The sequence below is a fragment of the Lysinibacillus sp. AR18-8 genome, from assembly GCF_001705465.1.
Lineage (GTDB): Bacteria > Bacillota > Bacilli > Bacillales_A > Planococcaceae > Lysinibacillus > Lysinibacillus capsici.
Genome location: NZ_MDGU01000013.1, coordinates 1 through 115,343 on the forward strand (window position 1 = coordinate 1; position 115,343 = coordinate 115,343).

A 115,343-nucleotide genomic window follows, 5' to 3' on the forward strand; every position below is an offset into this window, starting at 1 on the left:
AGATGTGTATAAGAGACAGAGTAGAGGATAGAGCAGCAAAGCATGGATAGAGGTCCAACTAAAGAGGATAAAGCTAGCAAAGTGCAGGATAGCTTCATAAAAGTGGCGGATAAAAATTCAAAAGTAGAGGATAGAGCAGCAAAGCGCGGTTAGAAGTCCAACTAAAGAGGATAAAGCTAGAAAAGTGCAGGATAGCTTCATAAAAGTGGCGGATAAAAACTCAAAAGTAGAGGATAGAGCAGCAAAGCGCGGTTAGAAGTCCAACTAAAGAGGATAAAGCTAGAAAAGTGCAGGATAGCCTCATAAAAGTGGCGGATAAAAACTCAAAAGTAGAGGATAGAGCAGTAATGCGCGGTTAGAGGTCCAAATAAAGAGGATAAAGCTAGGAAAGTGCAGGATAGCATCTTAAAAGTAGCAGATAGAACCTCAAAAGTAGAGGATAGAGGCAGCAAAGCGCGGCTAGAAGTCCAACTAAAGAGGATAAAGCTAGGAAAGTGCAGGAAAGCTTCTTAAAAACACAGGTTAGGACAATAATCCCATAGTTAAGTAAAAACGCTGCACAAAGATTTGTGCAGCGTTTACTCATTCGAATAGATGTTCGTAGGGGGAGATGTCAATTTGCATTTGCTCTAATTTTTTGCGTAAAAATTTGTGATCGCGTTTTGGTGTTGCTTGGATATAGCCGCGAATAATGAGGTCATTGTTAATGGCAGCTGCTTTTTCTTCTAATGCGAGCTCGCCAATTTTTCCTGCAATTTTTTCCTTCGCCACTTGTCTAAAAAGTTCAGGGACGGGGCTTACGAGTTCATAGAGTAATTCTTTTTCAGCTTGTCCCCACAAGTGAACGGTTTTATCTAAATAATATTCTTGCCAATCTAAATCTGATTTTCCATCCTGCTTTGGGAGTGCCTTTAAAAATTTGCGGAACATGAAGAATCCGCCAATAGCCATCAATGAAATGAGGACGACAACCCAAAATAAAATAAACCATAAAAACCAACCTTGTAACAAATCGTTCACCTCTTTGCCTTCTCTCACTCTATTATAAAAGCTTCCGAAAAAAAATTCATCCTTAATGTCCCTTTTTTAGCAATTCGCCTTTATATAGTGTGCAGAAGGGAGGTGATGCTACATGGCTAATGTTAACTTTGTAAATGCTACACTGCGTCTCAAGTATGTGGATGGCTACGATGAGAACAATGAACCTACGTTCACCACGAAATCGTATCGAAATATTAACAACACACATAGCGCGGACGATTTGTTAGCTGTTGCTTATGCTATTGCTAGTCTTTCATCACAATCACTGGCTGGCATTGCGAAACAGGAAACACACGATTTATCTTAAGGAGGGATCACAGAATGACACAAGTTCTAGAATTGCAATTTGCCACAACTGATGGGAAAACGACAACCCTTTCGATTGATGCACCGAAGCCGAATATCACGGTGACTGACATTCAGCAGGCAATGGGAACGATTATGGCTAAAAATGTTTTTACTGGGCAAGGTGGTGCACTGTCAGCCATCAAGGGAGCTCGTATTGTAGATCGTCAAGTCACAGAATTTGAAGTAGTAACAGAATAATTCAACAATGGTCTTTGCTACGAGAAGTGCAAAGACCATTTTTAACGTGAGAGAGGAGGAGAAGGATGGAACAGTGGTTGAACATGATATCCGATATCGGTTTTCCGATTTTAGTGTCATTTTATTTATTACACCGCGTCGAAGTAAAGCTTGATGCGATTCATGCTGCACTCGTTTCATTAAAATGAAATGGATTTCACAAAGATGTACGAAAGCTGTCACTTAGAAGTTCTTGTCAACGCTTACAACCTACGTTAGGATGGGGATAGTGTAGGTTAGGGAGAGTGTTGACATGAAACGTAAATTAATAGGGCTAGTGCTGCTGTTAGCCTGTGCATCTGTGCTAGGCGCATGTGGAAACTCAAAATTTAAAGCAGATTATAGTCTAGAAATACCCGATTTTGAACATGTTAATCAACGTGGTGAAACGGTTTCGCTTGAAAGCTTAAAAGGTAAGCCTTGGATTGGTATGTATATTTTCACAAACTGTGTGTCCATCTGCCCGCCCATGTCATTAAACATGGCACAAGTCCAAGAAAAGCTTCAGAAAAAAGGAGTAGAGGACTATAACATCGTTGCCTTTTCAGTAGATCCAGATGTTGATCAACCCGATGTGTTAGCGGATTATCTTAGTAAATACAATGTTCCAGATGAATCTAAATGGAACCTTCTTACAGGGTATTCACAGAAATATATCGAACAATTTGCGGTGAAAAATACAAAGATTTTAGTGAAAAACGACCCTAACAGTGACCAAGTCATTCATGGCAATCAATTTTTCTTAGTCGATAAAGATGGTGTCCTCGTCAAAATGTATAATGGCTATGCTGAAAACATTGAAGATGTACCGATTGATACGATAGCTTCTGATATCGAAACATATATTGATGAAAATTTATAAAGTAACAGTAAACCGTCTCAAATGGTTGAGGCGGTTTTTTTATGTATTTTTCTATCTGGAAAAATAATCTTTTTCTGGTTGTGAGTCGTTTATAGTGTAGAAGGAGGATGATGGCGTGTCTGATCATGAAAATTTCGAGCAGTTAATGGCTATACATACGGAGCAATTGTTTCGAATTGCTTATTACTATACAAAGGATTTACAAATAGCCGAGGATATTGTACAGGATGTGTTTATTAAGTTCTATCATCAAAAACAATATGAGGAACGAGGAGAGATGAAGGCATACTTAGCCCGCATGACAATCAATAAATGCAAAGATTATTTAAAAAGCTGGGCATACAGAAAAATAACATTTCAGCATAAATTTTTTACCAAACAAAAATCAACATTGCCGGACACACTGATTCGTCAAGATGAACAAGCACTGTTAGATGATGCCATTTTAAGCTTACCTCTCAAACCACGAGAAGCAATTGTCTATTTTTACTTGGAGGAGATGACGATTAAAGAGATTGCGGAGCTACTTGCGATTCCTGAAGGTACTGTGAAATCACGTTTAAAGAAAGGAAAGGAGCTATTAAAAATAGAGTTACAACATATTGAATGGGAGGTGCTTTTCCATGGATAAGCATACAATGCAGGTACTACAAGATGTTTCAGCACATAAGGAAGCCATTATTCATAAGGTTCGACAACAAATTCAGCAAGAGCCTGTTATGCCCAAGGCAAGATGGACATATCGTGCCGTTACGATAATGATTACCTGCTCTATTTTACTATTTATTGCCTGGCAAGCCGCAAAACCGATGGATGAGCTGGCGACACAGGATGAAGGGGTAACACCTACATTCACAGATTTATTTCAAACAGAAGTGGAGGGCAAAGACACAGCATTCAGTAATTTTTTTCCACTTGCTAATTATTTAAGTCAGGCAAAACATATCCAATATTATGCACCACTTCAAGGTTTAGAGGCGATGCAATCAGTAGCAACATCACTGGAGGATGTCGTTCATCTCACTGATCCTGAAAATTTACCATTTCAACCAAATATACATGAGGTCTATGCAATTTCAGCAAAAATGGAGGATGGTAGCCAACAAACGCAATTTCAATTTAGCTATAAAGAAAAATCCTCCACTGGGGTGGATTTACAATTTATTAATTTTACCGTGACAAATGTAAAGTATAATCCCTTAGCGAGCTATGTGAAGTCTAAAAATATGGAAGAAACTTTAGGGATGAAAGTTTCGAATATAGGCTTAAATTTTATGAATCCCCTGTTTTATCGGGAGATGTCACCAGAACGAGGTTATGTATATACTTATTATAATTATGATGAGACGGATAAGCGAATCTTTCAAATGACTACTAGAGCCAATGAGTTCTATTCTTACTATAACGGCTATGTCTATCATATCGGGTATCAACTTGATGGAGACCCACAGGAGGTTCAAGAAAAAATGGCAATCCTTGCAAGAGATTTTATTCTTGGCGAATAAGTCATGAGACATTTCAATTGAGCTATAATAGAATGATAGAAAAGAGGGGATGGAGGTTCGACTATGACAATTGCACAAACCTATTTACAAGTTGTTCAGAAAAGATTTCAAAGTGTGAAAGAGCTAGGGGATAAAACACTTGCCCAAATGGAAGAGGCACAATTGCACTGGGCATACAATGAAGAATCCAATAGTATTGCAGTGATTGTAAAGCATATAAGTGGAAATATGGTTTCCCGCTGGACAGATTTTTTAACGACAGATGGAGAAAAGCCAACGAGAAATCGAGATGATGAGTTTGAGGATAGTCTTCACACCAAAGAAGCAATCATCTCAGCTTGGGACAAGGGGTGGCAAGTGTTTTTAGAGGCCTTGGCGAGTTTAACAGAATCCGATTTACAGGGACATGTCACGATTAGAGGAGAGCGGCTAGCAGTCATTGATGCTATTGAAAGACAAATGGCACACTATGCACAGCACGTCGGTCAAATCATTTATATCGCCAAATTGGTAAAGGGCTCTGATTGGCAAACACTCAGTATTCCTAAAGGACAGTCACAAGCTTTTACTGAAGCCATGCTAGATAAACATCAACGCTAAAGAAGAAAGATCGTAGCCAAGTAGTAGGTGCTACGATCTTTTTTCTGCTAAATAGAGCTTGTATAAGGCTGTTTCTAGATCGGTCGCTTGAGCGAGTTCAAATGCCTCCTGCTGACTTCTATGATTTGTGATTATTTCATAGAAAAAGTGAATTAGAAACATGAGATTAGCATTACCCTCAATATAATCATCAGGTGCTAGGTAGGAATGACAGCCACTCTCTAAAAAGGCTGTCGCTAGCTGGTGCCAGCCTAATGTACAGCCTGCCGCAATGACCTTGACACCCTGTAGCTGACAATAGGTTAAGACATCTTGAGGTTCAAAATAGATACTCCTTGGTTCATTTTCTTCATATACCTCTTCTCCTAGCTCAGGCAGACAAAATCGCCCCTCATCGCCGTGAAAGTTTAATAGCAAATAATCCATTTTGTGAGGAAGATCATTTCCAGATAAAATATCAATTAAATCATTTGGTCTGCCAATTAAATCGAGTGTCACTCCTGCACCAAAAGATTCCAGTGCTGCTCGAATGGCCATGGATTCAAAATCACAGTCAGGACCAACTACTAAATGTACGTATAATTCTGGTCTACTCATACATCATCACCTCTATTTAAGTATAGCTGAAACTTATTAGAGTAGTAAATCGTATATGACAATAATTACTATAAATGTAAAGTGGTAAAGGAGGTGATAAAGTGTACAAGAGTGGTTATATTCATACACTTATTTTGGGCATTGTTCTAAGTATAAGCACACTACTACTCTTCATTTACAATGAAAGGCAGCGGGAGGAGCTAGTGCCGCTACATACTCCCATTCAATCAATTAAAGAGGCTTGGTATTTGTCTGGAAGTAATGGCAAAGAGCAATATTTATATCCATTAAAGCAAGTATTCTACGTCGACCGCTATGAGGTGAAAGATACAGATCGCCTTCAGCAAGTTTTACAAACTAAAAAGGACCTTAGCAGTCGACCAGCAGACCATGAAGCAGTAAGTGATTTATACATACACTTCCATAATGGCAAGGAAACGGCCTTGAAAGTAATAGTCGAGGATGAACGATTCTTCCTAATGGATCAAAAAACAGGATTGTATTATGTACTGCAAGCACAAGAAGCTGAGGATTATTTTCATTTGTTAAATGAGAAAAGCAAAATGTCGTGGCTATTATTTATTGTTTATACAATTTTATTTTTTGGTCTTGTCTATATGCTTGTAAAGAAACTAATAGCCGCTAAATCCACAGAGAAAGAAAGCATTCCCTCCAATACGAGGGAAAAAAGATCACTAGCAGATTCTATTTATCCAGCCATCCTGCCCTTGGTCATCACATTCTCTATGCAGATTTATGGGGCTCAACATAGCTTACTATTACTGAGTGCGATGATGCTGACTTCAGGCATTCGAGAGTTTTTAGAAAAAAGAGGTCATTTTCTGAAAATGCTCCTACTTCTTCCGCTCTTTTGGTGTTATCTCTATGGTTTCCAAATGATTACTTCCTATTTCAACTAGTAAAATAGTGGATATTATTGTCAATAGATTAGATGCGAAATTCTCATTATTGTTAAATTTTAGCGATAGTTTAGGAGGAGGAGCATAGATTTTATAGGCTAATAGGTTTAGGTAGGCTATACTCAAGTGGATTATAGAAGAATAGAGGGAATCATATGAGACTAACTGTGGAACGGAAATTGCAATTTGCTTTTGGTATTGTCCTCGTCTTTTTACTGCTTATATCAGGGATTGCTATGTACTACTTGAATAATAATAATCAGACATTAGCAGAAATCGAAGACAATACGGAATTAATCCATTTATATCAAGATATCTCGTTCCAAACCGTACGAGCGAATGCGGCTATTCGTGGGTATATGTTATATGGCAAGGAAGAAATGCTCAACAATCATCATGAAATCCGAAATACCTTACATACGTCGATTAATCGACTTCAAGAAGTAGGCGATAGTAATCAAGATTTTGATCAATTTTTATCGCAGCTTGACGACTGGGAAAAGGCTATAGATGGGCAGATTGTGCCTCTTTATCAGCGAGGGGATCATCAGCAAGCACAACAAATGGCTTTACCGATTTTAGGTGAGGGCTCTCAGAAATTGGTTGTCTTTGGAAAAACGATGGCAACAGCTCAGCAAGAAGATATGCAGGCTCATATTGAGGCTACCAAGCAAAAAGGGGAAAGAAGTGGCCTGGAAATTATGATTCTAGTGGCTATTTCTCTACTTATAAGCATTATCATCGCAACACTATTTGGTAGACGGATCGCAAAAAATATTCAACAAACAGTAGTTGAAATGGATAAGTTTTCGGAAGGGAATTTGCATACGCATTTACAATTTAAAACCAAGGATGAGTTTGCGCACTTAGCCGATTCCTTCAATAGTATGTCAGAAAAGCTTCGACTGATGATGAAACAAGTCGGAAACTCCTCTGAGCAAGTTGCCGCAACATCCGAACAGCTAACAGCGAGTAGCATGGAGGTTACACAGGCGACAGAGGTGGTAACAGAATCTATTCATGATATTGCACAAGGTATTGATCAGCAGGATACATTAACAAGTGATGTACGAAATTTATCTGCCCATATCTTGAAGAAAATGAATGATATTTCTACAAGCATACAAAGCGTGAATCAAGCAACAGTCAACACGAAAAATATGGCACAAACAGGTCGTTCTTCGGTACATGATGTTACAGCGCAAATGAATGAAATCTCTACTAACACAAGTGAGCTAAATACACGTGTGCAAGATTTAGATGACAATACAGCGGCGATTGTATCAGCAGTAAATGTCATTAAGAGTATAGCGACACAGACCAATTTACTAGCAATCAATGCCTCTATTGAAGCCGCAAGGAGCGGGGAGCATGGGAAAGGCTTTGCAGTAGTGGCAGAGGAAGTCCGCAAGCTAGCAGATGAGTCAAATCTTGCTGCAGTCGATATTGAAAAAGTAGTGGCCCAAATTACAGATAGCACGAGGATTATCGAGGAAGATATGGTTAATAGTAATGATTCTGTCCATGTAGGTCGTGAAAAGGTTAATGTGGCAAGGGATAACTTTATACAAATTGATGATGCCATTAATGATGTACAAGCACAGACCGAGCTAGTAACGGCAGCCATTCAAGCAATTCATCAAGATATTGAAAAGTTAGTGCAGGAAATGGACTATATGAGTGAAGTGTCGGTAAAATCAAGCCATCATGTGCAAAGTGTTGCAGCCTCTTCAGAGGAACAAAATGCAGCTATGGAGGAGGTAGCAGCAGCCTCTACCCATCTAGCAAAGATGGCAATAGACCTGCAAGAATCCATTCAATCGTTTAAATACTAAATTCAATTGACCCCTGTCTAGTTACAGGGGTTTTATTTGTCGGTAAAGCCTGAATAATATGAAAATCGTAAAAATGTTAGAAAAAATTTTTTTCGTCCGATAAAAGCTTTGGGAGAAATGTTAAGCAGATAAAGAGAGGGAGAGGTTTAGAAAAAATCAAAAGGAGATTGATATATGAAGAAACTATTTAGCAGTTTTAAGGGCAAGCTTTATACGCTATTCGCGCTAGTATTACTTATCCCTGTCATATCTGTTGGGAGTTTGTCTTATTTATCTGCAAAAGACTCGATTGAAGAAGAAATTTTATTTAGTGCCAATGAAAGTGTAGGCATTTTAAATAAGCTCATTGACAAAACAATTAGTGAGAAAATGAGTGACATCAATGTATTTAGTAGTGAAATAGATGCGCGTCAATATGAAGAAGCACAAGCTTCGATTGTGGCTAAATTTCAGCAATATACAAAGCTTAATGCAGATGTATTGAGTGTTTATATTGGCATGAATGACGGTCGATTTACACAGGAGCCAAAATTGAATGGTGCAGACTATAATCCATTAGATCGAGATTGGTATAAAGAGGCGACAGCTTTAAAAGGTGAAACCTTAATCACCAACCCTTACAAGGATGCGGGGACGGGTGATATGGTGGTAACAGTTGCTAAGCAGACGAAGGATCATGCTGGAGTTGTGGCAATCGATATTAAATTAACCGATCTTCAAAAAATTGCTGATTCAATTCGAATCGGAAAAAATGGGTATCCTTCAATTTTTGGAGAAGACAAGATGGTCATTTCACATCCTACACTTGAAGCGGGAGGGGAGCTGAAAGAAAGTTTCCTTGATAAAATGTATGAAAGTCCATCAGGTACGTATGAATATGTCTTTAATGGTGATGATCGTCTATTATTCTATACGACAAATGAACTGACAAATTGGAAAATAACAGGAACGATTTTTGCTGAAGAAATTGATGAGTCTGCTTCCTCGATTTTATACCATACGATTCTAGTCCTCATAGCAGCAATTATTATCAGTTCCATCATTTTTTATTTTGTAATGAGGGCTGTCATTAAACCAATTAAAGCCTTAAAGGATAGTGCGGTTACGATCAGCAAAGGGGATCTCACGGAAATGGTAACGATTACGTCAAAAGATGAGATTGGCCAATTAGGACAAGCCTTTAATGATATGCAAGAAAGCTTACGGACACTAATTCAAAAAATTGAACAAAATGCAGAGGAGGTTGCTTCTTCAGCAGAAGAGCTAACTGCCAATGCCAATCAGACAAGCATTGCAACAGAAAAAGTGGCGATTTCCATTCAGGATGTTGCAACAAGTGCTGATTCTCAAACGATTAGTGCCAATAAAAATGCAGCTTCTTTACATGAGCTTTCTACTGCCATTCTGCATATTGCTGAAATCTCCTCCGCTGTGACGGACCTTTCACAGCATGCGACATTACAGGCGGATGAAGGCGGACAAGCTGTTCAAAATACAAAGAATCAAATGCAATCCATTCATTTATCCGTAGCAGACTCCAATGCGAAAATCCAGACATTGCATGAACGCTCTCAGCAAATTACATCCATTTTAGATGTGATTACAAGCATTGCAGATCAAACAAATTTACTAGCTTTAAATGCAGCTATCGAAGCAGCGAGAGCAGGAGAGCATGGGAAAGGCTTTGCAGTCGTGGCAGACGAAGTGCGTAAGCTTGCAGAGCAATCACAGGAATCAGCTAAACAAATATTTGAGCTTATCCGAGGGATTCAGCAAGAAACGGAGCAATCTGTCAGTATTATGGCGAAGGTTACAGAGGATGTGCAAAGTGGATTGCATATTTCCGATGAAGCCATTGCAAAATTCCAAGTCATTATGACAAGTATGAATGAGATTACCCCTAAAATGGAGGAGGTCTCCTCAGCCTCTGAACAGATGTCTGCAGGTGTTCAAGAGGTAGCAGCAGTAACAGAAGATTTGGCATTCTCCGCGAAAGGCAATGCAGCGGCGTCTGAGGATGTAGCGGCATCAACAGAGGAGCAATTAGCCTCAATGGAGGAAATCAATGCCTCTGCGCAAGCACTCGCACATATGGCGGATGAATTAAAGCTACTGATTAGTCAGTTTAAATATTAAAGCACAACGCCACTCCAAAATTTTGGGGTGGCGTTAAGTGTTGATTACTAGTAGAGCAAAGTAACCGTTTTTTATAAAATTACCATTTATTTAAATATCGAAAAAACGCCACTCTAATTTTAGAAGTGGCGTTCAGTATTTTATCGATCTTCTTCTTCCCAACAGTCTGTATTTTTTAAGGTTGGGATTGATTTTGCATAGAAGACAGGATTTTTTCCTGCTCTACGTTGCTCAGTAAAGTCGTCTAGCACGAGGAAGGCAATTTTACCGAGCATCATAATGATGGCGATATTGATAAGCGCCATCAGCCCCATAAAGAGGTCAGCGAGATTCCATACAAGCTGTACCTGTGCGATGGAGCCGAACATGACCATAACTAACACTAAAATTCGATAGCAAAACATCCAAGCTTTATGGGCATCCATAAATTCAATATTGGATTCACCATAATAATAATTACCAATAATCGAACTAAAAGCGAAGAAAATGATGGAGATGGCAATAAAATAAGGAGCCCAATCACCAACATGAACAGCTAAAGAATTTTGCGTCAAAATAATACCATCACTCTCACCTTTATCATATAAGCCCGCTAAAATAATGATAAAGGCAGTGGCTGTACAAATCATAATCGTATCAAAAAAGACACCTAAGCTTTGTACAAGTCCTTGTTTAGCAGGATGCGAAGTATTAGCAGTCGCAGCAGCATTCGGTACACTCCCCATCCCTGCTTCATTGGAAAATAAACCGCGACGTACGCCCTGCATGATTGCTGCCCCAATTGCGCCACCAGCAGCTTCCTGTAGGCCAAATGCATGAGTGAAAATTAATGAAAAAACATGTGGGATTTCCGATAAATTAGTCACCACTACAAAAAGAGCTACAAGTAAATAGAAGATAGCCATAACTGGAACAAGAACTTGTGTCACCTTTACAATTCGATGGACACCACCAAAAATAATTAATCCAGTTAAAATGACAAGTATAGCTCCGATTATCTTTGGATTTACATCGAAGGCTTCGCCGACTGAAGTAGCAATTGTGTTGGATTGCACAGCATTAAAAATAAAGCCAAAGCTTAATGTTAATAGAATACTAAAAATAATGCCAAGCTTTCGCTGACCTAATGCTTTCTCCATATAGTAGGCGGGCCCACCACGGAATGTATCGCCATCCTTCACTTTATAGACCTGTGCTAAGGTACTTTCAATGAAGGCAGTGGCCATCCCTAAAATCGCGATTATCCACATCCAAAATACTGCACCAGGACCGCCTACACCAATGGCTAAGGCTACCCCTGTAATATTTCCTGTGCCGACACGTGAAGCAGCACTAATGGTAAAGGCTTGGAACGGAGAAACCCCCAAATCGCCCTCTCTTTTTTCTACAATTAAACGAAACATTTCAGGAAAAAGACGAATCTGTACAAACTTCGTACCGAATGAAAAATATAGTCCTGCTGCTAAAAGTAAGATAATGAGGATATATGTCCATAAAATATTATTTCCACTGTCAACTATTGTTGAGATCCATTCCATAAGTTGTCCTCCTTTCACAATACGCTTTAGTCTACACTGTTTTTTTATTAAAAATCAACTTTTCTAAAATAATGAATTATACTAAAATTTTGATATTTATAATTTATTAATTGAGAAAACTCATTTTATCTACTATTTTCCAATCCTTGTATATTATTTTTGGAAAATTCTCTTATTTTTGTGTGAGGGAGGCGTATAATAATAGAAAAAGGAGTGATGTAGACATGAAAACAATCGGCTTAATCGGTGGGATGAGCTGGGAGTCATCTGCTGAATATTACAGACTTATCAATGAACAGGTTAAACATAGGCTAGGGGGCCTACACTCTGCGAAATGTATTTTGTTTAGTGTAGATTTCCAGCAAATTGAGCATTTTCAAGCTAACGGGGAGTGGGACAAAGCAGGTGAGGTTCTAGCTCAAGCTGCACAAGCACTTGAGCGGGCAGGCGCAGACCTAGTCATCATTTGTACCAATACAATGCATAAGGTCATTGATGTTATCGAGTCTGCTATAACCATCCCTATTTTACATATTGCGGATGCCACAGCTAAGCAAATCAAAGAAGCGGGGTTACAGAAAATAGCGCTTCTTGGCACAAAGTACACAATGGAGCAAGCGTTTTATAAGGCAAGGGTAGAAAGCTTTGCCATAGAGGTGATTGTGCCTGACAGCAACGACCGAATGGAAGTAAACCGAATTATTTACGATGAATTGTGTCTTGGTACCATTGTACCAGCATCTAAAACGTACTATAGCCAAGTGATAGAGGAGCTTGTACATGCGGGGGCGCAAGGGGTAATTTTGGGCTGTACGGAAATCGGCTTACTGATTCAGCAGGAGGATGTCAGCATTCCCGTGTTTGATACAACGGCTATCCATGCACAGGCTGCTGTGTTAATGGCGATTCAGGAGGATGCATAATATGCAGGGAAAAGTAAGACAATTGGGCATTGAAATTGGTGTGTTACCAGTTGGTCAGAAAAACTGCATCACCGATGTAGAAGGAGTTCAAGTGGGGCATGTGACATTGGATGAGCCATTAGATCAGAATGGGGCCTATGCGTGTACAGGCGTTACAGCTATTTTACCGCATGGAGGCAATGTATTTCAGCAAAAGGTAACAGCGGCAAGCTATGTACTAAATGGCTTTGGGAAAACAACGGGACTTGTGCAAGTGAATGAACTAGGTGTACTGGAATCGCCCATTATGTTAACCAATACTTTTGGCGTGCCCGCTGTGACACAAGGTACATTAAGCTATATGCTTGATAGGAATGAAGACATTGGACTGACAACAGGAACCATTAATCTCGTTGTGGGCGAGTGTAATGATAGTTATCTTAATTCGATTCGAGCTTGTCCAGTAACACCTGCGCATGCCATAGAAGCCATTCGCCAAGCCTCTACAAAGACGGCACAGGAAGGCGCTGTTGGTGCAGGAAAAGGGATGATGTGTTTCGGCTACAAAGGAGGAATTGGTTCTTCCTCTCGCATCGTCAAAGTAGAATCAAATGAAGTGAACTATACAGTAGGCTGCCTAGTTCTTAGTAACTTTGGACAAGACAGGGAGTTTTTAGCTGAGCATTACAAAGTCTCAACTATGCAAAACCAATCTACTCTATCACCAACAGATGGCTCCATTATCATTGTCCTTGCGACAGATGCCCCGCTAAGTAGTCGACAATTAACACGTGTCATTAAACGCTGTGGTATCGGTTTAGGACGGACAGGCAGTCATTTTTCACATGGTAGTGGCGATATTGTGATTGGCTTCACGACGGCACATTGTATTCCTCATACCGCTGATCAGCTTATTGAGACTAGAACTCAGCTTCGTGAGGATCATCCCATCATGAATCAACTGTTTACAGCCGCAGCGGAAGCGACAGAGGAAGCGATACTAAATTCATTATCCCAGGCACAGACAACAACTGGCCGCAATGGACATACAGTGCAAGCTTATTCCTTTCAACAGGCATAAAAGAAAAGGCTATTGAAACAGCAATTGTGTTTCAATGGCTTTTTTTAGGCCACCAAACAGGTTTCGTTAATTTTTTAGCATGAGCGAGCTATAAGATGAATAAAATTCTTAATTAGAGGATATAAGTGGTTTTTCGACCCGTCAATTGCTGGAATATGTATCATTGTAAGAATATATCCATTATTTTGTAATTATTCTTTTTTTATCTAGTCAATGGTAGAGAGATATGATAACATTCAACTTAAAAAACTGAATTATCTAACTATTTAAAGGAGGGTTCTGTTATTATGAACCTTTTTCAACCGATAGCACCCTCTCTAAATGGAAGCCCCTCGCCATCACCAGTTGTCTGTGAAAACAATGAGCCGCTTATCCAGCTTACAGGTGCTCATCCTAGGATATTTATGGAACCCATCTACTATCAGCAACAGATTTCTAATAGTTTACGAGTTATTCATGTAAGAGAAGGAGTCTATGAGCGTTTGCAACAGGTGTTAACATTATTACCTCAAGAGTATTGCTTATTACTTTATGATGGCTATCGTCCATTTCAAGTACAGCAGCATTTGTTTAGCCATTTTTCTCAGCAATTAGCAAAAAGGATGCCGCAGTTAACATCACAAGAGATTGTGCAGGCGACCAAAAAATATGTAGCATTTCCAAGTAAAGATGCAGCCCATTTAGCCCACCATTTAACAGGGGGTGCCATCGATGTAACACTGGCTGATGTTCATGGTAAAGCCCTCGATCTTGGGACAGCGTTTGATGAAATGAATGAAAAATCCGCGACCCGTTATTTTGAACAACATACGCATGAAAATCCGCTTGCCTGTCAGTACCGACGTTTGCTGTATAACTGTATGACACTTGCTGGATTTACGAACTATGCGGAGGAATGGTGGCATTATGATTATGGCAATGTGGCATGGGCTAGACGTGTTCAAGCACAGGCAGCGCATTACGGAGCAGTACACGCAACAATTCAAAATCACCATGTAAAGGAGTTTCGATTTCTATGAAAGTTTATATTAGTGCAGATATTGAAGGGATTACAGGTACAACTTCGTGGAGTGAGACCGAGTTAAACGCACCTGATTATCAGTTTTTCCAAAGACAAATGACACGTGAAGTAGAAGCTGCCATTGAAGGAGCGATAGCGGGGGGCGCAACCGAAATTTTAGTAAAGGACGCACATGATTCAGCCCGCAATCTAGACATTTCCAATTTACCAATCAACTGTAAAGTTATCCGTGGCTGGACATACGACCCTATGTGTATGGTAGCGGGTCTCGATAAAAGCTTCGATCGTGCTATTTTTATCGGCTATCACAGCAAGGGTGGCAGTGAGCGTAACCCACTAGCCCATACACTTTGCACATACGCGGATGTCAAAATCAATGGCGAATATGCGAGTGAATTTCTGATCAATACCTATGCAGCAGCCTTACACGGTGTTCCTGTGTCCTTTGTGAGTGGGGATGTGGGGTTGACAGAAGAGATTCCAACCGTAAACGAACACATTGTCACATTTGCTACTAAGGAAGGAATCGGCAATGCGACGATTAGTGTCAGTCCACAACTAACTATCATGGAAACCAAGCGACTGGTAGAGTCTTCTATGAAGGTTCCTCGTACCGCATTACAGGTAACGTTGCCAGAACACTTTAGGGTAGAGCTTATTTATCGTGATCATACACGAGCCTATCGTAATTCATTTTATCCAAATGCCAAATTCAAACCGCATAATACCGTGGAGTTCATGACCCATGATTTTTATGAGGTGCTGCGTGTCCTGCAATTTTTAACATGATGGAAAGGTTTAGTGGGAGCTTTTACATCAAGTGAGGATTCTAATTCATGAAAGGTGAGAAGTGACCAAAAAAGTGGTGGACCCGCTCAAAAAGCAGTGGGACACGCTGTCTGAGTGGTTTGATAGTTGATAGAACCGACAATTTAATCTCATAACTGTGACAATGAGTATGTACCGTTGTTCATTTCATCGATAGATGGTCAATTTAGACAGACCTAGCTTATGTTTGAATGATCCTATTGAAGATGCAATCCATCCTACCAATAGGATTTTCATTATAAAAAGATGACTAGGGGGATGCTTGTGAGAAAATATTGGTTGCTGTTCGTATGTCTGGTCGTATTATTTTGTGTAGCCTGTAATGACAAATCAGCGAGTGAAAAAGCATCGGAATATCGAGTGGTGTATTCAGGGGAAATTAAAACGTTAAATTATTTAAAGACGTCAGAAACAAATGAATTTGCGGTAGCTGCGAATATGGTGGATGGGCTCATTGAATATGACAACTATGGGGTGGTCCAGCCAGGATTAGCGAAAGAGTGGTCTGCGAATGAGGATGCTACGGTGTGGACATTCAAATTGCGTGATGACGCAAAATGGGTGACACATGAGGGCAAGGAATATGCAGATGTTGTGGCACAAGACTTTGTGGATGGCTTACACTATGTGCTTGATGCTAAAAATGAATCGTCGACAGCTTGGATTGCGACGGTGGTGAAAAATGGGGAAGCCTTCTATAATGGCGAGATGAACGATTTCAAGGAAGTAGGCATAAAGGCGCTAGATGAACATACAGTAGAATATACTTTAGAGGCGCCGACACCCTATTTTCTTTCTATGTTGAATTATGTTTGTTTCTTCCCTGTGAATGGCAAGTTCATTGCGGAAAAGGAAGAGGATTTTGGCACAACACGTGAAAACTTCCTCTATAACGGTGCCTATATTTTAGATAAATTTGAGCCACAAAATGAACGCGTTCTTGTGAAAAATGAAACGTACTGGGATAAAGACAAGGTGCTGATTGACCGTATTCGCTATAAATACAATAAAGAAGCGGCAACTGTGGCGCCTGAGCTCTTTTTACGTGGCGAAATCGATTCGGCTAGTATCCCGACCTCCATCATTGATGAATGGTTTAAAGATGAAAAGAAAAAATCTCAGGTTCGTCAAACACAAAATAACTTCTATACCTACTTTTATGCACTCAACTTCAACCCACAATTTGACGCACAATACGAGCCTGATAACTGGAAAATCGCCGTCAATAATAAAGATTTCCGCAAATCCTTATTCCATGCGCTTGACCGTGTCTCCGCGATGCTAACGGTTGAGCCATATAATCCAGCAGATTTGCTGAGCAATACCATTACACCGAAAAACTTTGTTGATGTGGAAGGAGTGGATTATACACAACTAGCACCCCTTACATCCATTTCCAATGAGGATTCCTTCAATAAAGAGCTGGCCCTAGAGTATAAAGAAAAGGCAAAAACAGCGTTAGCAGGTAAGGCCACATTCCCTGTAAAGGTTTTAATGCCTTATAACGCTGGTATGCCAGATTGGGCTAATCGCTCTCAAGTAGTCGAGCAGCAAATGGAAAAACTACTAGGGACAGATTATGTCGACATTATTGTAGAGGCTGGTCCATCGACAGGCTTCTTATCAGAGGTACGTCGTCCAGGTAAATTTGCCCTCTTAGAGGCGAACTGGGGTCCTGATTTTGCAGATCCATCTACGTATACAGATCCTTTCACAGTCGATGGTACTTACAATAAACCAGAATTAGCAGAGGGCTATAAAGAGGCGAATGGTAAAACAACTTATCAAAATCTTGTGGATCAAGCGAAAGAAACAATTGACACAGCCAAACGCTATGAGCTATTTGCGAAGGCAGAAGCGTTTTTAATTGAGGAAGCCTTTGTTATTCCATATTCAGTTGGTGGTAGTGGCTATATGGCATCTAAATTAAATCCATTCGAGGCGCAATATTCGCCATTTGGTGTAACGGCAGAGAAATTTAAAGGCCAGCAAGTGCTAGAAAAGCCAATGAGTAATGAAGAATTTAAAAAAGCGCTTGCAGAGTGGGAGCAAGAACGTGCGGAAGCACTAGCCAATGCTGAAAAGTAGTAGAATTTCGTAGATGAAAAGGAGATACCGAAAAGAATAGTCGGCATCTCCTTTCGTCTTTTTGACAAAGGAGGATGGCGCGATGTTGCAGTATATAGGAAAACGACTATTACAATCCGTTTTAACCCTTTTTATTATCATCACCATTGTCTTTTCATTATTACGGCTAATGCCAGAGGAAGGCTATTTAGGAGCGGCAGCTGATAAAATGTCACCTGCTCAGCAGGAAATTTACTTAACAAATCTGGGCTTGCGAGACCCAATCCTTGTCCAACTAGGGAATTTTTACAAGAATTTACTGCAGGGGGATTTGGGTAAATCAGTGACTTATCGTACCGATGTCCCAGTAGTGACGATTATTGCAGATAAAATCACGTATTCTCTGCTCTTTGGTTTAGGAGCAGTCGGTTTATCACTCCTGATTGGTGTGCCGTTAGGAATAATGATGGCCTATCGTAAGGGACGTTGGCTGGATCGACTTGGGACAGGCTATATCGTATTTGTTGTTGCAGTCCCTGCAGCGGTTTATTACTTAGTTATTCAAATGTATATTACAGAACTCTTTCAATTACCGATGCTGTTTGATGAATACAGGCCGATTACTTGGATTCTTCCACTTACGTCAATGGCATTGGCGCCAACTGCCTCCTACGCGATGTGGATGCGACGCTATATGGTGGATGAACTGAACAAGGACTATATTAAGCTGGCTAGGGCAAAGGGCGTAAAGGAGCGGACACTGATGTTCAAGCATGTATTACGTAATGCCTTTATTCCCATGGCACAATATTTACCTGCAACGATTCTGTTTACGATTACAGGCTCGATTTATATAGAGTCGTTGTATTCCATTCCAGGGATGGGGGGCTTACTTGTGGATGCTATTCAGCGACAGGATAATACGATTGTGCAAGGCCTAGTGTTAGTGTTCTCTTCCCTTGGTATCATTGGCCTTATTTTAGGGGATATTGCCATGGCACTTGTCGACCCTCGTATTAAATTAGGCAAGGGAGGGGGTGTACGTTAATGGGGATGTATACAGATGAAATCAATAATATTTCAAATAAATCACGTGAAACCCTATTTGAATTTGCCGAAGTGGACGCAAAACAGGCGGAGGAAACGGGCTATTCAAATTATTCTTATTGGCGATCTACATGGCAATCCTTTTTGAAAAATCGACTAGCCGTTTTTTTATTAGTTGGGGTGATCATCATTGTTGGCTTTACGATTCTACAGCCCTATTTACCTGCGCAAAAATCACCAACTGAAATTTACTTGGATGAACAAACAGGGATGCAGGCACGTAATATTGCACCTAGTGCAGAATTTTGGTTTGGCACGAATTCAATCGGTCAGGATTTATGGTCTCGTATTTGGGCGGGGACGAGAACCTCACTTTTTATTGGCTGTGTTGTCGCCTTAGTGGAGGCAGTGGTGGGCATTACAATTGGCACGCTATGGGGCTTTTCACGGAAATTAGAAGCGCCTATTACACAGCTTTATAATGTTGTCGATAATATCCCCACAACCATTGTGCTCATTTTAATGTCCTATATCTTACGGCCAAGTATTTCAACAATTATTATTGCCATGTGTATTACGGGATGGGTGGAAATGGCGAGGTTTATCCGCAATCAAATTGTTATTTTGCGTGACCGCGAATACAATCTAGCCTCGAAGTGCTTAGGCACACCTGATTATCGTATTATCCTAAAAAATCTATTACCTTATTTAATTTCTGTCATTATGCTCCGCATGAGCTTAGCGATACCCTTTGCAATTGGGGCCGAAGTCTTTTTGACGTATATTGGCTTAGGGCTTCCGATCAGTGAGCCATCCTTAGGAAATTTAATTAATGAAGGACGTGTCCTTATGATGTCACCAGATCTACGGTATCAGCTTATTTTCCCGAGTATTGTGCTAAGCGTTATTACGATCGCATTTTATATTATTGGTAATTCCTTTGCAGATGCAGCAGATCCGAAAAACCATGTATAAGGAGAGGAAGCGAGTGACATTGAAAAAATCAAGCATATTAGGCATCCAAAATTTAGTGATTCAGTTTACGCTACGTGGTCGAATTTTAACAGCGATTCGCGGTATTTCACTCGACCTTTACAAGGGAGAGAGCTTAGCCATTGTGGGTGAATCAGGTTCGGGTAAATCCGTGCTGATGAAATCCATTATGGGCTTGCTCGATAAAAATGGTCGTATTAAGCAGGGACAAATTATTTACAATGCACAGGATTTAGGCAAATTCACAACAGAGCAAGAATGGCTAGGGATTCGTGGCAAGGAAATAGCGATGGTGACACAGGATCCGATGACATCGTTAAACCCGCTCAAAACCATTGGAAAGCAAATTGAAGAATGTGTGGTTATGCATCAAGGATTAAGAGGTAAGGAAGCCTATACAGAAACACTAAAACTGTTAACAGATGTCGGCATTACCGATGTGCAAAAGCGCTATAAGCAATACCCGCATGAATTTTCAGGAGGGATGCGCCAACGTATCGTTATTGCGATTGCCATTGCGTGTAAGCCGAATATTTTAATATGTGATGAGCCCACAACAGCTTTGGATGTAACCATTCAGGCACAAATTTTACAGCTCTTAAAAAGTCTTCAGCAAAAATACGGCTTAACAATCGTCTATATTACGCACGATTTAGGCGTAGTCGCAAAAGTGGCTGACCGTATTGCCGTGATGTACGCGGGTGATGTCGTCGAGGTTGGGGAAACACATGAAATTTTCTTTCATAGTAAGCATCCTTATACGTGGGCGCTTATTTCCTCCTTACCACAGCTTGGCTCAAAAGGGGAACAATTGTATTCCATCAAGGGCACACCTCCGAATCTTTTTCAGGAAATAAAGGGAGATGCCTTTGCCCCACGAAATCCATATGCATTGAAAATTGACTTTATCGAGCGGCCACCTTTTTTTCAGGTCAGTGATACCCACTATGCTCGTACATGGTTATTAGACCCACTTGCACCAAAGGTAGAGCCTCCAGCTGCCTTACAAGCATTTTTTGCAGAGGGGAGGCAGTATGCGAATGACTGATAAAGAGGTGCTTGTAGAAGTAAAAAATTTATCTGTTGTTTTTGGGAAAGGAAAAAATAAGTTTACAGCCATTGATGATGTCAGCTTTCAAATTTTTAAAGGCGAAACATTTGGCATTGTAGGTGAGTCAGGGTCAGGGAAGACAACGATTGGTCGAGCGATTATGCGCATCAATGAGGTCACAGAGGGACAAATTTTGTACCATGGTAAAAGTATTCAGGGGAAAATCCCGAAAGATTGGGATAGAGAAATTACGCAAAAAATCCAAATGATATTCCAGGACCCTATGGCATCTCTGAATGAACGAGCAAAAGTAGATTATATTGTCTCAGAGGGCTTATACCCTTCGAAAAAATATAAAGATGAGGCAGAGCGGCAACAAAAGGTGCGCGATGCGTTATTGGACGTTGGGCTACTTCCAGAGTTCTCAAGCCGCTTTCCGCATGAGTTTTCAGGAGGTCAACGCCAACGTATTGGCATTGCTCGTGCGTTAGTGATGGAGCCAGAGTTTATCATTGCAGATGAGCCAATATCCGCCTTAGACGTATCCATTCGAGCGCAAGTATTAAATTTATTAGCAAGCCTTCAACAGCGAAATCATTTAACGTATTTATTTATTGCCCATGATTTATCGATTGTCCGTTTTATTACGGATCGTACGGCAGTCATTTATAAGGGGAAGATTGTGGAGCTAGCGGAAACAGAAAAGCTTTTCGCTCATCCGCTGCATCCTTATACAAGGGCTTTATTATCAGCAGTACCAGAGCCGAATCCCTATAAAGAGCGGGAGAAAGTTGTAGAAGTGTATGATCCGTCACAGCATCGCTATGAGGAAAATCCCCCCTCATTTGTTGAAATAGAGGAAGGTCATTTTATTTTAGCCAATGAAGAGGAACTGGCCCATTATCGTACTTCACTGAAAAGGGAGGAAAAGATATGATTTGTCCAAAGGCATTGAAAAACGGTGACACAATTGGTCTTATTAGTGCTTCTGGAGCAACGCCACCCGAAAAGCTGCAACCTGCTATTGCTAGTATCGAAAAGCTAGGGCTCAATGTGGTCGTTGGGGAGACCTGTCACGCAAGACATGGCTATTTAGCAGGCACAGATGAATTACGGGTAGCAGATGTTCATCGTATGTTTGATGATCCAATGATTGATGGTATTTTTTGTATACGTGGGGGCTATGGTGCGACGAAAATTTTAGCCCAATTAGACTTTGACTTGATAAGTGCCAATCCCAAAGTATTTGCAGGCTATAGTGATGTGACCGCTCTACATATAGCTTTTAATCAGCTATGTGGCTTTGTAACCTATCATACGCCGATGCCATCCACAGAATTTATTAGACAGGAGATGGATGACTATACTTGGCAGTCGTTCATTCAGCTGATTATGGAGAATGAAAGAAAGGCGTATTACTTAAAAAATCCCTCTCACCAGCCCATGTCCACACTGGTTCCTGGGAGCGCTTCAGGTCAACTTATCGGTGGTAATTTAACATTAGTGACAGCTTCACTTGGCACACCCTATGAAATTGATACACGAGGTAAGATTCTGTTTTTAGAAGATATCGATGAAACGGAGCAACGGGTGGATCGTATGCTGACACAATTAAAACTGGCAGGAAAGCTAGATGACGTGGCAGGCATTTTATTGGGCGCTTGGACAAATTGCGAACCTGAAAATCCCGAAAAGCCAGCTCACAGCTTATCCTTACAAACTATTTTTCAAGAAATTCTAGTGCCTTTAGGGAAGCCTATGATTGCAGATTTGGCATGTGGTCATTGTTTACCAACGATGTCGCTTCCTTTAGGAAGAAGCGTCAAGATGGATGCGGACAATCAGCGTATCCATGTAGTTGGATAGGTGGTTTATGGAGCAGAGAATTACTACACTTATTCAAGAATCGCCCTACAACGTACATTTGTTTATTAAAAATCTAACAACGAATCAGTTGCTCATCAGTCATCAGCTAGAGACTTCATTTTCAAGTGCAAGTTTAATCAAAGTGCCGATTCTGTTAGCCTTGCTCTCATATATAGAGAAAAACAAATTATCACTTAATTCTACGCTCACGATTTCACCAACTGACTGGGTGGATTTTAGTGTGATTAGTGAACAAAGACTTACACAAAGCACTTTCTATGATCTGCTATTGTGGATGATTATTACTAGCGATAATACAGCTACGAACGTCTTAATCGATGTAGTTGGCATGGAATATTTGAATGACTATTTTCAGCATATCGGATTACAGGACACACTGCTACAGCGAAAAATGATGGATGTGGAGCGGCTAGCAAAGGGCATAGATAATCGCACATCAGCAAGGGATATGGTGCATCTTTATACGCGTATCTATCAGCAAGAGCTTTTAACGCCTACCTACAATAAACTAGTCATTGATATTTTAAGCCGTCAGCGTATACATGACTCCCTAAAGCGCTATCTAGTAGAGGATGTGAGGCTGGCACATAAAACAGGCGGACTGGATACAGTCGATCATGATGTGGGGATATTTTACACGAATGCAGTCGATTATAGTATGGGTGTTTTTATAACAAATGTAACGGACAATGATCAGGCGCGCCAACTCATTGGTCGTCTATCAAAAGTTGTCTATGACCAGCTGGTGAAGCGGAAGGGGGAGAAGGATGAAGGCTATCGTTACAGCCATGATTGCTAGCTTGCATGCCATGCCAGATAAAGCTTCTGAATTAGTCGATGAAGTGCTTTATGGGATGACCGTAGAGATCATCAGGGATGTCAATGAAGATTGGGTTTCTATTCAAACGGCCTATCGTTATGAGGGTTATTGTCAGAAGGCAGACTTACTGCAAGAGGAAGCACTAGCATCTACATGGCAACAAGATGCACAGTATGTAGTGTGTCAAAGCTTTGCAGATGTTTTGCAGCAGCCACGTATTCAAAGTACAAAGCTGCTAACGCTTGTAAGAGGCTCTTCCATTCGTGTTATGTCAGACGAAGCAGTACCTGAAGAATGGTCAGCTGTACAGCTAGTGTCAGGACAAATAGGGTATGTTCGAACAAAATGGCTACAACCAAAAATAACAGCACATTCATTATCGGAGCAGCAGTTCCGAGAAAATGTAGTGGACACAGCGCTCAGCTATTTAACGGCCCCTTATCGCTGGGGTGGCAAATCGCCACTAGGTATTGATTGCTCTGGTTTATGTTCAATGGCTTATATGTTAAACGGTGTCTATATTTATCGTGATGCCCGAATAGTAGAGGGCTTCCCTATCGTTAACATAGAGCAAGCCCGAATGCAGAAGGGTGATTTAATCTATTTTCCAGGTCATATTGCTCTATACATGGGTGATGATTTGTATGTCCATTCATCGTTAGGTGGTAATGAAGTAACGATTAATAGTCTAGATGCCAAACATCCCCTCTATCGACAGGATTTAGCCACGACCATACTAGCAGTAGGTACTTTATATAACTCACAGAAGACTAGTTAAGCTTTTTTAAAGGTCAGTCCCATCTTGAGGATGATAAACGTACTGAGATGGATCAGTGCTAACACGATAAACTGCCAGAGCCCAATTAAAAATGTACTCATGCATAAATCAAACACTGCTTCACCTGGGGGCATATCTGGATAGGGCTCTAGTTGCCCATAATGCCACACAAAATAACAGGCTATAGAGGTGCCTTGTCCCACATAGACAAAGGTCCAATGGATAGACGCTGCTACTCTTTGCCGACTACAACATAGTAAGAGGTTCGATAAAATAATAACAGCAGGGAAAATAATAAGATAAAAGGAACCCTCTGCTATTTTTGTTGTGAAATATAGGTTGTAGCTAAGCTGAATCAATGGCAATAGCATAAGGTTAACGGCGAGAAGACTGAGCAATTGTGTACGCTTCACTGTGTTCCTATCCTTTCCGTATTTTTACACTAAGACGTTTAGACAAACGAATTAGTTTCATGAGAAAAAACGTCCATACTCCTTGATGAGTCATGGACGTTCTATGTTAATAATGATAAATATTAAGTTGCTGGCCTGCTTCAAGACGTTCTGTTCGAAGCTGATTCCACTGCTTAAGTGATGTCACCTTCACATTATAGGCTTCGGCAATCTTCATAAGTGAATCTCCATCAGCCACCGTGATGGTTTTCTTATCTTTTACAGGGCTATCATATTGCTGAAGGTCATATTTTGCGATCAATGTATTTAATTTTTCATTGTAAGCCGAATCAGTTGCATAGGAGCCTGTTAAAAACTTCGTCGCATCTGTATAGGTAGTTGTGTTGCTTTTGAAAACGCCTGCGTAAAAATCTTTATTCCATGACACGCCATTACGCATTAATTTTACATAATCCTGCATGGATGCTTCATAGGAAGGGTATTTGCGGAAGTCAGCCATGATGGTAGAAAGGTTGCCTGACCCATCATCCTCTGTGGTTTCGAGTGTGACGGAATTATTTTGGTAGCTGCCTTTCATTCCAAAAAGATTATAATTAGGGGCAGAGCCAAGTCCACTTTGCCCATGCTCACTTTCTAGAATCGCCTGAGCAATCATCACGGATGCATATAAGTCATTGTCAGCACCAAGATCTCGTGCGGTCTCTGCAATCTCACCGATAAACTCTTCCACACTTGGACGATCATCAATAACCACAGACTCTTCTCTTTCAGTCGTATTAAATAACTGTGTCACCATATAAAACGAAATACAAATAACAACAACGGCAATCATAAGTCCTTTAAAAAAGTTTAGCACGTATTTCATTGTAGCTGGATGTTGGTCGTGACCACATCTCCCTCCCTTCTATTAAAAGTTTAGCTATCTCTCATTATTACAGAGAGTGAAAGAGATGTATAGTTGAATAGACTTCATCATTAATAGAACGTTTCTTGCCTTAATTAGTTCCTAAATCTATCTTAAAATTCTGAGACATAAATTGTTTGAATCTCTCAAAATATCGCTCGGACGCTTCCCATTGAATCGTGTTTAAATAAGATAGCTCTTGTCGACCAAAAACGTTAGGAGGCTGATAGTGGCGAGCAACATAGGATTGATTTTCGAGCGTATAAAAATAATACGCTTCATCAGGCGTCATAATTTCAATGCGAGCATGTATCCTATCGCCTTCATCATCCAAATAGGTTTGACGGAAGCTATAGCATTTGGAACCATCCCACAATCCATCATGTTCATCGTCTAAATCCAGAATCGTAGGATGCTGGAGAATTTGTTGTACATCTCGCACCTCGATACTATGCAAGTAAAGTTCTGCTACATTGATGCAGGTTAACAACATCAGCCAGTGCTGTTGTAAATCCACTAAATCCTCCTGGGGGGATGCTGTAATATCCCACCATTCAGCTTCTTCATCTAGTGTTTTTGTCAAGAGAGAGACGGATTGATCCTCATTAAGCCAAATAAAATAATGACACTGCGAGGTCAATATATAAATACTATCATTGCGTACATCTCCATCAGCATTGGTATGTGCGCGTTGGATCATAAAATAAACATCCTGTTCCGTCAAATCGAAAGAAGGTTTGTCAGGTGTCATCAGAATACATGAAGTCAGTTTCAGTATGTTTTCCGCATTGATCGAATGGTGCGTGAAATAAATAGGAGCTGCTATTGTCCTTTGAGGAACGCTTGTAAATTGAGTGAGTGCAGAACGCCCTTGTTTTAGAATTTCCACGAGTGAAGTGAAGGAAAAGCCGATGTCATCCTCATCCTCAGGTAAAAATATCTCGTCTACTAATACATCTTCAATACGGATAGGGAGCTCCTGAAAAACGCCATCTCCGTGCCATATATTTACGATACAAGGAATCGACTTCTGACCCTTTACGTTGATGCGATACTCATCATCTTGAACCAAAATTGTTGCCTGAAGATTGCCATTAACGATCGTTTCGCCATGATTGTAGGAGCCACATAATATATTCTCGACTGTCAGATGCCCGTGCACATAGATTTCCTGACCACCTACAGCTATATTTTTAGAAAGTACATTGCCCATCACTATCAGCCCAATTGCCCCATCTGTCTCTAAATTATAGAGGGTGTCTACAGTTAGATGACCATTGATGAAAATGAGAATGGTCTTGTCCTGTTGTGGGAATGGCATATCCCAGTCCAAATCAAGAGAGGGAAGTGTTATATCCCCCTCATAGTACGCTACTAGATCATCCTCACTAAAATCCTTGTAAAACTTTGCCCACCAAGAGTCTGCTGGAAACCTTTTTGCTAGTTGTGAAATCGCCAAAAACTGAAAGCCATTATGCATAGGTCACGACCTCTCTACTACAATTTTTATTATTTTCTCACAGCTAGTAATTGGCAGTCAATTTCATAGAATGGTAGAGACAAGATTAATTTCATAGAAAATGGTATTATTAACCTTTAAAACAATGAGTTGAAAGGGCGTTTTGATTGAATACGATTTTTAATGTGACACAAAAACAACTATATGATTTTCTGCTGAATGTAGCGACAATAAGACCAGTTTTTATTTGGGGAGCACCTGGCATTGGGAAATCAGCGATTGTTGAAAACTTTGCTAGTGAATTAGGGCTACATTGTGTATCGTTATTGGGCAGTCAGCTAGCACCTGAGGATATTATTGGTGTTCCGCAGATTAAGGATGGCTACAGTGTTTTTTGTCCACCCAAAATGATTGCACGCGATGAACCTTATTGCCTTTTTTTAGATGAATTAAATGCTTGCTCACAGGAAGTACAAAAAGCGTTTTATAGTCTTATTCATGAACGCAGAATTGGAGAGTTTACATTGCCAGAGGGTACGATTGTTATTGGTGCAGGCAATCGGGCTCAGGATAACGCGATTGTGAAGCCGATGTCCTCCGCATTAATCAATCGGATGGTTCATGTTCAGCTGAGGGCATCGCATAAAGATTGGCTTGAATGGGCCTATGCACATGAAATACATCCATATGTGATTGAGTATATTCAAATGCGTCCCGATCATTTATGGAACGAACCACCGAAAACAGAAGAACCCTTCTCCACGCCTCGTTCATGGCATATGTTAAGTGATTGTTTGTATGCATATGGCAATAGCTTACAAGAACAAACAATTGATCTATTAGCAAGTAGCTGCCTGTCCGCGCATACTGCCAGTCAATTTAAAGCCTTTATCAAGCAAGTGCAAAGTAAATATGATCTCGCTAAAATTATTCAAGGAGAATTACGTTGGCCCGATCAACCTGATGAAAGAGATTTGCTTTATTTCATGGCACAATCCTTCCGGGCTCAGTTACTGAAGGAGCTTCCGAACGAGCATACCACATTGAAGGGCAATCAACGGCAATTAGCCTTTCGTGCCAAAGACTTGATCAAGGACCTATCATCCATCAGCTTAGAAATTGCACAGATGGTTGTGTCAGAGCAAAAGGGTGAAGCCTTACCTGCCTGGTTTATGCTGGAGGTTATTCGAGATTTACCGCGTTTAGTAGCCAAAAAGGAAGGGTAGCGTATGGCCAAAAAGAAGAAAGCATCACAGCAGGAGCATAAAAATGAGAAAGCCATTGCACGTGGGCATGACATTGTCTGTACACATCCCCTGTTCGAGGCGTTGTGTCATGCTGTTTACATGCAATACGAAAGTATGCCCCAAAAGGATTGGGCTTACATTACAAGCGCAGGTGTTATTTATGTGAATCAGGATAAAAAAGGTCAGCCAAATGAATGGGCTTATGTGATAGCGCATTGCTTGCTACACCTAGGCTTACATCATCATCAACCAAAAGAGCAGCAGGAGCTGTGGAATATTGCCTGTGACTGCTATATAACAAAATTTTTAGCAGAGCTAAAATTTGGTCAAGCACCAAAGGAAATGAGTAATCCTCTTTTTGAGGCCATTAGCTCTGAGGAAAAATTATATGAAAGATTTTTACGCGAAGGTGTGCCAGATGATTTGAAAGGCTATAGTACAATGCCAGGTCAAGGGGACTTTGTTATATCACAAAATCAAACAGGCTATTTTTATCGAGGGAATAGTAATTTCGCTGCACTATTTGCACAAGGTTTATCGAAAGCCGTACAAAGTGCCATACGAGTAGCGGGAGGGGTAGAAAATACATTGGGAGGCACAACGAGGGTAACACAAGCACAGCGCGCAAAGGCTTGGTTTATGAGCTCCTATCCCTTATTTGGTGCTTTGGCAGCAGATTTTACGATCATTGAAGACCCACTTATTTGCACAAGAATGGATATTTCGGTCGCAGCCATTGCAGTCGAAACAAAGGAGATTTATTTGAATACGGCGGTGGGAATGACCGATGAGGAAATGCGGTTTCTCATGGCACACGAATTGCTTCATGCAGGTTTAAGCCATGCGAACCGCAGACAAGGACGTGATCCTTACTTATGGAATGTTGCTTGTGATTATGTTATCAATGGCTGGCTCATCGATATGCAAATCGGCGAGATGCCAGCATTTGGCGGGCTATATGATCCAGCATTAAAGGGACTTTCAGCCGAATCTATTTATGATCGTATAGTTACAGATATTAGGATGTATCGCAAATTAAGAACCTTTCGAGGGCAGGGCATAGGAGATATGATCGAAACGAATCCACCAGATTTTTGGGAAGGCAAGGTTGGCGTGGATTTAGATGCTTTTTATAGAAGGGCATTGAGTCAAGGGTTAAGCTATCATATAACCCAAGAGAGAGGATATTTGCCACAAGGGCTCATTGAGGAAATTCGTAGCCTAGCACAGCCTCCTATTGCCTGGGATGTGGCATTAGCCAAATGGTTTGATCGGATGTTTCAACCGATAGAGAAAGTTAGAACGTATACCCGCCCCAGTAGAAGGCAAGCATCGACACCTGATATAGCTAGACCAAGATGGATTCATCAAAGCGGTGAGGAAGATGGACGTACTTTCGCAGTCCTTATTGATACATCAGGCTCCATGGACCGTCTCTTACTAGGAAAAGCACTCGGCACAATAGCGAGCTATAGCATCGCTAGAGATGTCCCCTTTGTTCGCGTTATATTTTGTGATGCTGTTGCCTATGACGCGGGCTATCTAGCCCCTGAAGAACTATTAACGAAAGTGAAGGTAAGAGGTAGAGGAGGCACAGTGTTACAGCCTGGTATACAGCTACTTGAAGCAGCACAGGATTTTCCAAAGGATGGTCCTATTCTGATTATTACAGATGGACAATGTGATCGTTTAGCCATTAAAAGACAGCATGCCTTCGTACTACCACAGGGGGCCAAGCTACCGTTTGTGCCCAAAGGCGAGGTATTTAGAATGAAATAGTTGCAGCTATCTACAAATGTTTGAAATGATTTTTGTTGGTGAAATATAAAAAGTGAACGCATTTCATGAGCACAATTTAAAGGAGATGACAGATGATTACATTTGACAATGTCTCAAAACAATATGATAACAACCAAATAGCTGTCAAAGCGCTAAATGTAGAAATTAAAAAGGGTGAATTCTTTGTTATTATTGGCCCTAGTGGATGCGGCAAAACTACTTTGTTGAAGATGATTAATCGATTAATACCCTTAACAGCAGGCACCATCTGGATCAATGATAAAAGAATTAGCGATTATAATATCCATGAGCTGCGTTGGAGTATTGGCTATGTACTACAGCAAATCGCCCTATTTCCGCATATGACAATAGAGGAAAATATTGCGGTTGTACCAGAACTGAAGAAATGGAGTAAAACGAAAATCCATCAGCGTGTAGACGAACTATTAGCGTTGGTGGGTCTGGAGCCAGCGAAATATCGTCAGCGTAAGCCAAAGGAGCTGTCAGGAGGCGAACAGCAAAGGGTTGGCGTTGTTCGTGCCTTGGCAGCTGACCCAGAAATTATTTTAATGGATGAGCCCTTTAGTGCGCTAGACCCTATTAGTCGCACCAAACTACAGGATGATCTACTAGAGATGCAGCGTACCATCCAGAAAACCATTGTATTTGTATCACATGATATGCAGGAAGCACTGAAATTAGGAGATCGTCTCTGTATTATGAAAGATGGCGAAATTGTTCAGATAGGCACTCCACAGCAATTGCTACAAAATCCTGTAAATGATTTTGTCCAACAGTTTATTGGAGGTAAGCAGTCGGATCAATTGTTTACGATCCACGATGTGTTACAGCCAATCACTGTGACAAACAACTTTGGGCATACCATTCCTGTTGATGCCCCATTTCCGACGATTCTTGAAAAATTAGCCGAGCATGACTTGTTAGGTGTCGAAGAGAATGGCAAGCTCATTGGCATGGTGACAAGAGCTTCCACGCTTCGTTATTTAGCAGCGGATTCTAAGAAAAGAGGGCATGTGCATGGTGGCTAATGTGGTAGATGTATTTCAGGAACGGAAGGCACAGCTGTTGGCTGCATTACTAGAGCATATCCAAATCTCTTTTATTGCGCTATTTTTTGCTGTCCTCATCGCTATTCCCCTAGGTATCTATTTAACCAATAAAAAGAAAATAGCCGAGAGTATTATTGGAATCAGTGCTGTGCTGCAAACGATTCCTTCCTTAGCGTTGCTCGGCTTATTAATCCCTTTATTCGGTATTGGGAAAGTTCCCGCAATTATTGCGTTAGTCGTCTATGCGCTGTTGCCTATTCTACGAAACACCTACACGGGCATCAATGAGGTTGACCCATCACTGAAAGAAGCGGCATTAGCTATGGGAATGAATCGATCAAAGCGTTTAGTAAAGGTTGAGCTACCACTTGCTATGCCTGTTATGATGGCTGGTATTCGGACAGCAATGGTGCTGATTGTGGGGACAGCAACATTAGCCGCTTTAATTGGTGCAGGAGGCTTAGGAGATATTATATTACTTGGGATTGACCGAAATAACACGGCACTCATTCTTATAGGAGCCATTCCCGCTGCTATTTTAGCCCTGATTTTTGATGTGGCGCTTAAAAAATTAGAATCTCTGTCCTTTAAAAAAACAATAACGACGTTGAGTCTCATTAGTTTAGCGGCACTGGTAATGATTTTCTTCCCGCTCCTAAGCAGTAAACAGCAAGATGAAATTGTCATTGCAGGAAAGCTTGGTGCGGAGCCTGAGATTCTCATCAATATGTATAAATTATTAATTGAGCAGGAGACCGATTTAACGGTGACATTAAAGCCAGGGCTTGGTAAAACTTCATTTGTATTTAATGCATTGAAATCGGGCAGCATTGATATTTATCCTGAATTTACAGGCACCGCTATTTCGGAATTTTTAAAGGAAGAAGCCATTAATAATAACCAAGAGGACGTCTATCTTCAGGCAAAAGAGGGGTTGCAGGAGCAATTCGATATGGTCATGCTAAGCCCCATGAACTATAACAATACGTATGCACTCGCTGTATCAGAGGAGCTGGCTGAGAGCTATCAACTGCAAAAAATCTCTGATCTTAAACCGATAGAGCAGAAGGTGAAAGCAGGCTTTACATTAGAATTTAATGACCGTGAGGATGGCTATGTTGGCATACAAAAACGGTATGGGATAGCCTTTACGACACTTGCAACGATGGAGCCAAAGCTTCGCTATCAGGCAATACAATCAGGTGATATTAATTTGCTAGATGCTTATTCAACGGATAGTGAAATTCGTCAATACAAGCTACGTGTATTGGAGGACGATCAAGCATTATTCCCACCATACCAGGGAGCGCCTTTACTAAGGAAAGAAACGCTGATTGACTATCCAGAGATTGGAGAAGCGTTAAATCAACTAGCTGATCACATTACAGATGATGAAATGCGAGAAATGAATTATCAGGTGAATGTAGAAGGAAAGCTTGCAGCAGAAGTAGCAAAAGAATATTTAGTAAAGATAGGATTATTAAAATAAACCCTCTACCTTTAGAGGGTTTATTTTTATCAATAATTTATTAATGATAAACATTAAAAAATTATTGATAGAGATAAAAGGGGATGTATAATAGAGAGAAAGGAGGGAGAGGTTGATAATGGGGCAAACAATTCAAAGTAAAGAATTTCGATGGATGACAAAGGGGCTTCGTACCGCTTTTACCATCATCATGGTGATGATGATTTTTGTCTTGACGATGCTCGCGATTTTTATGGTGGGAGCAATGGTGGTATCAGAGCAACAAGTGAATCATTTATTAGCAAAGGGCAGTGTGACCGCTGCCGTTCAGTTAGAAGGATTGGAAATGAAGCTGGCAGACCATGTGACAAGGGACATTCACTATTCAAAAAAAGATGTCATGACCTTTCTATTTACTGCTACAATATACATAGCTATTTTATTAATGATTATTGTACAAGTGAGGAATATATTAAGTAATTTATCAAAAGGTATTGTATTTTCACTCGCAAATAGTAAAAAAATGGAGAGAATTGCCTACTGTGTGATTGTACTGAGCTTGACAGTAAATGTATTTCGTACATATACCGTCTATCTGATTATGCAACAATTCCAATTGGAGTCCCGATTTGTAGAGACGGGTTTGATCAAGGGGATTAGCTATCATTTTACAGGCATTCACTGGACTCTTTTACTATGTGGTGTGGTGATTTGGACCTTTGCACGTATTTTCCGATACGGTGCATTCCTTCAGGATGAATATGATGCAACAGCTTAGGAAGTGAAAACATGACCATAATTATTCGATTAGATCGTATGCTAGCGGATCGTAAAATGCAGCTGAGTGAACTTGCAGAGAGGGTAGATGTTTCGATTGTCAATCTCTCTAATTTAAAAACAGGCAAAGTAAGGGCCGTACGTTTTTCTACATTAAATGCCATTTGTAAAGCTTTGGGCTGCCAGCCAGGAGATATATTGGAGTATGTAGAGGAAGAAGATGACATCTAGAAGCAAAGCAGAAAGGATTTTTTGAATGACGGCTTTTAGTTTTTTAATGCTCGCTATTATAGCAGAGGTTTTTGCCAGTTCCTTGCTCAAGCGTACGGAGGGCTTCACACGAATTGGGCCATCAATTGGCGTAGTAGTAGGCTATGGAACGGCATTTTATTGTTTAGCCTTAACATTAAAAGTGATTCCTATTGGCACAGCCTATGCAATTTGGGCAGGTTTAGGGACAGCGTTAACCGCTATTGTGGGAGTTGTCCTCTATAAGGAACGATTTAATCGCAAGAAGGTATTAGGGATTTTATGCATTATCTTGGGTGTTGTGGTACTCAATCTTGCTGGTGGTCATTAGGAGGCTGAACAGGATGAAAGGCTATTTATTTTTAACACTATCGATTATAAGCGAGGTCTTTGCAACAACCATGCTGAAGTTCTCAGACGGCTTTACTGTCCTCGTTCCATCCTTGGCGGTAGCAATTGGCTATGGTATTTCGTTTTATAGCCTATCCCTCTGCTTAAAAACCATGCCATTAAGCTTGGCCTACGCTATCTGGTCAGGTGTCGGCACAGCTTTAACCGTTCTGGTAGGCATTGTCATTTGGCACGATATTTTTACTGTTTATTCTGCGATCGGTATTGTCCTCATTATAGGAGGCGTTATCTTGTTGAATCAGGGGGATAAAGGTGAAGAAGTGGTGGATAGCCTAGCAAAAGAGTTGGATGCTTGAGGAGATAGGCGGATAGAGATGCGAAAGTAGCGGATAGCGGGTCTAAATTGATGGATAGGATTAGCAAAGTGATGGATAGGATTAGAAAATCGATGGAGAGGTCTGCCAAAACCTAGGCTTAGTTCAGCGCAAACCAATAGAATGGGGGAATTTGATGATAAAAGCTCTAATTTTTGATTTTGACGGTACAATCATTGATACGGAAACAGCATGGTATAACGTTTTTAAGGATGCCTATGCACAATATGGTGTTGAATTATCGTTAGCAACCTATGCTAAGTGCCTTGGGACCAATCTTCAAACCTTTAATCCCTATACATATCTTGTTACACATCATCACATACAACTGGATGTGGAGGCTTTTCAAACATCCATTCAGCAACGCCATGCACAATGGATGGAAACGGAAACGCTAAGACCTGGTATTTTAACATTGCTACAGCAGGCAAAGGAAGCGGGTTTGAAGATTGGACTTGCTAGTAGCTCCAGTCGTCAATGGATTGATGTGTATATGGATCGGCTGGGTATCCGACATTACTTTGATTGCTTTTGTAGCGCTGACACGGTGACAAATGTTAAGCCTGATCCAGAGCTTTACTTGCAGGCGCTTGAACAATTAGGAGTAGAGGCTGTTGAGGCCATGGCAATTGAGGATTCACCGAATGGCGCACAAGCCGCTGTAGCAGCGGGACTTTATACAGTGGTCATTCCGAACGAGATTACCAAGCAATTACCATTCAATACAAAACACCATACCGTTACTGCATTAGAACAATACACAATACATGATCTCCTCGCAACATAAGCTTTTGCAAAAGCCTCCCCCTCATTGGTGGAGGTTTTTTTAGTTTCTTTAGGAAGAAGTCGCCATATTTTTTGTCGCAACATATGATAACGAGAGGGCAACTTACACGGATCAAATCGTATAGTCAAACTAAGAGAGGGGGCTACGAATTGAATAGTGATAAGAAAAGAAATCACTTTTTATGTGAAGCTTTAAGTGATTTAAAGGATCTTCAGGATATTATGATGAATTTTCATTCTAAATATTTTGGTCAGCTACTTATTAAAATTGTCGGGAGTGATACGATTCCATTTTTTTTAATTACACATAGTGGTGCTCATTTAAGCTTATTGGATACAGTGAAACAGTTTGAGACAGAGTTTTTCCGCATTGAGGATGTTGATAGAGAGCGTTGCCGTGGCACAGTATCATTGTTGCGTGCTTTTGATTATGAAGGAAACGATACAAATTCGATTGCAGATGTGGTGAGGTTAGAAAAAACAAGTACAAAGAAATCTATTGAACTCAGTGGTATATCGGCCATTCAGCTCTTAAAGCCAGACATGTTGAAGGGGAAATTTATCATAGAGCCGAAATGGTAGTACCATATTAAACTACTAAAGCTAGAGCATCTGTCTATATGCAAGGGATACAAAGTGAATGTAATAGAGAGAGAATCTAATGAAAGGAAGTTTAGCTATGACGATTATTGGTATGCTGCATCATCGACTTGATCCAACAACAGTGCTCAAGTCCTATGCCTTTGCAGCAGTTGCGAAAGCTGAAGGCGCAACATTTTTTTACTTCACACCTAAAAGTGTGGACTTTGCCAAACGTTCTATTCGAGCAAAGGTCTATGAGAATGGACAATGGCAAGAGAAAACAATGCCCTTTCCTGATGTTATCTATAATGCAGGAAGCCCTGAGAAATTATCTGTCTCGAAGGAGATTATTGACCTTTTAAAAGAGGAGATTCCATTCACAACCCATTCAATCGGGAACAAATGGAATGTGATGAAACGATTAAAGGAAGCGAAGGAATTTGAACAGTATTTGATTCCCTCTGAAATTGTAAAGGATGCCGATTTATTTCATAAGTTCGTTAATTATTATAAACGAGTGGTGTTTAAGCCAATTGATGGACGAAAAGGGAAGGGTATTTATTTTATAACGAAGGCGGGAGCCAAATATTTTGAGGTGCGAAAGGATAGCACCACGACAACCTATACAAAGCCACAATTGGATGCATTGATAAAGGAGCAACTTGCGTCTGGCACCTTTATTATGCAGCCGTATATTCAATCTGTTACAAAATCTGGTCAGGTCTATGATTTCCGCCTACATGTTCAAAAAAATGGAGAAGGTAAATGGGTAGTGACAACGGTGTATCCACGCATTGCACCGAATGGCTCCATCATACCGAATATTAATAATGGTGGCTATACCAATTATTTAGATCCTTTTTTGGAGCAGGAGTTTAAGGAAGAGGCCTATAATATTCGGCGAATGCTTGAGCATTTTTCACTGGCGCTGGCACATCATCTGGATGAAATTCAAATGGCGAAATTTGGGGAAGTTATTGATGAAATTGGCATTGATGTAGGGTTAGATCAAAATCAAAAAATTTGGATGTATGAGGTCAATTGGCGCCCAGGCTGTCCTCCTGCCTTTTACTTGGAATTAGATGTGGTCATCCATTCCATCCGTTATGCGATGTATCTTGCCAAAAATCAAAAACCGCTGAAAAAGAAAATTGTCCAACAAAAAACGAAGCAGGTGGAGGCAAAGAAAACCTTACCTATTATTGCGATTACAGGAAGTGCAGGGAAAACCACGACAAAGGCATTTGTGGGTTCGATCTTATCGAAAAAGTGGAATATATTTGAATCAAAGGATTATTGGAATACGACGGAGCATACGAAAAAGCATAAGGAAGAAATCAATGATACACATCAGGCCGTTGTATTAGAGTATGGTATGGCTTACCCAGGCATTATTACCAATCACTGTAGCATCATCCAGCCGAATATTAGTATTGTAACGAATATAGGCTTAGCCCATGTTGGGAACTTTGATGGAGATGTAAGGGGTGTTGCCAAGGCAAAATCGGAATTGATTCATGGTATGGATCAACAGGGATTACTCATTGTCAATCAAGATGATGACAATTCAAGATACTTAGAGACACAGCAATTTAAAGGGAAAATCATCACGGTAGGCATTAAAAAAGAAGCGGATTACCGTGCATATGATTTGCAATATAAAGATGTCGGCATGTCCTTTAAAATGAAGCTGCATGGGCAAGAAATAGAATTATATATTCCTATTTTAGGAGAACATCATGTATACAACGCATTGAATGCAGTGGCAGTGGCTGATCTTTTAGGATTTAGTCCACTTGATATTCAGGCAGGGCTCAACTTTAAAAAACCACCAAGACGTTTAACGATTTATAATTGCCGTGATGATATAACGGTTATTGATGATACAGTACACTCTCATCCGCAGGGGGTTCGTGCTGCGCTCGATGTACTGAAGAATATCGCGACAAATCGCAAGGTAGCCATTATTGGGCAAATGCGAGAACTTGGTGTCTTGAGGGAAGATGAATATCGTAAGGTTGGAGAGTACGTGTATGAGATAGGCATCGATGAATTTATTACCTATGGCTTTAGGACAGATGAAATGAGTAATGCTGCCATCGCGAAGGGCATGGACCCATCCAGAGTACATCATTTTATTAATAAAGATCAATTGCATGCCCTCCTTGAAAAGCTCATTAAGCCTCATGATACCATTCTTGTGAAGGGTGCAAGTAAAACCAATATGTTTGAAACCGTGAAGTTTTTAGATCAAACGTTTAAAGAAGAATAATCGTTTACGACTTATGAAGATAAAAAAGCCCGAGTAACTGTCCACTGGCAAGCGGCAATTATTCGGGTTATTTTTTTCAAACTCTCAAAATGAATTTTATTTCCTTCGCTGCAGTGATTGCGTGATTTCTTGCTTCCTTCAAGGTTGCTCCCTCTGCAATGACATAGGCGTAACGGTGACCCATCGATAAAGGTGGGGTAAGGAGGGTGCCTCTTCTTGGTTTGACATATACTTCAACGACGCCAGTTGACCTTGTCGCTCTTGCCTTGCCAATAACCTTTTCTAAAATTCCTCTACTTTCCACAATGACATATTTTGTATACACAAATTTTTTATGTCTTGGTTGCAGATTAGGCTGTTCTCCTAGCAAAATCTTCAGTGTTTCTTCTACTAAACTAAAACCTAGAGCTGCTTGTAGCATATTATTCATAGCGCCACCTGAAATTCGAGGATTGATCTCGATAAGTTTCCAACCATTTTGGGTTAATCGAAGCTCTAAGTGAAGTGCCCCATTCTCAATACCAAAGGCTTTCACGATGGAATGGAGTACCTCCTCGATGCCTGATTGTATGTCTTTAGGGGCTTTCACTAGAACACCATAGCCAGTAATGATAAATCGTTTTCCTTGGGTAATTTCTTGCTCAATTATACCAATGACATGTGGTTGTCGTTGATAAACAACCGCCTCTACTAAATATTGAGGGCCATCTAGATATTCTTCAATCATGATGGTTTCATAGGGATTTTTACTGCGTAGTGCTTTGAGGTGGTTATTGAGCTGGTCGGCATCCGTTGCTAGTAAGACATCTTTTGAGCCAGTTGATTTAGGAGATTTTACGATTAATGGAAAGGTTAAATTTTTAGCTATAGGTTCGTTCGGTTTCATGAGCGAAAATTTTGGTGAGTATGGTTGGTCTTGTAAAAACTTTCTTGTTTTTTCTTTATCCTCCATAGTTTCAATGGCACTGGAGGATGTATAGTTCTGACAAAATTCATCACATAGTATTGAAGCAATATGGACAAATGGATCAACAAAACTAACGATACTTTTAATATTTAATCCAGCTTTTCCTAGTTTCTCAATTTCATCTTTCATGCTCTCGATATCAAAAGTATCAATGAGTATCATTTTATGGATGTCGGGGTAGGCTCTGCGCTGCTGAAGTTGTTTTTCATTATTTGTGAAAAGTACTGTGAAGTAGCCTAATTTTTCTGCTGCCCTTGTTGCTTCACGACTAGACCCAGATTTGTTTGTACCGATAAATACAATGGCTTTCAGGTATATCACTCCTTCTATTGGTACTTAGATACTTAATCACCTTTATATATATGCAATGAAATAGATTTCCTCTAGTTATGTATCTTGTCTACATCCAAGCAACTTTTAAAAGGTTACATATACTAGAAAAGAAAGGAGGGAGAAAAGATATGAAGCCTCTTTCGGTGAAAAATTTAGCAATGATTACGGCAGGCTATCTAGTGCACGGGTCAGAGGATACACTGATTCAGCATGGGGCTTATCGATTAAAGCAAGTGAAAAAGTCCAATACGGCCCTTTTTACAAGTAAACGTATTGTTAATTGGAAAAATCTTGAGCCACTTTCTCCTCTAGTGCTAGTGACCGATAGAGCTTATCGGCCAACTGACATTCCCAATCATGTCATTATGATACAGGTAGCGAATGCAGAAGAGGCCTATTGGAAATTTGTCCATTTTTATCGCAGCCAGTTTCATATTCCGATTGTCGCGATCACAGGTACATCAGGCAAAACAACGACAAAAGAGATGATTAAACATATTCTTTCGGCTGATCGGAAAGTGACTGCGACGACATTGAGCAGCAATTCTAGAACGGCTTCTTTGCAATATTTACTGGGCATTGAGGATGAAACCGAGGCTGCCGTTTTTGAAACAGCAGTGGGCTCACCTGGAGACGTTACGAATGCAGGGAGATATTTCAAACCGACAATCGGTATTATTACGAATATCGGAGCCCATCATTTAAATTATTGCAAAACATTAGAAGGCTATATTCAAGCAAAGGGAGAAATGCTAGATATCATTCATCCAAAAGGTACATTAATTATCAATGCTGAAGATATGAATACGAAAAAAATAGATGTTTCGAGATTTCGTGGGCGTTTGATTAGGGTAGGAAAGCATGACTCCTGTGATTTTCGCGCAAGCCATATCCACTACTATCAAAAAGGGATGAAATTTATTCTGCATCATGATAGAAAAAGCTATGACATACTTGTACCAGGGTTTGGAGAGCATCAGGTTTATAATGCTCTTGCTGCTATTGCCGCGGTCCATGATATGGGGATCCCTATTCCAGTCGCAGCACAACAGCTTCAATCATTCCGTCAATTAAAAAAACAACTGCAACTCTTTGAGGGCATTAATCATTCCATGTTATTGGATGATACATGGAGTATTACAACCACTTCCTTAGAGGCTGCCTTAAAAGTGTTGAATGAATTAGGTGACGGAAAGAAAAAGATTGCGGTTATTGGTACGATTACCGATTTAGGTTCGTGGGGCTACATTATTCACGAACAGGCGGGTGAATTAATTCAACGTATTGGCGTGGATGTCCTGATTACCATTGGAGAACACGCAAGGATTATGGCTGATCATGCAGTAAAGCTAGGATTTAGCGCGCCTGTTTATACATTTAAAAATAGTACGCTAGTCTATCCGTTATTGCAGAAGATTGTGGATGAAAATACCATCATTCTCATAAAGGGAGATATGTATAGCGAACAGGTCTCTAAATTAGCAACGGAGCTAAAGCTAAAGCCTCCACCACCTGCTGATTAGCTTCTTTCCATATAGGATATTGACTGTGCCACATAGAAGAGCTTTCTAATAAGGTATAGTAATTGATCAAAAAGCAGCACGCTAGATCAAGAGAAGAAATAAGTCATCTACAAGATTGATAAAGAGAGGAGGCGTAGTACACTTGCAATCCATTAGTGTGCAGAAACTTAGGAATGTCCTACAGGGAAAGCTCATTCACGGATCAGAACAATGGTCTGTTAAGCAGGCGATCTACTATAATCGGCATGATTTAACAAAGAGCCATTCGCTCCTGTTTGTTAGTCGAAACGATCAAATCAATTGGCAAGAGATTGATCGGAAAGGTCCGTCTCTTATCATATCCGATAAACCGTCTACAGAGTTAAAAAATGCACTGGAGAATACAACCGTTTTACAAGTGAAAAGTGTTGCACAGGCATATTGGACATTTATCGAGTATTATCGTGGGCTCTTTGAAATTCCCGTTGTGGCTTTAACAGGAACTTGTGGGAAAACAACGACAAAAGAGATGTTAAAACATATTGCTAGTAAGCATTGGCAAGTGCAAGCATCCATCAGTAGTAAAAACGAGCCAAGGCAATCATTACCTTATTTAACGGGCATTGACGATAAAACACAAGCCGCTATCTTTGAATTAGGCTTAGGGAATACGGGGAATATTAAACATCAATGTATGATCTATCAGCCAACTATTGGCATCATTACAAACATTGGTGTGCATCATCTAGATGGCTGTCTCAATTTGGAGGGCTATATTAAGGCTAAGGCAGAAATTGTGGAAGGCATTAAAGAAGATGGCACGTTAATCATCAATGCTGATGATGCCAATACTAAAAAAATCTCATTGAAAAGATTTAAAGGGAAGATTATCAAGTTTGGCTTACAGGATACGGCAGATTACAAGGCTTCTAAAGTGGAGTTTGCCAATACGGGCATGAAGTTTGTTTTAGAGGTAGCGGATGAAACATACAATGTGTTTGTCCCAGGCTATGGAGAGCATCAGGTCTATAATGCCTTAGCCGCGATTGCAGCTAGCCATGAAATGGGGCTGACCATTCGTCAGGCAATCGCAGGACTAAGAACATTTAAACAGATGGCAAGACATTTAGAGTTTACGACAGGACTTGGTGACAGTACGATTATTGATGATACATGGACAAATAACCCAACATCTGTAGAGGCAGCCTTAAAAGTGCTAGATACGGTGGGAAAAGACAAAAAGGTCATTCTTGTTTTAGGGGATATAAAGCGATTAGGCAATTTTGAAGAAAAATATCATCGCGAAATCGGCTCCATGGTAGCAGTAAGAAAGATCGATACATTGATTACCATCGGCAAAAGGGCAGAGAAGATTGCCGATCAAGCGCAAAAGGATGGAACCAGCGCAGAGGTTCATACGTTTAAAGAGGTAGCAGGCGTTTTAGAATTATTGAAACCAAAGCTAGATGCGGACACGATAGTTTTAATTAAGGGACCGATGTCTAGTAGATCCATGATCGAATTTGCCAATAAACTAAAAAACGCATAGAAAAAGGGTGTCTCAAAATGAATGAGACACCCAATTCTTACTTATTTTAAAACACGCCGAGCTGTTACAAACTTTTGTGCCCATGTTATGCTTAAACTTTGTTTCACAACAGTTCGTTGTCATATTAATATATTGATTACTCCCTATAATAGATCCTCGTTTGTGTGATTTCTATTGGTAGAGATGAATAATAAATCTACTTTTTGAAACTGAGATTTTTGAATACGTTTACCAACTAAAGCTTGTGTTTGCTAATTTATTCTTCAACTCAATACCATGTTTCTTAAAGACATAGTAAGTAAAACCACTTGTAAAAGTCAGTGCACTTAACAGGGCGTAGAGTTATTTAGTAGAGATAACGCGCTTCGCAGTAATATAGTGTTGAGCATAATAATCAACAAATAATACTCTTGTCATGACACCATCGGAATTAGGGATGATGATACGGTGATCGCCTGCATAAATCCCTACAAGAGAAGGTTTTTTTGAACCTTTCACACTATTAAAGAAGACTAAATCACCCTTTTTCAAATTAGCACGCGCTACAGTTGATCCTTTGCTCATTAAACCGCTTAAAGAAGTTGATCCGAGTTTAACGCCACTTTTACGGTAGATGAAATCGACAAATGCTGGAGCGGTAAAGCGTAGACTTGACTCATTTGTTGTCGAGCTAATCGATACTTTATTTTTATAAGTCAGCGCATTCTCAACAATTTTATCGCCTTTTGTTGCAGGGTTGGCTGATAGCAGAGTAGGTAATACTCTACGTGCCGATACATAGTTTTCTTTATAATACGGCTTACTATTTAAATCAGAGATAACTATATTTTGTTTGGTATCAGCCATATGGATGATTTTATTGTCGCCAATATACATACCGACATGATCGGGATCAGTTCCCGTTTTTTTACTTTTAAAGAACACTAAATCGCCTTTTTGTAATTGGTTTCTCGCTACATAAGTCCCTTGCTGAATCATATAATTTTCATTATACGTACCAAGGTCTACCCCGTTTTTCTCGAAGATGTACATTAAAAATGAAGCACAAGAAAATTTGTATGGGTATGTAGGCTTGTAAACCGAATTGCTGTATGTTGCTTGCCCCATTAAGCTTTTACCAGTCTGAATTAATTGGTCTGCTTTTGCAGCTACCGCCTGTGCGTTGTTCTGAGCATTTGTTGTCGCAGCCTCTACTTGTATTGGCTGGATCGCTGTTTGCACCATTCCAAATGAACTAAATCCAATTGTTAATGCAAGTGTTGTAGATAAAAATCGTTTATTCATGTTTTGTAACCTCCTAAAGCATCTAGTAGGATTTCTCCTGTATACCTCTGCCATGGAAATAATCGTAGCATGAAAAAGTAGGGCTTCTGGGCGGTAAATGTTACCAGGGTAACTGAAGGGAGGGCTTCAACACTTGCTATAAAAGGCTTTATCAAGGGAATTTACAGTTTTATTACAAATGTTTCAGTAAGATGTAATATGGAACAATTCCATGAAAAAAGCTGCCCCAAAACGAGGCAGCCTACACGATTTTCTGTATCATTTCTACACGATTACCAAAGGGATCACGGAATTCAAAACGCTCGTAATGAGGAATAGGCACGGAATCGAGTATCTTGATTTGATGAGTTGCGAGTTTCTTCCGCCAATACTGAATATCCGCTACTTGATACGCAATATGCGCCTTTGTGGTCAAACGATCGAAGCCATCCTCTGTCCCTACATGGACCTCCTGTTGACCAAGCTGTAACCAAAATCCCCCACGTCCTTTAAGAGAATCAGGCTTCTCTAATTCTTGAAGTCCTAAGACATGACAATAAAAATCCTTCCCTTGCTCCTCACAACCTTTCGGAATTGTAATTTGCACATGATGTAAACCCATAATCATCTTGACCGCCCCCTTTTTTTCTTAATTATAGAGTAATTTCTATATATTTGAAATGGATGGGAGGATAGAATTTGAACTGGTGGATAGAACTTTAAAAGTAGGGGATAGAATTCTAAATCATCAAATGGAAGGATAGAGTTTAAACTAGCGGATAGAATTTCAAAAGTGGAGGATAGAATTCAAAAACTGGCGGATAGAATCATCAAATGGAAGGATAGAGTTTAAACTGGTGGATAGAACTTCAAAAGTGGAGGATAGAATTCAAAAACTGGCGGATAGAATTATCAAATTGAAGGATAGAGTTTAAACTGGTGGATAGAATTTCAAAAGTAGAGGATAGAATTCTAAAACTGGCGGATAGAATCATCAAATGGAAGGATAGAGTTTAAACTGGTGGATAGAACTTTAAAAGTGGAGGATAGCGCTTCAAATTAAGTGGATAAAACCTCGAAAGAGAGGGATAGAGCTCTAAATCTAATCTTTAGAACTTCAAAAGCCCAACATTTCTATTCTGTTAAGATTTAATACTATGGTATAATAATAAAAACGGAATAATAGGATAGAGGTACAAATTAGATTTTTAATTTGTTTAAAAGGGAAGATCGGTGTGAATCCGACGCTGTCCCGCAACTGTAAATGGGAGCACATTTCAAAAGGCCACTGTTACGAGTCGTAATGGGAAGGTGAAAGGTGTGATGAACATAAGCCAGGAGACCTGCCTTTATCTAGTACAGCCAAAAAACCTACGCGGATAGGGGGTGTTGAGTGTGACTAGAGAATTTCTCCTGCATGCTCATAGTACGATGATTGCTAAAAAGGGTGCTTCTATGTTTAATAGAAAGCTTCTTTCCATCTGGCAATCACCGTATTATGTCGTGTATTTGTCATAGTAGACATCTTTCTGATGAGGGAAAGATGTTTTTTTATGGAAAAAATTAAAGGAGCGGTCCACATGAATCCACAAGTTGTTGAGTACTATGAAAGCTTATTCAAATTTGAAATTATGCAAGAGCCTAAACCCTTAAAGGAGCTTGTCGAACAATATGTTGGGCATGATGCTTCACATGAGCAATCTATTTTAGCAGCGTACGCAAATGTTTTGAAAGAATTAAGAGGATAGATGTTTGGCTACTTCGAAAAACGAAGTAGCCATTTTTTAATAAGCGCATGCTTTGACAATTAATAATAGTAGGCGTAAAATTTCGTTGAACAATTGTTTTGAACGTTTGTTCAAAAAAGAGGTGAGAACTATCGATCAAAAAGAAAAAAATAAAGAGGTAAAGGATCAAATTTTACAAGCGGCAAAAACCTTGTTTTCATCAAGGGGCTTTGATGGCACCACGGTGAGACAAATTTGTGAAGAAGCAGATGTGTCACTTGCACTTGTTTCCTATCATTTTGGTGGCAAGGAAAATGTCTTTAATGCATTATTTGAACCGCTACGCCACACCTTTATGAATGCTCATTATGACGTTCAAGATTCAATCGGTGCGCTTCGTAGCTTTTGTCGTAACTTTGTTCTTTACCGAATCCAGGAGCATGAGTTAATTGATATATTACAGCAAGAAATAGTCATGAATAGTCCTAGGCTTGAGATGCTAAAGGATGTGTTTTTACCTTCCTGGGAGCAACTTCGGACAATTTTATTGGCTTGTCAGGAGCAGCAGACCATTTACTTCGAGTCACTTGATGTTGCACTGAACTTTATTATGGGAACGTTAATGTATTCGTTGAACAATCCCTTTTTAAACCGTTCTTCATTACAAGCAACACCCGATCAGATTGCGGAGCTTGCAGTGAACTTCGTGTTACATGGTCTTCAAACAAACTTATAAAAAGAAGGTAGTAGAATGAAAGCAGCAAAATTTTACGGTGTAAAAGATATTCGAGTAGAGGAGGCACAACTGCCAGCACTAGAGCCAGGCATGGTGAAAGTAAAAGTTGCCTTTGCAGGAATTTGTGGTAGTGATTTACATGAATATGTTGGTGGGGCTTATGCATTCCGTACACAACCCGTATTAGGGCATGAATTTGCAGGTGTCGTTGTAGAGGTTGCAAAAGGCGTTACACAGACAAAAGTAGGAGATCGTGTGGCAGTGGAGCCACCAATTCCATGTGGTAAATGTGATAATTGTCGACGTGGCTATTCCAACTTATGTAAACGTGGTCAATCTTATGGCTATACAATTTCTGGCGGATTTGCAGAATATGCAGTTGTACAAGAAGAAAATATTCACCTTCTTCCTGACAATATGAGCCTAGAGCTAGGCGCACTTGTTGAACCTACAGCAGTCGCGGTTCACGCAGTGCGTCAAAGTCAATTAAAGCTTGGCGATACAGCTGCTATTTTTGGTGCGGGTCCTATTGGTTTATTGGTCTTGCAGGCTGTGAAGGCTGCGGGAGCAAGTGAAATTTTTGTCGTAGAGGTATCCGATGAACGACGCCAAAAAGCACTTGAATTAGGCGCAACGTATGTCATTAATCCAATTGATACGGATGCTGTAGCGTTTATACGTGAAAAAACAACTGGTGGGGTAGATGTTGCGTATGATGCAGCAGGTGTGCAAGCAACATTTACAAGCGGTGTTAGTGCTGTTCATCCAGGTGGCGAATTTAAAATCGTCAGCGTTTGGGAAAGACCTGTAGAATTTAACCCTAATGCGGTGGTTTCTCCAGAGGTAAAAATCAGTGGCTCGTTTGCCTATGTGAATATTTTCCCTGAAGTGATTCGATTACTTGCTCGTGGTGTAATTGATGGACAAGCTGTTATCACAAGCCAGATTGCAATAGAGGATATCGTGGAAAAAGGTTTTGAAGCTTTAACAAAGGATCGTAGCCAATGTAAAATTCTTGTGAATATGAGCATGTAATTGTCTGAAATCATAGCCGAACTTGAGGTTTGGCTATGATTTTTTTGGCTACCTTAATAATATAATACCAATTGGAATACATTTGTTTGTCATAAAACTGCCTTTAGGACTTCATTCATATTTCACTTTTTACTTATATAATTAATCTGCTATAAATAGAGAGATTGGAGATTAAATATGAAAAATTTGCTTTATTCTAGGTTTTGGCGACTTCATTTTTTCGCAGCACTTTTTATTACGCCTTTATTGCTGTCTCTCACATTAAGTGGGATTGGTTATTTGTTTTTTACAGATGTAGAAAATCGATTATATGACGATTATTTCTTTGGTGAGAGCCATAAGGAAGAGGTCTTAACAATTGATGATGCCGTGGAAAAAGCGGAGTCGGCATTTGCAGGATACTCTACTACGAAAGTGATTATGTTGGAGGAGCCATATAATACGCGTTTAACTTTATCAAATGGCACTAAACAAAAGTACGTATTTTTAGATGATCACAATCAAATGGTTGGTAGTCAGGACGCCGATTATACATTTTCAAATATTATGAGAAATACGCATAGCTCCCTCTTTATTGGTGGTACCTTTGTAAACTATTTAGTAGAGCTAGCAGCTTGTTGGACGATCTTTTTATTACTGTCAGGTCTTTATATGACATTCAAAGGAAATCTCCTAAAGAAGGGCAAGTCGGAGAATAAGAGGCAAAAAAGTAAGAGATTGCATGCACTTGTTGGGACAATCATTACCATTCCAATGGTGATGTTCATTTCGACTGGGCTATTATGGTCTGCTTTTCAAGGTTCCATGCTTGCAGATATAGCGTCAGAAAATCCTACTTTTGGGTATCCATTACTCCAACAAAAGCCACCAACATCTGATGTCTCTGAAATACCATGGGCGACTCGTCAATTAGAGGCACCGACATCAGAAGGAGAACATGCCCAACATCATGGCGGTGGAGCTGTCCGTTATACGAACGATAGCCAAATGACGATTGCTCAGCTTGAAAAAGAAATCAATTCGATGAACATTGCTAAGCCTTACTCTATAATTTATCCGTCAAACGGTGAGGGCGTCTATACAGTGGCGAAGGCTAGTAATTCTGGTGTAACAGGGCTAGATGTAAAACCCACAGCAGAAGCCACAATGTATTTTGATCAGTATAGTGGCAAGTTTATCGATCAAGTGAATTATGACGATTATGGCCCATTAGCTAAATTCTTTACATGGGGAATACCATTACATGAAGGGCATTTATTCGGCTGGCCGAATAAGCTTTTAAACTTAGTGGTTTGTCTAGCCTTTTTAGCCGTAATCGTGTGGGGCATTCGCACTTGGATTTTGCGTAGAAAAAAAGGGGAGCTGTCTGCACCACCGCAAATTTCTCATAAAATATCCATGCCATTTATCATTTTCCTTGTCATATTAGGGATTATGATGCCGCTATTTGGTGCGTCATTAATCGCTGTGGTAGTAATTGAATTTATCCTTTTAGGTTGGCAAACAAAGAAGAAGCTAAGAGCACAAGAAACTAAATAAAGCAAAGATGATACGGCACAGCGGGTTTGTGCCGTATCTTTTTTTGTTTATTTCATTTATAGGAACGCAATACTATACTGAAGCGGCAAAAATGTTTATAGATTTTTCAGCATGATTTTATAAAGTTTTAAGATTTGTATGGTACATTGCTAGTAGTTTCAGCTTATGGGGGGGATGTAGATGTCAATAAAAACAAGGTTTTTGCTATCATATGTGGGTGTCATCATCATTGCCATCACACTTTTACTAGCAGCGGTTTTTCTTTTTTCCTTTGCCATTACAGGTGATGTCAAAGCGATTGAGCATTTTTATAAAAAATCTTATGTACAAAAGCCTTTGACGACAGTAGAGGAAAATGCGTTTCTAGATTTAAAATTACTAGCTAAAAAAAGTCCCCAGCAGCTTTTAGATCTCGAACAGCTTGAACAAATCAATGCGCCTTCGATAGAGATTGTGGTACGAAAAGATCATCAAATCGTGTATTCAACACAGAAAGAGCATAAACAATTATTGCTTCAAAGCTTACCTAGCTTTGAAGCGACCAATATTAATTCTCGTGACACCATCATGATAAATCGAGCCTTTTATACGTATGTTAAATTTGATTTTTATTTTCCAGATCAAACAGAGGGCAGTATTTTCGTATTGAGAGAGGTTAGTTCCCATGCAGAGGTAACGAGGGAACTGCTACCGATTCTTTTAGGTATTTTATTTGTCCTGTTTATGATGATCATTGGCTTTTTAAATTATTTAGTATCAAGAAGTATTATTAAACCGATTTCGGCATTAAAGGAAGGGGCAGAACGAATTAAATCGGGCGACTTGGATTTTGAAATTGCGACCCACTCGAAGGATGAAATTGGTCAGCTGAATCGGTCATTCGAGGAAATGAGAGTCAAATTAAAAGAATCTATCCAGCTTCAGCTTCAATATGAGGAAAATCGAAAGGAGCTCATCTCCAATATCTCCCATGATTTAAAAACGCCGATGACTTCCATTATCGGCTATGTAGAGGGCATTAAAGATGGTGTGGCAAATACAGAGGAAAAGATGGATAAATATTTAACAACTATCTATACAAAGGCAAAGGATATGGATGTATTAATTGATGAGCTATTCTTATTTTCTAAATTGGATTTAAAAAAGATTCCCTTCCAATTGGAAAGCATCAATCTCCACCAATATATGCATGATTATGTAGAGGATGCAAGCTTTGATTTTATTGCACGGGATATTCATTTACAATATCTATCAGCAGGCTCGCCGCTTTTGGCAATGGTGGACCGAGATAAATTAAGACGTGTCCTGACGAACCTTTTAAGTAATAGCGAAAAATATATGGATAAGCCATATAAGCAAATCATTATTTCCTTGCATGAACGAGCAGAGGATGCGATTATTCAGGTAACAGATAATGGTGCAGGCATTGATCCTGTCGCATTGCCCTATATTTTTGATCGATTTTACCGTGCGGAGCCTTCACGTAATTCGCAAACAGGAGGCAGTGGCTTAGGGTTAGCCATTGCCAAACAAATCGTTGTTGAAATGGGTGGCGATATTTGGGCAAAGAGTGAATTAGCAAAGGGGACGAGCATATTCATTTCATTGAAAAAGGCTGAGGAGAAGGTGAATCATCATGAAAAAAATTCTGCTAATTGAAGACGAAGTGAGCATAGCTGAGCTTCAACGAGATTATTTAGAGATTAATGGCTTTACAGTAGATATCCAACATCATGGAGAGGATGGGCTACAGCAGGCACTTAAAGGTAATTATGATTTAATCATTTTGGATATCATGCTACCAGGGATAAGTGGCTTTGACATTTGTAAACAGATTCGAGCAGTACACAATATTCCCATTTTATTTGTTTCAGCTAAAAAGGAGGATATTGATAAAATTCGTGGTCTTGGACTCGGGGCGGATGATTATATTACAAAACCATTTAGTCCGAGTGAATTAGTGGCAAGGGTCAAGGCCCATTTGTCGAGATATGAGCGTCTGGCGACCCATCAACAAACAAATCATATGATGTCCATTCATGGTATTACAATCGATACTTCTGCTAGAAAGGTGTTTGTTAATGGTGAGGAGATTGCCTTTACAACGAAGGAATTTGATTTACTTGTCTTTTTTGTTAGACACCCCAATCAAGTATTAAGCAAGGAACAGCTATATGAGCGAAACTGGGGCTATGAATCAGCTGCAGACGTTTCGACTGTCACTGTTCATATACGAAAGCTACGTGAAAAAATTGAACGAGAGCCAGCGCATCCCAAGTTTTTGGAAACAGTATGGGGTGCAGGCTATCGCTTCAATGTTTAAGTAAAACTACCTCGTCCTTGTGGCGGGGTAGTTTTTTTAGACTTTTTTAAGAATTCGTTAATGGGCAATTTAGCATTACCGCTTACACTGAGGAAGGAAAGGCGGTGTTTTAAAATTGAAAAAAAGGCAGGCAGTAATCATTGCATTAACATTTTTACTTCAAGGGTGTGCCTCAATGGATACAGAAACAATACAGCATGATAAAGGTGGGAGTGAAGTGGTGGGAACAGAATGGGCGAGTGAGTTGCTCAATGCAGCTGAAAGGGGAGATATCGATGGGCTTCAACATGCTTTGAAACAAAAAGGGGACATCAATGTACAAGATTCAAATAATCGAACAGCTTTGATGATAGCTACCTATAATCAGGATATAGAGGCAGTTAAATTATTAATAGATGCAGGAGCAGATGTTAATATTCAGGATAATCAGCAAAATACGCCATTTCTCTATGCAGGTGCGGAGGGCTATCTGGGTATTTTAAAGATGACCATTCAAGCTGGTGCTGATCCGACTATTTTAAATCGATATGGGGGAACAGCACTCATACCAGCAGCAGAGCATGGTCATGTGGAGGTCATCGAGGAGCTATTGAGCAATACCGATATTGACGTCAATCATGTGAATCATTTAGGCTGGACAGCCCTGATGGAGGCGATTGTCTTAAATAACGGCAATCCAACACAGCAAACCGTAATACAACGACTAATTGAACATGGTGCTGATGTAAATATTCCCGATCAAAATAACGTGACACCATTGCAACATGCAAAACAACGAGGATTTAAAGCAATCGAACAAATTCTACTTGCAGCAGGCGCAAAGTAACCCAAACTGTAGAGACGGCTCTCTACAGTTTTCTTAGTGTTGAAAAACAAAACAGTCAATTGAAAGGTAGAAATGGATTTCCGTTGCAGGCTACTTGCTTTCCTGTGGGCGAGCGCCGAATCACTTCCTCCGCTACCGCTCCATTTAGAGTTTCGCCTGTCTTGCTATCCCACGGGAGTCAAGCAGCCTTCCACTTCAACCCACTAACTTATTAGCAAAGGTTTTCAAATAAAGTGAAGGTGTTCACTACTCTTTATGAAGTGTTGTCATGCATCACTTCTCCACATTGAAAATAACAACTTATCCCCTCTAAGAATACAGTTAATGGACCATTTGTTACTATAAAAAAGTAAAGACACTTTGCAGAATGGTTGATTGGAGTGGAGCCAGCGTCACTCCTAGGGGATTTAGCGTCAAGAGGAGACCCTGGAGCGAACGTAAGTGAGTGAAGCGGCTCATCGGACGCCCCCTGGAAAGGACGCTGGTGTAACGGAAATCAACCCCTCGACTTGCAAAGTTGCTTTTTCTGGCGTTGACATCATCTTTTTTCAACAACATGCAAACTGTAAAGACAGCTCTCTACAGTTTTTTGTTCTTAAATTATTTTTCCTATTTTTTAATTCTTTTTTAATAGTTTATTTATTAGCAGTTTAGATATGGACTTTATGATAAATTTTGTAAACCAAATTTCACCATAAAGGAGAGTTCAACAAATGAAATTAAGAAAACGTATTGTCCCAGCAGCATTGGCTTTATCCGTAGTATCAGCAGGTCTAGTAACCATAGGCGAGCCATTAAATGCAGATGCGGCAAGCAATAAAGCAGTAGTAGCGGAAAACGAGCAAGTAGCTAAAATTACAAACATCAAGCCATTAAATACAATGACACTACAAATTACATTTAATCAGCCATTAGCAGCAGCTGATGTAGACCTAAATCATTTAGATGCTATAAAAAAACATTTTACGTTTAATGGAGATTTAGAGATTGTCAAAGTGCCACGCTTAATGACAGGCTCTAAGAGTACATATATTGTACCAACAACATTCCAAGAAGATGATTTTATCTATACATTGAGCTATAAAGAGCAACGCAATAAAGTTTTTGAGGGCACAGATGAAAAGGTATATGTACGCAATGTGGAGCAAGTCACAAATGATACATTTACATTGGAATCCTTTCAGGAGGATGGCGTAGTAGATTATGCTAATATTATTGAAGCCTATCGCGCAGGCCGTGGAGATTTAGCATTTAGCTTAGATGGTCATAATCGAGATGCTAGCGGCAAACGCTTTGATGTTATTTCTTCCTTACGTGATCGCTATGTGACGGTGAGAACAAGTGAGGGAGAAGAGTTTGTTGCTAATTATGTACCATTTACACAAGCAGCTGATGGCAGACAGGCTCCACAATTTAGACTCCCTGCTGGCAAGGTTTTAAAACCAGGTGTGACTTACCGTGTGTACGCACAATGGGCGGAAATAGATGTAAGGAGCTTTGTAGCGAAAGAAATCGCGCCAATCACTCTGCAAACAGCGAAAGCCATGGATGAAAAATCCTTTGAATTACAATTAAGAAACGATCCGCAATCTGATTTACTTGCTGGCCGAAGTGTAGCGTTAAAAGGCAGTGATGGGAGTACATTGCAAGCACAATATCGTTATTCATCACGTAAAGGTGCTGTGGGCATTTTTGATCTAACGAATGGTGGTACGTTGAAAGCAAATGTCAGCTATACCGTAATCCCATTAAACAACTGGGCTATAGCAACAGATTTAGTTCTACAAGGAAAATAAACGTTCTTTTGCTTAATAAAACAATGAATCTGTCATTTGAAGCCTAATAAATGGAACGTATTTTATGCTAACATTGTAAAAATCTCGTCACAGCTGTGGCGAGATTTTTTTTATAGCCAGCCTTTTTCACCTGCTACCTGAGCGGCTTGCTGTCTAGATTCAACTTGTAGCTTTTGAATAGAGGTAGATAAATAATTGCGAATCGTGCCCTTCGTTAAAAATAACTGCTTACTGATTTCGTTTGTGGTCAAGCCTTTTTTGACTAGCTGAAGCACCGCAATTTCTCGTTCATTTAAAGGGTTTTGCTCCTTCATAAATAAGGAGGCGGCTAAATCCTTGCTGACCACCTTTTCTCCTTGCATGATTTTTCGAATAGTAGCAATTAAATAATCGATGGGTTCATCTTTCAATAGATAGCCGTGTACCTCGCAATCCATTGCCTTCTGCAAATAACCAGGGCGTGCAAAGGTTGTTACAATCATTACCTTGCAAGGGAGGTTGGCCTGTTTAATTTTTTCAGCAAGCTCAAGCCCTGATAGATGGGGCATTTCAATATCGACTAGGCAAATATCTGGTGGCTCCTGCTGGATCAATTCCCATGCTTGTTGTCCATCTGCCACCTCAGCTATGACCTCAATATCAGGCTCAAACGCTAGTAGCGAAGTTAGGGCACCACGTAACATTTGTTGGTCTTCTGCTAGTAATACACGTATCATCTTAGAGGCTCCTTTCCATCTTGAATTGGTAGAGTGAGGGTGACGCTTGTGCCTACTGGTGTGTCACTTTCAATCAGGGCAAAGCCTTGCAGCATATGCATTCTTTCTTTTATGGAGTGGATGCCATTCCCACGTCCTTGTGACTGTAAACCGATGCCATCGTCTTTCATCACAAGTGTATAGTGTCCAGCACAACATTGAATGGTGAAATGACATTTTTTTGCCTGACTATGCTTGAGAATATTCGTAGTCGTCTCTCGTACACATAGAGCAAGCATCGTTTCCTCCACACTAGAAAGTACGATTTGAGGACATTGATTGTCAAGGGTTGTCGTAATATTCGCGCTTTGTAAAAGCTGTTGGCAATGAATAAGCTCCGTTTGCAAAGAAATAAAATTCATATCAGACACAAGCTCACGTACTTGTTTTAAGGCGGTACGGGTAGTGGCTAATATGTCATGTAGCTCAGGCTTCACGCTTGAAGGATCTCGGTCAATCAGTTTGGTCGTTAGTTCGGTTTTTACTTTAATCATTGTGAGCGTATGGCCAATTGTATCATGAAGGTCTCTAGCGATCCGTTGTCGTTCCTCTTGCTGAACAAGCTGTGTATTTACGTCTGCCAGCTCAGCCTGCAGATTTTTCGACTTTTCCACAAAATAAATGAGAATCGGGAGCACCAGTTGAAACATCATAATCGGTACTAGTACCTGTGATTCTTTTGGTAAAAGGGAATCTGTTGTCATGTACAAAACCGTCAAAAACATGACAGCGATGGCTACAATCCCACAGGCAATATGCCATTTTGATTTTGCACGTCCTAGTAAGTCGGCAAAGGTAAAGCCAAAAATAAGCATAAAAGGATCGACAATTATGCTAAGTAAGGTGATAAGGACAAAGGCTACTAGAGATGCAGTAAGTAGCGTCCAATCTCGATGCCATAAAGCAATGTAGAAGGCTATTAGGTATAAAAGGAGCACTGTTATTTTCATAGCTAAGGGAAGGGAATGAGACCCTAATACTAATGCGAATAGGAAAATGACAGAAGCTGCATCAATGATTAAATAATGCTTAATTTGTTCTCTAGGATATATTTTTATTACTAGCACCATCCTTTGTTGCTGATTACTGTGTCATCGCTTGAAGGGCTTTTTTACGAATCCATTCCATAGGGCCCATTTGAAATTTCTGTAACCAAGCGAATGCTATAACAAGTTGTAAGATTGATAGAGATAGCCAAATACCAATGACAGTGAAGCTATTGACTTGCCCACCTAAGCCAAGCCCCCAGCCATAAAAAATAATCGACGCAAGCACGTTTTGGAGGACATAGCAGCTTAAAGACATTTTACCAACATGAGCAAAGCGCTGCCAAAGCCAGTCTAGCCTCTTATATTCTACCAGTTTACCTAAAATTCCAATATAGCCAATGGATAGAAGAGGGGCACAAAGATAGCGAACAGGTAAATCAAAAAGCCCACCAGGAATAAAAATAAGCAGATTGATAGGAAAGCCAACGAATACACCGATATTAAAGAGCTTTTGTCGAGTTTGACGTCCTTTGTCTGTTGGTGAAAATACCTCATTACGCATGAACTTCACGCCAAGTAAAAATAAAAAGACATTCATCGGGATAATAAATATAGCTTCTGAGCGATAAAATAAAAAGTTTGTGAGACGATGCTGCACCTGCGCAAACCATGTGCCATGTTCATAGAGCTCAGAAACGGATGCCATACCATTTAATGAAACACCAGCTCCTTGTATGGTACTGATAAAAATAAGCAGAATCATTAGGATGTGAAAGCCACCAAAAAAATAAAAGGCTCCCGTCATGACCTTATCACCCAAACGTACAATAAAAGCGACGATGAATGCTGTGACAGCATAGCTCATTAAAATATCATACTCCATCACAAGCGTGTAGTGCAGTAGCCCCTCTAACCCTAAGAAGATGATAGTCCACAGGTATACTCCTGGCCATGCTGTACCTCTCCGTAAGGCTTGCTGATATTTTAATTGCAGGCCTACTCCAAACATAATTGTTAACAACCCAAGCAGCTTGCCATTAACGAAAAATAATACGACCATACGTAAAAAATCATTGAAGGACCACCAACCAGAATAATCACTTGTTGTTATATACGATAAATCACCAAGATAAGCAAAAATCCAAATATTTGTGCCAAGCGTTCCTAAGACGGCAAAGCCTCTTAACATATCGATAAAGGGAAGTCTTTGTTGTGTTTGCATAAGTTCGATCACTCTTTCTTTGTTTTCTTACCTTAAGGATAAGAAAATTTCAAGAGATAACCTATTCACACCAGTCAAAGAATCTTGATGACAGGTGTCATAAAGTATGCTGTGCCAGCACAAAAACCAGCAACGCTTTTGCTGCCGGCTCATTATTTTGTACAGGTATAGATGCGATAGTCTAAAATGTCTTCGTATTTTTCATTCATGGCAATATGCTGATCCATGATTTTATAGAATTCGGATTCCATATCTGTGGAAACTTGAAATTCAGGCTTGGATGAGATGGATTTGTTTTTTTGTATATGGATATCATAAAAACCAGCCTGTTGCAGTAGTCTTACCCAATCCTTTTTCCTGAGGAGAGACTGAAAGCCGTAAAATTGTTGGAGGTCGTCTGCAAGTTCGGTACGAAGTGTTTGAGGAATGGTAAATTCGATAGCAATGAAGCGGCCACCTTTTTTCAATAAACGATAAATTTCCTGCAAAGCCTGCTGCAAATTAACAAAGGCCAGAACCGACTCAGCTAGAATCAAGTCAAATGTCTCGTTCGCTAACGAGGTTTGTTCAATAGAGCCTTGCAGAAGTTTAACAGGTAGACGCGCTTTATGCATTCGCTGACGAGCCTTTTCTATCATGATGGGCTGAATATCGAGACCTGTGACGTTTGCTTGATAGGAAGATGCTAAATAAGCAGCCGTTTGCCCTGTACCACATCCCACATCTAAAATATGTGTGTTTTGCTCGATATTCTCCGCTTGCAAAACAGCCTTTGATAGATTAATGCCCCCAGGATGTGCGCCTCCGACCCCGAACTTAGCTAAAAAGGTAAGATAATGAGAGTCTTGTATAGTACCACCTTCTTTTCTCTTATAGTATGACAGGGAAACTAGTATGGTTCCCTTATTATTTTTAACCTCTTCTTCAAAAGTCTAATTCGCTATAAAAATTTTTACATATACTAGTTAGAAGCTTTCAGATAGGGGGTGTATAAATGCCATATTTTCAGCCGAATGCTAGAAGAGGTCCATATCCGCCAAACAATAGGCAATATTTTGGCCCACCTTTTCGAGGTAGGATGGTGCAACCATACTATTCTCCCAATCAACAACAGCAAGGTCCTAGATTAGGAAATTTACCAGATCATTTAAATACAATTATGGGGCATGCTGGGACGATTACAAATGGAGTAAATATGTTGAGACAGATGGGAGCGTTATTAAGTTTATTTAGATAAAAACTAGAAACCCTCTTAAGATCAGACTCTTAAGAGGGTTATATTTAGGTTTAATGGGCTGGTGCAAATTGCTTTTCGATAATAGAGCGATTTTTCTCTTTAAATAGCTCATTATGCGAGGACACCATGCCATGACGATAGGCAGTTGGTTCTAAATACGTTTTAATAGAATTGACTGCATTGGCGGCATCTTGGAATGTGCCAAGTAGCAAATTAATTTTTCCATCAAATGATAAAATATCACCTGCTGCAAAAATACCTGGTTGTGCTGTTTCACCTGTTGCCTTTCCTTCAACATAATAATCATCCTTTTTCGGAATGGCAATGGCCTCATCAAATGCAAGAGACGCCTCACGACTATAGCCATGACTGACGATTACCTCATCGATTTGACGCGTATAACTTTGCTTCGTTATCGTATTCTCACATGTGACTAATTGAATAGCCGTTTTATCAATATTTGCGGAAAGCTTTGTAATCGTTGTATTACACTCAATGCGCACACCTGCATCCAGTGCTTCCTGTACAGTGGCTTCGTGTGCTGATAGATTCTCTTTGCGGTAAACAATCGTTACGCTTTTGGCAATCGGACTTAATTCAACAGCCCAATCGATGGCTGCATTACCACCGCCTGAGATAATGATATCCTTATCGACAAAACGTTTATACGATTGCACAGTGTAATGTAGATTGGACATTTCATATTTTTCAGCGCCCTCAAGTGTTAGCTTTTGAGGGCTAATAATGCCGCCACCTACAGCTAACAGTACCGTTTTAGAATAATGCTTTTCACCAGCTGCTGTATGAATGACAAAAATATCATTGTGACGTTCAATTAAATCTACTTTTGTACCTGTCAAAATTGTAGGATCAAATGTTTTGGCTTGCTCGATTAATTGTTTAACAAATTGTTCACCCAAAACGGGAGGATGTCCCCCAATATCCCATATCAGCTTTTCAGGATAAAGTAATACTTTACCGCCAAGCTGTGGTTGACTTTCTAATAATTTTGTTTTTAAACCCCGTAAACCACTATAAAAGGCACTATATAAGCCAGCTGGGCCACCGCCAATAATTGTCACATCATACACATGCTGCATTTTTATTGCCACATCCTTAACAAATAGTAAAAAAGTAATTGACAAAATCTTATCAGGTAACTAGACTAATTCTAGTGATAATGATTATCATTTTTAGCTTTGAATATCATAGCATGGAAAGAAGTAAAAAGAAAGTGAGGGTCCGATTTGCGTTTAGAAGTTGAATCGATTCGTGTTGGTTATGAGAATAAAACGATTGTGCATGACTTATCGCTGCAAATTCCTGATGGCAAAATCACGACAATCATTGGTTCAAATGGTTGTGGAAAATCAACCTTGTTAAAAGCTATCACACGGATTTTAAAGCATGAGAGTGGACAGGTCATATTAGATGGTCAAAATATTTCCAAGATGAAAACAAAAGAATTAGCAAAAGAGCTGGCAATCTTACCACAGAGTCCAGAAAGTGCACATGGTTTAACAGTGGAAGAGCTTGTATCCTACGGTCGATTTCCTTATCAAAAGGGCTTCGGGAATTTATCACAAAAAGATAAAGATGTTATTGGCTGGGCTTTACAGGTAACCAAAACAGAAGAATTCCGTTTACAATCTGTAGATGCTTTATCTGGTGGACAACGTCAGCGCGTATGGATTGCGATGGCCTTGGCCCAAGAAACCGACATTATCTTTTTAGATGAACCGACAACTTATTTAGATATGGCTCATCAGCTAGAAGTTTTAGAGCTACTTTACAGGCTGAATGAAGAACAGGGGCGCACGATTGTCATGGTCCTCCATGATTTAAATCAAGCGGCACGTTTTTCAGATTATATTGTAGCGCTTTCACAAGGTGAGCTTGTAAAATTCGGAACGGCTGAAGAAGTGATGGTTCCAGAAGTATTGAAAAAAGTATTTAATATAGATGCAGTTATTGGCAAAGATCCACGAACGAACAAACCAATGTGCATTACATATGACTTATTACAAACCATTTAAAAGGAGAATAACAATGAAAAAGTGGCTATTACCAATGTTTATGATGCTTGTGCTAGTACTTGCAGCATGTGGCAGTAAGGAAGAAAAAACAGAGAAGGCTGATGAAGGCTCAAAAGAGGAAGCTTCAACAGAAACAATCACATATCAATCAGAGTCAGGTCCTGTAGAAGTACCAGCAAATCCGAAACGTGTTGTTGTACTATCTTCTTTTGTAGGAAGCTTATTACAGCTTGATGTAAATGTTGTTGGTGTGGATGCATGGGCAGCAAAAAATCCCAACTTCGAAGATGCGATTAAAGATGCTGTTGTAGTTGAAAATACAGATATTGAAAAAATTCTTGAGCTAGAACCAGATTTAATTATTGGCTTAAATGGTATTGAAAATGCTGATAAATTAGCAGAAATCGCGCCAACTGTATTATTTACGTATGGTAAAGTAGACTATTTACAGCAGTTCATCGAAATCGGTAAAGTGGTAAATAAAGAAAAAGAAGCAACTGCTTGGGTAGAAGATTTTAAAACACGTGCAGCAGAAGCTGGTAAAAAGATTAAAGAAAAAATCGGTGAAGATGCGACTGTAACAGTAGCAGAGAACTTTAATAAACAGTTCTATATTTATGGCGATAACTGGGGTCGTGGAACAGAGATTTTATATCAAGAAATGGGCTTGAAAATGCCTGAGAAAGTAAAAGAAACAGCGTTAGAGCCTGGCTACTATGCTATTTCTCAAGAAGTTTTAGGGGAATATGCAGGTGACTATGTGATCTTCAGTATGTTCCAAGATCAAGATAATTCCTTTACAGATGCAGCATGGTTTAAAGATTTAGAAGCAGTGAAAAATGGTCATTTATTTGAAGTGAATGCAAATGCCTTTTATTTCAATGACCCTATCACATTAGAACATCAACTGAAGTTCTTTGAAGAGAAATTTTTACAATAATTAGTAGAGAGTAGCGAAGGCGAATGACAAAGTTTCGAAAGCTTCCATTTTGGCTTCAAGTATTGCTTGCATTGCTTGTATTAATTGGTACTGCCAGTATCTCGCTGTGCTTAGGGGCAGCGAATACAAGCATTCAAGATGTCTTTCAAGCAATTGTCGGACATAGTGGAGGTAAACATTACACGATTTTACGTGAAATTCGATTTCCTCGTATCATTGCAGCTATTTTTGTTGGGAGTGCCCTCGCAGTCGCTGGGGCGATTATGCAAGGGGTTACACGGAACCCATTAGCTGATCCAGGGCTGCTTGGTTTAACGGCAGGGGCAAATGCTGCCCTTGCTTTAACAATGGCATTTATCCCTAAATTCTCGTATTATACGTTAATTTTAGCCTGCTTTGTTGGGGCGGGAATCGGTATGATGTTAGTTTATGGGATTGGTGCTTCTACTAAAAAAGGCTTTTCCCCTTTAAAGCTTGTTTTAGCTGGTGCGGCTGTCACAGCCTTATTACAGGCAATCGCTGAAGGGACGGGCATTTTATTTCAAATTTCCAAAGATGTTTCGATGTGGACAAGTGGCGGTTTCATTGGCACAACATGGCAGGCATTATTGATCGTACCCGTTATTATTATTGGCTTACTGCTTTCATTTGCTTTTAGTCGTCAATTAACGATTTTAAGCTTAAATGAAGAAGTAGCAGTGGGTGTCGGACAAAATACTACGCTCGTAAAGGGTGTAATGATGTTCGTTGTGGTTATTCTGGCTGGCTCTGCTGTGGCCCTAGTCGGAAATCTAGCTTTCGTTGGCTTAATGGTACCGCATATTGTCCGCGCGTTTGTTGGGACAGACTATCGTTTTGTCTTACCGATGAGTGCCATTGTTGGTGGCTGGTTCATGGTGTTGGCTGATTTCGCAGGGCGCATGATTAACGCACCTTATGAAACGCCAGTTGTCGCTATTATTTCGATTTTAGGTCTTCCATTCTTCCTATTATTAGTGCGGAAGGGAGGACGTCAATTTGTTTAAAGAAGGTCGCAAAAAACAGCGTAAATGGTTACTCATATGGCTTGTGGTAACCTTGTTCATTTTTATTTTAGGGATTTCATTAGGTGCTGCTTCGGTTTCTATTGACCGAATTCTTCCAACCTTACTTGGCGATGGTAGTTTTAAAGAGTCCTTTGTACTCTTTTCAGTCCGTTTACCTAGAATGTTTGTGCTAGCGGCTGCGGGTATGGCATTAGCACTGGCAGGGGCCGTATTACAGGGCGTAACCCGCAATGATTTAGCAGACCCAGGAATTATAGGTATCAGTGCTGGCGCAGGTGTTGGGATTACTGTCTTTTATTTGCTAGTAGATGGCGACCTTCCTCACTTTGCCTATATTTTACCGATTGTCGGCTTTTGTAGTGCCTTAGTGACAGCACTGGGTATTTACTTTTTCTCTTATCAGCGTAATAAGGGTGTCCATCCCGTACAGTTTATTTTAGTAGGGGTAGGCGTAGCATCAGCCTTATCAGGGGTCATGATGGTATTAATATCCTCTGCTGAGCGGAGCGATGTACAATTTATTGCACAATGGCTAGCCGGAAATGTATGGGGCACAGATTGGCCATTTTTCTGGGCGCTAATGCCTTGGCTTGTACTGGGCATCCCTTACATTTTCTATAAAGCCAACGTTTTAAATGTCTTGGCCATGACGGAGCAAACAGCAGTCGGACTTGGTATGAACATTGGGCGAGAACGTTTCCGATTATTAATTGTTGCGGTTGCACTAGCGGCTGCCGCGGTATCCGTAACAGGGGGAGTAGCCTTCATCGGTTTGATGGCTCCCCATATTGCAAAACAGCTCGTTGGTCCACGCTACCAATTCTTTTTACCATTGACGCTATTCATTGGCGCAAGCTTGCTAATGCTTGCTGATACCATTGGACGTGTTGCTATTGCAAGTGCAACGGTTCCTGCTGGGATTGTTGTTGCATTTATTGGCGCACCTTATTTTCTATATTTATTGCGCAAAAATGTGTAGAAATGTATTAGTTATTGCTCACAAAAACAGTCTTTCGATTTAATAAAAATAGTGAAAAAAAGAGTTTACATCATCTGCCTTTCAAGTTTTTGAGAACCTCATTTATTGAGGTTCTTTTTTTGTATAATCAGAACAGGAGGTGAATACATGATTCTATTAGCACGACAACCATCGGGTTCGCAAAAAATACTAGAGGTGGTGCTCCGTAGATTGCCACAGACGCATAATAACTACGCCTATTATGGTGAACGTTTGAGCCGTGTCCAAGCAGGTCTTGCGGGGGAACAGCGTGTTGATGCAGAATGGCTCGAAATCGATTTACCAACCCCACATTATTTTCTACATGATTTTCAAACCACAAATAGCTACGGATCTACCCATCAAATGGATACCATCTTTCTCTGCCCTCATTTTTTACTTATTCTTGAAATCAAAAATATAACAGGAAATCTCTCATATGATGTCCCTTTTGCGCAGTTTACACGGACGACATTGGATGGCACGGTGGAAGGAATGACTGATCCATTTGTTCAGCTGGATCGGCATGTCATATGGATGAAAAAGCTTCTACTGCGAGAACGTATCGAATTACCTGTTGTCCATGCGGTAGTGCTGGCAACGAAAAATGGAATTTTAACAAAGGGTTTTGAGGGGCAACCGATATTTCATGTGAAAGGGTTACGATTTCATCTACAAAAGTGGATAGAGCATTATCAACCTAGAGAAAGAGTTGATCTTTTACAAGTAGCCAACCTTCTATTATCCCTGCACACAAAGTTGAAAAAAGAGGTAGAGGTGCCTCTTAAGGAGATGGTGAAGGGTGTGCTATGTCCACAATGTGTTAATGGGCAGCGATTATCGTATCACTATAAAAAATGGACGTGCCCACGCTGTGGATTGGTGGACGATGATGCATTGGTTCGAACATTAGAGGACTACAGGTTACTAGTCGGGCAGCAGGTAACCAATCGAAGCTTCCGCGAATTCTTTGGCATTGACTCTCCCGATTTAGCGTACAAGTTGATGCAACAACTCCCTTTGAAAGCAGAGGGTGTCAAAAAGCATCGGAAATATTGGATTAAGGAATAGCGAACTAAGCGTTACAATTCAAGCGGTCTGAATTGTAGCTTTTAGTGTTGTAGAGAGAAAGGGCGCTTGAAGTAGGTGGATAGAACAGAGAAAGTGGAGGATACGCCTCGTGTAAGTGGATAGATTGCTGAAAGTGACGGATAAAACAAGGAAAGTAGCGGATAGAACGCGCAAAGTGATGGATAGAACAGAGAAAGTGGAGGATACGCCTCGTTTAAGTGGATAGAGCAGGATACCACTCACTCCCAAGAGCGATGTTTCGCTTATTTCCTACTAGACAAATAGAGTTTTTAGGTATATAGTTAGCTAGGCTAACTAATATAAAAGGAAGTGATAGTGTGACAATTGAACAGGAATTTTTTAATCAGTACCGCTTAATGTATCGGCCGTTTATTAATCAGTTGAATGTGCAGCTTGAACCCTATCAGTTATATAGCTCACAGTGGGCAGTGCTTCGTTTCTTGAATGATAAGGGTCCACATTCATTTGTAGATATCGCGAATTTCATGTCTATAGAGAAGCCAAGTGTCACGAAGCTTGTACATAAACTTGTGGAGCTAGGCTATGTGGAAACGATGACGGGCAAGGATAAGCGTGAAAAGCTGGTACACCTATCAAAGCATGGGGAAGAGCTTGTGCTGGAAATAAAGTCGCATCTAAATCCATTTTTTGAGCAGGCTTTGGCAGGCGTGCCAAAACAAGATATTGACATTGCGACACAGGTTTTAGCAAGAATTTGTATGAATATTAATCAATAGGAGAGAGCAACGTGGAAGCAACCAGAAAGAAACTATGGACAAAAGATTTTTTAATTGTCTCACTTATTAATTTTACCATTACGTTAATCTTTTATTTATTAATGGTTACGATAGCAGCATATGCGGTGGAGCATTTTAATGCCTCTACAAGTACAGCGGGGCTTGTATCGAGTATTTTTATTATCGGGACACTATTAGGTCGTCTTGGGACAGGGCGTATTATTGGAGACTGGGGTAGCAAAAAAACATTATTTTGTGGACTATTATTATTTATGTTATCAACAATGTCTTATTTTATAGCAGGCAATTTACCGCTGCTGATGATCAATCGTTTAGTACAGGGGATTGCACTAGGGATTGCCAGTACAGCAACAGGTACCATTATTGCACAAATTTTACCAGCTGAGCGTCGTGGAGAAGGGATTGGTTATTATAGCTTAAGCGCTATTCTAGCCACAGCCATTGGCCCATTTATCGGAATATTATTAACACAGCTATTTGCAGATTATCGTATGATTTTTGCAGTAGATTCTGTGTTAGCGATTATTTGTTTCTTTATGTATTACATTGTGACCGTGCCAGATGCACCGAAAAAAGCAAAGGATACAGCTGTAAAGGCTGGGTTTAAAGTGACGAACTTTATTGAAATGCGTGCAGTACCGATTGCCTTTGTGGCACTTGTGATTGGCTTTGCTTATTCAGGTGTGATGTCGTTTATGACGTTTTATGCAAAGGAGCTAGATTTAGTATCAGCAGGTAGCTACTTCTTTATTATCTATGCTATTGTCATTTTGGCTACACGTCCATTTACAGGGAAATTGCTTGATACAAGAGGGGCAAATATCATTATCTATCCATGCTTAGTGTTGTTTGCAATAGGCATGTATGCCTTTAGCTCAGCAACAACTACGATTGCCTTTTTAATCGCTGCCGCTTGTATCGGGATTGGCTATGGAAACTTCAACTCGGTGGCACAGGCAATTGCCATCAAAGTAACACCAAATGAGCGTTTAGGACTTGCGACATCTACGTATTTTATTTTTTATGATTTAGGCTTAGGTGTCGGGCCTTATTTCTTAGGCTTATTTGTACCATCTATGGGCTACAGCTCGATTTTCTTCTCGATGGTCTTTGTTATTTTAGTGTCGATTGTGCTTTATTACCTTTTACATGGAAAACATGAAAATTTGAAACAAGCAAAAATTTCATAGATTAGAATCATTATATTGTAGAAAAAACGTCTTTTTTCTAGTTGTTCGTAAAGAATAACTGAAAAATGACGTTTTTTTCTATTTACAAAAATAGTTGTTGCAATAGATGATGATAATCATTATCATCACAATATAAAACAAATTCGGAAGTAGGTACGAAGTATGAAAAACAAATCATTTTTGTCGGTATTAGTAGCAGGAGGCATTTTAATGGCTGGCTGTGGCAATACAGAAGAAGTAAAAAAAGAAGATAAGCCAGCAACAGAACAGGCGGAGCAAGCTACAAAAGAGGTGGATTTATCTTCTGAATTATCAGCCTATCAACAATTTGCGTTAGAGCAAATGGATCAATTTTTACTAGATACAGAGAAATTTGTGAACCTATTCAAAGCAGGCGATATTGAAGGGGCAAAGGCAGCGTATGCGCCAGCACGTATGTATTTTGAACGCTCTGAGCCAATTGCGGAAAGCTTCGGTGATCTTGACCCTCGCATCGATGGACGTTTAGCAGATATTCAAGAAGAAGGTAAAGGTGAGGAAGAATGGTCAGGCTACCATAAGCTTGAGTATGCGCTTTGGGAAGAAAATACAACAAAAGGTTATGAGGCTGTAGCAGATCAGCTTCTTGCAGATGCGAAGGAATTGCATGCACTTGTACAAACAGTGGAAGTGACACCTGACTTAATGATTACAGGTGCAGTAGATTTATTAAATGAAGTATCAACATCTAAAATTACAGGTGAGGAAGAAATTTACTCTCATACAGACCTTTATGATTTTAAAGCGAATATTGAAGGCGCAGAAAAAATCTTTGAGATTTTACGCTCAAAATTAGAAGCAAAAGATTCTACATTAGTGGCAACACTTGATGAAAAATTCAAAGCAGTAGATGATTTATTAGCACAGCATACAACGGCTGATGGTGGCTATATATCTTACGAAGAATTAACGGAGGAAAACACAAAAGCACTGGCAGCAGCGGTGAATCAGCTTGGAGAACCATTAAGTCAAATGGGTATCATTTTGGAGTGAACATAAACAATGACAACGTCAAACGAGGAAAAATTTATAAATAAAAAAATTTCTAGACGTGATATGTTAAAGCTAACAGGTATCGGTGTGGCAGGTGTTGCCATCGGTGCCTCTGGCTTGGGTGGTGTCATGAAAGCAATGGGCTATGATGTCTTTGAGCCAGTAGCAGATAGCACGACGGCTAGCAATAAGGTCAATTTCTATGGCAAGCATCAGTCAGGTATTGTGACACCTGTACAGACGAATATTTATTTTGCTTCTTTAGATGTATTAGTGACATCAAAGAAGGAACTACAAGCGTTGTTCCAGCAATGGACACCCCTTGTTGTGCGTTTAATGAATGGTGAAGTCATGGTCGATGTATCGACAAATACAAGAGTGCCAACTGGCGATACTGGAGAGGCAGAGGGCTTAGATGCATCTAATCTATCCATTACCATTGGTGTCGGGCCTTCATTATTTGATAAACTGGGCATCCAGCATTTAAAACCAGCGGAGCTAAAGGATTTACCACATTTCCCTAAAGATCAGCTACAGAAAGAATACACAGGTGGTGATTTGTGTATTCAGGCTTGTGCAGATGATCCGCAGGTGGCCTTCCATGCTGTTCGTAATCTAGTACGAGCTGCTTCAGGTAAAGTAGAAATAAAATGGTCACAGGCGGGCTTTAACTCGTTTCCAGCTAGTGGAGGGACACCACGAAACCTCTTCGCCTTTAAGGACGGTACTGTAAATCCAGCCATTACGGATGAAAAAGACTTAAATGAGGTCGTGTGGGTGGATAAAGGCTGGTTAAAGGGTGGCTCTTATTTAATTGCACGTAAAGTTCAAATGCATCTTGAAACTTGGGATCGTACATCATTGAAAGATCAAGAGGCAACATTTGGCCGTTACCGCGACAGTGGGGCACCTTTTGGCAAAACAAAGGAATTCGATGATTTTGATGTAGAGGCAAAGGATGATAAGGGCAATTATATTATGCCTGATACATCACATGTCCATTTGGCGCGGAAATCAGGTGCGCGTATTTTGCGACGCTCTTATTCTTATGCGTCAGGCGTGATGTCGAATACAGGGACCCATGATGCGGGGCTAATCTTTATTTCTTTTCAAAAAGATCCAGCCCAATTTACAACCATTCAAAATAGCTTAGGGCGTATGGATAAAATGAATGAGTACATTACCCATCGAGGCAGTGACGTGTTTGCTTGCTTCCCTGGTGTACAAAAGGGGAGTTATTTAGGTGAAGCACTTTTTAACGCGCTGTAGTATCGTGTTTGCCCTTATGCTGACTTTAGCTTTACCTGTGCAAGCTGCGCAGTCCTATAGTCATCTCTATATTGCGATTAGTGATGCACTGATGAATACAAAGAAGGATAAAGAGGCAGAGGCCAAGCAGGCACTTGAACAATTTGCTATTGATTGGGCTAAAGTATCTTCAGAGCAGAAAGAGGCAAAAGCAAAGGTTGATGAAATCCTTGCACAGGCTACTGAGGCAACGTCCAAGGATGAACGTTTAGAGGCGCTATCCGCACTATCCAATGCATTGCGTGCATTAGAAAAGCTTGAAAATCCAGTGGATGAAGCGGCACAGCGAGCAGAGTTTGGACAAAAATTTAAGCCGATAATGGCAGACTTTGAAAAAGCTTTAGCAAGTGGTGATATTCAGGCAATTGATGAAGCCTACAAAGATTTTAATAGTAAATGGAATAAAAATGAGCGACCTGTGCGTGAACAAAGTATCGCAATGTACGGGCAAATCGAAACACAAATGGCATTTCTTCGTATCTCTATTTCTGCTGAGGAGCCTGATGTAGCGCTTATGCAATCTCAATTTGCTGCTTTAAAGCAAACGATTGAGGATTTTGTAGCTGGTAAAGAAACAGCCGAAGTGGTAGAGGGAGAGTATTCATTAGCGACATTAATTGCCTATATAGATGAGGCCAATGATTTTGTCAACGCTGGTGATTACCAGGCAGCTTCAAATAAAATACGTGAGTTTATTACCATTTGGCCAAGCGTAGAAATTGAAATCTCCACACGTAATGGTAGTCTTTACACGAAAATTGAAAGTGATATGCCGATTATCGCGAGTGATTTATTAAAATCCAACGTCGATCAGCAAGCTATTACCAAACAATTAAATACATTCCGTACTGAAATTGAGCTAATTCAAGGGGATACCGATTACACAATTTGGGACGCTGCGTTAATTTTATTACGCGAAGGACTAGAGGCATTACTGATTATTTTAGCCTTAGTGTCATTCCTTAATAAATCAGGACAAAACAAGATGCGCAAATGGATTTATGTCGGAGCGTTTGTCGGCGTTCTATTATCCGCCGTAGCTGCCATCCTTATGTCGACGATTTTAAATTCGGCAACGATTGATACGAATCGCGAGTTAATGGAAGGCTATGTAGGGTTAATTGCTGCAGCGATGATGATCGGTGTGGGTATTTGGCTGCATAGTAAATCAAGCGTGGTCAGTTGGAATCGCTATATTTCCAAACAAATGGGTAATGCCATTTCGAGTGGCTCTATTTTTGCGATGGCTATGATTAGCTTTTTATCGGTCTTCCGTGAAGGTGCAGAAACACTAGTCTTTTATGCGGGGATTGCACCTAAAATGGAAACGTCGCAGTTTATACTTGGAATTGTGGTGGCACTGCTCATTCTTGCTGTACTTGCAGTTGTGTTATTTAAAGCAAGTGGCAAAATTCCAATTCACAAATTTTTTGCAGTAGCAACTATTTTAATTTATGTGCTAGCCTTTAAAATTATTGGTGTCAGTCTGCATACTTTGCAGCTGACAGATAATCTGTCCACAACGATTGTTGATGGCTTACCTGTTATTAGCTTGATTGGCTTCTATCCAACGGTGGAAACAATCATAGGACAGTCTATTTTACTTGTGTTAGTGGCGGCTACTGTGCTTTATAAAAAGAAACAAGCCTAATGAAAAAGGGTAGATGAGCGTAAAACGCCATCTACCTTTTTTTATTGCCAATGAGCAGGTCGTTTTATATAGGAAGGTAATTTAGTCGAACGATCCCCCTGTGCGGCGTTGATTTGCATTTGGGTTAAAAACAGACTTGTTGAAAGATCAGCACCGCGTAAATTGGTATCTCGCAAATCAGCCCCGATGAAATCTACTCCCTGTAAATTTGCATCTTGAAGATTAGCTGCGATTAAATAACTCCCCCTTAGATCAGTCGCTCGTAAATCCTTGCCTTTTAAATTTTTGCCCATCCAATTAGCCCCACGCTGATTCAAGTTTCTAGAAGCCTTTCCCTTCACACTGTGCTGGCGAATTTGTTCGCTAGTTTGGAGCAATAGTGCATTGATCGGCATACGAATAGCTACCATATCCAATGCTAATAAGGTATCTGCATCCTGAGCTATTGTCTGCTGTAGGTGCTTCAATTGAGCAATTAGCTGTTCATAAAGCATATTATCCACCTGATAGGACAAAGCCTCCGCCACATATGCAATCATTTCGTAAAGCTGTTCCATAATAGGAAAAACACGAAACATCTTGTCAGCATGCTCACGAGATTGTCGCCAATCCTGTCCATGAAATGTCACCTGTGAAACCTGTTGACCTGCGCCTAGGCAATCAAAAACGGTACAGCCCTTAAAACCTGTCTCTCGTAGCTGACTATGTATGTGACAGCTATAGTTATCCTGCAAATTAGGACATGGCGTGCCTGCGGGTTTATTGATCGCAAAATCACTAGAAGCCACAATATTTAAAGCGGTACAGCACAAGCCAAAACAGCTTTGACAATCTGCCTGTAGACTGTGTCGGATTTTTGTACCAATGGTTGTATCTTTTTTTGTCTGATTAGACATTCTCATTTTCCTCTCTAATCTTATCCATTTAGTTACTATTTTAACACTAACAAGCTACCAGTTAAAATAGAGAGCAAACTGTATTTTGAAAGATAGTAGGGGATATGGTATTCTTCTTCAAAAGAGTTGTAAAGAAAAGTGGTGGTGGAACATGGGGTAACGGTCAATGAATTATTACAATTGCCATCTTTTCGAGGGGCAGAGGTGTTAACAGGGCGAGATAATCTGCACCGTACCGTATCATCTCTATCTGTATTAGAGGTATCGAATGTTGATTTTTATTCGAAAATTATTAACCGTGTACAGGAGGAATGGTATGCAGAGGAGCTTGTCATTAGCTCCTTTTACTCCATTCGAGATAGTGTGGAGCAGCAATGTGAAACGATTCAGCATTTACATGATTTAGGAGAGCTGGGGCTTATTTTATATTATGTCGGCATTGTATTGCCTGATATTCCAGAAGAAGTGCTTGCGTTAGCGGAGGCACAAGGCTTTATTATCATTTGTATGCCGCGAAATGATTATTCACTGCGCTATAATGAGGTTATTTATGAGGTTATGGAAGCGATTGTTAGTAATCAAGGCGTTAATGATCATTTTGTCAAAGAGACATTAGAAAAGGTATCGTTACTACCTGAGCATTTAAGAAGTGTTGAAATTACACTGAAAATGCTTTCAGATCGTTTAAAGGCGAATATTGTGCTCACCAATAGTCATTTTGACATTGTGAACCAAGTGATGTGGCCACGAAATTCATCATTAGATGTAGCGAATGTCATCGAAGAATGCTCCCAATCCAATTTTCAGAGGGAAGCAGGCAAGCTCGAGCTGCTAAGAAGTGATGTCGCCTGTGTCGTAGACTATAAAAGAGTACATCAAAAAAATGGCGAGCCGCTATTTTTATTTCTGATTAAAGAAAATACAAAACTACCTGCTAAGACAATTGAAAAAGTAAGTGAGGTTGTGCAAGTAGCCATAAATTTATGGGGAGACAAGCATGATGAGGTTAGTGAATATGCCTTAGTTAAAGCTATTATCAATGACGAAGGGGAGAAAATGAGAAGATTAGCCAATCTTCTTCATATTGATGTTTCCGCCATTCAAATGATGTGGCTTGTCTACATGCATGATTTAGCAGACGAAAAAAGAATTCGCGATGAATTAGAAGAGCAACTGTCCAAATATTATCAAACAAGAGTCATCCAATGCATTGACCATTGTATGATTGTACTGGTAGGCAATTGCTTTTATAAGTATCATGAGTTTGAGATTGCCATTGAATATAGTGAAACTACTCAGTATGATGCCCAAATCGCAGAAATTGTTTATGCACCTAAAATGAGAAATACAAAGTCTGTTCGTCAAATGTATCAATTGGTCAATCAGGTGGGGGACAAAGCCCATACGATTTATCCGATGCGAAAATTGTTTACTGCAGCGGAAGTGCGCTCCATGAAAAGGGCAATTGATGTCAGTAAGCAGGGCGAGGAAATGATTGAAGAATATTTGTCTGTAATTGAACCCATTATACGTGACCATGATTCCTTGCAGACTTTGATAACCTTTTTATTAGATGCAAATGCTAGTGTGGAGCGCTGTGCAGAGCTCCTCTATATCCATAAAAACACGGTGAAATACCGCATCAAAAAAATTAGTGAGCTGATTGGCACAGATGTTACCGTATATTCGGAATTTTATGATGCCTACATGGCTTGCATGCTATATCGATTGATTAATGATTAGAATAATCTGAAATTTTGTCATTTTGAACAAAATTTCAGATTATTTTTTTCATTTGCGCAAAAGACTCAACTCTTACCTATCTTCTATAATTAAAAACATTAATCCATCACCAAATAAGGAGGGAGTCACATGCAAAATGAAAATAAAGGTCAATCTTGGTATAGCTTAGGCATTATTTGGGCTGGTGCCATGATTTGTATTCCTAGTTTATTAGTCGGTAACGCACTGATTACCAATATGAGTTTATCAAAGGCACTGGCTGTTGCTTTTGTAGGCTATGCTATTGTCGTGATCATCATGATTTTGCAAGGCATGCAAAGCAGTGATTTAGGAAAGCCCACTGTCCATATAGCAGGACAAGTGTTTGGAAAAAAGGGCTCTCGTACAATATTATCCATTATCTTAGCTATTGCTTGCTTAGGGTGGTTTGGCATTCAGGCCAATGTGTGTGGCGTAGCCTTAGCAAATTTATTAGCAATCTATCATTTGAATATACCTATTCCAATCGCTTCACTCATTAGTGGTATGGTCATGGTCGTATCCGCACTTTATGGGATGAAGGTGTTGCGTATTTTAAGCTATATCGCCGTACCATTGCTCGTCATCATTTGCCTGTATGGTTTAGGTCAAATATTAGCTGGTGAGCAACTACAGCTCGTTCGGGATTATCAGCCACAGGGCAATATGAGCTTTATGGATGGTTTAGCTGTAACGATTGGGTCCTTTGCATTAGGGGCTGTTATCGCGGGCGATTATTCGCAATTTTCAAAAAAACGTTCAGACGTTTTCAAAGCCGCTACATTAGGGATTATTCCTGCAGGGGTGCTAATGATTGCTGTGGGAGCTGTCTTAACGATTGCCTATCAAACAAGTGATATTACAGCAGTCTTTCTGCATATCGCAACACCCTTTATTGGTGGAGTGGGTCTGATTTTAGCAACATGGAAAACCAATTTGGTCAATGCAATTTCAGGTGGAATTGCCTTAATTAATGTATTTGATGTTGCTAAAAACAAAGAACGATTAGCCATAGGTGTGGCGGGTACAATTGGCACAATCTTAGCCGTTGTAGGGATTTTAAATTATTTTACACCTATCATGTCAATTTTATCGGCGATGATTCCGCCTGTTGCAGGGGTGATGATTGCTTCCTACTGGGTCATTCATAAAGGCAAAACAGATAGCTGGCAGGAAGTTGAAGGGGTCAATCGATTAGGTGTATTTTCTTGGCTAGTAGGTGCTGTAATTGCCTGTATGCCAGTGGTATTTTCCTTATTCCCTGCATTGCCAGCACTACCAAACCAACCGATGATTGGCATCATTATTTCATTCGTGATTTATTATGTTGGGTATCGTGTATCTGTACAAAAAACGGTCATATTGGAGGAACATAGATGAGATATTTAGATCAGGCAGCTATTGAACATATTGCCATAGGGGCAGCATTTTTAGGAACAGGTGGGGGAGGAGATCCCTATATTGGAAAATTAATGGCGCTTTCTGCTATCGAAAAAAATGGCCCTGTAAAATTGTATTCAGTGGATGAAATTGCGGATGATGATTTTTTCATTCCAGCCGCAATGATGGGGGCACCATCAGTTTTAGTAGAAAAATTCCCACGTGGCGATGAGTTTGTTAAGGTTTTCCAAAAGCTTGCCCAATATTTAGGGAAAGAAAAAATTGCAGGTACCTATCCAATGGAAGCAGGTGGGGTCAATTCGATGATTCCTATTGTAGTAGCAGCACAGCTTGGCTTACCATTGATTGATTGTGATGGCATGGGGCGCGCATTTCCGGAATTACAAATGGTGACATTCCACTTAGATGGGATTTCGGCAACGCCAATGGCCATCACTGATGAAAAAGGGAATATTGGTATTTTTGAAACCATTGATAATAAATGGACCGAGCGTATCGCCCGAACAGCAACAGTAGAAATGGGCGCTAGTTCTTTAGTGAGCCTCTACCCAACAACGGGTGCGCAAATTAAACAAAGCGGTGTTCATCATATAGTGACGCTTTCTGAAAAAATTGGTGAAATTATTGCCTCGAAAGACCAAGAGGTGAACGATAAGCTACAAAGCCTTTTAAACCTTGCAGAAGGATATGAGCTTTTCCAAGGAAAAATAGTGGATGTTATTCGTGAAACGAAGGGTGGCTTTAACCTAGGTAAAATGAATCTTGAAGGTATTGAATCTTATAAAAATGATCAAATGAAGGTTCATTTCCAAAATGAAAACTTATTAGCTGAGAAAAACGAGCAGGTTATAGCGATGACACCAGACTTAATTTGTTTGGTGGATTATGAAACTTTATTGCCTGTTACAACAGAGAGCTTAAAATATGGTAAACGTGTGCGTGTGATTGGCTTACCAGCACATGAAAAATGGCGTACAGCAAAAGGTATTGAAACAGCTGGACCCAAATACTTTGGCTATGAATATGAGTATACGCCAATTGAGGAACTGGTGAAAAAGGAGGTAGCAGAGCATGTATAAAATTGGAATCGATGTTGGTGGAACAAACACAGATGCCATCCTTTTAGACCATAATAGCCAGCTTATTTACAGTGTGAAATCACCAACAAGCTTAGATATTAAAACAGGGATTGAAAAGTCACTGCAACAATTACTAGAGGGCGCAAATATTGATAAAACAAAAATTACCCATGCGATGTTAGGGACAACACAATGCACCAATGCCATTGTTGAACGTAAAAAGCTAGCAAAGGTTGGTGTCATTCGACTAGGTTATCCAGCGACGGCTTCCGTACTCCCATATACAGCTTGGCCAGCAGATATGATTGATAAATTATCTGGTAATTATGCCATTGCCCGTGGTGGTTATGAATATGACGGCCAATTATTAAGTGCGCTTGATCAACAGGAAATTACAAAACTACTAGAGGAATGGCGTGGTCAAGTAGAATCCATTGCGATTGTTGGTGTCTTTTCCTCTATTAAAAATGATCAAGAATTGCAGGTTCGTGAATGGATTCAAGAAGTCTATGGCGAGGAATTCCCAATTTCCTGCTCCTCATTAATAGGTTCAGTCGGGTTAATAGAACGTGAAAATGCTACGATTCTAAATGCTGCATTATGTAAGGTGATTGAGACAACAACACAGGGCTTTGTACAGGCGTTACAAGCGGAAGGCATTTTTGATGTAGAGGTGTATCTATGCCAGAATGACGGTACATTAATGTCTATCGACTACGCCAAGCAATTCCCAATATTAACAATTGCCTGTGGACCAACAAATAGTATCCGTGGAGCATCGTATTTATCCCAAATTCAAAACACAATGGTGTTGGATGTTGGGGGTACCACTTCAGATATCGGTGTATTACAGGATGGTTTCCCGCGAGAATCCTCGGTCGCAGTTGAAGTGGGAGACATTCGGACAAACTTTAGGATGCCAGATATTATTTCAGTCGGACTTGGCGGGGGGAGTATTGTTCGTGTGAACGGCGACAAAATTACAGTCGGGCCGGATAGTGTAGGCTATAAAATCAGTGAGGAGGCCCTTGTTTTCGGTGGCTCGACCTTAACGACAACAGATATCGCTGTCCGTTTAGGCTTAGCAGATGTAGGTGATTCCACGTTAGTGGCACATATTGATGAAGCCTTTGCCAAAGCCGTTCAAGAAGAAATTTCTTCGTTACTAGAACAGGCGATTGATAAGATGAAAACTTCCTCAGAGGATGTGTCACTAGTCTTAGTAGGGGGTGGTGGTATCATTGTGCCAGAAAATATTCGGGGCGTTTCCACAATTGTAAAATCTGAATACGGTGGTGTTGCGAATGCCATCGGAGCCTCGATTGCACAAATTAGTGGTCAATATGAGCAAATTTATATTTATTCCAAAGAACCGCGTGAGGAATCCTTGAAGGATGCACAAAACAAGGCTGTGAAACAAGCCGTATTAGCAGGTGCTCTTGAGGATACCATTGAGCTAGTGGAAGTAGAAGAAACACCTCTCGCGTATCATCCAGAAAATGCAACAAGATTGAAGGTAAAAGTAGTAGGGAAAATGGTGTAACAGTCAACGGAAGAGTCCTAGTTAAACAGGGCTCTTCCTTTTATTAATTGCTCAAATGAATGAATCACTGCATCAGGTTTAATGTCAGTAGGATTCGTGAGCCGATGAGGATTGTACCATATGCCCTTCATCCTTGCTCGCTGACAACCAGCAATATCTTTTGCTAAGTCATCCCCAACGAATAAGGCTTCATTTGGCTGAACTTGGAGCTGATGTAGAGCTAATTCAAATATGCGTTTGTCAGGCTTAGTTAAGCCTACTTCCTCAGAAATAAGAATAACATCAAAATAGCTAGCTAAACCTGTATGTGTGATTTTAGCCTTTTGTCGCAGTGTAGAGCCGTTTGTGATAATGCCAACTTGTACTTGCTTCTTAATCGTTTGGAGAACCTTCAACATATGTTGATCGATAGAAAAGCAATATGGAAACTGCTGATCCCAAAAATCTTGCATGTCATGGCGAGGCAATTGAAAGGTTGATGGAAACGCATCAAAAAACGATGATAAAACATTGGTTTTATCGGCAATCCCATAGTCTCTTTTATCGTATTCCTTAAATTTTTCCAGCATGTCCTTTTTGAGCATACCCTGAATAGCACCATAGTATTTTTCCAAAATAATATAAAACAGGTTATCGACAGCATGATCTCGATTAAGTAAGGTATCATCTAAATCAAATAGTATCGCTTTCAACGATCTTCATATCCTTTCTTGCTCATCAAGAGGTTTTCGTTTATGTTTTTCATTAATAATTTTTTTGTTTAGGATCGTTACCTTGCCAACCATGAGCAACCTCATATCTTCCACAATATACTTAGCTAGCTCTTCGTCCGATATGTCATCTCCATCAATATCAAGGCGAAAATCCTGCCCTTGTATGCCACCACCATTGGTAAATTCAATTTCAAAATCAAAGACAACTCTTTTATCCATTCAAGTACCACCTTACGCTTAGTGTTAGAGTGCTATCCATATATTCTGTGTTTAATAGGTGAATACCTTCTTTGAGCATAAGCGTAATTGTTGAGTAAACAAAATTTCCTTTTTCTTGTATTTGCCACTTGCCAACAAAAAAGTCATAGTGTAATATGTAACTAGTACACTATGACACGAGGTGTTGTGATTGAAAAGCTTTACAGGACTTTTAAAAAAAGAATGGGTACTTTATCGCTCATGGTTTCTAGTAGGGATATTTATGGGACTTATGCTATCTTGGATCGTTCCCTATATCTTACATCAGTATGTCGATCTCTTTGCACATGAGCATCAACTAGCATTTGCATTTACGATGCTCGTCCTTTTTCTAGGTGGATTCTATTCTATCTTACAATTTTTAGCATCGATGCGTTTGGATATTAAAGCAAAGGAGAGCTGGCTCCATTCAACAAGCTCTATCACAAAGCTTATCGGAGCAAAATTGGTTTGCTCATTAGTAGGTTATGTCCTCTTCACTATCCTTTTCACGAGTATAGCCATTTTCAATATTAAGGATGAGCTGATCGCGAGCGCTGGACAAATTTTATTAGTTTTAGTAATAATTGTTATTATATTGATGATTTTACAATTAATGCTATTTATCGTTCTTTTATTCTTTTTAGCTTTTTATTTGCAATTGAAGCGCATAATAGGTCGTTTTTCAATTGTGCTGACAATGATTGTGTTTTATGTAACCACAGCTGGTTGGGCGCGGGTAACGGAGAGTCAGCTGTATCGAGCGATCTTCCTCCATGGGGAAGTTTCGCTTCAAAACATCGAACACTATCTACCAAAAGCGAAAGAAATGACGATGGAATGGATGCTTGGCTCGATATATGTCGTTGAGGAAATAGCCATTACGTTATTACTACTACTGCTGTTTTTAGCAGCATCGAAGTGGCTTGAAAGGGTGGTTTTACGATGACGATGGATTTTTCGCGTGACAAACCCATTTATAGCCAGCTTGTCGATCGAATTTGTGGAGACATTTTGAAGGGGAAGTTGGAGCTAGGTGATCGACTTCCCTCCGTTCGAGAATATGCAGTAGAAACAGGTGTCAATGTCAATACGGTGCAACGTGTATACAAGGAGTTAGAGGCAATGAATATAACGGAAACCAAACGAGGACAGGGTACATTTATTACGAGCAATGAGGAGCGCATTGAGTTATTGCGAGAAGAGATGAAAAATCAGCTGGCTGAAAATTTTTTAACATCGATTGAGGCATTAGGCTTTTCGAAGGAAGAGATGCTTGTGGTTTTGAAAAATAAAGCGTGAGGTGAAGGGATGTTACAGCTATCAAATGTATCTTTTCAATATAAGAAAAAGCCAGTTTTACAGGATCTATCCTTCTCCTTTCCGATTGGACAAATCATTGGACTAGTTGGAGAAAATGGTAGTGGTAAATCTACGCTTATGAAAGTTTTAGCTGGTTTACTGCGACCCACTGCTGGTGAGATCACACTAGAGGGTAAGCCAGTCACACGTAGAAGTGCTGACAAAATTGCTTATTTACCAGATACAGATTTGTTTTTTGAGTACTACACGGGTGAACAGCTTTTCCAGCATTATGCTTCGCAATTTGAAGATTTTTCCTATGACAAAGCCTGTATCGTCGCACAATTTTTACAGGTAGATACGCGCACAAAGCTACGCCAATTATCAAAGGGTAATCGTGGTCGTATGAAAATGGCTGCCACCCTTGGACGAGAGGTTCCTTATTATGTCATGGACGAACCATTTGCTGGGCTAGACCCAATTGTGAGAGAGCAGTTGATTAAAGGCTTAATTCAATTTACGGACATCGAAAATCAAACGATTTTGCTATCCACACATGAATTATATGAGGTAGAGCCTATTTTAGATCAAATTATTTTATTGCAGGCAGGATCAATCATGGCCTACGAGAATGTGGAAACATTACGCGATGTGGCTAATAAGGATGCAGTTGAGTGGATGAAAGGGTTTTATCGTCCTTCAGTAAAAGACAGCTAAAGGTGAAGAAAGAATCGTCAATAAAGCAATGTTGTCGTGCCAGACTGCATAATGCTCAGGCGAAATAGATTAGAAAGGGTGAAAAATATGACAGAACCGATTGTACAATTGCAAAATTTATCGAAAACTATTCGAGGCAAGCAATTAATTCAACAGTTAAACATTGATTTATATCCAGGCCAAATTACAGGATTCTTAGGACCGAATGGAGCGGGGAAAACAACAACAATCCGAATGATGACAGGGCTTATGCATCCAACAGAGGGCAATGTCATCATCGACGGGCTTTCACTGAAGGAGCATTACGAGGAAGCCATTAGTAAGGTTGGTGTGATTGTTGAAAATCCAGAAATGTATAAATTTATGTCAGGCTATAAAAATTTACTACATTTTGCACGTATGCATAAAAATGTAACAAAGGAACGAATTCAGGAGGTCATTCAACAGGTTGGGCTCGAAAATCGTATACATGAAAAGGTCTCTACGTATTCACTTGGTATGAGACAACGACTAGGATTAGCCCAGGCGTTATTGCACAGACCGAAATTTTTGATTTTAGATGAACCGACGAATGGCTTAGACCCTGCTGGTATTCGTGAGTTTCGTATGTACCTACGTAAGATTGCTTCAGAAGAGGGCGTATCCGTCTTTGTCTCAAGTCACTTATTATCAGAAATTGAATTGATGTGTGATCGAGTGGCCGTGATTCAAAATGGGCAGCTAATTGATCTGCGCGATATTCACAATGAAAGCTCATCATTTTATTATGTGGAGGCACAGCCAAAAGAGCAGGTGTCTGCTTATCTGGAACAGTGTGACTTTAACTTTGTAGCAGAGAATCAAGGCTATGTGGTGGAAATGAAGAAAGAGGATGTCCCAGCTATGACTACACAACTAGTCCAAGCGGGTATTCAATTATTTGCTGTACAGCCACATCAAAAAACATTAGAGGATCAATTCTTAGAAATGACTGGAGGCGGACAAATTGCTGAAGCTAATTCAAAATGAGTGGATGAAATTATGGCATAAAAAAGGAACATGGGCAATGGTGGCCATGCTGATTGTTGTCATTCTTGTTCCTGCTGGAATCACAAAATATTATGAAGTAAAATCACCAGTTGAAGGCACTTGGCAGGACATAGAGCAGGATGCCATTCAATCTTATAAAGAGACGCTAGCAGGTGAAGATTTAACGGAGGAAGATAAGGCATACTTTCAAGAGCAGATGGCTATTTCTGAATATCGTTTAGCGAATGATGCACCAAGTCAAAAAGATAGTAGTCTTGCAAGCTTTATGTCCTTTACAAGTGGTATGCTTACGCTTGTTACTTTATTTACAGTCATTACCGCAGCTAGTATTGTATCGAGCGAATTTTCAACAGGGACGATTAAAATGCTCTTAACGCGTCCAATGTCCCGTGCAAAAGTGTTAACGTCTAAATTACTGACAACATTCCTTTTTGGTTTGTTATTGTATGTGGTCAATGTTGTGGTAAGTGCCCTTATCGGCTTAGTCTTGTTCGGCATGGGAACAGGTGTGGAATTAGAAATGGTCAATGGACAGGTCGTTGAAAAGGCTGTATGGAGCGATTTAGCCTATCATTACCTATTATCTGGTGGCGATTTTGTGATGTCTACATTATTTGCCTTTTTGATTGGCTCAGTATTCCGTTCAAGTTCATTAGCAATCGGTTTAACGATGTTCCTTTCTTTTACAGGCGGCATGATAGTTATGTTTTTAAGCCGATACGACATCGTCAAATATATTTGGCTCACACATTCTGATTTAACACAGTATGAGCATGGTGGTGGCTCCATGATTGCTGATGTGACGTTGCCCTTCTCATTAACAGTACTTGCTATATACGCAGTAGTTTTCCTTGTCATTAGTTATTCAACCTTTATGAAACGTGATGTCACGGCATAAGCTAAAGAAGAACTGTGCCCTAATTTTGGATTAGGGTGCGGTTTTTTTGTTTAACATCACGAAATATTAAAAAAGTATTTATTTTTTTTTGAATTGCGCCTATAATAATAGCAACTTAGTGAAAACGCTTTTTTTTACTAAAGTGGTCTAGACAACTATACCAAAGGGGGATAATGAATGTTTGCTTTCTTACAAAAAATCGGTAAGTCGCTCATGTTTCCAATCGCAACATTACCAGCAGCAGCATTACTATTGCGTTTAGGTTCAGCGGATATGCTTGGGGCCGTACCGAATGAAGCCATCCAGTACATTGCTAGTATTATGGCCGCTTCTGGTAATGCTATACTAGGGAATTTACCAATTATTTTTGCTATCGGTATTGCGATGGGGTTTGCACATGATAGCAGTGGTGGCGCAGCTCTAGCAGGTGCGATTGCGCATCTTGTTTTAGTCGCCGTTTTAGGGACTGTTAACGAAGAATTAAATATGGGTGTATTTGGTGGTATTATTGCCGGTATTACGGCAGGCTTATTATATAACAAATATTATAATGTGAAATTTCCAGAATGGTTATCATTCTTCGGTGGACGGCGCTTTGTACCGATTATTACATCCATCACCATGGCAATTTTAGGTAGTATTTTAGCAATTGTTTGGGGACCAATTCAAGGTGGCATTGATGCTGTCGGTAATTGGATGATCGGTGCAGGATCACTTGGTGTAGGGATGTATGGCTTCTTCAACCGTCTATTAATTCCAGTGGGTCTCCACCATGTAATCAATACAATTATTTGGTTTGATTTCGGTGAATTTACAAATGCAGCAGGCGAAATCGTGAAAGGGGATATCAACCGCTTCCTAGCAGGAGACACGACAGCTGGACATTTCCAAGCTGGTTTCTTCCCAATTATGATGTTTGGCTTACCAGCAGCCTGTCTAGCAATGTATTTTGCAGCGAAAAAAGAAAAGCGTCCAATCGTTGGAGGGATGTTCGTTTCCATCGCTTTAACAGCCTTTTTAACGGGTGTTACAGAGCCTATTGAATTTTCCTTTATGTTCTTATCACCAGTTCTTTATGGTATTCATGCTGTATTAACAGGTATTTCTTTGGCTGTGGCCTATCTCGTTGGATTCCGTGACGGCTTTGGGTTCTCTGCAGGCTTAATTGACTACTTACTCAACCTTGGTCTGGCAGATAAACCATGGCTCTTATTACCTTTAGGTTTAGGCTTTGGGGCGATTTACTTTGTGGTATTCTATTTCTTAATCAAAAAATTAGACTTAAAAACACCAGGACGTGAAGACGATGAGGATGAGGATGGCGAAGTAAATGCTATTGCTGATGATGTCGATTTACGTGCATATTATACAATTGAAGCATTAGGTGGAAAAGACAATATTAAGCAAGTGGATTATTGTACAACTCGCCTACGATTATTAGTACAGGATTCTGCTAGCGTCGATGAAAAAACATTGAAGCAAACAGGTGCAAGAGGAGTTATGCGTATTAGTAAAACCAATGTCCAAGTAATCATTGGGACATCTGTTGAGTTTTTAGCTGAAGCCATAAAAGAACGTTTGAAAAAAGGCAATCCAGCACCAGCCAATGTAGGACTTCCATCAGCTCAGCCTGTCATGGAAGAAACGGTGAAGAATGACACGATGACATTCCGTGATTTCGAAATGCCAATGACGGGTGATTTATTGCCTTTAACAGAAGTGCCTGATGAGGCATTTTCAGCAGGCTTGATGGGACCAGGTTTCGGGATACGTCCGACAGATGGAGCAGTCTATGCACCATTTGATGGTCAAGTAGTGATGGTGTTCCCAACAAAGCATGCAATTGGCTTAAAATCTGATACGGGCATTGAAGTATTAATTCATGTTGGCTTAGATACGGTCAAACTAAATGGTGATGGCTTTGATCTGCTCGTTACAGATGGTCAAAAAGTTAAGCGTGGGGATGCGTTATTAAAAGCAGACCTTGTACAGATTGAAGGGCAAGTACCTTCTGTCATCACACCAGTTGTCTTTACAAGCTTAATGGGGCAAGAGATTACACTTGAAAAGACTGGCTATCAACGAGCAGGCTCAACGAATATTATTACAATGAAGAAGTAACTACTAATGGGGCTGTTAGCGAAGGTATACAGAGGCAATGAGCTATTGCACACGGATGCCTTTTCGACAGCCCTTGTTCAAGAAGGAGATGTTTTTCTTGAGTTTACTCATTCGAAATATCACAGTAGTGAATGGCAATGGACGAGATGAACAGGTAGATGTATGGATGAAGGATGGTAAAATTGCGCAAATTGCTCCTCAGCTTGATATCCACGATGTAGAACAGCTTGATGGTTCAGGGAAATTTTTATTGCCAGGATTTATTGATATGCACATTCATGGATCCGCTCAAATGGATACGATGGATGCTTCTGATGAAGGGCTTCATACGATGGCTCAATCCCTTTTAAAAGAAGGAACGACAAGCTTTTTAGCTACAACGATGACACAAAGCTATGACAACATTGAACGAGCTATTGAAAATGTAGCACAGTTCCAGCCACAGCCAGATGAAGCAGAGGTACTAGGTATTCATATCGAAGGGCCATTTGTTTCAAAGCAGCGAGCAGGGGCACAGCCTCTTGAATATATTGTCGAGCTAAATTTAGATATATGGACAAAATGGCAGCAACTAAGTGGCCATAAAATTAAGCAAATTACGCTAGCACCAGAAGAACCGAATGGCATGGCAGCTGTGCAAAGTATTTCTGCTAGCGGTGTCATTGTTTCAATTGGTCATTCGGATGCTACCTTTGAGCAAATGCAACAAGCGGCTCAATTAGGTGCCACACAGGGGACACACTTATACAACCAAATGCGTCCATTCCACCATCGAGATCCAGGTGTAGTTGGCGGTGTCCTGCTGCTAGATGCGATTAAGGCAGAACTGATTGTTGATTTTATCCATATGCATGAAGGCGCTGTGGAAATGGCCTATCGCTTAAAGGGAGCAGACGGGCTTATTTTAATTACAGATGCCATGCGCGCAAAGGGAATGCCCTACGGAGCATATGATTTAGGCGGTCAAACAGTTCATGTAACAGAAGCTGGTGCCCATTTGTCAAATGGATCGTTAGCAGGCAGTATTTTAAAAATGGATCAGGCTGTACGGAATATGCATCACATTACGAATTGTACGCTGGAGGAGCTTGTCAAAATGTCCAGCTTTAATGCTGCCGAACAATTGAAGCTAGGTAATAAGGGTCAGCTTATACAAGGCTTTGATGCGGATGCAGTGATTTTAGATGAACAATTAAAGCTCCACCAAACGATTAAGGCGGGCAAGGTCTTATATGATGCAAATTCAAGTGGACAATAGTTACTAATATGCAGCAGGTATACAAACATCTTGCATGAAACGATGGAAATGAAAAGGTGATAGAACATGAATACCTATTTTCAACAAGTAAATCGATATTTAACAATGGTGGCACAGCAGGAAAGCAACCAACTTATGCATATTGCCAAGCAAATTGTTAAACGTCTCACAAAGGGAGGCATTATCCAGCTCTTTGGCTCTGGTCATTCCATGCTATTAGCACAGGAATGTTACTATAGAGCAGGTGGCTTAGTGCCTGTCAAACCGATACACATAGAATCGTTAATGCTACATCAGGGTGCACGGCAATCCTCACAAAATGAAAAAAAACAGGCTTTTTTAGCCACCTATAAGGATCAGCTGCAATTTGATGACCAAGATGTTTGTATCATCATTTCAACCTCTGCCAATAATCCAGTGCCCATTGATATGGCTATCTATGCAAAGGAAGCGGGCGCTTTGACTATTTCACTCCAATCACTGGAATATCAGCACCAGCCGTCGCGCCATCCGTCAGGCAAGCGTTTAGAGCAAGTAGTAGATGAAGTTTTGAATACGCATGTGCCATTAGGTGATGGTGTGTTAACCGTTGACCAATTGCAATATGCCCCTGTATCAACGGTGTTAGGTGCGACTTTATTAAATGCTTTATTCGCTCAAATCATTGAACTTATGCATGCACAGGGCGCTAGTGTACCAGTGTTTGGTAGCAGTAATTTAGGGGAAAATAATAACGATGCGCTCATTGATCAGTATGGTCAGCGTATTCATTTCTAGGATACAAAGGAGGATATGTGGTGAAAGTAAAAAGATTTTCCTCAATGGATGATTTATATTCACATGCAGTAGCGACCATCGTTGAAGCCAAAAATAATGGCGCCACAACGTTCGGGTTAGCTACTGGTGGAACAATGGAACCACTATATGCTAAAATCTGTAAAACAGATATTGATTTTTCACATTGTATTAGCTTTAATTTGGATGAGTATGTTGGACTTGAGGCAACTCATCAGCAAAGCTACGCCTATTATATGAACAAACATTTATTTAACCAAAAACCATTTTTAGCATCGTATTTACCAGATGGATTAGCAGTAGATCCTTTAGTGGAAACAGCTCGCTATGAAGGATTACTGCAACAATATCCCTTAGATTTCCAACTGCTTGGTATCGGTCAAAATGGTCATATCGGCTTCAATGAGCCTGGTACGTCATTTGCTTCTTTAACACATCTTGTAACACTCGAAGAATCTACTCGTCAAGCTAACGCGCGTTTCTTTTCATCCATTGACGAAGTGCCAACACAGGCATACACGATGGGTATTCAATCGATTATGCGGGCAAAATGCATTTTGTTACTCGCAGTGGGAGAAGCTAAGCGTGAGGTGTTAGAGCGTTTACTGGCATCTGATTATACAGAAGACGTACCTGCAACTGCTTTATCGAAACATCCAAATGTAATGGTTTTAACAGACTTTCAAGAAGAGGAGAATAAATTATGAAAACACAACAATTTACAGTAGTCGATCCTTTAGGTATTCATGCACGACCAGCGAGCCAGCTTGTGGCAAAAGCAACACCATTTGCTTCATCTATAGAAATACGTACAGAAGAAAAAGCAGCTAACTTGAAATCAATCTTAGGTGTGATGGGATTAGCCTTAAAGCAGGGTTCACAATTTACACTTGCTGTAGAGGGGGAAGACGAAGAGCAAGCATTAGCAGCACTAACGACACTCATCACGGAAATGGGGCTTGCACAATGACACGACTCACTGGTATTGCCGCTTCAGACGGCATTGCCATTGCGAAAGCATATCGTTTCGTCCAACCAAATTTAACATTCGCTAAAACAACTGTTCATGATATCGAGGCAGAGCAGAAACGTTTAGCAGCCGCTCTTGCCAAAGCAGAGCAAGAACTGATTGTCATTCGACAGCAAACATTAGAAAAATTTAGTGCAGAAGAAGCCGCAATTTTTGAGGCACATTTATTAGTGGTTCATGATCCCGAATTAATTGGGCCTATCAATCAAAAAATTGCAGACGAAGCGGTAAATGCGGAGTATGCATTGCATGAAGTAACCTCTATGTTTGTGGCATTATTTGAAGGTATGGATGACGAATACATGAGTGCCCGTGCATCAGATATTAAGGATGTGACAAATCGCATATTAGCACATTTACTCGGAGTACATATTCCAAATCCAAGCAATATTAACGAACAGGTAATTATCGTAGCGAATGATTTGACACCTTCAGAGACAGCCCAATTAGATCGCAACTATGTTCTCGGTTTTATTACCGATATTGGTGGGCGTACATCCCATTCAGCCATCATGGCTCGTAGCTTAGAAATCCCAGCAGTCGTAGGGGCAGGGGTTGCTACGACAACAATTCAGGATGGCGATACTATAATTGTTGACGGTTTGACGGGTCAAGTCCTAGTGAATCCAAGTGCCGATGTGATTGCAGACTATCAGGAGAAGGCACAAAAATATCGGGTACAGCAGGCGGAATGGTCTACTTTAGTGAATGAGCAAACCGTTTCTAAAGATGGCGTGCATGTTGAGCTGGCGGCTAATATTGGATCGCCAAATGATTTGGATGGTGTATTGCGTCATGGAGCAGAGGGAATTGGCTTATATCGAACAGAGTTTTTATATATGGGCAGAGAAAATTTACCCTCTGAGGAAGAACAATTTACAGCGTATAAAACAGTCTTGGAAGGAATGAAGGGCAAGCCAGTTGTTATTCGAACACTGGATATTGGTGGCGACAAGCATCTGCCATATTTACCTTTGCAAGAAGAAATGAATCCATTCCTTGGTCACCGTGCCATTCGTCTATGTCTTGACCAGCAGGAGTTATTCCGCACACAATTGCGAGCACTACTGCGAGCATCTGTCTACGGAAACTTAAAAATTATGTTCCCCATGATAGCGACCATTCAAGAATTCCGTGCGGCTAAAGCCATTTTGCTTGAGGAAAAGGAAAAGCTGATAGCTGGAGGGATTGCAGTAGGCTCTTCCATCGAGGTCGGGATGATGGTTGAAATTCCCTCGACAGCCGTAATGGCAGATATTTTTGCCAAAGAAGTGGATTTTTTCTCCATCGGGACAAATGATTTAATTCAATATACAATGGCGGCAGATCGGATGAATGAAAAAGTTTCTTATTTATATCAACCATATAACCCAGCCATATTACGTTTAATTCAAATGGTCATTAAAGCTGCCCATCAAGAACAGAAATGGGTAGGAATGTGTGGAGAAATGGCTGGCGATGAGCATGCTGTTCCACTATTGCTAGGCTTAGGCTTAGATGAGTTCTCTATGAGTGCTACGTCTATTTTAAAAACGAGGGCCTTGCTAAAGCAATTATCTGTCCCAGAGATGCAGACTTTAGCAACGGAGGCTTTACAGTTAGCCACAGCTGAGGAAGTGCTAGAAAAAGTAAAGCAAGCATTGAAATAAGATAGAACGATGAGGCTGGGACAGAACTCGATTATTTTGAAAAATAGCGAAAATGGATATTAATTTTTCTGCCTCACTGAGTTAAATACTCCTTCCTAAATCAAAAAAATACTAGACCAAATGTATCTTGGTCTAGTATTTTTTCTTTTTGTCCCAGCCTCTTAGCATTACTGGCTGAAAGAGTTGATGACTATAGGTATTTCTAATAAATCCTCCACGAGGGCATCCGCTTCAACATCGTCCCATTGTTTATCCTTTTTCCAAATGCCTTTCATTCCTATTTATGTTGAAATTAAATTTCTGTGCTTCAAAAGTGAACGTCTGAAGTTTTAGTTCATTAGGCATGTTTTGAAATGATTTGCTGAAGCTTCGCCTGCAGTGTCGGTAGGTCGTGCATCGTAATCGTTGTGCGAACATAGCTTTCATCCATATCTAATGCCTCAGCAAAAAAGCTACCAATGCCTTTTACTTTGCGGTCAATTTGCATTAAAATCTCTGCAGAATGGTTGGACTGAGAGAGAAAAACTACTTCTAGCTCATCTAAATGACCTCTAAATTGTCCAGTTGGTACAAATTCAAATTCCTGGACAAATGGATAGTAGCCACGGAAGCGTGAAGGGGCTTGTTCACATTCAGCTTCACGTAAACGGAAACCTAATCCACGAATCGCATCTAATATATGTCCTGCAAGCGCTGTTGGCTCAACACGAATATAATCCTTATCACTCGGATCGACCGCATTTTTAATATCCAGACCCGTTTGAATCCAAACCTGTGTTTTACCAGCACTAATCGGTGTTTCAAATGGTAGTGTTAATGAAATAGGAAAGACCTTTTCTTCGCCAGCCGTCAGTGTGAAAGGCTCTGTTACTTTGACTTTTTGTAGTGCGGCAACCTCTGTATGTTTGTGATCATTCGACTCACGGATATAGGTCGTATTGACGGATAGGTAAATCGTGTCGACCTGTTGCTCAACTTGACCGCCACGCACAATGATTTCACCCTGCATGACCTCTCCAGCACGATAAGTATCCTTCTCCAATCTTGTATCCACTGTCGCTGAACCTATACCAAAACTTGCTAATGCTTTATGAAAAAAAGACATCTTTCATTCCTCCTACTGACATCGTTAGCTATACATACGCTTATGTTGAAAAAAGGTTTCAAGACTTACAAATTTTTCGTTATACTAGTTGAAAACGAAAGAGGGATGGCGATGGAGACAGAGTGGCTACGCACATTTATAGTGGCAGCACAAACTGAAAACTTTCGAGAAACAGCTGAAAAACGATTTATTACACAATCGACTGTAACGAAGCATATCCAGCATTTAGAAATGGCATTGCAAACCCCATTATTTGATCGACAGAGCAAACAGGTGACGTTAAATCAGCAGGGTGCTTATTTTCGTCTGCAGGCACAAAAAATCCTGTCCGCTTTAGATGAAGGGCTACAACAAATGGATTCCTTCGTAAAAGGCTACACCGCTAAGCTTACGATTGGCGTTGCTCCGCAAATAGCGAATTCAACATTACCAGCTATTATCACAGCATTCCAGCATCGAAAGCCCTCTACTCAGGTAGTGATAGAACTTTTAAAATCCAATGAAATTGGGGAAGCGGTATTTACTGGTGTAATCGATATTGGCTTATCCAAATTAACCTCAACTCGTGAGCTTCACACAGTGATGCTCGCACAAGAACCATTGCATTTAATTGCTCCTATTGCTAAAAAGGAATATGATGCTTTCACCCTTTTACAGCAGGAAACGCTTCTCACACATGAATATGCGCCCTATTGGCAGGAAGTACAACAGGTGCTACAGCAATTTACTAGCCATCAAACAATGCATATTAATCAAACAGAGGTAATCAAGCATTTCGTCAAGCATGGTCTTGGTATTGCCTTGCTGCCTAAGAGTGTAATTGAACCAGATTGTCAGCAAAATCTTTTACATAGCTATTCAGTAAAAGAATTTTCTCATATTGTATCGGATACTTACTTGCTTACAAAGTATGTCTCGGCTGATTATGATGATTTTTTAGTAGCGTGTAATAGCGTGTATGGGTAAAGCCGTTTTCTGCACTGTTTATTCATAATGTTCCTTTATACTATTTTAATATAAAGGATAGATAGGGGGTGTTGATATGTATAGTATATTGTCCACCATTAGTCAGTTTATTAGTGAACCGCTTACGCAATTTGTACAGGGCTATGAGCATTCTGCCCTGATGATGGCCATTCTTCTTGGCTTGATAGGCGCCTTTGCTCCATGTCAGTTAACAGGTAATATGAGTGCCATTACATTTTACGGCAATCGAACACTTCAAAAGAGCAGTAATTGGCAAGAAATTATGTTTTTTATTGTGGGGAAAGTGGTTGTTTTTAGTGTGCTTGGCTTTTGTGCTTGGCTTTTTGGGCAATCATTTGAAACAAAGATGACCGTTTATTTTCCAATCTTTCGTCAGGCTATTGGGCCGATGATGCTGCTAACAGGGCTGGTGCTAATCGGTTTATTCAAATTAACCTTTCTACAACGTTTAACATCGCTGCTGCCGCCTGTAGTAAAAGAGGGGAAATTTGGCTCGTTCTTAATGGGCGCTAGTTTTTCTATTGCCTTTTGTCCCACTATGTTTGTTCTATTTTTTGTATGGTTAATGCCCCTTGTGGCGAGCACTTCCTATGGGCTGCTTCTACCTAGTATTTTTGGCGTAGCGACCGCTGTACCGCTCATCATCATGCTTCTGTTGATCTATGTCTTTGATGCCAAGCGTATTATCCTACGAAAAAGTATGAAGATGGGAAGAGCTATTCAACTAACAGCAGGTATCCTATTAATTTTAATCGGAATAACGGACACCATTACATATTGGAGTATGTAGGACATGTATAATAGAGTGAAAATGAGAAAGAGAGATACAATATGATCGCTATATTATTATTTATTCTTGCGGGAATTGGTGAAATAGGTGGGGGCTATTTAATTTGGCTTTGGTTACGAGAGGGTAAACCTTTTTATTGGGGCATTATTGGCGGTATTGCACTTGCTCTGTACGGCGTTGTTGCAACATTCCAGTCCTTCCCTACCTTTGGCAGAGTTTATGCAGCCTATGGCGGGGTATTCATCGTGTTGTCTATTTTATGGGGGTGGGGCATTGATGGCAAAAAGCCCGATCATTTAGACTTTATTGGCGCAGGAATATGCTTAATAGGCGTCATTGTAATATTGCTGCCTCGCTCTTAGCATTGAAAAAAGGTTACTACAACAGAATAGTAACCTTTTGTAATCTATTTTTTACGAGCAATAAAGCGCAGACGATAATAATCAATGACCCATTCATTCTGTTGGAAACAAGTTGGCTTTAATAATTCCTCACATGTCGCATAAACCTGCTCTTTCTCATCAGCCTTTAAGTGCTGTAGAAGATTTTCACTAAACATGACCAACCAGTTGCGAAGCCCATCCTGCCCTTGAAGTGGTGTAGGGCGTTTATAGAGTGTGATATTCTCGACCTGAAAGCCTGCCTTTTCTAATTTTGATTGATATTCCTCGACGCTTGGAAAATACCAAGGGAAATAGTGGTCGATATAGGGAAATTGTAAAGATTCCATACTTTTTTGCAGAGCCCAAATGATAGATGCAATATTGCCTTGTCCACCCATTTCAGCAACAAAGCGTCCACCGTTCTTCAGTGCACCATAGACATTTTCGATAACTACATCAGGTTCCTTCATCCAATGAAGTGCGGCATTGGAGAAAACGGCATCAAATTGCTGAGAAAAGTGCATCGCTGTAGCTTCCATCGTTTGAAAGTTAATGGCAGGATATTTTTGCTGAGCAGCTAAAATCATTGTAGCCGACGCATCTACTCCGAGCACAGAAGCTCCAAGTGCTGATATGTCATTAGCCAAATCTCCTGTACCACAACCCACATCTAAAATATGTTCATTTTTTTGCGGCGCTAGTAGATTGACTAAGCTTGTACCCAATTTTGACACGAAATCATGCTTTTCATCATATAAATGAGCATTCCATTTTGTTTTTGTTGTCATCCTATTTCATCTCCTTTAGTAGAGCATAGCAAAGGAGGTCATCCAACAGAAATGCGAAAAATCATGAATTTTGATTCCAAATTGGAATGATTGCTTTCTCTCCAACAACTAGCTTTACACGCTATCAAATTTCCGAGCCGATAAGGGATTAAAATTATTTTATACAACACATAGTCAAGGTAGTAAGAAATGGTGTTTCCACAAAAATTTTGAGTAAAATAAAAAGGTAGCTGATGTTGTTTTCAGCTACCTTTTGTTATGGTTAAAGCTTTGTTAATGTTTTGCCACTCCAGCCAAACAAGATCGTAAGAATTGGTCCAAGTAAACAGAAGAAGGTGAATGGTAGGTAATCCAGTGTGGAAATACCGAGAACACTTGCGATAAAAATACCACAAACACTCCAAGGCACAAGAGGGTTGACAACCGTACCAGCATCCTCCATGACGCGTGAAAGGTTTTTTGGTGCAAGCCCAACCTTTGCAAATTGTGCCTTAAAGGCCTCCCCAGTTAATAGAATGGATAAGTACTGTTCACCGATCAATGTATTGACACCGATGCCCGTGATGGCAGCACCCGTAATAACAGAACCAGCACTTTTAAATAAGCTTTCGATCTTCGTTAAAATGCTTTGAATAATGCCTAGTGTGAATAAAAGGCCACCCATTGTTAAGGCAAGTAAGACAAGCGCGATTGTAAATAGCATACTATTCATCCCACCACGAGTGAGCAAGGCATCTACCTCTTTATTACCAGTTTGAGAGACATAGCCATCAAACAGAATTTTGAAGACATCTGAAGCGGGAACTGGGTCAAGTAAAGAGCCAAGACCTACTCCAATAATGGACACAACAGCCAATGTAATGACTGCAGGTGCCTTGTAAAAAGTCATGATTACGAGAACAACAATTGGCAATAATGTATACCAATGAATAAGTCCTGTAGACAGTAAACCCCCTTTAAATTGCTCCACTGTCTCAAAGGATGTAGCAGCTCCTGTTGGGGAGATAATAGCATAGAGCACAAAGGAGATAAGAAAAGCAGGGATGGTTGTCCAGCCCATATTTTTAATATGCTCAAAAAGGTCTACACCAACTGTACCAGAAGCAAGATTGGTTGTATCGGATAATGGAGACATTTTATCACCAAAGAAGGCCCCAGAAACAATCGCTCCAGCTGTAATGGTTAGCGAGATATCCATAGCTCCGGCAATGCCCATAAATGCTACACCAACCGTTGCGACAGTTGTCAGAGAGCTTCCAATTGAAATACCAACGATACTACAAATTAAAAACACGATAGCAAAGAAAAAGTTTGGCGACACAGTTAAAAAGCCATAATAGATAAGGGTTGGGATCGTTCCACCCATAATCCAGCTGGAAATTAAAATGCCAATAAAAAAGAAAATAAAAACGGCGCCAAGTCCAGCGCTAGCACCAGCAATCATACCACCCTCAAGATCGCGAAAGGGTACTTTTTTCAGTAATCCATAAGCCAGTAAAATGGCAATCACAAGAAAAATCGGGATATGCGGCGTAGCCTTTAAATAGCCAATACTATAAGCCATTATGGCGATAATTAAAATAGTGATAAAGCTTGCCTCAAGAAATCGAGGGTTACTCTTTGCTTCTATTCGAAACATGTGAATCCTCCTAATAAATACTTCTGCGCTTCAATGCGGTGAAGCCCAAAAGTATTATAGCACGCTAATATTTTTTGTCAATTGACTGAAAATTGGCGGTCTCAATGAAAGAAATAATCCCAGGCATTTTTCAAAATCAATAAACATGTCATGACAATAAAGATGACACGCATCATGCTCGTTCCACGCTTCAGCGCAAATTTGGATCCAAGGATTGCCCCAAAGATCATGACAAAGCCCATCGAAAAACCATAGAGAAAATGAACTTCTCCTAAAACTAAAAACATGATTAATGCCGCTAAATTTGAGGTGAAATTAAAAGCTTTCGCATTACCAGCAGCTTGGAGAAAATCATAGCCCATCATTAATAGAATAAAAATAAAAAATGAACCCGTACCTGGTCCAAAAAAGCCATCGTAAAAGCCAATTGCCGCAAATGCACCTATATAGGCTAAATGTTTGGCTGTACTAAGTACACGCTCTTGATATTGCTGTCCCCAATCTTTTTTAAACATTGTATAAGCAGCTACAAGGACGAGCATAACAAGCATAAGTGGTTTTAAAATAGCGGGGGATACAAGATGGACAGTAAAGGCACCGAGTAAAGACCCTACAAAGATAAAGGGGAGGATTTTTCCGATTTTCTTGATATCAACTTTACCTGCACGTAAAAAAGTTAGCATACTTGTACCATTACTAATGGTATTGGCCAGTTTATTTGTGGCAATGGCTGTACTTGGAGGTAAACCAACAGCCATTAATGCAGGTAAGGAGATGAGCCCACCACCTCCAACAATCGCATTTAAAAAAGATGCGATAAAAGCAAGTAGTAATAATATTGTGAGTGAAAGTAAATCAATATCCATAAATATGCTCCCATCTTTCCTCATTGCGTTTTAACATAGCGTACTGCGGAAGTCAAAAAATAACAATGAAATTCCAGCATTTTCATGTAAATTTCGTTTACAATTCCTTAACATTTCACAAGACAAACAAATAAGCAGAAAAAAGTTTATTTCAAGTATTTTTATAAAAATAAAAGAAAAAATGGTCATTTTTAAAGAAAAAATAGTGATTTTTAATATTTGATTTCCAACGTTTACAACTTGCGAAATAGCTTAAAAATAAATGTGGCAAATTTTATATTACAGTTTTGTAAAATCAACATCTTAGTGTTTAAAATTTTGTAGAATTGTGTAAATGTTTTGTTATGATGGTTCAGAAATTGACAATATTTTTTCAACAGGAGGAACAGGATGTTCAACTCAAATAAGCAAGATCCATTTTTTCAGTCACTATTAAAAATTGCGAAAAACGTGAATGAGGGTATCTATTATGCTCATAATGCCCGTATTCAAGATATAGATGCGCTAAAAGAAATTGCAGATACAATGAAGCAATACGAAACAAGTGGCGATAAATTAATCCATGAGCTAATCGTTATGCTGAATAAATCCTTTATGACGCCAATTGAGCGTGAAGATATTTTAGCATTAGCCAATAAATTAGATGATGTGATTGATGGAATGGAAGGCTGTATTGCACACTTCAATATGTACAACCTAACAGAAGTAACAGAGCCAATGCGTCAATTCCTCACATATATTGCGAAAAGCACGGACGAAATGGTACAAGCCATGGAACTGTTAAATAGTAAAAAGCTTGTGGAAATGCGTAAACATGCTATTCAAATTAAGGACAATGAACGTGAATGTGATGAAATTTTCCGTTCTTCAATGAAGCAATTATTCATCCAAGAAAAAGACCCAATGCGTTTGATTGTTTTCAAGGATATTTATGAGCAATTTGAAGACATTGCGGACAGCTGTCAAACAGTAGCAAACACAATTGAAACAATAATTATGCGTAATGCATAAGATGGAGTGTACGAAATGGATACGATCTTATTAATCACCATATTAGTCGTTATTTTCGCACTTGTGTTCGACTTTATAAACGGCTTCCATGATACAGCCAATGCGATTGCTACCTCTGTATCGACCCGTGCCTTAAAGCCCCGTACTGCGGTTTATATGGCAGCAGTAATGAACTTCGTCGGAGCGATTACATTCGTTGGGGTAGCCAAAGCTTTAACAAAAGATATTGTGGACCCATTTTCTTTAAATGCCTATGATGGCGATATTACAGGTTCTGTTGTGATTTTAGCAGCCTTATTATCTGCCATTACATGGAATTTATTAACATGGTATTTTGGGATTCCATCAAGTTCTTCTCATACATTAATAGGTTCTGTTGCAGGGGCAGCTATTGCCGCAGCAGGATTTGATATTTTGAACTATGCTGGGTTTATTAAAATTCTTCAAGCACTTATTTTTTCACCATTACTAGCGTTCGCAGCTGGTTTCCTGATGATGACATTATTAAAAGTCATCTTCAAAGATATGAATTTATATCGAACGAATAAAGGCTTCCGTACAATGCAAATTGGGACAGCAGCCTTACAATCCTTTACACACGGGACAAATGATGCGCAGAAGGCAATGGGTATTATTACCTTGGCGCTAATCGCGGGCGGCCTACACCAAGGAGATGATATTCCTTTCTGGGTACGTTTTGCTGCTGCAACTGCGATGGGTCTTGGTACATCTGTCGGAGGTTATAAAATTATCAAAACGGTTGGCGGTAAAATCATGAAAATCCGCCCAGTAAATGGGGTAGCAGCAGACTTAGCTTCTGCATCGATTATCTTTGGTGCCACATTAATCCATTTACCAGTTTCTACTACACATGTAATTTCTTCATCCATCATGGGTGTCGGAACAGCACATCGTGTTAAAGGCGTTAAATGGGGGATGGCACGTAAAATCGTTACAACATGGGTCATCACGATGCCAATCTCTGCTGTCATGGCAGCATTGATTTACTATATTCTAAGTTTATTTTTCTAGTACGCTAAGGAATGCACAATCACAGTGCATTCCTTTTTTTAATGGATAAAAATGAAGGATGTAGCGGATAGAACCGGCAAAGTGAAGGATAACCCAGTTAAAGTAGTGGATAGAATGGCAAAATTGGCGGATAGCCCGGTTAAAGTAGTGGATAGAACCGGTAAAGCTGAAGGATAGCCCGGTTAAAGTAGCGGATAGAACCGGCAAAGTGAAGGATAGCCACACAAAATTGGCGGATAGCCCGGGCAGGAAGAAAACTGCTTCGATGAAATCGGTAGCCTCCCCCCTTGTGTAAAGTGCGGATACGCTCTAAGGTAATTATAAAGAAAGTGTAAAGTTCGGAGAAAACCGTTTTTTTCGTAGTAAGGTGAATGCAGGAGGAAAATGATGAAGGAAAAATTACTACTGATTGAGGATGATACAGCGATTGGGCGCATTGTGAAGGATACGCTAGAACAGGAGGGCTATTGTGTGACATGGGCTACTACGGGCCTTGAGGGACTGGAAGATTTTCAAACGCAACCTTTCGATTTAGTGCTAGTGGATTGGATGCTGCCAGAAATGGATGGGTTAACGGTTTGTCAAAATATCCGTTGGGAGAGTGATGTGCCAATCCTAATGATGAGTGCCCGCAAGGAAGATGCGGATAAGGTGGAGGGCTTGCAGGGGGCAGACGATTATATCGCTAAACCATTTAGCTTAGAAGAATTAAAGGCACGAGTTGCCTCTCATCTTAGACGCTGGCGACGCTACCACAAGCAAGACGTGATAGAAGAGCATACTGCCTATGCGAATGGATTAACAATAGATTGGCAACGACAAATAGTATGTGTTTATCAGCAAGAAATTGCATTAACTCAAAAGGAGTTTGCTCTTGTGAGGCTGCTAGCTAAAAATCCGAGTCAAACCTTTACAAAAGAAGAACTGTATCAGCATATTTGGCAGCAAGCAACGTTAGAGGACACTCATACTGTCACAGTGCATATCAAGGCATTGCGCGAAAAGCTCAAGGATTCTGTGAAAAACCCAAATTTCATTCAAACTGTGTGGGGTAAGGGCTATCGTTTTATTGGTGAACCATTATGAAAATAAAAGCGTGGTTACTAATTATGTTTTTTATTGTAATGGTCATACCCATAGTAGGAGCTTATAGCCTTTATGTGTGGATTAATGCTTATTACCAAGATAAAAATGTGGCGGAGTACTTTGACAAGTGGACAGAGCTAAATCAGGTAAAAGATGTCGTTGACAATCCAGTGCTTTATCAAAAAAATGCCGATTTTGAGGAGATAGAGGAACTTACCAATGAGAAGCTGGCGATTACCCTCTATACGAAATCTGGCTATGTTTTATATTCCTCCAACCCTTTGCTAACGGGCTATGTAGGGAAAGAGCGCATGTTAAATGGTTTATATGATTTACAGCAAGCATACAACGCCTTTACATACAAGGAGCCTGTATATCTAAAAGGTGATTTGCTTGGCATCTATGAAATTCAATTAATACGAACAGATTGGGTAAAGGGTGTAGAAAAGCGTTCATGGCTTGTCATCGCAAGCACGATCCTGTTGTTTCTTATCATTTATTTAACTGTCATCTTGTTGCTTCATCGGAAACTGAATCGGCCATTAGGTGAACTGATGCAGCACATGCGTCATTTTGCGAAAGGTCAGCATGTTAAATCAACTCTAAGCGTAAGAAAAGATGAGATTGGGGCACTTGCCAAAACATTTGAGGCGATGCAGGTTGAAATTGAAAAGACTCGAGCTTCCTTAAAAGCGGAACAACAGCAAAAAGAAATGATGATTGCAAGTATTTCCCATGATTTGAAAACACCCCTTACAGCCATCCAAGCCTATGCGGAATCTTTACAAAATAAAGGCTTATCAGAACAGCAGGTGGCAGAATATCAGCAGGTCATCGTTACGAAGGCAGATCGGATGAAGCATATGCTAGAGGATTTAATGATGTTTACCTTACTTCAATCAACGAACTATACATTAGAGCTCATTGCTGTGGATGGAGAAGAATTTTTTGACATGGCCTTGTCTGACTATGAACCGTTATGTGAGGAAGAAGGATTTACATTAAAAGTCTTCTGTTCCGTAGATGGACTCTATGCTGTGCATCCTAAACAACTTCAGCGTGTCATTGATAATTTATTGAGCAACGCCTGGCGTTATGGGGAAAAGGGGACAACAATAGGCTTAGCGGCAGTCAATGCTGGAAATGATCCCGAATGGGGCTTTGATTTCTTGAAGTCTGCTTTAAACAAGCAAGAAGGCATGTATATAATTGTGCAAAATCACGGAAGAGGCATACCACAACAGGACATTGTAAAATTATTCGAGCCAATGTATCAAGCAGATTATGCGAGATCAAAGGCTGGTGAACGAGGAACAGGACTAGGCTTAAATATTACAAAACAAATTATTGAAAAACATGGGGGTACTGTCGAACTGCTTTCTAGAGAGAACATTGGAACAGCAGTAATTTGCTGGCTACCACCTTATAAAGGAGTAAATGAATGATGAATTGGAAAAGATCTTGCCGAGCAGCAGGCTTAATTGCTGTTATGACATTTAGCTTGGTGGGCTGTAATTCAGAGGCAACTTATACACCTCAGGAAATTATCGACCAAGCCCTTCAAGAATCGAAAGAGCCACTCACTTATTATGGCGAATATACGTTAGATATGGGAGAGCTAGGTGGTAAAGCTCAAGTGAAGGAATGGGTCAAGGATAGCAATAGACGGATAGAAATGACAGGCGATAATGGTGAACATGTTATCACAGTTAAAAATGATGCTAAAGTGATTAGCTATGATGTCACTGAAAAGACAGCCTACACAATGGATTATTCACAACCTGAATTAGACAGCTTGCAATCACCTAAAGATCAGGTACAGCTTATTTTTAATATGGTTAAAGATACGCATGATATTAAGATAGCAGGAGAAGAGAAGGTTGTAGGTAGAGATACCTATAAAATCGTCGCAAAAACGAAGAATACGGAATCGTTATTCGGCGATATTGAAGCTTGGATTGATAAAAAGACTTGGCTGACATTAAAAATGAAGACAGATAGTGCAGGGACTCATATGCTCACTGAATATTCTAAGATTAATTTTGGTGAAAAAATAGATGCTCAACAATTTACACTAGATCTACCAAAGGATGTAACGATTCAGGGAATTAGCGGACAGGATACTTCTGAATCCATTTCATTGGACGACGTAAAGCAGCAGCTTGAAAAATTTTTATTAGTACCAGAAGTAAATGGTCTAACGTTAGACAACATATCCATGGTTAAAGGGATAGAGGAACGACCAGAATACTCTTTCGATTATGTTTTAGATGGAGAGCTAGCCTTTTTTGTCACGATTTTTAAAGCAGATGCTAGTGTTGCAGATATTGGTCCCATTTTAAATGAAAAAGAAATAGATATTCGAGGACAAAAAGGCACCGTTATGGATGGTGAAAATTTCCGTTCCCTTGCTTGGCAAGAAAACGGCTACCAATATAGTATGGTTGGGCAAAATCCAGAATTAACAGTTGAGGATCTTTTAAGCTATGCGCAACAAATGACCGTTGTACAATGAGGTGATACTATGAAAAAAGCGCAAGGACTAAAATGTCTGGCATTATTTTTATTTACCACTATTTTCTTATATGGGGTAGGGGAAACATATGAGGTGTCTTGGCTACAATTTCACTTTACGGGACAATATCAGGATGTAGGCTTTTATTTCAGTTTTACATCCCTCATTCCAATATTAATTGGATTGTTAATGGTGGGTCTATATGAATCATTGTTAAAAAGATTCATCTAAATAATTTGGAGCAGGATCAGAGTGGAGGATCCTGCTTTTTTTATGGTAGAAATAGAGTTGGTATATTACAATATTTATGTAAAGAGGATATTAATAGGAGGTTTCTTCAATGGCTACATTTCTACATGGCTTTGCTCAACAACTCATTTTCCCCTTGTTTATGATTTTATGCTTTTATTTCACATTAACTTATTTTCATCATCTAAAGACAGGCGATGATCGTGGTATTAAGAACACAAAATGGGCTGCAGTGGTATGTTTAGCTTTCGCTTTGGTTGCACCAGCGCTTTATAATGTGATTACGTTTATGGTCATGATGAGGTAAAGTGATAATTTTGGCACAATACGTACATAATGTAAGGTAACAGGTTTAGTCCTTCTAAAATGAGGGAATATACATTCATCCTAGGATATTGTAGGTGGTACATATGTTTGACAATTTACTATTTCAGTTACCTTTTATTATTTTTATCGGTTTATTTTCACAGTGGTTAGCATGGCGTTTTCGCATGCCTGCCATTGTCATTATGAGTATCGCTGGGCTAATTATTGGTCCGTTTACAGGGTTAGTGTCTCCAAAAGAGACATTTGGCCCTATTTTTCATACCATTATTTCTCTGGCAGTTGCCGTTATATTATTTGAAGGAAGTTTAAGCCTTGATTTTCGAGAAATACGTGGCTTTAAGAAGTCCATATTGCGTATTTCCACAGTAGGGGCAGCCATCGCTTGGATTGCAGGCTCTACTGCCGCGCATTTTGTTGCAGGGCTATCATGGCCAGTCTCTTTTGTCATTGGTGGATTATTTATTGTGACAGGTCCAACCGTTATTTTGCCTTTATTGAGACAAGCAAAATTGAAGGAGCGACCAGCAGCTATCTTAAAGTGGGAAGGCATCGTTGTAGATCCTTTTGGCGCATTGTTAGCGCTATTTGCGTATCAGGTCGTTTTGGGTATATATCATTTAGAAGGTGGGACATCTCTAACCGTTTTCTTTGTTTCCGCCTTTTTAGCCGCCCTGTTAGGAGGGGGCGTCGGTTATGTAATGGGGCAATGCTTGGAGCGTGGTTTAATTCCAGAGTTTTTGAAATCACCTCTGTTACTTGCTACTATTTTACTTGTTTTTGCCCTAAGCGATGCCATCATGCACGAGACGGGCTTATTGGCTGTGACAGTGATGGGGCTTGTGATGGCAAATATGCATTTAACAAGTCATCATGAGCTGTTGCATTTTAAAGAAAATATTTCGGTTATTTTAATTTCAAGTGTCTTTATTATGCTGACATCGTCTTTAACCATCGATACGTTATGGCAAATCGTTGATTGGCGTATGCTACTATTCGTGCTAGCAATGATGTTTATTGTTCGACCGTTATCGATTTGGATTGCGACCATTAATACGGGCTTAACATTGGAAGAACGGGCCTTAATTGGGTGGATTGCACCGAGAGGGATTGTAGCATTAACCGTTTCAGGTTACTTTACAACGGCACTACAAGACGTAGGTTTTCAAAGTGCACAATTATTAACAGCGCTCACATTAGCACTTGTTTTTGCGACAGTGGTTGCCCATGGCTTTAGCATTGGCTGGCTTGCGAAAAAATTAGATCTACAAGCTTCCACTGGGAAAGGTATTGTGATTGTAGGCGCTTCTCCATTTACAACACAGCTTGCAACGTCCCTGCAAAATAACGGAATTGATGTGTTGATGATGGATCGTGCATGGGAAGATTTATCTGCTGCTCGACAAAATGGTATTAAGACGGAAACAGGTGATATTTTAAGCGAGCATACTGAGTTTTATGTTGATTTAACCCCATATGATCAACTAATTGTAGCAACAAAGCAGGACGCCTATAATGTCCTTGTTTGTGCAGACTTTGTTCCAGAATTAGGGCGTCTCAATATTTTTCAAACGGCTTTACATTCTACAGACCCTAAAAATTACTCACGGAAGTACGGGGGACAGCTTCTTGTCGATGCACAGCATGATATTCATCAGCTCAATGAACTGATAGAGCAAGGTGCACAACTTCGTCAAACGAAAATTACAGAAGTATTTACATGGAAGGATTATGTAGAACAAAATCCTCATGCCGTCTGGGTGTATGCTATAACACAGGATGGAGCTATCGTGTTGGATATGGTCAATAAATATGACGATATAAAACATGAACCACATACTATTATTAGTTTAATTCGCTAAAACCAGCCACCTGTTTGTGCAGGGCGGCTGGTTTTTTGATGCAAGAGAAAGGAGACTAGTTGACTGAAAATGACCATGCTTGGAATTAGTGTTCTGCCTGTTTTATACAAAACAAGAACAGCTAGCTTAAAGAGAGCAACTCTATATTCCGATGATGAATAATGGTAATCCTACCCCAAGAGAGCATTTAATTAGGAGATTTTTCTAACCCATTTCTACTAAAAATCGCAGTGTTAAATGGCTAGTCATACTTTCCTCCTCATTACGCAATCTGCTGTAAATGTGTCTTCTTAAAAGCGTCATCATATTTTAAACCATAGCCAAGTGCGCGATCTAAGAAAATATGTGCGAGCCAAATCAGGGCAGCCATCAGAGGTATTGATGTAGTCGTTAGCAAACCAATCACCATCAACATGGCAGGTAACACAAAACTATGCCCCATATTATAGAAAAGAGCGCCTATTTTTGTATTGATGAGATAGCCAACCATGGTGATGTCTGGGAGCAATAAAAACACAATAAAATAAAGCCATGGAAAATTTAGATGACCATAGAAAGAAGCTGTGATGATGAAAGCAAGGATATATTCGATTGAGATGATTTTACGTAGTGACATTTAACCACGACCTTCCAGTAAATTTTGATACATATCCTCAATGAGTAAGGCAATTTTTTCTTGATTTTCTTCAAATTGTCCGTCAGCCATTAACGTTTTTGTCAGTTGTAACGAATGAAGCGCATGCTGATAGAATCGTAGTTGCTGCTCAATTTGGGCAATCTTTGTGGAAAATAGCTGTACCGTTTCTTCATTACATGCTGTTGAAATAGGCTTTTGTTCGAGTGTCAGTAAATGTTTAATTTCTTGAAGCGTAAAGCCTAGCTGACGTAAAACGATAATAAATTTCATTGTATGTTCACACATGGCATCATACACACGGTAGCCATTGTCTTGTTTTTGCGGCTGTAAGAGTCCCTCTTTTTCATAGTAGCGAACGGTATCAGTTGTTAATTGAAATTTCTCGGCGAATTGTTTAATTTTCATGTAAGTACCTCCTAAATTCATCCTAACATTGGAGTATGCTCCAAGGTCAAGGTGCTTGAGGAAAAAATTTAAAAAAATGAAACGGTCATTCAGTGGCAGTCGTTTATAGTGTAAGAAGGGGAGGTGGACGGCATACTTGAGGAAATGATCGAAGAACATGCAGCACATTTATTACGTCTCGCCTATTTTTATGTAAAAAACCGACAAACCGCAGAGGATATTGTGCAAGAGGTCTTTATTAAATTTTCTCAGCGTGGTTATGAAGAACGCGGGCAGTTGCGTGCGTATTTATCCACTCTAACGATTAATCAAAGCAAGGATTATTTAAAAAGCTGGCATTATAAGAAATTACTATTACAAGAAAAAATATTTCCTATTCAGGGGAATAAACAACGAGATGAGCTTGTGGCAGCAGAGGAACGGTCTCACATTGGGGCAGCTATTTTAAAGCTTTCACTTACCTATCGGGAGCCTATTATCCTTTATTATTTTGAAGAAATGAAAATTCGTGATATTGCCCAGCTACTTGGCATTGCGGAGAATACGGTGAAAACAAGACTGAAGCGGGCAAGAGAAGCATTAAAGCCTCATCTAAAGCAGGAGGAATGGGAGGTGCTTAGACATGAATGAGATACAGAAGGAATTACTCAAAGTCGCTGGTGATATGACAGCAAGCAAAGAACGAGTCAAAAAACAAGTACTAAAACAGTCTATCAATAGAAGGAAGCCTTTTCGTTTCACTCTATTAACCATCCTACTGACACTTTGTGTGGTGGGGTTTATGATGGTGCAGCTTCTTACGAACGAAACAGAGCAAACAACCTCACTATTTCATGAAAGACAGCTTGAGCATTTCGAACGGATTAATCGGCTAATGTGGCCAGGGAAAGAGCAGGAATTTTATAAAGAGGAAGCCTATCTATCGTATGAGAAGCTCGTTGCCGCCTACTATTTTGCGAAATCATTAGGGATTGATTATTCTAAGGCAGAGCTAGAGGCGGAGAGAAAGAAGCAGGTAGAACAGTTGGAAATGCTTTATCAAGCATCTGAATACGAAGCACTATTTCAGGGATTAGCACCGAAACAGTATGTTGAAACATATCTCGAGCCCCTACTGCCGATGTATACAACGCGAACAAAGCTATATGCCTTCTATAAAGAAAAATATCCAACTTTTTATGCTTACCAAGAAGTAGCCAATATTGATGCCAAACGATATTTCCAAGCGCATTATACTGATCAGGCAACAGCCTTTCAAGAGGAGCATAAAATCGTAATACGGACCAGTTCACATGGCTCTTCAATGGTTGGAACAGTTGCAAAGGTTGAAGCGAATGTTTTCTTATTTATTGAAGGAGTGATTCCCGAGGACCTTGATCATATGACGGAAGAACAGCTTGCTGAAAAATATGAACAGGCCAATTGGTATCCTGTGCTGGATGATTTTCCTGTCAAGCAGGGGGATTATATTACTTTAACTTCTATGGGAACAGGCAGTATAGAGGAAAACGGGGTCGTAAGAAATTATGGTTTATTATCTAAACTGGAAAAGCTAGAGCCAACCATTACAAAAAAGCTTGAGCTAGAAAATGACAAAGAGGTCGCTCAGTTTTTACAGAATATCCCTTGGCAGCCCGCAAATTATATGAAAAGGCCACCCGAATATTCATTTGAAGTAGAAGGCGTCCGTATTGAAATGTGGAAGGGCTATGGCGGTTCAATTTATCTCCAAAAGGCTGGAAGCGGAGAAATTCACCTTAGTGCCAACAGAGCGAAGGCATTAATAGCCATCCTAGGCATAGAAGAATCTTAACAAGTCTCTTGAAAGAGGCTTGTTTTTTGTTTAGGGGAAAATTATAGTGAAAGTACCATGTTAAAATAACCTTTAATTGAATGTAGGAAAAAATACACAGTGATTTTCTTTATTAGGCTGAATTACTTAATATCGAAAAAATAAATGAGTCCAAAGAATTGTAATATTTTAAGGTCAAAGGTAGTATTAAAGAAGTAAGGATGAAGAAAAGGAGGGGCGGTATGAACGCACAAGAATTTGAAGAACTATGGATTACGCTTAATGAGTTATATAATGCGGATCGTTTTTTAGAATATATAGAAATAAGTAGTGCCGCAATTGAAAGTGCCATTAAGCTTGAAATGTATGATAAGGCTATCCTTCTATTACGTTATAGCTGTGCCAGTTATTTTCAAACGGGTGATTTACAGCTTTCTATAAGTGTCCTTGAACAATATCGTGAGCTAACTTTTCAACATGGCAACGATATTGATGTAATTCAATATTACAATTTAGCAGCCATTTATTGGGGAACATTTGGTCATTTAAAGAAATCAGAAGAGTTGATGCTGAAAGGCTTAAAAATTGCTGAAGCAATCCAGCACGTGGAGAGCATGGGGAAAATCTATAACAATCTGAGCGACTTAGAAATATCCATGGGAAGCTATCGGACAGCTAAGGAATTTGCCTTAAAGAGTTTATATTATGCGAATGCGTTTGAAATGAAGCATAAAGAGCCTTATACAGGGATTATCCATCCGAAGACAAACCTAGCTGTTGCACTTATTTGGCTTGAAGAATTTGAGGAAGCCAATACGATATTACAAGAATTAATGGCAACGATTCATCATCCACCCTATTCGAAAGTACAACTTGAGGTACTCAATGCCTATGCCTTCCTGTGTGAAAGACAGGGACGTATAAGTGAGGCCATAGATTTATATCAAAAGACAAAGCATTATGCTTTACAAAACAATGACCTTTCTCTACTTCAACTAATTTATAATTCTTTAGTGAAGCTAATTGAGGAGCAAGGCAATAAAATTGTATTATGTGCGATACAAAAGGAATATATAAATATTTTGTTAGAAATCCAGCGTGAAAACTATTCACATGTATTGTTTGAAATGGAATATAACGATCATAAGAAGCAGTTTGAAAAAAATGCCTATATTGATCCTCTGACGAATATTTACAATCGTCGCTATTTTGATGAACAGGCCAAAAAGATGGTCGAAAAGGCGACTGAAAATCATCAGCAATTGGCCTTGATGATGGTGGATTTAGACCATTTTAAAGAAATCAATGACATGAATGGCCATTTATTTGGCGATGATGCTTTGACGAATACAGCCAAAACCTTACAGGACTATTTTCAGCCCTTTGAGTCCATTGTTGCCCGATTTGGGGGGGATGAATTCATTGTGTTGAGTCAAGTAAAGGAAGGTGAATCAGTGCAAACATTGGCTGACAACCTGTATCAAACCTTAACGGCACTATCACTAACAGTGAATAATCAAACGGTTCAGTTGGAATTTAGTATTGGTGTCAGTACGAATGATCATGGCAAAATTCAGAAAGTAGAGGAGCTTATCCAGCATGCGGATGAAGCACTCTATAAATCAAAGCGTAACGGCCGCAACCAAATTACGCACTATAATCATTATTGCGATGTGGGAAATGGTATTTAAAAGAGAGAGAGGCATATCTACGCGGAAAGTGCCTCTTTCGTAAACGTGTTGCTAGTGTGATTGATTAAGCAAGCCATAAAACACAATATCTTCAAAAGTCCCGTTTTTATAAATATGATCCTTTAATGTTCCCTCATAGTGCATGCCACATTTCTCCATAATTTTCCCAGAGGCGGGATTAGATTGGAAATACCGGGCATAAATACGATGATACTGTTTCACCTGAAATGCAAATTCAATCATCGCTTGAGCGGCCTCTGTTCCATAGCCATTACCCCAATAGGGCTCTCCAATCCAATAAGCGATTTCTCCTCTTTGATGTTGGGATTGATTTGACAGTCCTATCGCGCCATATAATTGTCCACTTTGTTTGTCTGTTATCGCAAATTCGTAACTTCGATTTTCCTCAAAGTTTTGTTGATGCGTGGAAATCCATGATAATGCACATTCTAATGTATAAGGATAAGGTAAACTCAATGTGCTTTTATAGATCGCATAATTGTTACATAAAACACTTACTTCCTGTGCATCTGCTTGCGTAAAAAGTCGAAGTATTAAACGTGTTGTTTCTATCGTCTTTTCAGTTGGCGAATAAATCATCGAATACCCCCTTTTCAATGGTTGGATTGATTATAGCACAATAAAAAGTAAAGTAAACCAAATAATGGGTGTTATAAAGTATCTTGAATTGGAATAAAAATTTATTGAAAAACGATAAACTATATGATAAATTAAACAGGAGAATAAATAAAAGAGGTGCGTAAGATGAAACGAGAAACGCTCTTTTTAAAGATAGCTGTTTTTCTAATAGGTATACCCGTTCTTGCCTTATGTGTATGGGTGGTGCCTCGTGTTGCTTTGAATACAGTGGAGCATTCTCCCACTTTAACCATTGTTGCTTTAATTGGCGTCTATGCAACGGCTATTGCTTATTTTGTTGCGCTATTTACGACGATCAAACTATTAAGCTATATTGACCAAAACATTGCATTTTCAGAGCTGTCTGTCAAAGCTTTAATCAAGATCAAATATTGTGCAATTATTATTAGTAGTGTTTACGTGGTTGGCATGCCACTGATATACTATGCTGCGGAAGTAGACGATGCCCCAGGTCTTATCCTTATCGGAATGGTCATTATTTTTGCTTCCTTTGTCGTGGCAGTATTTGCTGCTGTGCTGCAAAAGCTTCTAAAAAATGCCATCGATATCAAATCAGAAAATGATCTAACGGTTTGAGGTGAATACTATGGCAATGATCATTAACATTGATGTAATGCTGGCGAAACGAAAAATGAGTGTCACAGAGCTTTCAGAAAAAGTTGGCATCACGATGGCGAACCTTTCGATTTTAAAAAACGGCAAGGCCAAAGCCATCCGCTTTTCAACATTAGAGGCTATTTGTGAGGCATTGGATTGCCAGCCTGGCGATATTTTGGAATATCGTAAGAACGAGGAACTACAAAAATAAGGATCTGCGTAAAGCAGATTCTTTTTTTTGTAGAAATTATTGCCAACAGAAGTAGTCCTATGCTAGGATAAAGAAAAGATATATCGACAGGCAGTCGGTCAATTATAAGGAGTTGTCTTATGAGAGAAATAAAAAAAGCGGAAGAACGCAGAAATGAAATATTAGATGCAGCGGATGATTTATTTACACAGAAGGGATTTGATGGCACTAGTACGAGTAATATTTTGGAAAAAGTAGGCATTGCTCGAGGCACCCTCTATTATCACTTTAAATCTAAGGAAGATATTATGGATGCGCTCATTGAGCGTTATACAAGCACAATGCTCGCAAAGGCGAAAACCGTTGCAGCAGACAAGACTATAGCTGTAAATGAGCGGATATTGCGCGTTGTCATGGCATTGAATATGCAAAATGAACAGGGTGGACAGGAAATGATGGAGCATGTTCATAGGCCGCAAAATGCCTTGATGCACCGTAAAATACAGCAAGTGGTCATCAATCAAGTACCACCAATCCTTACTGCCATTATTCGAGAGGGCATTGAGCAAGGTATTTACCAAACGCCTTATCCCTATGAGTGTATGGAAATGATTATCGCTTATACCAATACGGTATTCGATGATGATCTCGTCTTGATGACAGATGAGGAAAGAGCTGCTCGTATTCCGGCATTGATTTTTAATATTGAACGAATGCTAGGGGTGGAAAGTGGTAGCTTATTGTATATGATGCAAATGTTTGGAAATAAAGGAGAAGGCAGTCCGAACTAAATATTTTAGGTCTTGTTAGATTTGATGGCGATTAACAATATACAAAGAGGTGACTTATGTATTGGAAAATTGTGCGAAATGATATGGCAAATAGCAAGCTAATTACAGGTATGACCATGCTATTTGTGGCGGTAGCAGCTTTACTTGTCACACTATCAGCAGTACTTATGGTCCATTTGACAAGCGCAATTGACACACTGATGAAACAAGCAGAAACGTCTCATTTTCTTCAGATGCATGCAGGGGAAATCGATCAAGTGCGGCTTACTGAATTTGCAGAGCAAAATAAATATGTAGATGAATATCAAATGAATGAATTTCTAAATGTGGAGGGCTCGAAGATCCATATTGCGGGTACCACATTGGCACATAGTGTGCAGGACAATGGTTTCAGCACACAAAGTGAGAAATTTGATTATTTACTTGATCTTGATGGTCATGTGATTGAAGTGGCAAATGGTGATATTTATGTACCTGTAAGCTATTGGAAGGACGGTATTGCCGACTTGGGGGATACTATCATCGTTCAAGATCAAACCTTTACAATAGCTGGATTTCTAAGGGATTCACAGATGAACTCAATGCTGGCTTCCTCCAAACGCTTTCTTGTCAGTGAACAAGATTATGCAGCAATCCAGGAAGCGGGAACAGTTGAATATTTAATTGAGTTTCGTTTGAAAAATTTGGCGGATTTAAAGAATTTTGAAGAAGCCTATACAAGTGCAGGGTTAGAAGCAAATGGACCAACCATTACCTATAAGCTTTTTCAAATGCTGAATGCCATATCAGATGGGCTTATGATTGCTGTTATCTTGCTCATCAGTGTCCTTGTAGTCGCTATTGCGTTTATGTGTATTCGATTTACATTGCTCACTAAAATTGAAGAGGAAACTCGAGAAATCGGTGTGATGAAAGCAATTGGCCTACGAGTGGCAGATATTCAGAAAATGTATCTAGCCAAATATGGCGTTATAGCTGTGATTGGTTGTATGCTCGGTTTTGCCTGTTCCTTCTTCCTTCGAGATATTCTATTAGAAAATATCCGTCTGTTCATGGGAGAAACGGACAATGTTTCACTCATTTGGTTGTTCACAGGTCTGGGGTTGTTGCTCGTGTTTATCGTGATTATGGGCTATGTACAATCGGTACTGAAACAGTTTCGCAAGCTATCAGCCACGCAGGCTCTGCGCTTTGGCACAATGCAAGGAAAAGGGCAACATGCAAAATTATTGAACCTCAGCGCCAATAAAAGGCTACCGATTAATCTTTTCCTTGGCATAAAGGATGTGCTATCACGAAAAACACTTTATGCGACAATGCTTGCAGTATTAGTATTGGCAACATTTATTATCATCGTCCCTCAAAACTTACACAACACAATTGCAGCTAAAAGCTTTATTACGTATATGGGTATTGGGAACAGTGACATCCGAATTGATATCCCACAAGGCAAGCAAAATGAACAACAGGTGGCAGCGGTGATGGATAGGCTTGAGCATGACACAGCCATTAAGAATTACACTGTTTTGACAACAAAAAAATTCACAACGATTGCCGAGGACGGAACAGCGCAAAACCTAAAAATAGAGCTGGGTGACCATACGATTTTCCCCTTAGAATATGCACACGGAGAGGCTCCAGTTGCTCCTAATGAAGTGGCACTTTCGGTGCTCAATGCAGAGGAGCTTCAAAAAAAGGTTGGCGATAGTTTAGCAGTGGTCATTAATGGACAGAAGAAAAATTTGAGGATTAGCGGTATTTATTCAGATATTACCAATGGAGGCAAGACTGCGAAGGCAGCTTTCTCTGACCAGTCTACGGATAGCATGTGGAGTGTCGTCTATAGTACGATGGCAGATCCATCTCTTGTTGCAGATAAAAGGGCAGAATATGCAAAAACCTTCTCATTTGCCAAAGTGTCAGGTATTGATGATTATATTTATCAAACTTTTGGTACGACGATTCATGCCATCGAAAAGGCAGCTCGTGCAGCACTCGTCATTGCCTTATTGCTGTGTGTGCTCGTGACATTATTATTTATGAATATGCTGATTGCGAAGGATCAAGCGCCCATCGCTATCATGAAGGCATTGGGATTCACGAATGTCGATATAGCTACACAATATGCTGCACGTTCGATTTTTGTATTACTGCTTGCTATCTCGATGGGGACGTTGCTCGCAAACACGTTAGGTGAATATTTAACTAGTACGGTCATTGCCTCATTCGGGGCGGCTTCCTTTGATTTTATGATTAATCCACTAGCAGCGTATGTTTTTTGCCCACTAGCGCTTACAAGCGTTGTTCTGCTAGCTACGCTATTTGGTACGTCAAGGGCAGGGCAGGTAAAAATTATTGAGCATATAAAGGAGTAGAACCTATGAATATCGTAAGTGGTGAGCAAATAGCAAAGACGTTTCAGGTAGGTAAAGAACAGCATCCCGTTTTACTGGATGTATCAGTTGCCATCAATCAAGGGGAGTTTATTTCCATTATGGGCCCATCAGGCTGTGGTAAATCGACACTGTTGTATGCCCTTAGCGGGATGGACAGTATTGATCAAGGTCAGGTCATCTTTGATGGAATGGACTTAACGACATTAAGTGACAAAGAACTGGCTGATTTGCGTAGAACGAAAATGGGCTTTGTCTTTCAGCAGCCGACCTTTCTAAAAAGCTTAAATATCCTTGATAATATCCTGTTACCTGCGATGCGTGATGGGCGAAAAAATGTCAGGGCCTTGACAGAAAGGGCACTACAGATCATGAACAAAATGGGGATTGCAGAATTGGCAAAGCGAGATATTACACAAGTGTCTGGTGGGCAGCTTCAACGGGCAGGCATCTGCCGCGCCTTGATTAGCAACCCGCAGGTGATCTTTGGAGATGAACCCACAGGCGCATTGAATTCAACGTCTGCTCAGGAAATCATGGATTTATTAGCCTCCATCAATAGTGAAGGCACAACGGTGATGCTTGTGACCCATGATCCAAAGATTGCCGCAAGAACAGAGCGTATCCTTTTTATGTCTGATGGTGCTATCGTGAATGAATTGAGATTGCCTCGATTCACAGGCAGCGATTTAGACGATCGAATGGTCAAAGTTGTCTCTACTATGCAAAAAATAGGTATTTAGCTTGAAGAAATCCGTAATGATTTAAAAATTACGGATTTTTTTTTGATAAAATGAATCGCATTCGTTACGGCGACCGTCAGTAGTGTAGAAAGTAGGTGAGGGCAATGATGGCTATTGAACAGATAATCGAGGAGCACGGTGATTACTTACTAAAGGTCGCTTATCTATATGTAAAAAATAAGGCAACGGCGGAGGACATCGTGCAGGATGTGTTCATCGCCTTTTATCAAAAGCAGGGACAGTTTCGTCAGGAAGCATCCTTACGTACATATTTAGTGAAAATGACGGTTAATCGAAGTCACGATTACTTACGAAGTTGGAAAAGTAAACGACTGACATTGTTTGAAAAGATCACGGGGCGCACAACAGCTATGACACCTGAAAAGGAGATGCTAGAGAAAACTGTAAAAAAAGAGCTGGTGGAGGCACTGTTTACATTATCAGTTGCCTATCGAGAGGTCTTGATTTTGTATTATTTTGAGGAGATGTCGACAGTGGAAATTGCACAGCTTGTACAATGTCCGGAAGCAACGATTCGCACAAGATTACAGCGAGCTCGTAAACAATTAGCAACAGCAATGGGTGACTTTGATTGGGAGGTGCTACGCAATGAATCAATTTAAAGAGGAACTATTAAAGGAGCTACAAGATGTCAAGCTCTCACAGCAGCGCAAACAGGTAATCGCGGAGAAAGCACGACGAAAAGTTCAACGTAAAGCAGATGGTCAATGGACGTATCGGATCGTGTTCGCAACCTTTACTATTTTTGTTATCGGTTTTAGCTATATCCTGACACAACAGAAGGGGCCACAGAGTTCAGGCCATCAGGCGGCTAGCCTACAGTCGGATAATTGGCATTGGTGGTCACTATTTGCTTCGGATTATGTAAGAGGAATGATTTTACTGAGCATTTTTATAGGCGCTACATTTATTGTCAAACGCTATCTATTGAAAAAGGGGTATGGTTTACCTGTTTGTATTGAATGTGGGGAGAGTTGGTCTGAGAAGGATGCACGTAAATTATATCGCAAAAATAGTGAAATTGTGTGCCCTCATTGTGGACAAAAACAATACCGCACAAAAAAATCCATGCAAATCAGTGGTGTAATGACGATGCCAGTGCCACTGCTGATTATGCTACAGCATGTTTTCCATCATTTTGTTATCGGTCTCATTTTCTTTTTAGTGGGCATGTTCTTCTACCATTATCAAATTGCGCCATATGTGTTTAAGCTACAAGAGAAAGACCCGATGAATGAACCTTTATGGTAATGATTTTGGCAAGAAATTGCTAGGCTAATCTAGCAATTTCTTTTTTTATTCTAAAATAGATTGACAATGGTTTTCATTTGCTTTATCTTTGTGTTAACTTATTTTTATTATTAGTTAACGCACAAGGGGAGGCTTTTTACATTGAAAAAAGGAAGTACATATCAATATGTGTTAGCAGCATTTGGGGCAGCAATAATCGCAGTTTTAGCACAGGTAACAATCCCACTACCACTTATCCCGATTACAGGTCAAACGTTAGCGGTTGGAATTATCGTGACGATTTTAGGGACAAGATTAGGCACGTTATCTGTTCTATTATATATTTTACTAGGGGCAGCAGGTTTACCTGTATTTAGCGGTATGTCAGGTGGACTAGGAATTTTAGTTGGTCCAACAGGTGGATATATTGTCGGCTTCCTTGCCACAGCCATTATTATGGGCTTATACTTAGATAAATTTGGTATTACATTTACTCAAGCTATTATTGCGAATATCATTGGGATGATTGTTACATTAGCGTTTGGGACAGTGTGGTTAAAAATTGTAGCAGATTATACATGGACAGCTGCCTTTATGGGTGGTGTTGCACCATTTATAGTGGTTGGTATCGTCAAAGCGGTACTTGCAGCATGGATTGGTGTGATTGTTCGACGTCGCTTAGAAAGAGCGCACTTAATTGAAGCAATAGCATAGGACATGGGAGGAATTGTTTTGGCAACATTATGGACAGGTGGTAAGATTTACACGATGGCTCAGGTTGGTGAAACAGTGGATGCAGTCCTTGTTGAAGATGGAAAAATTGTGGCGACAGGCTCAGTGGAGAGCTTGTCGCCACTAGCTGCTTCTATCCAACATTTAGAGGGTAATATCATGTATCCAGGCTTTGTCGACAGCCATTTACATATTATTGGCTACGGAGAAAAACTCAAGCATCTTGATGTATCGGCAGTTACGAGTAAAGAGGCGTTACTTGTGAAGCTTCAGGAGCGAATGGCTCAGGCGTCAGCACATGAATGGGTCATTGCGATTGGACTAAATGAAAACCAATTTGAGGAGCCCGTTTTTCCGACCTTAGCAGAGCTAGATGCCCTTGGAGATGCTCATTTAATCATTAAACGGAGCTGTCATCATTTGATTCTAGCCAATTCCAAGGCACTCGCTTTTGCAGGAATTACAAATAGGACTCCTTCGCCAGAGGGGGGTGTCATTGACAAAGTAGATGGTCAGCTCACAGGGATCCTAAAGGATGCTGCCTTGTATTTAATTGTTAACCAGATGCCACATATTACACCTGCTTATATTGAGGATGCACTGACAAAGGCGGTGACCTCATTGCAATCCTATGGTTTAGTAGGGGGACATTCAGAGGATTTAAGCTATTATGGACCGCCAAGCCAGCCGATTCAGGCTTATCGCAAAATAGTAGAGGCAC

117 protein-coding genes and 1 riboswitch (1 of these 118 running past the window's edge) are annotated in these 115,343 nt (G+C 40.0%); of the genes, 93 read left to right on the top strand and 24 right to left on the bottom strand.

Translation table 11 applies throughout. From position 1 onward, the window contains the following. Positions 1-582: 582 nt before the first annotated feature. Positions 583-1,011: a DUF2621 domain-containing protein gene (locus BFM98_RS11070; protein WP_004229468.1), complete on the bottom strand. Its 429-nt coding sequence runs from the start codon at positions 1,009-1,011 to the stop codon at positions 583-585. 121 nt (positions 1,012-1,132) lie between these two features. On the opposite strand from BFM98_RS11070, the gene BFM98_RS11075 reads away from it, so the two are divergent. The 7 genes from BFM98_RS11075 to BFM98_RS11100 all read left to right on the top strand — a co-directional run bounded on the left by BFM98_RS11075 (position 1,133) and on the right by BFM98_RS11100 (position 4,593). After that, positions 1,133-1,348, top strand: coding sequence for a DUF1659 domain-containing protein (locus BFM98_RS11075; RefSeq protein WP_004229465.1), 216 nt, complete (start codon positions 1,133-1,135; stop codon positions 1,346-1,348). A gap of 14 nt (positions 1,349-1,362) precedes the next feature. Further along, positions 1,363-1,587 carry a DUF2922 domain-containing protein gene (locus tag BFM98_RS11080; RefSeq protein WP_066037397.1) on the top strand — a complete coding sequence of 75 codons (225 nt, stop codon included), beginning with the start codon at positions 1,363-1,365 and terminating at the stop codon, positions 1,585-1,587. 65 nt (positions 1,588-1,652) lie between these two features. Further along, positions 1,653-1,775: a YvrJ family protein gene (locus BFM98_RS23435; RefSeq protein WP_004229459.1), complete on the top strand. Its 123-nt coding sequence runs from the start codon at positions 1,653-1,655 to the stop codon at positions 1,773-1,775. 104 nt (positions 1,776-1,879) lie between these two features. Beyond that, on the top strand, positions 1,880-2,488 hold the full coding sequence (locus BFM98_RS11085; protein WP_054550847.1) for an SCO family protein: 609 nt from the start codon (positions 1,880-1,882) through the stop codon (positions 2,486-2,488). A gap of 115 nt (positions 2,489-2,603) precedes the next feature. Further along, positions 2,604-3,119, top strand: a complete 516-nt coding sequence (locus tag BFM98_RS11090) for an RNA polymerase sigma factor (RefSeq protein ID WP_081011064.1) — start codon at positions 2,604-2,606, stop codon at positions 3,117-3,119. After that, complete coding sequence (locus BFM98_RS11095; protein ID WP_066037398.1) at positions 3,112-3,993, top strand: hypothetical protein; 882 nt, start codon at positions 3,112-3,114, stop codon at positions 3,991-3,993. The genes BFM98_RS11090 and BFM98_RS11095 overlap by 8 nt, the downstream gene beginning before the upstream one ends. 63 nt (positions 3,994-4,056) lie before the next feature. Then, positions 4,057-4,593 (top strand): DUF1572 family protein, encoded by a 537-nt coding sequence (locus tag BFM98_RS11100; RefSeq protein ID WP_016992030.1) that lies wholly within the window; start codon positions 4,057-4,059, stop codon positions 4,591-4,593. A 30-nt stretch (positions 4,594-4,623) separates the two neighbouring features. Here BFM98_RS11100 and BFM98_RS11105 read toward each other — a convergent pair whose 3' ends face one another. Continuing rightward, the gene (locus BFM98_RS11105) at positions 4,624-5,190 is read right to left on the bottom strand and encodes a delta-aminolevulinic acid dehydratase (protein ID WP_066037399.1); all 567 of its coding nucleotides are present in this window, start codon (positions 5,188-5,190) and stop codon (positions 4,624-4,626) included. Between the two features lie 101 nt (positions 5,191-5,291). Here BFM98_RS11105 and BFM98_RS11110 point away from each other — a divergent pair, with 101 nt between their 5' ends. The 3 genes from BFM98_RS11110 to BFM98_RS11120 all read left to right on the top strand — a co-directional run bounded on the left by BFM98_RS11110 (position 5,292) and on the right by BFM98_RS11120 (position 10,081). Continuing rightward, the gene (locus tag BFM98_RS11110; protein ID WP_054550851.1) at positions 5,292-6,110 is read left to right on the top strand and encodes a hypothetical protein; all 819 of its coding nucleotides are present in this window, start codon (positions 5,292-5,294) and stop codon (positions 6,108-6,110) included. A 155-nt stretch (positions 6,111-6,265) separates the two neighbouring features. Continuing rightward, on the top strand, positions 6,266-7,945 hold the full coding sequence (locus tag BFM98_RS11115) for a methyl-accepting chemotaxis protein (protein WP_066037400.1): 1,680 nt from the start codon (positions 6,266-6,268) through the stop codon (positions 7,943-7,945). Positions 7,946-8,119: 174 nt separating this feature from the next. After that, entirely contained in the window at positions 8,120-10,081 is a 1,962-nt protein-coding gene (locus BFM98_RS11120; protein WP_048390218.1) for a methyl-accepting chemotaxis protein, read from the top strand. A 140-nt stretch (positions 10,082-10,221) separates the two neighbouring features. Here BFM98_RS11120 and BFM98_RS11125 read toward each other — a convergent pair whose 3' ends face one another. Continuing rightward, positions 10,222-11,619, bottom strand: a complete 1,398-nt coding sequence (locus BFM98_RS11125; RefSeq protein ID WP_066037401.1) for an alanine/glycine:cation symporter family protein — start codon at positions 11,617-11,619, stop codon at positions 10,222-10,224. A gap of 224 nt (positions 11,620-11,843) precedes the next feature. Here BFM98_RS11125 and BFM98_RS11130 point away from each other — a divergent pair, with 224 nt between their 5' ends. The 12 genes from BFM98_RS11130 to BFM98_RS11185 all read left to right on the top strand — a co-directional run bounded on the left by BFM98_RS11130 (position 11,844) and on the right by BFM98_RS11185 (position 24,094). Next, positions 11,844-12,542: an aspartate/glutamate racemase family protein gene (locus BFM98_RS11130; RefSeq protein WP_066037402.1), complete on the top strand. Its 699-nt coding sequence runs from the start codon at positions 11,844-11,846 to the stop codon at positions 12,540-12,542. Between the two features lies 1 nt (position 12,543). Further along, positions 12,544-13,602, top strand: coding sequence for a DmpA family aminopeptidase (locus tag BFM98_RS11135; protein WP_066037403.1), 1,059 nt, complete (start codon positions 12,544-12,546; stop codon positions 13,600-13,602). Between the two features lie 287 nt (positions 13,603-13,889). Next, positions 13,890-14,621: a M15 family metallopeptidase gene (locus BFM98_RS11140; protein WP_254660026.1), complete on the top strand. Its 732-nt coding sequence runs from the start codon at positions 13,890-13,892 to the stop codon at positions 14,619-14,621. Then, positions 14,618-15,412, top strand: a complete 795-nt coding sequence (locus tag BFM98_RS11145; protein ID WP_066037404.1) for a M55 family metallopeptidase — start codon at positions 14,618-14,620, stop codon at positions 15,410-15,412. The genes BFM98_RS11140 and BFM98_RS11145 overlap by 4 nt, the downstream gene beginning before the upstream one ends. Before the next feature lie 297 nt (positions 15,413-15,709). After that, the gene (locus tag BFM98_RS11150; protein ID WP_254660027.1) at positions 15,710-17,539 is read left to right on the top strand and encodes a peptide ABC transporter substrate-binding protein; all 1,830 of its coding nucleotides are present in this window, start codon (positions 15,710-15,712) and stop codon (positions 17,537-17,539) included. Between the two features lie 82 nt (positions 17,540-17,621). Next, a complete protein-coding gene (locus BFM98_RS11155) occupies positions 17,622-18,566 on the top strand; it encodes an ABC transporter permease (RefSeq protein ID WP_066037406.1) in 945 nt (314 codons plus the stop codon). Next, positions 18,566-19,540: an ABC transporter permease gene (locus BFM98_RS11160; protein WP_066037407.1), complete on the top strand. Its 975-nt coding sequence runs from the start codon at positions 18,566-18,568 to the stop codon at positions 19,538-19,540. The genes BFM98_RS11155 and BFM98_RS11160 overlap by 1 nt, the downstream gene beginning before the upstream one ends. Then, positions 19,533-20,606 (top strand): ABC transporter ATP-binding protein, encoded by a 1,074-nt coding sequence (locus BFM98_RS11165; RefSeq protein ID WP_066037408.1) that lies wholly within the window; start codon positions 19,533-19,535, stop codon positions 20,604-20,606. The genes BFM98_RS11160 and BFM98_RS11165 overlap by 8 nt, the downstream gene beginning before the upstream one ends. After that, complete coding sequence (locus tag BFM98_RS11170; protein WP_066037409.1) at positions 20,599-21,546, top strand: ATP-binding cassette domain-containing protein; 948 nt, start codon at positions 20,599-20,601, stop codon at positions 21,544-21,546. Before BFM98_RS11165 ends, BFM98_RS11170 begins: the two co-directional genes overlap by 8 nt. Then, positions 21,543-22,475 (top strand): S66 peptidase family protein, encoded by a 933-nt coding sequence (locus BFM98_RS11175; protein WP_066037410.1) that lies wholly within the window; start codon positions 21,543-21,545, stop codon positions 22,473-22,475. Before BFM98_RS11170 ends, BFM98_RS11175 begins: the two co-directional genes overlap by 4 nt. Before the next feature lie 7 nt (positions 22,476-22,482). Next, entirely contained in the window at positions 22,483-23,295 is an 813-nt protein-coding gene (locus BFM98_RS11180; RefSeq protein WP_066037411.1) for a serine hydrolase, read from the top strand. Beyond that, a complete protein-coding gene (locus BFM98_RS11185) occupies positions 23,264-24,094 on the top strand; it encodes a C40 family peptidase (protein WP_066037412.1) in 831 nt (276 codons plus the stop codon). Before BFM98_RS11180 ends, BFM98_RS11185 begins: the two co-directional genes overlap by 32 nt. Here BFM98_RS11185 and BFM98_RS11190 read toward each other — a convergent pair. The 3 genes from BFM98_RS11190 to BFM98_RS11200 form a co-directional block, all read right to left on the bottom strand. Beyond that, on the bottom strand, positions 24,091-24,507 hold the full coding sequence (locus tag BFM98_RS11190; RefSeq protein ID WP_066037413.1) for a hypothetical protein: 417 nt from the start codon (positions 24,505-24,507) through the stop codon (positions 24,091-24,093). The two genes, BFM98_RS11185 and BFM98_RS11190, sit on opposite strands and share 4 nt — an antisense overlap. 106 nt (positions 24,508-24,613) lie before the next feature. Then, the gene (locus BFM98_RS11195) at positions 24,614-25,372 is read right to left on the bottom strand and encodes a glucosaminidase domain-containing protein (protein ID WP_048390248.1); all 759 of its coding nucleotides are present in this window, start codon (positions 25,370-25,372) and stop codon (positions 24,614-24,616) included. Between the two features lie 130 nt (positions 25,373-25,502). Next, positions 25,503-26,891 carry a hypothetical protein gene (locus BFM98_RS11200; protein WP_066037414.1) on the bottom strand — a complete coding sequence of 463 codons (1,389 nt, stop codon included), beginning with the start codon at positions 26,889-26,891 and terminating at the stop codon, positions 25,503-25,505. Positions 26,892-27,037: 146 nt separating this feature from the next. Between BFM98_RS11200 and BFM98_RS11205 the strand changes: the two genes are divergently transcribed. The 11 genes from BFM98_RS11205 (at position 27,038) to BFM98_RS23440 (ending at position 37,825) form a co-directional block, all read left to right on the top strand. Then, entirely contained in the window at positions 27,038-28,096 is a 1,059-nt protein-coding gene (locus BFM98_RS11205; protein WP_048390252.1) for an AAA family ATPase, read from the top strand. Between the two features lie 3 nt (positions 28,097-28,099). Continuing rightward, a complete protein-coding gene (locus BFM98_RS11210) occupies positions 28,100-29,896 on the top strand; it encodes a vWA domain-containing protein (RefSeq protein ID WP_066037415.1) in 1,797 nt (598 codons plus the stop codon). 92 nt (positions 29,897-29,988) lie between these two features. Then, entirely contained in the window at positions 29,989-30,945 is a 957-nt protein-coding gene (locus tag BFM98_RS11215) for an ABC transporter ATP-binding protein (RefSeq protein WP_066037416.1), read from the top strand. After that, a complete protein-coding gene (gene opuFB / locus BFM98_RS11220; protein WP_066037417.1) occupies positions 30,935-32,455 on the top strand; it encodes an osmoprotectant update ABC transporter permease/substrate-binding subunit OpuFB in 1,521 nt (506 codons plus the stop codon). The genes BFM98_RS11215 and opuFB overlap by 11 nt, the downstream gene beginning before the upstream one ends. A 118-nt stretch (positions 32,456-32,573) precedes the next feature. Beyond that, positions 32,574-33,212, top strand: a complete 639-nt coding sequence (locus BFM98_RS11225; protein WP_066037418.1) for a DUF2975 domain-containing protein — start codon at positions 32,574-32,576, stop codon at positions 33,210-33,212. Between the two features lie 11 nt (positions 33,213-33,223). Then, on the top strand, positions 33,224-33,442 hold the full coding sequence (locus tag BFM98_RS11230; RefSeq protein WP_004229412.1) for a helix-turn-helix domain-containing protein: 219 nt from the start codon (positions 33,224-33,226) through the stop codon (positions 33,440-33,442). Between the two features lie 25 nt (positions 33,443-33,467). Further along, positions 33,468-33,791, top strand: a complete 324-nt coding sequence (locus tag BFM98_RS11235) for a DMT family transporter (protein WP_048390263.1) — start codon at positions 33,468-33,470, stop codon at positions 33,789-33,791. A gap of 13 nt (positions 33,792-33,804) precedes the next feature. Continuing rightward, entirely contained in the window at positions 33,805-34,167 is a 363-nt protein-coding gene (locus BFM98_RS11240; RefSeq protein ID WP_066037419.1) for a DMT family transporter, read from the top strand. Between the two features lie 154 nt (positions 34,168-34,321). Beyond that, positions 34,322-34,972 carry an HAD family hydrolase gene (locus BFM98_RS11245; protein ID WP_066037420.1) on the top strand — a complete coding sequence of 217 codons (651 nt, stop codon included), beginning with the start codon at positions 34,322-34,324 and terminating at the stop codon, positions 34,970-34,972. A gap of 149 nt (positions 34,973-35,121) precedes the next feature. Next, the gene (locus BFM98_RS11250; RefSeq protein ID WP_066037421.1) at positions 35,122-35,553 is read left to right on the top strand and encodes a hypothetical protein; all 432 of its coding nucleotides are present in this window, start codon (positions 35,122-35,124) and stop codon (positions 35,551-35,553) included. A gap of 79 nt (positions 35,554-35,632) precedes the next feature. Next, complete coding sequence (locus tag BFM98_RS23440; protein ID WP_083225360.1) at positions 35,633-37,825, top strand: YheC/YheD family protein; 2,193 nt, start codon at positions 35,633-35,635, stop codon at positions 37,823-37,825. Positions 37,826-37,901: 76 nt separating this feature from the next. On the opposite strand, the gene BFM98_RS11260 is transcribed toward BFM98_RS23440, so the two are convergent. After that, positions 37,902-39,113, bottom strand: coding sequence for an ATP-grasp domain-containing protein (locus BFM98_RS11260; protein ID WP_048390271.1), 1,212 nt, complete (start codon positions 39,111-39,113; stop codon positions 37,902-37,904). A 140-nt stretch (positions 39,114-39,253) separates the two neighbouring features. Between BFM98_RS11260 and BFM98_RS11265 the strand changes: the two genes are divergently transcribed. Both BFM98_RS11265 and BFM98_RS11270 read left to right on the top strand, forming a co-directional pair. Further along, entirely contained in the window at positions 39,254-40,648 is a 1,395-nt protein-coding gene (locus BFM98_RS11265; RefSeq protein WP_066037422.1) for a Mur ligase family protein, read from the top strand. Positions 40,649-40,805: 157 nt separating this feature from the next. Further along, the gene (locus BFM98_RS11270) at positions 40,806-42,176 is read left to right on the top strand and encodes a UDP-N-acetylmuramoyl-tripeptide--D-alanyl-D-alanine ligase (RefSeq protein WP_254660028.1); all 1,371 of its coding nucleotides are present in this window, start codon (positions 40,806-40,808) and stop codon (positions 42,174-42,176) included. A gap of 342 nt (positions 42,177-42,518) precedes the next feature. Here BFM98_RS11270 and BFM98_RS11275 read toward each other — a convergent pair whose 3' ends face one another. Continuing rightward, complete coding sequence (locus BFM98_RS11275) at positions 42,519-43,460, bottom strand: C40 family peptidase (protein WP_231595546.1); 942 nt, start codon at positions 43,458-43,460, stop codon at positions 42,519-42,521. 241 nt (positions 43,461-43,701) lie between these two features. Then, entirely contained in the window at positions 43,702-44,067 is a 366-nt protein-coding gene (locus BFM98_RS11280) for a VOC family protein (RefSeq protein ID WP_066037423.1), read from the bottom strand. Positions 44,068-44,613: 546 nt separating this feature from the next. Beyond that, positions 44,614-44,804: riboswitch (cobalamin riboswitch) on the top strand. Between the two features lie 30 nt (positions 44,805-44,834). Here BFM98_RS11280 and BFM98_RS24425 point away from each other — a divergent pair. The 9 genes from BFM98_RS24425 (at position 44,835) to BFM98_RS11320 (ending at position 53,421) form a co-directional block, all read left to right on the top strand. Next, entirely contained in the window at positions 44,835-44,957 is a 123-nt protein-coding gene (locus BFM98_RS24425) for a hypothetical protein (protein ID WP_004229388.1), read from the top strand. Between the two features lie 35 nt (positions 44,958-44,992). Continuing rightward, positions 44,993-45,187: a hypothetical protein gene (locus BFM98_RS23970; protein ID WP_112117820.1), complete on the top strand. Its 195-nt coding sequence runs from the start codon at positions 44,993-44,995 to the stop codon at positions 45,185-45,187. Between the two features lie 85 nt (positions 45,188-45,272). Then, positions 45,273-45,902 carry a TetR/AcrR family transcriptional regulator gene (locus tag BFM98_RS11285; RefSeq protein WP_231595547.1) on the top strand — a complete coding sequence of 210 codons (630 nt, stop codon included), beginning with the start codon at positions 45,273-45,275 and terminating at the stop codon, positions 45,900-45,902. 15 nt (positions 45,903-45,917) lie between these two features. Further along, positions 45,918-46,937: a 2,3-butanediol dehydrogenase gene (locus tag BFM98_RS11290; RefSeq protein ID WP_054550874.1), complete on the top strand. Its 1,020-nt coding sequence runs from the start codon at positions 45,918-45,920 to the stop codon at positions 46,935-46,937. A gap of 177 nt (positions 46,938-47,114) precedes the next feature. Further along, positions 47,115-48,476: a PepSY-associated TM helix domain-containing protein gene (locus BFM98_RS11295; RefSeq protein WP_066037424.1), complete on the top strand. Its 1,362-nt coding sequence runs from the start codon at positions 47,115-47,117 to the stop codon at positions 48,474-48,476. Between the two features lie 180 nt (positions 48,477-48,656). After that, positions 48,657-50,135: a sensor histidine kinase gene (locus tag BFM98_RS11300; protein ID WP_048390284.1), complete on the top strand. Its 1,479-nt coding sequence runs from the start codon at positions 48,657-48,659 to the stop codon at positions 50,133-50,135. Next, positions 50,113-50,799 (top strand): response regulator transcription factor, encoded by a 687-nt coding sequence (locus BFM98_RS11305; protein WP_048390285.1) that lies wholly within the window; start codon positions 50,113-50,115, stop codon positions 50,797-50,799. The genes BFM98_RS11300 and BFM98_RS11305 overlap by 23 nt, the downstream gene beginning before the upstream one ends. 115 nt (positions 50,800-50,914) lie before the next feature. Beyond that, the gene (locus tag BFM98_RS11310) at positions 50,915-51,625 is read left to right on the top strand and encodes an ankyrin repeat domain-containing protein (RefSeq protein ID WP_083225361.1); all 711 of its coding nucleotides are present in this window, start codon (positions 50,915-50,917) and stop codon (positions 51,623-51,625) included. 713 nt (positions 51,626-52,338) lie between these two features. Next, positions 52,339-53,421 carry a hypothetical protein gene (locus BFM98_RS11320; protein WP_066037426.1) on the top strand — a complete coding sequence of 361 codons (1,083 nt, stop codon included), beginning with the start codon at positions 52,339-52,341 and terminating at the stop codon, positions 53,419-53,421. A gap of 110 nt (positions 53,422-53,531) precedes the next feature. Here BFM98_RS11320 and BFM98_RS11325 read toward each other — a convergent pair whose 3' ends face one another. The 4 genes from BFM98_RS11325 to BFM98_RS11340 form a co-directional block, all read right to left on the bottom strand. Further along, positions 53,532-54,137, bottom strand: coding sequence for a response regulator transcription factor (locus tag BFM98_RS11325; RefSeq protein WP_004229368.1), 606 nt, complete (start codon positions 54,135-54,137; stop codon positions 53,532-53,534). After that, entirely contained in the window at positions 54,134-55,246 is a 1,113-nt protein-coding gene (locus BFM98_RS11330) for a sensor histidine kinase (RefSeq protein ID WP_066037427.1), read from the bottom strand. Before BFM98_RS11330 ends, BFM98_RS11325 begins: the two co-directional genes overlap by 4 nt. Before the next feature lie 13 nt (positions 55,247-55,259). After that, the gene (locus BFM98_RS11335) at positions 55,260-56,387 is read right to left on the bottom strand and encodes a DUF418 domain-containing protein (protein WP_066037428.1); all 1,128 of its coding nucleotides are present in this window, start codon (positions 56,385-56,387) and stop codon (positions 55,260-55,262) included. Between the two features lie 152 nt (positions 56,388-56,539). Next, positions 56,540-57,151, bottom strand: coding sequence for a class I SAM-dependent methyltransferase (locus BFM98_RS11340; RefSeq protein WP_066037429.1), 612 nt, complete (start codon positions 57,149-57,151; stop codon positions 56,540-56,542). Positions 57,152-57,381: 230 nt separating this feature from the next. On the opposite strand from BFM98_RS11340, the gene BFM98_RS11345 reads away from it, so the two are divergent. After that, on the top strand, positions 57,382-57,624 hold the full coding sequence (locus BFM98_RS11345; protein WP_004229360.1) for a hypothetical protein: 243 nt from the start codon (positions 57,382-57,384) through the stop codon (positions 57,622-57,624). Between the two features lie 50 nt (positions 57,625-57,674). On the opposite strand, the gene BFM98_RS11350 is transcribed toward BFM98_RS11345, so the two are convergent. Next, positions 57,675-58,724, bottom strand: coding sequence for an NAD(P)/FAD-dependent oxidoreductase (locus tag BFM98_RS11350; protein ID WP_066037430.1), 1,050 nt, complete (start codon positions 58,722-58,724; stop codon positions 57,675-57,677). Between the two features lie 147 nt (positions 58,725-58,871). Here BFM98_RS11350 and BFM98_RS11355 point away from each other — a divergent pair, with 147 nt between their 5' ends. The 10 genes from BFM98_RS11355 (at position 58,872) to BFM98_RS11400 (ending at position 69,674) form a co-directional block, all read left to right on the top strand. After that, positions 58,872-59,660, top strand: a complete 789-nt coding sequence (locus tag BFM98_RS11355) for an ABC transporter ATP-binding protein (RefSeq protein ID WP_048390300.1) — start codon at positions 58,872-58,874, stop codon at positions 59,658-59,660. Positions 59,661-59,673: 13 nt separating this feature from the next. Continuing rightward, complete coding sequence (locus BFM98_RS11360) at positions 59,674-60,600, top strand: iron-hydroxamate ABC transporter substrate-binding protein (RefSeq protein ID WP_048390303.1); 927 nt, start codon at positions 59,674-59,676, stop codon at positions 60,598-60,600. A gap of 23 nt (positions 60,601-60,623) precedes the next feature. Then, positions 60,624-61,625 (top strand): FecCD family ABC transporter permease, encoded by a 1,002-nt coding sequence (locus tag BFM98_RS11365; RefSeq protein ID WP_054550883.1) that lies wholly within the window; start codon positions 60,624-60,626, stop codon positions 61,623-61,625. Next, on the top strand, positions 61,618-62,625 hold the full coding sequence (locus tag BFM98_RS11370) for a FecCD family ABC transporter permease (protein ID WP_048390307.1): 1,008 nt from the start codon (positions 61,618-61,620) through the stop codon (positions 62,623-62,625). The genes BFM98_RS11365 and BFM98_RS11370 overlap by 8 nt, the downstream gene beginning before the upstream one ends. A 147-nt stretch (positions 62,626-62,772) precedes the next feature. After that, entirely contained in the window at positions 62,773-63,714 is a 942-nt protein-coding gene (locus BFM98_RS11375) for a nuclease-related domain-containing protein (RefSeq protein ID WP_066037431.1), read from the top strand. A gap of 338 nt (positions 63,715-64,052) precedes the next feature. Continuing rightward, positions 64,053-64,472, top strand: a complete 420-nt coding sequence (locus BFM98_RS11380; RefSeq protein ID WP_054550884.1) for a MarR family winged helix-turn-helix transcriptional regulator — start codon at positions 64,053-64,055, stop codon at positions 64,470-64,472. An 11-nt stretch (positions 64,473-64,483) separates the two neighbouring features. Next, positions 64,484-65,683, top strand: coding sequence for an MFS transporter (locus tag BFM98_RS11385; protein WP_066037432.1), 1,200 nt, complete (start codon positions 64,484-64,486; stop codon positions 65,681-65,683). A 162-nt stretch (positions 65,684-65,845) separates the two neighbouring features. Beyond that, positions 65,846-66,715, top strand: a complete 870-nt coding sequence (gene efeO, locus BFM98_RS11390; protein WP_048390316.1) for an iron uptake system protein EfeO — start codon at positions 65,846-65,848, stop codon at positions 66,713-66,715. Between the two features lie 9 nt (positions 66,716-66,724). Beyond that, on the top strand, positions 66,725-67,984 hold the full coding sequence (gene efeB / locus BFM98_RS11395; protein ID WP_066037433.1) for an iron uptake transporter deferrochelatase/peroxidase subunit: 1,260 nt from the start codon (positions 66,725-66,727) through the stop codon (positions 67,982-67,984). After that, the gene (locus BFM98_RS11400) at positions 67,959-69,674 is read left to right on the top strand and encodes an FTR1 family iron permease (protein WP_066037434.1); all 1,716 of its coding nucleotides are present in this window, start codon (positions 67,959-67,961) and stop codon (positions 69,672-69,674) included. The genes efeB and BFM98_RS11400 overlap by 26 nt, the downstream gene beginning before the upstream one ends. A gap of 41 nt (positions 69,675-69,715) precedes the next feature. On the opposite strand, the gene BFM98_RS11405 is transcribed toward BFM98_RS11400, so the two are convergent. Next, on the bottom strand, positions 69,716-70,570 hold the full coding sequence (locus BFM98_RS11405) for a pentapeptide repeat-containing protein (RefSeq protein WP_054550887.1): 855 nt from the start codon (positions 70,568-70,570) through the stop codon (positions 69,716-69,718). A 138-nt stretch (positions 70,571-70,708) separates the two neighbouring features. On the opposite strand from BFM98_RS11405, the gene BFM98_RS11410 reads away from it, so the two are divergent. The 4 genes from BFM98_RS11410 to BFM98_RS11425 all read left to right on the top strand — a co-directional run bounded on the left by BFM98_RS11410 (position 70,709) and on the right by BFM98_RS11425 (position 76,354). Further along, complete coding sequence (locus tag BFM98_RS11410) at positions 70,709-72,313, top strand: PucR family transcriptional regulator (RefSeq protein WP_066037435.1); 1,605 nt, start codon at positions 70,709-70,711, stop codon at positions 72,311-72,313. 129 nt (positions 72,314-72,442) lie between these two features. Then, a complete protein-coding gene (locus BFM98_RS11415; RefSeq protein WP_066037436.1) occupies positions 72,443-73,711 on the top strand; it encodes a cytosine permease in 1,269 nt (422 codons plus the stop codon). After that, a complete protein-coding gene (locus BFM98_RS11420) occupies positions 73,708-74,811 on the top strand; it encodes an S-methyl thiohydantoin desulfurase family protein (RefSeq protein WP_066037437.1) in 1,104 nt (367 codons plus the stop codon). Before BFM98_RS11415 ends, BFM98_RS11420 begins: the two co-directional genes overlap by 4 nt. Next, complete coding sequence (locus tag BFM98_RS11425) at positions 74,804-76,354, top strand: hydantoinase/oxoprolinase N-terminal domain-containing protein (RefSeq protein ID WP_066037438.1); 1,551 nt, start codon at positions 74,804-74,806, stop codon at positions 76,352-76,354. Before BFM98_RS11420 ends, BFM98_RS11425 begins: the two co-directional genes overlap by 8 nt. Positions 76,355-76,371: 17 nt before the next feature. On the opposite strand, the gene BFM98_RS11430 is transcribed toward BFM98_RS11425, so the two are convergent. Both BFM98_RS11430 and BFM98_RS11435 read right to left on the bottom strand, forming a co-directional pair. Continuing rightward, positions 76,372-77,046: an HAD family hydrolase gene (locus BFM98_RS11430; RefSeq protein ID WP_048390332.1), complete on the bottom strand. Its 675-nt coding sequence runs from the start codon at positions 77,044-77,046 to the stop codon at positions 76,372-76,374. Between the two features lie 6 nt (positions 77,047-77,052). Beyond that, the gene (locus BFM98_RS11435) at positions 77,053-77,286 is read right to left on the bottom strand and encodes a hypothetical protein (protein ID WP_054550893.1); all 234 of its coding nucleotides are present in this window, start codon (positions 77,284-77,286) and stop codon (positions 77,053-77,055) included. A gap of 190 nt (positions 77,287-77,476) precedes the next feature. Here BFM98_RS11435 and BFM98_RS11440 point away from each other — a divergent pair, with 190 nt between their 5' ends. From BFM98_RS11440 to ptsP, 11 genes are all read left to right on the top strand, one after another. Next, positions 77,477-78,253, top strand: a complete 777-nt coding sequence (locus BFM98_RS11440; RefSeq protein WP_066037439.1) for a hypothetical protein — start codon at positions 77,477-77,479, stop codon at positions 78,251-78,253. Further along, positions 78,250-78,606 (top strand): GntR family transcriptional regulator, encoded by a 357-nt coding sequence (locus BFM98_RS11445; protein ID WP_048390347.1) that lies wholly within the window; start codon positions 78,250-78,252, stop codon positions 78,604-78,606. Before BFM98_RS11440 ends, BFM98_RS11445 begins: the two co-directional genes overlap by 4 nt. A 9-nt stretch (positions 78,607-78,615) precedes the next feature. Then, a complete protein-coding gene (locus tag BFM98_RS11450) occupies positions 78,616-79,323 on the top strand; it encodes an ABC transporter ATP-binding protein (RefSeq protein WP_066037440.1) in 708 nt (235 codons plus the stop codon). An 87-nt stretch (positions 79,324-79,410) separates the two neighbouring features. Continuing rightward, a complete protein-coding gene (locus tag BFM98_RS11455; protein ID WP_009370928.1) occupies positions 79,411-80,331 on the top strand; it encodes an ABC transporter ATP-binding protein in 921 nt (306 codons plus the stop codon). Further along, complete coding sequence (locus BFM98_RS11460; protein ID WP_066037441.1) at positions 80,309-81,250, top strand: ABC transporter permease; 942 nt, start codon at positions 80,309-80,311, stop codon at positions 81,248-81,250. Before BFM98_RS11455 ends, BFM98_RS11460 begins: the two co-directional genes overlap by 23 nt. A 177-nt stretch (positions 81,251-81,427) precedes the next feature. Next, the gene (gene nagE / locus BFM98_RS11465) at positions 81,428-83,371 is read left to right on the top strand and encodes an N-acetylglucosamine-specific PTS transporter subunit IIBC (protein ID WP_066037442.1); all 1,944 of its coding nucleotides are present in this window, start codon (positions 81,428-81,430) and stop codon (positions 83,369-83,371) included. 97 nt (positions 83,372-83,468) lie between these two features. Continuing rightward, positions 83,469-84,629, top strand: a complete 1,161-nt coding sequence (nagA, locus tag BFM98_RS11470) for an N-acetylglucosamine-6-phosphate deacetylase (RefSeq protein ID WP_054550896.1) — start codon at positions 83,469-83,471, stop codon at positions 84,627-84,629. A 66-nt stretch (positions 84,630-84,695) separates the two neighbouring features. After that, on the top strand, positions 84,696-85,406 hold the full coding sequence (locus tag BFM98_RS11475; protein WP_066037443.1) for a sugar isomerase domain-containing protein: 711 nt from the start codon (positions 84,696-84,698) through the stop codon (positions 85,404-85,406). A 20-nt stretch (positions 85,407-85,426) separates the two neighbouring features. Continuing rightward, positions 85,427-86,131 (top strand): glucosamine-6-phosphate deaminase, encoded by a 705-nt coding sequence (locus BFM98_RS11480; RefSeq protein ID WP_066037444.1) that lies wholly within the window; start codon positions 85,427-85,429, stop codon positions 86,129-86,131. Continuing rightward, entirely contained in the window at positions 86,128-86,394 is a 267-nt protein-coding gene (locus BFM98_RS11485) for an HPr family phosphocarrier protein (protein ID WP_066037445.1), read from the top strand. Before BFM98_RS11480 ends, BFM98_RS11485 begins: the two co-directional genes overlap by 4 nt. Further along, positions 86,391-88,103 (top strand): phosphoenolpyruvate--protein phosphotransferase, encoded by a 1,713-nt coding sequence (gene ptsP, locus BFM98_RS11490; RefSeq protein ID WP_066037446.1) that lies wholly within the window; start codon positions 86,391-86,393, stop codon positions 88,101-88,103. Before BFM98_RS11485 ends, ptsP begins: the two co-directional genes overlap by 4 nt. Positions 88,104-88,440: 337 nt before the next feature. Here the strand turns inward: ptsP and BFM98_RS11495 are convergent, their stop codons facing one another. Continuing rightward, positions 88,441-89,208, bottom strand: coding sequence for a sporulation protein (locus BFM98_RS11495; RefSeq protein WP_066037447.1), 768 nt, complete (start codon positions 89,206-89,208; stop codon positions 88,441-88,443). 111 nt (positions 89,209-89,319) lie between these two features. On the opposite strand from BFM98_RS11495, the gene BFM98_RS11500 reads away from it, so the two are divergent. The 3 genes from BFM98_RS11500 (at position 89,320) to BFM98_RS11510 (ending at position 91,347) form a co-directional block, all read left to right on the top strand. After that, positions 89,320-90,174 carry a LysR family transcriptional regulator gene (locus tag BFM98_RS11500; protein ID WP_066037448.1) on the top strand — a complete coding sequence of 285 codons (855 nt, stop codon included), beginning with the start codon at positions 89,320-89,322 and terminating at the stop codon, positions 90,172-90,174. 76 nt (positions 90,175-90,250) lie between these two features. After that, positions 90,251-90,985, top strand: a complete 735-nt coding sequence (locus tag BFM98_RS11505) for an urease accessory protein UreH domain-containing protein (protein WP_066037449.1) — start codon at positions 90,251-90,253, stop codon at positions 90,983-90,985. A 41-nt stretch (positions 90,986-91,026) separates the two neighbouring features. Further along, positions 91,027-91,347 (top strand): YnfA family protein, encoded by a 321-nt coding sequence (locus BFM98_RS11510; protein WP_004229297.1) that lies wholly within the window; start codon positions 91,027-91,029, stop codon positions 91,345-91,347. Between the two features lie 44 nt (positions 91,348-91,391). Here BFM98_RS11510 and BFM98_RS11515 read toward each other — a convergent pair whose 3' ends face one another. The 3 genes from BFM98_RS11515 to BFM98_RS11525 form a co-directional block, all read right to left on the bottom strand. Beyond that, complete coding sequence (locus BFM98_RS11515; protein ID WP_066037450.1) at positions 91,392-92,156, bottom strand: class I SAM-dependent methyltransferase; 765 nt, start codon at positions 92,154-92,156, stop codon at positions 91,392-91,394. A gap of 262 nt (positions 92,157-92,418) precedes the next feature. Beyond that, positions 92,419-93,795 (bottom strand): Na+/H+ antiporter NhaC, encoded by a 1,377-nt coding sequence (nhaC, locus tag BFM98_RS11520; RefSeq protein WP_066037451.1) that lies wholly within the window; start codon positions 93,793-93,795, stop codon positions 92,419-92,421. Positions 93,796-93,896: 101 nt separating this feature from the next. Continuing rightward, the gene (locus BFM98_RS11525; RefSeq protein ID WP_066037452.1) at positions 93,897-94,661 is read right to left on the bottom strand and encodes a sulfite exporter TauE/SafE family protein; all 765 of its coding nucleotides are present in this window, start codon (positions 94,659-94,661) and stop codon (positions 93,897-93,899) included. Positions 94,662-95,051: 390 nt separating this feature from the next. Here BFM98_RS11525 and BFM98_RS11530 point away from each other — a divergent pair, with 390 nt between their 5' ends. The 8 genes from BFM98_RS11530 (at position 95,052) to BFM98_RS11565 (ending at position 102,740) form a co-directional block, all read left to right on the top strand. Next, positions 95,052-95,672 (top strand): DUF47 domain-containing protein, encoded by a 621-nt coding sequence (locus BFM98_RS11530; protein WP_004229078.1) that lies wholly within the window; start codon positions 95,052-95,054, stop codon positions 95,670-95,672. A gap of 15 nt (positions 95,673-95,687) precedes the next feature. Beyond that, a complete protein-coding gene (locus BFM98_RS11535) occupies positions 95,688-96,704 on the top strand; it encodes an inorganic phosphate transporter (protein ID WP_004229076.1) in 1,017 nt (338 codons plus the stop codon). Positions 96,705-97,091: 387 nt separating this feature from the next. Continuing rightward, positions 97,092-97,790 carry a response regulator transcription factor gene (locus tag BFM98_RS11540; protein ID WP_054550906.1) on the top strand — a complete coding sequence of 233 codons (699 nt, stop codon included), beginning with the start codon at positions 97,092-97,094 and terminating at the stop codon, positions 97,788-97,790. Further along, positions 97,787-99,235 (top strand): HAMP domain-containing sensor histidine kinase, encoded by a 1,449-nt coding sequence (locus BFM98_RS11545; RefSeq protein ID WP_066037453.1) that lies wholly within the window; start codon positions 97,787-97,789, stop codon positions 99,233-99,235. Before BFM98_RS11540 ends, BFM98_RS11545 begins: the two co-directional genes overlap by 4 nt. After that, positions 99,235-100,305, top strand: coding sequence for a LolA family protein (locus tag BFM98_RS11550; RefSeq protein ID WP_066037512.1), 1,071 nt, complete (start codon positions 99,235-99,237; stop codon positions 100,303-100,305). Before BFM98_RS11545 ends, BFM98_RS11550 begins: the two co-directional genes overlap by 1 nt. 9 nt (positions 100,306-100,314) lie before the next feature. Continuing rightward, positions 100,315-100,536 (top strand): hypothetical protein, encoded by a 222-nt coding sequence (locus tag BFM98_RS11555; protein ID WP_004229062.1) that lies wholly within the window; start codon positions 100,315-100,317, stop codon positions 100,534-100,536. 109 nt (positions 100,537-100,645) lie between these two features. Next, positions 100,646-100,861, top strand: a complete 216-nt coding sequence (locus BFM98_RS11560) for a hypothetical protein (protein WP_048390387.1) — start codon at positions 100,646-100,648, stop codon at positions 100,859-100,861. Between the two features lie 103 nt (positions 100,862-100,964). After that, positions 100,965-102,740, top strand: coding sequence for a cation:proton antiporter (locus BFM98_RS11565; RefSeq protein ID WP_066037454.1), 1,776 nt, complete (start codon positions 100,965-100,967; stop codon positions 102,738-102,740). Positions 102,741-103,002: 262 nt separating this feature from the next. On the opposite strand, the gene BFM98_RS11570 is transcribed toward BFM98_RS11565, so the two are convergent. After that, complete coding sequence (locus BFM98_RS11570; RefSeq protein ID WP_048390391.1) at positions 103,003-103,356, bottom strand: DUF4260 domain-containing protein; 354 nt, start codon at positions 103,354-103,356, stop codon at positions 103,003-103,005. After that, on the bottom strand, positions 103,357-103,782 hold the full coding sequence (locus BFM98_RS11575; RefSeq protein WP_048390393.1) for a MerR family transcriptional regulator: 426 nt from the start codon (positions 103,780-103,782) through the stop codon (positions 103,357-103,359). A 123-nt stretch (positions 103,783-103,905) separates the two neighbouring features. On the opposite strand from BFM98_RS11575, the gene BFM98_RS11580 reads away from it, so the two are divergent. The 3 genes from BFM98_RS11580 (at position 103,906) to BFM98_RS11590 (ending at position 107,265) form a co-directional block, all read left to right on the top strand. After that, positions 103,906-104,412, top strand: a complete 507-nt coding sequence (locus BFM98_RS11580) for a sigma-70 family RNA polymerase sigma factor (protein WP_066037455.1) — start codon at positions 103,906-103,908, stop codon at positions 104,410-104,412. Next, complete coding sequence (locus BFM98_RS11585) at positions 104,405-105,595, top strand: hypothetical protein (protein ID WP_066037456.1); 1,191 nt, start codon at positions 104,405-104,407, stop codon at positions 105,593-105,595. Before BFM98_RS11580 ends, BFM98_RS11585 begins: the two co-directional genes overlap by 8 nt. Positions 105,596-105,816: 221 nt before the next feature. Beyond that, positions 105,817-107,265: a tetratricopeptide repeat-containing diguanylate cyclase gene (locus BFM98_RS11590; protein ID WP_066037457.1), complete on the top strand. Its 1,449-nt coding sequence runs from the start codon at positions 105,817-105,819 to the stop codon at positions 107,263-107,265. A 51-nt stretch (positions 107,266-107,316) separates the two neighbouring features. Here the strand turns inward: BFM98_RS11590 and BFM98_RS11595 are convergent, their stop codons facing one another. Further along, positions 107,317-107,865 carry a GNAT family N-acetyltransferase gene (locus BFM98_RS11595; RefSeq protein WP_066037458.1) on the bottom strand — a complete coding sequence of 183 codons (549 nt, stop codon included), beginning with the start codon at positions 107,863-107,865 and terminating at the stop codon, positions 107,317-107,319. A gap of 165 nt (positions 107,866-108,030) precedes the next feature. Here BFM98_RS11595 and BFM98_RS11600 point away from each other — a divergent pair, with 165 nt between their 5' ends. From BFM98_RS11600 to BFM98_RS11640, 9 genes are all read left to right on the top strand, one after another. Further along, positions 108,031-108,501, top strand: a complete 471-nt coding sequence (locus tag BFM98_RS11600; RefSeq protein ID WP_066037459.1) for a DUF2975 domain-containing protein — start codon at positions 108,031-108,033, stop codon at positions 108,499-108,501. A gap of 10 nt (positions 108,502-108,511) precedes the next feature. Further along, on the top strand, positions 108,512-108,733 hold the full coding sequence (locus BFM98_RS11605) for a helix-turn-helix domain-containing protein (RefSeq protein WP_004229042.1): 222 nt from the start codon (positions 108,512-108,514) through the stop codon (positions 108,731-108,733). Positions 108,734-108,852: 119 nt separating this feature from the next. Further along, on the top strand, positions 108,853-109,503 hold the full coding sequence (locus tag BFM98_RS11610) for a TetR/AcrR family transcriptional regulator (protein ID WP_066037460.1): 651 nt from the start codon (positions 108,853-108,855) through the stop codon (positions 109,501-109,503). Between the two features lie 56 nt (positions 109,504-109,559). Then, positions 109,560-111,878 carry an ABC transporter permease gene (locus tag BFM98_RS11615; protein ID WP_066037461.1) on the top strand — a complete coding sequence of 773 codons (2,319 nt, stop codon included), beginning with the start codon at positions 109,560-109,562 and terminating at the stop codon, positions 111,876-111,878. Positions 111,879-111,883: 5 nt separating this feature from the next. After that, positions 111,884-112,639: an ABC transporter ATP-binding protein gene (locus BFM98_RS11620; RefSeq protein ID WP_066037462.1), complete on the top strand. Its 756-nt coding sequence runs from the start codon at positions 111,884-111,886 to the stop codon at positions 112,637-112,639. A gap of 104 nt (positions 112,640-112,743) precedes the next feature. Next, positions 112,744-113,262, top strand: a complete 519-nt coding sequence (locus BFM98_RS11625) for a sigma-70 family RNA polymerase sigma factor (RefSeq protein WP_066037463.1) — start codon at positions 112,744-112,746, stop codon at positions 113,260-113,262. Then, positions 113,249-113,911: a TIGR04104 family putative zinc finger protein gene (locus BFM98_RS11630; protein WP_066037464.1), complete on the top strand. Its 663-nt coding sequence runs from the start codon at positions 113,249-113,251 to the stop codon at positions 113,909-113,911. The genes BFM98_RS11625 and BFM98_RS11630 overlap by 14 nt, the downstream gene beginning before the upstream one ends. Positions 113,912-114,052: 141 nt before the next feature. Then, positions 114,053-114,604: a biotin transporter BioY gene (locus BFM98_RS11635; protein WP_004229030.1), complete on the top strand. Its 552-nt coding sequence runs from the start codon at positions 114,053-114,055 to the stop codon at positions 114,602-114,604. Between the two features lie 18 nt (positions 114,605-114,622). After that, positions 114,623-115,343, top strand: partial view of an amidohydrolase gene (locus tag BFM98_RS11640; RefSeq protein ID WP_083225362.1) — the 5' end (the start) only. 845 nt of this gene lie beyond the right edge of the window; the window shows 721 of its 1,566 coding nt (coding positions 1-721); it begins with the start codon at positions 114,623-114,625; the stop codon falls past the right edge of the window.

Coding starts and splice junctions, on each gene's coding strand:
- BFM98_RS11075 (WP_004229465.1), top strand. CDS start 1,133: ATGGCTAATGTTAACTTTGTAAATGCTACACTGCGTCTCAAGTATGTG.
- BFM98_RS11080 (WP_066037397.1), top strand. CDS start 1,363: ATGACACAAGTTCTAGAATTGCAATTTGCCACAACTGATGGGAAAACG.
- BFM98_RS23435 (WP_004229459.1), top strand. CDS start 1,653: ATGGAACAGTGGTTGAACATGATATCCGATATCGGTTTTCCGATTTTA.
- BFM98_RS11085 (WP_054550847.1), top strand. CDS start 1,880: ATGAAACGTAAATTAATAGGGCTAGTGCTGCTGTTAGCCTGTGCATCT.
- BFM98_RS11095 (WP_066037398.1), top strand. CDS start 3,112: ATGGATAAGCATACAATGCAGGTACTACAAGATGTTTCAGCACATAAG.
- BFM98_RS11100 (WP_016992030.1), top strand. CDS start 4,057: ATGACAATTGCACAAACCTATTTACAAGTTGTTCAGAAAAGATTTCAA.
- BFM98_RS11105 (WP_066037399.1), bottom strand. CDS start 5,190: ATGAGTAGACCAGAATTATACGTACATTTAGTAGTTGGTCCTGACTGT.
- BFM98_RS11115 (WP_066037400.1), top strand. CDS start 6,266: ATGAGACTAACTGTGGAACGGAAATTGCAATTTGCTTTTGGTATTGTC.
- BFM98_RS11120 (WP_048390218.1), top strand. CDS start 8,120: ATGAAGAAACTATTTAGCAGTTTTAAGGGCAAGCTTTATACGCTATTC.
- BFM98_RS11125 (WP_066037401.1), bottom strand. CDS start 11,619: ATGGAATGGATCTCAACAATAGTTGACAGTGGAAATAATATTTTATGG.
- BFM98_RS11130 (WP_066037402.1), top strand. CDS start 11,844: ATGAAAACAATCGGCTTAATCGGTGGGATGAGCTGGGAGTCATCTGCT.
- BFM98_RS11135 (WP_066037403.1), top strand. CDS start 12,544: ATGCAGGGAAAAGTAAGACAATTGGGCATTGAAATTGGTGTGTTACCA.
- BFM98_RS11140 (WP_254660026.1), top strand. CDS start 13,890: ATGAACCTTTTTCAACCGATAGCACCCTCTCTAAATGGAAGCCCCTCG.
- BFM98_RS11145 (WP_066037404.1), top strand. CDS start 14,618: ATGAAAGTTTATATTAGTGCAGATATTGAAGGGATTACAGGTACAACT.
- BFM98_RS11150 (WP_254660027.1), top strand. CDS start 15,710: ATGCTTGTGAGAAAATATTGGTTGCTGTTCGTATGTCTGGTCGTATTA.
- BFM98_RS11155 (WP_066037406.1), top strand. CDS start 17,622: ATGTTGCAGTATATAGGAAAACGACTATTACAATCCGTTTTAACCCTT.
- BFM98_RS11160 (WP_066037407.1), top strand. CDS start 18,566: ATGGGGATGTATACAGATGAAATCAATAATATTTCAAATAAATCACGT.
- BFM98_RS11165 (WP_066037408.1), top strand. CDS start 19,533: ATGTATAAGGAGAGGAAGCGAGTGACATTGAAAAAATCAAGCATATTA.
- BFM98_RS11170 (WP_066037409.1), top strand. CDS start 20,599: ATGACTGATAAAGAGGTGCTTGTAGAAGTAAAAAATTTATCTGTTGTT.
- BFM98_RS11175 (WP_066037410.1), top strand. CDS start 21,543: ATGATTTGTCCAAAGGCATTGAAAAACGGTGACACAATTGGTCTTATT.
- BFM98_RS11180 (WP_066037411.1), top strand. CDS start 22,483: ATGGAGCAGAGAATTACTACACTTATTCAAGAATCGCCCTACAACGTA.
- BFM98_RS11185 (WP_066037412.1), top strand. CDS start 23,264: ATGAAGGCTATCGTTACAGCCATGATTGCTAGCTTGCATGCCATGCCA.
- BFM98_RS11195 (WP_048390248.1), bottom strand. CDS start 25,372: ATGAAATACGTGCTAAACTTTTTTAAAGGACTTATGATTGCCGTTGTT.
- BFM98_RS11200 (WP_066037414.1), bottom strand. CDS start 26,891: ATGCATAATGGCTTTCAGTTTTTGGCGATTTCACAACTAGCAAAAAGG.
- BFM98_RS11210 (WP_066037415.1), top strand. CDS start 28,100: ATGGCCAAAAAGAAGAAAGCATCACAGCAGGAGCATAAAAATGAGAAA.
- BFM98_RS11215 (WP_066037416.1), top strand. CDS start 29,989: ATGATTACATTTGACAATGTCTCAAAACAATATGATAACAACCAAATA.
- opuFB (WP_066037417.1), top strand. CDS start 30,935: ATGGTGGCTAATGTGGTAGATGTATTTCAGGAACGGAAGGCACAGCTG.
- BFM98_RS11225 (WP_066037418.1), top strand. CDS start 32,574: ATGGGGCAAACAATTCAAAGTAAAGAATTTCGATGGATGACAAAGGGG.
- BFM98_RS11230 (WP_004229412.1), top strand. CDS start 33,224: ATGACCATAATTATTCGATTAGATCGTATGCTAGCGGATCGTAAAATG.
- BFM98_RS11235 (WP_048390263.1), top strand. CDS start 33,468: ATGACGGCTTTTAGTTTTTTAATGCTCGCTATTATAGCAGAGGTTTTT.
- BFM98_RS11240 (WP_066037419.1), top strand. CDS start 33,805: ATGAAAGGCTATTTATTTTTAACACTATCGATTATAAGCGAGGTCTTT.
- BFM98_RS11245 (WP_066037420.1), top strand. CDS start 34,322: ATGATAAAAGCTCTAATTTTTGATTTTGACGGTACAATCATTGATACG.
- BFM98_RS23440 (WP_083225360.1), top strand. CDS start 35,633: ATGAAAGGAAGTTTAGCTATGACGATTATTGGTATGCTGCATCATCGA.
- BFM98_RS11265 (WP_066037422.1), top strand. CDS start 39,254: ATGAAGCCTCTTTCGGTGAAAAATTTAGCAATGATTACGGCAGGCTAT.
- BFM98_RS11275 (WP_231595546.1), bottom strand. CDS start 43,460: ATGAATAAACGATTTTTATCTACAACACTTGCATTAACAATTGGATTT.
- BFM98_RS11280 (WP_066037423.1), bottom strand. CDS start 44,067: ATGATTATGGGTTTACATCATGTGCAAATTACAATTCCGAAAGGTTGT.
- BFM98_RS23970 (WP_112117820.1), top strand. CDS start 44,993: ATGGAAAAAATTAAAGGAGCGGTCCACATGAATCCACAAGTTGTTGAG.
- BFM98_RS11290 (WP_054550874.1), top strand. CDS start 45,918: ATGAAAGCAGCAAAATTTTACGGTGTAAAAGATATTCGAGTAGAGGAG.
- BFM98_RS11295 (WP_066037424.1), top strand. CDS start 47,115: ATGAAAAATTTGCTTTATTCTAGGTTTTGGCGACTTCATTTTTTCGCA.
- BFM98_RS11300 (WP_048390284.1), top strand. CDS start 48,657: ATGTCAATAAAAACAAGGTTTTTGCTATCATATGTGGGTGTCATCATC.
- BFM98_RS11305 (WP_048390285.1), top strand. CDS start 50,113: ATGAAAAAAATTCTGCTAATTGAAGACGAAGTGAGCATAGCTGAGCTT.
- BFM98_RS11320 (WP_066037426.1), top strand. CDS start 52,339: ATGAAATTAAGAAAACGTATTGTCCCAGCAGCATTGGCTTTATCCGTA.
- BFM98_RS11325 (WP_004229368.1), bottom strand. CDS start 54,137: ATGATACGTGTATTACTAGCAGAAGACCAACAAATGTTACGTGGTGCC.
- BFM98_RS11330 (WP_066037427.1), bottom strand. CDS start 55,246: ATGGTGCTAGTAATAAAAATATATCCTAGAGAACAAATTAAGCATTAT.
- BFM98_RS11335 (WP_066037428.1), bottom strand. CDS start 56,387: ATGCAAACACAACAAAGACTTCCCTTTATCGATATGTTAAGAGGCTTT.
- BFM98_RS11345 (WP_004229360.1), top strand. CDS start 57,382: ATGCCATATTTTCAGCCGAATGCTAGAAGAGGTCCATATCCGCCAAAC.
- BFM98_RS11350 (WP_066037430.1), bottom strand. CDS start 58,724: ATGCAGCATGTGTATGATGTGACAATTATTGGCGGTGGCCCAGCTGGC.
- BFM98_RS11360 (WP_048390303.1), top strand. CDS start 59,674: ATGAAAAAGTGGCTATTACCAATGTTTATGATGCTTGTGCTAGTACTT.
- BFM98_RS11365 (WP_054550883.1), top strand. CDS start 60,624: ATGACAAAGTTTCGAAAGCTTCCATTTTGGCTTCAAGTATTGCTTGCA.
- BFM98_RS11375 (WP_066037431.1), top strand. CDS start 62,773: ATGATTCTATTAGCACGACAACCATCGGGTTCGCAAAAAATACTAGAG.
- efeO (WP_048390316.1), top strand. CDS start 65,846: ATGAAAAACAAATCATTTTTGTCGGTATTAGTAGCAGGAGGCATTTTA.
- efeB (WP_066037433.1), top strand. CDS start 66,725: ATGACAACGTCAAACGAGGAAAAATTTATAAATAAAAAAATTTCTAGA.
- BFM98_RS11405 (WP_054550887.1), bottom strand. CDS start 70,570: ATGTCTAATCAGACAAAAAAAGATACAACCATTGGTACAAAAATCCGA.
- BFM98_RS11415 (WP_066037436.1), top strand. CDS start 72,443: ATGCAAAATGAAAATAAAGGTCAATCTTGGTATAGCTTAGGCATTATT.
- BFM98_RS11420 (WP_066037437.1), top strand. CDS start 73,708: ATGAGATATTTAGATCAGGCAGCTATTGAACATATTGCCATAGGGGCA.
- BFM98_RS11425 (WP_066037438.1), top strand. CDS start 74,804: ATGTATAAAATTGGAATCGATGTTGGTGGAACAAACACAGATGCCATC.
- BFM98_RS11435 (WP_054550893.1), bottom strand. CDS start 77,286: ATGGATAAAAGAGTTGTCTTTGATTTTGAAATTGAATTTACCAATGGT.
- BFM98_RS11445 (WP_048390347.1), top strand. CDS start 78,250: ATGACGATGGATTTTTCGCGTGACAAACCCATTTATAGCCAGCTTGTC.
- BFM98_RS11450 (WP_066037440.1), top strand. CDS start 78,616: ATGTTACAGCTATCAAATGTATCTTTTCAATATAAGAAAAAGCCAGTT.
- BFM98_RS11455 (WP_009370928.1), top strand. CDS start 79,411: ATGACAGAACCGATTGTACAATTGCAAAATTTATCGAAAACTATTCGA.
- nagE (WP_066037442.1), top strand. CDS start 81,428: ATGTTTGCTTTCTTACAAAAAATCGGTAAGTCGCTCATGTTTCCAATC.
- BFM98_RS11475 (WP_066037443.1), top strand. CDS start 84,696: ATGAATACCTATTTTCAACAAGTAAATCGATATTTAACAATGGTGGCA.
- BFM98_RS11485 (WP_066037445.1), top strand. CDS start 86,128: ATGAAAACACAACAATTTACAGTAGTCGATCCTTTAGGTATTCATGCA.
- ptsP (WP_066037446.1), top strand. CDS start 86,391: ATGACACGACTCACTGGTATTGCCGCTTCAGACGGCATTGCCATTGCG.
- BFM98_RS11495 (WP_066037447.1), bottom strand. CDS start 89,208: ATGTCTTTTTTTCATAAAGCATTAGCAAGTTTTGGTATAGGTTCAGCG.
- BFM98_RS11500 (WP_066037448.1), top strand. CDS start 89,320: ATGGAGACAGAGTGGCTACGCACATTTATAGTGGCAGCACAAACTGAA.
- BFM98_RS11505 (WP_066037449.1), top strand. CDS start 90,251: ATGTATAGTATATTGTCCACCATTAGTCAGTTTATTAGTGAACCGCTT.
- BFM98_RS11510 (WP_004229297.1), top strand. CDS start 91,027: ATGATCGCTATATTATTATTTATTCTTGCGGGAATTGGTGAAATAGGT.
- BFM98_RS11515 (WP_066037450.1), bottom strand. CDS start 92,156: ATGACAACAAAAACAAAATGGAATGCTCATTTATATGATGAAAAGCAT.
- nhaC (WP_066037451.1), bottom strand. CDS start 93,795: ATGTTTCGAATAGAAGCAAAGAGTAACCCTCGATTTCTTGAGGCAAGC.
- BFM98_RS11525 (WP_066037452.1), bottom strand. CDS start 94,661: ATGGATATTGATTTACTTTCACTCACAATATTATTACTACTTGCTTTT.
- BFM98_RS11530 (WP_004229078.1), top strand. CDS start 95,052: ATGTTCAACTCAAATAAGCAAGATCCATTTTTTCAGTCACTATTAAAA.
- BFM98_RS11535 (WP_004229076.1), top strand. CDS start 95,688: ATGGATACGATCTTATTAATCACCATATTAGTCGTTATTTTCGCACTT.
- BFM98_RS11540 (WP_054550906.1), top strand. CDS start 97,092: ATGAAGGAAAAATTACTACTGATTGAGGATGATACAGCGATTGGGCGC.
- BFM98_RS11545 (WP_066037453.1), top strand. CDS start 97,787: ATGAAAATAAAAGCGTGGTTACTAATTATGTTTTTTATTGTAATGGTC.
- BFM98_RS11550 (WP_066037512.1), top strand. CDS start 99,235: ATGAATTGGAAAAGATCTTGCCGAGCAGCAGGCTTAATTGCTGTTATG.
- BFM98_RS11555 (WP_004229062.1), top strand. CDS start 100,315: ATGAAAAAAGCGCAAGGACTAAAATGTCTGGCATTATTTTTATTTACC.
- BFM98_RS11560 (WP_048390387.1), top strand. CDS start 100,646: ATGGCTACATTTCTACATGGCTTTGCTCAACAACTCATTTTCCCCTTG.
- BFM98_RS11565 (WP_066037454.1), top strand. CDS start 100,965: ATGTTTGACAATTTACTATTTCAGTTACCTTTTATTATTTTTATCGGT.
- BFM98_RS11570 (WP_048390391.1), bottom strand. CDS start 103,356: ATGTCACTACGTAAAATCATCTCAATCGAATATATCCTTGCTTTCATC.
- BFM98_RS11575 (WP_048390393.1), bottom strand. CDS start 103,782: ATGAAAATTAAACAATTCGCCGAGAAATTTCAATTAACAACTGATACC.
- BFM98_RS11585 (WP_066037456.1), top strand. CDS start 104,405: ATGAATGAGATACAGAAGGAATTACTCAAAGTCGCTGGTGATATGACA.
- BFM98_RS11590 (WP_066037457.1), top strand. CDS start 105,817: ATGAACGCACAAGAATTTGAAGAACTATGGATTACGCTTAATGAGTTA.
- BFM98_RS11595 (WP_066037458.1), bottom strand. CDS start 107,865: ATGATTTATTCGCCAACTGAAAAGACGATAGAAACAACACGTTTAATA.
- BFM98_RS11600 (WP_066037459.1), top strand. CDS start 108,031: ATGAAACGAGAAACGCTCTTTTTAAAGATAGCTGTTTTTCTAATAGGT.
- BFM98_RS11605 (WP_004229042.1), top strand. CDS start 108,512: ATGGCAATGATCATTAACATTGATGTAATGCTGGCGAAACGAAAAATG.
- BFM98_RS11610 (WP_066037460.1), top strand. CDS start 108,853: ATGAGAGAAATAAAAAAAGCGGAAGAACGCAGAAATGAAATATTAGAT.
- BFM98_RS11615 (WP_066037461.1), top strand. CDS start 109,560: ATGTATTGGAAAATTGTGCGAAATGATATGGCAAATAGCAAGCTAATT.
- BFM98_RS11620 (WP_066037462.1), top strand. CDS start 111,884: ATGAATATCGTAAGTGGTGAGCAAATAGCAAAGACGTTTCAGGTAGGT.
- BFM98_RS11625 (WP_066037463.1), top strand. CDS start 112,744: ATGATGGCTATTGAACAGATAATCGAGGAGCACGGTGATTACTTACTA.
- BFM98_RS11630 (WP_066037464.1), top strand. CDS start 113,249: ATGAATCAATTTAAAGAGGAACTATTAAAGGAGCTACAAGATGTCAAG.